This is a genomic window from Ruminococcus sp. (genome assembly GCF_016283395.1).
The window spans coordinates 1-94,952 of the sequence record NZ_JAEEMU010000047.1 but is presented as its reverse complement, the minus strand read 5'-3'; the positions used below and the strand labels follow the sequence as shown (position 1 = coordinate 94,952).

Annotated in this window: 90 protein-coding genes; 63 read left to right on the top strand and 27 right to left on the bottom strand. The window is 44.3% G+C overall.

Annotation, left to right across the window (positions count from 1 at the left end; translation table 11 throughout):
* Positions 1–9: 9 nt before the first annotated feature.
* Complete coding sequence (locus tag QZZ41_RS12080) at positions 10–885, top strand: magnesium transporter CorA family protein (protein WP_295072445.1); 876 nt, start codon at positions 10–12, stop codon at positions 883–885.
* Between the two features lie 40 nt (positions 886–925).
* On the opposite strand, the gene recG is transcribed toward QZZ41_RS12080, so the two are convergent.
* From recG to QZZ41_RS12060, 4 genes are all read right to left on the bottom strand, one after another.
* Positions 926–2,962: an ATP-dependent DNA helicase RecG gene (gene recG / locus QZZ41_RS12075; protein WP_295072440.1), complete on the bottom strand. Its 2,037-nt coding sequence runs from the start codon at positions 2,960–2,962 to the stop codon at positions 926–928.
* Positions 2,963–3,049: 87 nt separating this feature from the next.
* Positions 3,050–3,310, bottom strand: a complete 261-nt coding sequence (locus QZZ41_RS12070; RefSeq protein WP_009984312.1) for a stage V sporulation protein S — start codon at positions 3,308–3,310, stop codon at positions 3,050–3,052.
* 133 nt (positions 3,311–3,443) lie between these two features.
* Positions 3,444–4,214: a TIGR00282 family metallophosphoesterase gene (locus QZZ41_RS12065; protein WP_295072435.1), complete on the bottom strand. Its 771-nt coding sequence runs from the start codon at positions 4,212–4,214 to the stop codon at positions 3,444–3,446.
* A gap of 10 nt (positions 4,215–4,224) precedes the next feature.
* Positions 4,225–4,443 carry a DUF4236 domain-containing protein gene (locus tag QZZ41_RS12060; RefSeq protein ID WP_295072432.1) on the bottom strand — a complete coding sequence of 73 codons (219 nt, stop codon included), beginning with the start codon at positions 4,441–4,443 and terminating at the stop codon, positions 4,225–4,227.
* A 255-nt stretch (positions 4,444–4,698) separates the two neighbouring features.
* Here QZZ41_RS12060 and QZZ41_RS12055 point away from each other — a divergent pair, with 255 nt between their 5' ends.
* The 8 genes from QZZ41_RS12055 (at position 4,699) to QZZ41_RS12020 (ending at position 14,332) form a co-directional block, all read left to right on the top strand.
* Complete coding sequence (locus QZZ41_RS12055; protein WP_295072429.1) at positions 4,699–5,058, top strand: Asp23/Gls24 family envelope stress response protein; 360 nt, start codon at positions 4,699–4,701, stop codon at positions 5,056–5,058.
* A gap of 41 nt (positions 5,059–5,099) precedes the next feature.
* Positions 5,100–6,755 carry a DAK2 domain-containing protein gene (locus QZZ41_RS12050; RefSeq protein ID WP_295072426.1) on the top strand — a complete coding sequence of 552 codons (1,656 nt, stop codon included), beginning with the start codon at positions 5,100–5,102 and terminating at the stop codon, positions 6,753–6,755.
* Between the two features lie 226 nt (positions 6,756–6,981).
* A complete protein-coding gene (locus tag QZZ41_RS12045; RefSeq protein WP_295072423.1) occupies positions 6,982–8,439 on the top strand; it encodes an FAD-binding protein in 1,458 nt (485 codons plus the stop codon).
* 36 nt (positions 8,440–8,475) lie between these two features.
* Positions 8,476–9,813 (top strand): D-alanyl-D-alanine carboxypeptidase family protein, encoded by a 1,338-nt coding sequence (locus QZZ41_RS12040; protein ID WP_295072421.1) that lies wholly within the window; start codon positions 8,476–8,478, stop codon positions 9,811–9,813.
* A gap of 245 nt (positions 9,814–10,058) precedes the next feature.
* The gene (gene nadC / locus QZZ41_RS12035; RefSeq protein ID WP_295072419.1) at positions 10,059–10,898 is read left to right on the top strand and encodes a carboxylating nicotinate-nucleotide diphosphorylase; all 840 of its coding nucleotides are present in this window, start codon (positions 10,059–10,061) and stop codon (positions 10,896–10,898) included.
* A 115-nt stretch (positions 10,899–11,013) separates the two neighbouring features.
* Positions 11,014–11,340, top strand: a complete 327-nt coding sequence (locus tag QZZ41_RS12030) for a hypothetical protein (protein WP_295072416.1) — start codon at positions 11,014–11,016, stop codon at positions 11,338–11,340.
* A 585-nt stretch (positions 11,341–11,925) separates the two neighbouring features.
* Complete coding sequence (locus tag QZZ41_RS12025) at positions 11,926–13,368, top strand: spore germination protein (RefSeq protein ID WP_295072413.1); 1,443 nt, start codon at positions 11,926–11,928, stop codon at positions 13,366–13,368.
* Positions 13,361–14,332 carry a hypothetical protein gene (locus QZZ41_RS12020; protein WP_295072411.1) on the top strand — a complete coding sequence of 324 codons (972 nt, stop codon included), beginning with the start codon at positions 13,361–13,363 and terminating at the stop codon, positions 14,330–14,332. Before QZZ41_RS12025 ends, QZZ41_RS12020 begins: the two co-directional genes overlap by 8 nt.
* Before the next feature lie 19 nt (positions 14,333–14,351).
* Here the strand turns inward: QZZ41_RS12020 and QZZ41_RS12015 are convergent, their stop codons facing one another.
* Both QZZ41_RS12015 and QZZ41_RS12010 read right to left on the bottom strand, forming a co-directional pair.
* Positions 14,352–14,813 carry a nucleoside deaminase gene (locus QZZ41_RS12015; RefSeq protein WP_295072408.1) on the bottom strand — a complete coding sequence of 154 codons (462 nt, stop codon included), beginning with the start codon at positions 14,811–14,813 and terminating at the stop codon, positions 14,352–14,354.
* 9 nt (positions 14,814–14,822) lie between these two features.
* Positions 14,823–15,986 (bottom strand): CPBP family intramembrane glutamic endopeptidase, encoded by a 1,164-nt coding sequence (locus QZZ41_RS12010; RefSeq protein WP_295072405.1) that lies wholly within the window; start codon positions 15,984–15,986, stop codon positions 14,823–14,825.
* A 106-nt stretch (positions 15,987–16,092) separates the two neighbouring features.
* On the opposite strand from QZZ41_RS12010, the gene QZZ41_RS12005 reads away from it, so the two are divergent.
* Positions 16,093–16,623: a hypothetical protein gene (locus QZZ41_RS12005; RefSeq protein ID WP_295072402.1), complete on the top strand. Its 531-nt coding sequence runs from the start codon at positions 16,093–16,095 to the stop codon at positions 16,621–16,623.
* Here the strand turns inward: QZZ41_RS12005 and QZZ41_RS12000 are convergent.
* From QZZ41_RS12000 to polA, 4 genes are all read right to left on the bottom strand, one after another.
* On the bottom strand, positions 16,620–16,811 hold the full coding sequence (locus QZZ41_RS12000) for a DUF6472 family protein (protein WP_295072399.1): 192 nt from the start codon (positions 16,809–16,811) through the stop codon (positions 16,620–16,622). The two genes, QZZ41_RS12005 and QZZ41_RS12000, sit on opposite strands and share 4 nt — an antisense overlap.
* 3 nt (positions 16,812–16,814) lie before the next feature.
* A complete protein-coding gene (gene tsaD / locus QZZ41_RS11995) occupies positions 16,815–17,825 on the bottom strand; it encodes a tRNA (adenosine(37)-N6)-threonylcarbamoyltransferase complex transferase subunit TsaD (protein WP_295072396.1) in 1,011 nt (336 codons plus the stop codon).
* 157 nt (positions 17,826–17,982) lie between these two features.
* Positions 17,983–18,435 carry a ribosomal protein S18-alanine N-acetyltransferase gene (gene rimI / locus QZZ41_RS11990; protein ID WP_295072393.1) on the bottom strand — a complete coding sequence of 151 codons (453 nt, stop codon included), beginning with the start codon at positions 18,433–18,435 and terminating at the stop codon, positions 17,983–17,985.
* Positions 18,436–18,569: 134 nt separating this feature from the next.
* Positions 18,570–21,107, bottom strand: a complete 2,538-nt coding sequence (gene polA, locus QZZ41_RS11985; protein ID WP_295072391.1) for a DNA polymerase I — start codon at positions 21,105–21,107, stop codon at positions 18,570–18,572.
* 488 nt (positions 21,108–21,595) lie between these two features.
* Here polA and QZZ41_RS11980 point away from each other — a divergent pair, with 488 nt between their 5' ends.
* Together QZZ41_RS11980 and QZZ41_RS11975 are read left to right on the top strand one after the other, a co-directional pair.
* Complete coding sequence (locus QZZ41_RS11980) at positions 21,596–23,413, top strand: phosphoenolpyruvate carboxykinase (GTP) (RefSeq protein WP_295072388.1); 1,818 nt, start codon at positions 21,596–21,598, stop codon at positions 23,411–23,413.
* An 89-nt stretch (positions 23,414–23,502) separates the two neighbouring features.
* Positions 23,503–24,153, top strand: coding sequence for a DUF3592 domain-containing protein (locus QZZ41_RS11975; protein ID WP_295072385.1), 651 nt, complete (start codon positions 23,503–23,505; stop codon positions 24,151–24,153).
* Positions 24,154–24,171: 18 nt separating this feature from the next.
* Here QZZ41_RS11975 and QZZ41_RS11970 read toward each other — a convergent pair whose 3' ends face one another.
* The 5 genes from QZZ41_RS11970 to rsmD form a co-directional block, all read right to left on the bottom strand.
* On the bottom strand, positions 24,172–24,414 hold the full coding sequence (locus QZZ41_RS11970) for a helix-turn-helix transcriptional regulator (RefSeq protein WP_295072382.1): 243 nt from the start codon (positions 24,412–24,414) through the stop codon (positions 24,172–24,174).
* 10 nt (positions 24,415–24,424) lie between these two features.
* Positions 24,425–24,883, bottom strand: coding sequence for a DUF2975 domain-containing protein (locus QZZ41_RS11965; protein ID WP_295072379.1), 459 nt, complete (start codon positions 24,881–24,883; stop codon positions 24,425–24,427).
* Positions 24,884–25,087: 204 nt separating this feature from the next.
* Positions 25,088–25,585: a vacuolar-type H+-ATPase subunit H gene (locus QZZ41_RS11960; protein ID WP_074714486.1), complete on the bottom strand. Its 498-nt coding sequence runs from the start codon at positions 25,583–25,585 to the stop codon at positions 25,088–25,090.
* Between the two features lie 5 nt (positions 25,586–25,590).
* The gene (gene coaD / locus QZZ41_RS11955; protein WP_028518567.1) at positions 25,591–26,082 is read right to left on the bottom strand and encodes a pantetheine-phosphate adenylyltransferase; all 492 of its coding nucleotides are present in this window, start codon (positions 26,080–26,082) and stop codon (positions 25,591–25,593) included.
* On the bottom strand, positions 26,079–26,636 hold the full coding sequence (rsmD, locus tag QZZ41_RS11950; protein WP_295072374.1) for a 16S rRNA (guanine(966)-N(2))-methyltransferase RsmD: 558 nt from the start codon (positions 26,634–26,636) through the stop codon (positions 26,079–26,081). The genes coaD and rsmD overlap by 4 nt, the downstream gene beginning before the upstream one ends.
* A 399-nt stretch (positions 26,637–27,035) precedes the next feature.
* Here rsmD and QZZ41_RS11945 point away from each other — a divergent pair, with 399 nt between their 5' ends.
* The 13 genes from QZZ41_RS11945 (at position 27,036) to QZZ41_RS11885 (ending at position 47,165) form a co-directional block, all read left to right on the top strand.
* Positions 27,036–27,419, top strand: coding sequence for a GntR family transcriptional regulator (locus QZZ41_RS11945; RefSeq protein WP_074714488.1), 384 nt, complete (start codon positions 27,036–27,038; stop codon positions 27,417–27,419).
* Positions 27,412–28,290, top strand: a complete 879-nt coding sequence (locus tag QZZ41_RS11940; protein WP_295072369.1) for an ABC transporter ATP-binding protein — start codon at positions 27,412–27,414, stop codon at positions 28,288–28,290. Before QZZ41_RS11945 ends, QZZ41_RS11940 begins: the two co-directional genes overlap by 8 nt.
* Positions 28,291–29,058, top strand: a complete 768-nt coding sequence (locus tag QZZ41_RS11935; RefSeq protein ID WP_295072366.1) for an ABC-2 transporter permease — start codon at positions 28,291–28,293, stop codon at positions 29,056–29,058.
* Complete coding sequence (locus QZZ41_RS11930; protein WP_295072363.1) at positions 29,058–29,822, top strand: ABC-2 transporter permease; 765 nt, start codon at positions 29,058–29,060, stop codon at positions 29,820–29,822. The genes QZZ41_RS11935 and QZZ41_RS11930 overlap by 1 nt, the downstream gene beginning before the upstream one ends.
* Positions 29,812–30,669, top strand: coding sequence for a CPBP family intramembrane glutamic endopeptidase (locus QZZ41_RS11925; RefSeq protein ID WP_295072360.1), 858 nt, complete (start codon positions 29,812–29,814; stop codon positions 30,667–30,669). The genes QZZ41_RS11930 and QZZ41_RS11925 overlap by 11 nt, the downstream gene beginning before the upstream one ends.
* Positions 30,670–31,311: 642 nt before the next feature.
* Positions 31,312–31,803 (top strand): GtrA family protein, encoded by a 492-nt coding sequence (locus QZZ41_RS11920; protein WP_074714493.1) that lies wholly within the window; start codon positions 31,312–31,314, stop codon positions 31,801–31,803.
* The gene (gene dusB / locus QZZ41_RS11915; protein ID WP_295072353.1) at positions 31,796–32,800 is read left to right on the top strand and encodes a tRNA dihydrouridine synthase DusB; all 1,005 of its coding nucleotides are present in this window, start codon (positions 31,796–31,798) and stop codon (positions 32,798–32,800) included. The genes QZZ41_RS11920 and dusB overlap by 8 nt, the downstream gene beginning before the upstream one ends.
* Positions 32,801–33,092: 292 nt before the next feature.
* A complete protein-coding gene (locus QZZ41_RS11910) occupies positions 33,093–34,349 on the top strand; it encodes a CapA family protein (protein WP_295072350.1) in 1,257 nt (418 codons plus the stop codon).
* 516 nt (positions 34,350–34,865) lie between these two features.
* Positions 34,866–35,741, top strand: coding sequence for a cohesin domain-containing protein (locus QZZ41_RS11905; RefSeq protein WP_295072347.1), 876 nt, complete (start codon positions 34,866–34,868; stop codon positions 35,739–35,741).
* Positions 35,742–35,838: 97 nt separating this feature from the next.
* Positions 35,839–38,580 (top strand): hypothetical protein, encoded by a 2,742-nt coding sequence (locus QZZ41_RS11900; protein WP_295072344.1) that lies wholly within the window; start codon positions 35,839–35,841, stop codon positions 38,578–38,580.
* 55 nt (positions 38,581–38,635) lie between these two features.
* A complete protein-coding gene (locus QZZ41_RS11895; RefSeq protein WP_295072342.1) occupies positions 38,636–43,426 on the top strand; it encodes a cohesin domain-containing protein in 4,791 nt (1,596 codons plus the stop codon).
* Between the two features lie 408 nt (positions 43,427–43,834).
* Positions 43,835–46,120 carry a hypothetical protein gene (locus QZZ41_RS11890; RefSeq protein ID WP_295072339.1) on the top strand — a complete coding sequence of 762 codons (2,286 nt, stop codon included), beginning with the start codon at positions 43,835–43,837 and terminating at the stop codon, positions 46,118–46,120.
* A 115-nt stretch (positions 46,121–46,235) separates the two neighbouring features.
* Entirely contained in the window at positions 46,236–47,165 is a 930-nt protein-coding gene (locus QZZ41_RS11885; RefSeq protein ID WP_295072337.1) for an NPXTG-anchored protein, read from the top strand.
* A 63-nt stretch (positions 47,166–47,228) separates the two neighbouring features.
* On the opposite strand, the gene QZZ41_RS11880 is transcribed toward QZZ41_RS11885, so the two are convergent.
* Positions 47,229–47,975 carry a tRNA 2-thiocytidine biosynthesis TtcA family protein gene (locus QZZ41_RS11880; protein ID WP_295072334.1) on the bottom strand — a complete coding sequence of 249 codons (747 nt, stop codon included), beginning with the start codon at positions 47,973–47,975 and terminating at the stop codon, positions 47,229–47,231.
* 404 nt (positions 47,976–48,379) lie between these two features.
* On the opposite strand from QZZ41_RS11880, the gene QZZ41_RS11875 reads away from it, so the two are divergent.
* The 6 genes from QZZ41_RS11875 to QZZ41_RS11850 all read left to right on the top strand — a co-directional run bounded on the left by QZZ41_RS11875 (position 48,380) and on the right by QZZ41_RS11850 (position 53,828).
* Entirely contained in the window at positions 48,380–48,859 is a 480-nt protein-coding gene (locus QZZ41_RS11875) for a hypothetical protein (RefSeq protein WP_139283363.1), read from the top strand.
* Positions 48,860–48,921: 62 nt separating this feature from the next.
* The gene (locus QZZ41_RS11870; RefSeq protein WP_295072329.1) at positions 48,922–49,593 is read left to right on the top strand and encodes a uracil-DNA glycosylase; all 672 of its coding nucleotides are present in this window, start codon (positions 48,922–48,924) and stop codon (positions 49,591–49,593) included.
* Between the two features lie 12 nt (positions 49,594–49,605).
* On the top strand, positions 49,606–50,466 hold the full coding sequence (gene metF / locus QZZ41_RS11865; RefSeq protein WP_295072326.1) for a methylenetetrahydrofolate reductase [NAD(P)H]: 861 nt from the start codon (positions 49,606–49,608) through the stop codon (positions 50,464–50,466).
* On the top strand, positions 50,463–51,134 hold the full coding sequence (locus QZZ41_RS11860; protein ID WP_295072323.1) for a vitamin B12 dependent-methionine synthase activation domain-containing protein: 672 nt from the start codon (positions 50,463–50,465) through the stop codon (positions 51,132–51,134). The genes metF and QZZ41_RS11860 overlap by 4 nt, the downstream gene beginning before the upstream one ends.
* Positions 51,135–51,321: 187 nt before the next feature.
* Positions 51,322–52,731 carry an ABC transporter substrate-binding protein gene (locus QZZ41_RS11855; RefSeq protein WP_295072320.1) on the top strand — a complete coding sequence of 470 codons (1,410 nt, stop codon included), beginning with the start codon at positions 51,322–51,324 and terminating at the stop codon, positions 52,729–52,731.
* A 140-nt stretch (positions 52,732–52,871) separates the two neighbouring features.
* A complete protein-coding gene (locus tag QZZ41_RS11850; RefSeq protein ID WP_295072316.1) occupies positions 52,872–53,828 on the top strand; it encodes an NAD(P)-dependent oxidoreductase in 957 nt (318 codons plus the stop codon).
* Positions 53,829–53,875: 47 nt separating this feature from the next.
* On the opposite strand, the gene QZZ41_RS11845 is transcribed toward QZZ41_RS11850, so the two are convergent.
* The 6 genes from QZZ41_RS11845 to QZZ41_RS11820 form a co-directional block, all read right to left on the bottom strand.
* Entirely contained in the window at positions 53,876–54,118 is a 243-nt protein-coding gene (locus tag QZZ41_RS11845; protein WP_295072313.1) for an RNA-binding S4 domain-containing protein, read from the bottom strand.
* 63 nt (positions 54,119–54,181) lie between these two features.
* Complete coding sequence (locus QZZ41_RS11840) at positions 54,182–54,457, bottom strand: HU family DNA-binding protein (protein WP_074714505.1); 276 nt, start codon at positions 54,455–54,457, stop codon at positions 54,182–54,184.
* Positions 54,450–55,274 carry a nucleoside triphosphate pyrophosphohydrolase gene (gene mazG / locus QZZ41_RS11835; RefSeq protein WP_074714506.1) on the bottom strand — a complete coding sequence of 275 codons (825 nt, stop codon included), beginning with the start codon at positions 55,272–55,274 and terminating at the stop codon, positions 54,450–54,452. The genes QZZ41_RS11840 and mazG overlap by 8 nt, the downstream gene beginning before the upstream one ends.
* Before the next feature lie 189 nt (positions 55,275–55,463).
* Positions 55,464–56,459, bottom strand: a complete 996-nt coding sequence (gene trpS / locus QZZ41_RS11830; protein WP_074714507.1) for a tryptophan--tRNA ligase — start codon at positions 56,457–56,459, stop codon at positions 55,464–55,466.
* A gap of 14 nt (positions 56,460–56,473) precedes the next feature.
* On the bottom strand, positions 56,474–57,004 hold the full coding sequence (locus QZZ41_RS11825) for a hypothetical protein (RefSeq protein WP_295072308.1): 531 nt from the start codon (positions 57,002–57,004) through the stop codon (positions 56,474–56,476).
* A gap of 35 nt (positions 57,005–57,039) precedes the next feature.
* Entirely contained in the window at positions 57,040–58,233 is a 1,194-nt protein-coding gene (locus QZZ41_RS11820; protein ID WP_295072306.1) for a PLP-dependent aminotransferase family protein, read from the bottom strand.
* Positions 58,234–58,746: 513 nt separating this feature from the next.
* Here QZZ41_RS11820 and QZZ41_RS11815 point away from each other — a divergent pair.
* The 3 genes from QZZ41_RS11815 to QZZ41_RS11805 all read left to right on the top strand — a co-directional run bounded on the left by QZZ41_RS11815 (position 58,747) and on the right by QZZ41_RS11805 (position 64,241).
* Entirely contained in the window at positions 58,747–60,351 is a 1,605-nt protein-coding gene (locus QZZ41_RS11815; RefSeq protein WP_367267478.1) for a polysaccharide biosynthesis C-terminal domain-containing protein, read from the top strand.
* Positions 60,352–60,414: 63 nt separating this feature from the next.
* Complete coding sequence (locus QZZ41_RS11810) at positions 60,415–63,369, top strand: dockerin type I domain-containing protein (protein ID WP_295072302.1); 2,955 nt, start codon at positions 60,415–60,417, stop codon at positions 63,367–63,369.
* 26 nt (positions 63,370–63,395) lie between these two features.
* Positions 63,396–64,241 carry a dockerin type I domain-containing protein gene (locus tag QZZ41_RS11805; RefSeq protein ID WP_295072299.1) on the top strand — a complete coding sequence of 282 codons (846 nt, stop codon included), beginning with the start codon at positions 63,396–63,398 and terminating at the stop codon, positions 64,239–64,241.
* A gap of 153 nt (positions 64,242–64,394) precedes the next feature.
* Here QZZ41_RS11805 and QZZ41_RS11800 read toward each other — a convergent pair whose 3' ends face one another.
* Both QZZ41_RS11800 and QZZ41_RS11795 read right to left on the bottom strand, forming a co-directional pair.
* Positions 64,395–65,012, bottom strand: coding sequence for a metallophosphoesterase (locus QZZ41_RS11800; RefSeq protein WP_295072296.1), 618 nt, complete (start codon positions 65,010–65,012; stop codon positions 64,395–64,397).
* 101 nt (positions 65,013–65,113) lie between these two features.
* The gene (locus QZZ41_RS11795) at positions 65,114–65,734 is read right to left on the bottom strand and encodes a hypothetical protein (protein ID WP_295072293.1); all 621 of its coding nucleotides are present in this window, start codon (positions 65,732–65,734) and stop codon (positions 65,114–65,116) included.
* Between the two features lie 214 nt (positions 65,735–65,948).
* Here QZZ41_RS11795 and QZZ41_RS11790 point away from each other — a divergent pair, with 214 nt between their 5' ends.
* A complete protein-coding gene (locus QZZ41_RS11790) occupies positions 65,949–66,383 on the top strand; it encodes an Rrf2 family transcriptional regulator (protein WP_295072290.1) in 435 nt (144 codons plus the stop codon).
* Between the two features lie 65 nt (positions 66,384–66,448).
* Here the strand turns inward: QZZ41_RS11790 and cysK are convergent, their stop codons facing one another.
* Both cysK and QZZ41_RS11780 read right to left on the bottom strand, forming a co-directional pair.
* Entirely contained in the window at positions 66,449–67,375 is a 927-nt protein-coding gene (cysK, locus tag QZZ41_RS11785) for a cysteine synthase A (protein ID WP_074714515.1), read from the bottom strand.
* Positions 67,376–67,623: 248 nt separating this feature from the next.
* A complete protein-coding gene (locus QZZ41_RS11780) occupies positions 67,624–68,514 on the bottom strand; it encodes a hypothetical protein (protein WP_295072286.1) in 891 nt (296 codons plus the stop codon).
* A 444-nt stretch (positions 68,515–68,958) separates the two neighbouring features.
* Between QZZ41_RS11780 and QZZ41_RS11775 the strand changes: the two genes are divergently transcribed.
* The 23 genes from QZZ41_RS11775 (at position 68,959) to QZZ41_RS11665 (ending at position 90,359) form a co-directional block, all read left to right on the top strand.
* Positions 68,959–71,028 (top strand): cellulase family glycosylhydrolase, encoded by a 2,070-nt coding sequence (locus QZZ41_RS11775; RefSeq protein ID WP_295072283.1) that lies wholly within the window; start codon positions 68,959–68,961, stop codon positions 71,026–71,028.
* A 182-nt stretch (positions 71,029–71,210) separates the two neighbouring features.
* The gene (locus QZZ41_RS11770; RefSeq protein WP_295072280.1) at positions 71,211–71,807 is read left to right on the top strand and encodes a hypothetical protein; all 597 of its coding nucleotides are present in this window, start codon (positions 71,211–71,213) and stop codon (positions 71,805–71,807) included.
* A 123-nt stretch (positions 71,808–71,930) separates the two neighbouring features.
* On the top strand, positions 71,931–73,916 hold the full coding sequence (locus tag QZZ41_RS11765) for a GDSL-type esterase/lipase family protein (RefSeq protein ID WP_295072278.1): 1,986 nt from the start codon (positions 71,931–71,933) through the stop codon (positions 73,914–73,916).
* A 56-nt stretch (positions 73,917–73,972) separates the two neighbouring features.
* Positions 73,973–74,890, top strand: coding sequence for a diacylglycerol kinase family protein (locus QZZ41_RS11760; RefSeq protein ID WP_295072274.1), 918 nt, complete (start codon positions 73,973–73,975; stop codon positions 74,888–74,890).
* 2 nt (positions 74,891–74,892) lie between these two features.
* A complete protein-coding gene (locus QZZ41_RS11755) occupies positions 74,893–75,876 on the top strand; it encodes a DNA polymerase III subunit delta' (protein WP_295072271.1) in 984 nt (327 codons plus the stop codon).
* A gap of 20 nt (positions 75,877–75,896) precedes the next feature.
* On the top strand, positions 75,897–76,760 hold the full coding sequence (locus QZZ41_RS11750; protein WP_295072268.1) for a stage 0 sporulation family protein: 864 nt from the start codon (positions 75,897–75,899) through the stop codon (positions 76,758–76,760).
* Positions 76,761–76,762: 2 nt separating this feature from the next.
* On the top strand, positions 76,763–77,386 hold the full coding sequence (locus QZZ41_RS11745; RefSeq protein ID WP_295072265.1) for an epoxyqueuosine reductase QueH: 624 nt from the start codon (positions 76,763–76,765) through the stop codon (positions 77,384–77,386).
* 202 nt (positions 77,387–77,588) lie between these two features.
* Positions 77,589–78,053, top strand: a complete 465-nt coding sequence (locus QZZ41_RS11740) for a GNAT family N-acetyltransferase (RefSeq protein ID WP_295072262.1) — start codon at positions 77,589–77,591, stop codon at positions 78,051–78,053.
* Positions 78,054–78,202: 149 nt separating this feature from the next.
* Complete coding sequence (gene ybaK / locus QZZ41_RS11735) at positions 78,203–78,679, top strand: Cys-tRNA(Pro) deacylase (protein ID WP_295072259.1); 477 nt, start codon at positions 78,203–78,205, stop codon at positions 78,677–78,679.
* Between the two features lie 33 nt (positions 78,680–78,712).
* Complete coding sequence (locus tag QZZ41_RS11730; RefSeq protein WP_295072256.1) at positions 78,713–80,497, top strand: GGDEF domain-containing protein; 1,785 nt, start codon at positions 78,713–78,715, stop codon at positions 80,495–80,497.
* Between the two features lie 131 nt (positions 80,498–80,628).
* Positions 80,629–81,156 carry a hypothetical protein gene (locus QZZ41_RS11725; protein WP_295072253.1) on the top strand — a complete coding sequence of 176 codons (528 nt, stop codon included), beginning with the start codon at positions 80,629–80,631 and terminating at the stop codon, positions 81,154–81,156.
* Positions 81,157–81,369: 213 nt separating this feature from the next.
* Positions 81,370–81,795: an Hsp20/alpha crystallin family protein gene (locus QZZ41_RS11720; protein ID WP_295072249.1), complete on the top strand. Its 426-nt coding sequence runs from the start codon at positions 81,370–81,372 to the stop codon at positions 81,793–81,795.
* Positions 81,796–82,117: 322 nt separating this feature from the next.
* Entirely contained in the window at positions 82,118–82,936 is an 819-nt protein-coding gene (locus QZZ41_RS11715; protein WP_295072247.1) for an HAD family hydrolase, read from the top strand.
* A 157-nt stretch (positions 82,937–83,093) separates the two neighbouring features.
* Positions 83,094–84,824 (top strand): indolepyruvate ferredoxin oxidoreductase subunit alpha, encoded by a 1,731-nt coding sequence (gene iorA / locus QZZ41_RS11710; protein WP_295072244.1) that lies wholly within the window; start codon positions 83,094–83,096, stop codon positions 84,822–84,824.
* 178 nt (positions 84,825–85,002) lie between these two features.
* Entirely contained in the window at positions 85,003–85,230 is a 228-nt protein-coding gene (locus QZZ41_RS11705) for a hypothetical protein (RefSeq protein ID WP_295072241.1), read from the top strand.
* Positions 85,208–85,603 (top strand): hypothetical protein, encoded by a 396-nt coding sequence (locus QZZ41_RS11700; RefSeq protein WP_295072238.1) that lies wholly within the window; start codon positions 85,208–85,210, stop codon positions 85,601–85,603. Before QZZ41_RS11705 ends, QZZ41_RS11700 begins: the two co-directional genes overlap by 23 nt.
* A gap of 28 nt (positions 85,604–85,631) precedes the next feature.
* Positions 85,632–86,627, top strand: a complete 996-nt coding sequence (locus tag QZZ41_RS11695; RefSeq protein WP_295072235.1) for a hypothetical protein — start codon at positions 85,632–85,634, stop codon at positions 86,625–86,627.
* A gap of 28 nt (positions 86,628–86,655) precedes the next feature.
* Positions 86,656–87,231 (top strand): indolepyruvate oxidoreductase subunit beta, encoded by a 576-nt coding sequence (locus tag QZZ41_RS11690; protein ID WP_295072232.1) that lies wholly within the window; start codon positions 86,656–86,658, stop codon positions 87,229–87,231.
* A 45-nt stretch (positions 87,232–87,276) separates the two neighbouring features.
* Positions 87,277–87,642: a four helix bundle protein gene (locus QZZ41_RS11685; protein ID WP_295072229.1), complete on the top strand. Its 366-nt coding sequence runs from the start codon at positions 87,277–87,279 to the stop codon at positions 87,640–87,642.
* Positions 87,643–87,713: 71 nt separating this feature from the next.
* Positions 87,714–89,021, top strand: coding sequence for a phenylacetate--CoA ligase family protein (locus tag QZZ41_RS11680; RefSeq protein WP_295072226.1), 1,308 nt, complete (start codon positions 87,714–87,716; stop codon positions 89,019–89,021).
* A gap of 67 nt (positions 89,022–89,088) precedes the next feature.
* Positions 89,089–89,313, top strand: coding sequence for a hypothetical protein (locus QZZ41_RS11675; protein WP_295072223.1), 225 nt, complete (start codon positions 89,089–89,091; stop codon positions 89,311–89,313).
* A 52-nt stretch (positions 89,314–89,365) separates the two neighbouring features.
* Positions 89,366–89,800 (top strand): amino acid-binding protein, encoded by a 435-nt coding sequence (locus QZZ41_RS11670; protein WP_295072220.1) that lies wholly within the window; start codon positions 89,366–89,368, stop codon positions 89,798–89,800.
* 124 nt (positions 89,801–89,924) lie between these two features.
* Positions 89,925–90,359: a zinc ribbon domain-containing protein gene (locus QZZ41_RS11665; protein ID WP_295072217.1), complete on the top strand. Its 435-nt coding sequence runs from the start codon at positions 89,925–89,927 to the stop codon at positions 90,357–90,359.
* Here QZZ41_RS11665 and QZZ41_RS11660 read toward each other — a convergent pair whose 3' ends face one another.
* Positions 90,360–90,776: a hypothetical protein gene (locus tag QZZ41_RS11660; RefSeq protein WP_295072214.1), complete on the bottom strand. Its 417-nt coding sequence runs from the start codon at positions 90,774–90,776 to the stop codon at positions 90,360–90,362.
* 71 nt (positions 90,777–90,847) lie between these two features.
* Between QZZ41_RS11660 and malQ the strand changes: the two genes are divergently transcribed.
* The 5 genes from malQ (at position 90,848) to QZZ41_RS11635 (ending at position 94,756) form a co-directional block, all read left to right on the top strand.
* Positions 90,848–92,320 (top strand): 4-alpha-glucanotransferase, encoded by a 1,473-nt coding sequence (gene malQ, locus QZZ41_RS11655; protein ID WP_295072211.1) that lies wholly within the window; start codon positions 90,848–90,850, stop codon positions 92,318–92,320.
* Between the two features lie 269 nt (positions 92,321–92,589).
* Positions 92,590–93,084 carry a hypothetical protein gene (locus tag QZZ41_RS11650; RefSeq protein ID WP_295072208.1) on the top strand — a complete coding sequence of 165 codons (495 nt, stop codon included), beginning with the start codon at positions 92,590–92,592 and terminating at the stop codon, positions 93,082–93,084.
* Between the two features lie 303 nt (positions 93,085–93,387).
* Positions 93,388–93,774 carry a hypothetical protein gene (locus tag QZZ41_RS11645; RefSeq protein ID WP_295072205.1) on the top strand — a complete coding sequence of 129 codons (387 nt, stop codon included), beginning with the start codon at positions 93,388–93,390 and terminating at the stop codon, positions 93,772–93,774.
* A gap of 332 nt (positions 93,775–94,106) precedes the next feature.
* Positions 94,107–94,313, top strand: a complete 207-nt coding sequence (locus QZZ41_RS11640; protein WP_294410849.1) for a helix-turn-helix transcriptional regulator — start codon at positions 94,107–94,109, stop codon at positions 94,311–94,313.
* An 11-nt stretch (positions 94,314–94,324) separates the two neighbouring features.
* On the top strand, positions 94,325–94,756 hold the full coding sequence (locus QZZ41_RS11635; RefSeq protein WP_295072202.1) for a hypothetical protein: 432 nt from the start codon (positions 94,325–94,327) through the stop codon (positions 94,754–94,756).
* Positions 94,757–94,952 lie beyond the last annotated feature (196 nt).

The window sequence follows — 94,952 nt, the reverse complement described above, 5'->3', positions numbered from 1 at the left end:
AATCTTGTATTGAAAGCAGGCTGCTGGGTATCGGTTGTAGACCCGACTCCACAGGAGGTAAGGGAGCTTATAGAGGATTACGGTCTTGACAGCGGATTTGTAAAATCCTCGATAGATGAGGAGGAGTCGTCACGTATCGAGCGTGAGGACGACCAGACCCTTGTCATCATAGATACTCCTGTATCTGCAATTGATGACGACAAGACCAAGAATTTCTATACCCTTCCAATGGGCATCATAGTTAACGACGATTACGTTTTCACTATCTCTATCAGAGAGACACAGATACTCAATGAAGCCGCAAGAGGCGGCATACGCAATCTCAGACCTGATTTCAAGACAAGATTCGTGCTCCAGCTTCTTCTCAGGATAGCAGCACTCTTTCTTACCTACCTGAAACAGATAGATAAGATATCATCTGCTGCCGAGCAGGAGCTCCACGACGCTATGAAGAACGAGCTTCTCATGCAGCTTCTTGCACTTGAAAAGTCACTGGTATATTTTTCCACTTCACTCAAAGCCAACGAAGCAACTATCGAGAAGATATTCCGCGGCAGAGTAATAAAGCTCTACGATGAAGATCAGGATCTTCTTGAGGACGTTCTTATCGAGATGAAGCAGGCAATCGAGATGTCGAGTATATACACGGGTATCCTGTCCAGTATGATGGACGGCTTCTCATCAATAATCTCGAATAATCTGAACCTTGTAATGTGGAGACTTACTATCGTCACCATAGTTCTTCAGATTCCGAACATCATGTTTGCTTTTTACGGTATCAATACAGGAGATATACCGTTCAACTATACATGGGTCGCGCTTGCACTTACGGGATTTCTTACGATAGTAACAGCGTTCGCGCTGCTTAAATGGAAGAAGAAATAAAAAATGCCATGAACGTTATTTCGTTCATGGCTTTTCTGTTTTATCCAATTATATCCTTACTGAAAAGGCGCATTACATCGAGTTTCAGCGGTCGGTTCTGTGGCTTTTCAAGCAGCGGATCATCTGCAAGGAGCTCCTTTGCGCAGGTCTGAGCACGGTTCATAAGCTCCATATTGCAGGCGATATCCGCTATTTTCAGCGGCGGCAGACCGTGCTGAGCATTGCCGAAGAAGTCGCCCGGACCTCGCATTTTCAGGTCCTCTTCCGATATTTTAAATCCGTCGGTAGTCGAGGACATTATCTTCATACGTTTTACGCAGTCCTCGGTGGTATTATCAGTAATAAGGATGCAGCTGCTCTCGAAGCTTCCTCGGCCTACTCGTCCGCGGAGCTGATGAAGCTGAGAAAGACCAAATCTTTCAGCATTTTCAATGACCATTACAGCGGCGTTCGGCACGTCAACTCCGACTTCCACAACGGTAGTGCAGATAAGCACCTGTATCTCGCCGCTGCGGAATTTCTCCATTACCTTGTCCTTTTCGGCAGCCCTCATCTTTCCGTGAAGAAGAGCGGTAGTGTAGCCTTTAAGGTCGCCTTTTGCAGCCTCCTCGGCGTAAGTCTTTACGGCGAAAAGCTCGCTTTCGCTGTCCTCTATCATGGGGCATACAACGTAAGCCTGTCTGCCCTCGTCAAGCCGCTCGCGTACAAAGCCGAATGCACGGCTGCGGAGCTTTCCTGTGACCGCGTATGTCTTTACAGGCTTTCGACCTTTTGGAAGCTGAGTTATGGCGGATATATCAAGGTCTCCGTAGATGATAAGTGCCAATGTACGGGGGATAGGAGTTGCGGACATTACCAGCTTATGGGGAGCATCGCCCTTTTCGGCGAGAGCTGCTCGCTGAGCCACACCGAATCGGTGCTGCTCATCGGTGATAACAAGTCCCAGAGACTTATACTCCACATCTTTCTGTATTATGGCATGAGTACCAACGATAACATCGATCTCTCCTGCTGCTATCTGCTCGCGTATGGCAGCCTTTTTCTTTGCAGTAGTCGAACCTGTCAGCAGGCACACCTTTACACCGAAAGGTTCAAGGAAGCCGCTGAGAGTGCTGAAATGCTGCGATGCAAGTATCTCCGTAGGAGCCATAAGCGCGGACTGCACACCGTTCTGTGCGGAAAAATAGCAGGCTGCGGCTGCAACAGCAGTCTTGCCGCTTCCCACATCGCCCTGCAAAAGCCTGTTCATGGGGACATTTCTGCAAAGGTCGGATACTATTTCCGAAACAGCCTTTTTCTGGTCGTCGGTGAGCTCAAAGGGCAGTCCTTCCGTGAACGCGCTCACATCAACGCTGCTGTCCATTTGAAATGCTGTATTTCTGCGGCTTCTGGACTTCATAACAGACATACCTATCTGTAGTTTGAGAAGCTCGTCAAAGGCAAGTCTGCGTCTTGCTGTTTCGGCAGTAAGCTCGCTTTCGGGGAAGTGTATATTTTCAAGTGCCCACATAAGGGGACAGAGGTCGTATTTTCTTAAAATATCGTCAGAAAGTGTCTCAAATGGCTCATTGCGCATAAGTTCAAGAGCCTGCCGCATATTGGTTCTCACCATATTTACGGAAAGCCCCTGAGTAAGGTGGTATTTAGGCTGTATCAGTACCTTTTCATCGGCGCGGATATAAACAGGGGAGCTTATCTCCTTGCGCAGGAACGTACCTGCCACCTTGCCGTACATATAGTAAGTCTCGCCCTCTTTGAGAGCCTGAAAATAATACACGTTGTTATATACAACTATCAGTATATCATTCAGTCCGTCGGTAGCAGCGGCTTTGCAAATGACAAGTCCGCCTTTTATGCGCTGAGGCGGCATTTTCTTGTATACCGTCAGTTTCAGCACATTATAGTCACCGAGGACAGCCTGAGCAACAGGCACATGAGTGCGGAAGTCGAGGTAGTCTCGGGGGATGTGATATATAAGCTCATAGGGCGAGTTTATGCCGAGTTTGCGGTACTTTTCGCCGCGAGCCTTTCCGACGCCCTTTAGGTATTCGATTTCGCTGAAAAGAGTAGTGGGCATAAGCTGCTCCTTAAAAAGAATTATGGTAAACGACTAAAATACAAACAGAAAGGGCGGACATAAAGTCCGCCCGATGATCCAAACCAATTATCTCTGCTCACAGATAAGCTTGATAGCGGTTCTCTCTTCGCCGTCGATCTGGATATTAGCAAATGCAGGAATGCAAATGAGATCAATACCAATTGGTGCAAGATATCCCCTTGCTATAGCTATAGCCTTGATCGCCTGATTTGCCGCACCCGCACCTACTGCCTGAACTTCAACAGCCTTCTGTTCTCTGATAACGCCGGCAATAGCTCCGGCAACAGAATTAGGTGATGAGTGTGATGATACTTTCAGAATTTCCATTACAAAATAACCCTCCTGTTAAAAATATTTGTACGATAACTATGTCTTATATGCCTTAAGGCTATTCTATTGTACAATTGTATTATACCCTATAAATGGTAAAAAAGCAAGTACTTATTGCAAACTTTGTAGACTATCTTATAATTATTCTTTCTGTTTTGTGCGATTTGCCACTTTTTTCATCAAATTCAGTTATTGTTCCACAAAGAAAGCACGGACTGTCCGCCTCAATGAAGCGAACAGGCATACGAAAGCGGAACATATTGATAACTGAGGCGAAATCCACACCGAGGCAGGAGTCTTCAGGACCTGTCATGCCCACATCGGTAATATATGCGGTATGACCGCCTAATATACACTCATCTGCGGTCTGTACGTGTGTATGAGTGCCGAAAACGCCGCTTACCCTTTCGGTAAGATAATGACCCATAGCCTTTTTCTCGGAAGTAGCCTCCGCATGGAAGTCCACAAAGATGTTCGGGGTATCTATTTTACTAAGTATCTCGTCTATCTTGGTGAACGGATTATCCAGCGGCTCCATAAGGGCAGTACCCATCATATTGATAACGGCTACAGAGTACGCTCCCATGTCCAGTATGCGGTATCCGCTTCCAACACAGCCGCCCTCGGGGTAATTTGCAGGGCGCACCATGTATTCCTCGTCAAAGAGTTCAAGAGCTTCCTTGCGGCGGAAAGCGTGATTTCCCGTAGTTATGATATCCGCACCTGCTCTGATTATCATTTCCGCAGAAGCACGGGTTATACCGTTGCCCTGTGCGGAATTTTCTCCGTTTACGACAGTTATGTCTATATTATTTTCGTGTTTTATGCTGCTCAGCTTTGCCGAAAGGAATTCACAGCCTGCTTTTCCAACGACATCGCCGATAAAGAGTAGTTTTTTCATATTTCTCCCATTACTTCTTGCCTGTTTTCTTTTTGCCGCTGAGGTCAGTATCGTATGAGATACCTGTACCCTGTAGGCTTACGGTAGCCTTTTTCTTGTTATTTACGGTAACTTTGACCTTTTTGCCCGCTATTGTCGGACCGTCAACGGATATGCTGCCGCCCTTCTTGTTTTTGTTGAACTTCAAAAAGCTGAATATCTTGAAGCTTTTTCTGAAATGAAATCCCATAGTAGACCTCCCTTTTTAGCTGTCAGTCTGACGGTAAATAGTGATGACCGCCGAAAATTCGCATTACATCTTTATTATAATACCACAAAACTCGCCTATAATCAATACAAATATTATATTTTTTTAATATGATAAGTATTTTTCCTAATATAATTTTTTATAGGTATTGTAAAAAGCAAAAAAGTGTGGTATAATCAATAGGATAGCGGTCATTATCAGACTGCATTTGCATTTTAACAAAAGGAGTGATGATCCATGGTAGGCTTTGAAAATCATATCGGAAAGATCACTATTTCTGAAAACTATCTCGTTGAGATCGTAAAACACGCAGTTGTTGACTGTTTTGGTGTTGCAGGCGTATGCAACGTGACAACGTTCCGTTCGGCAGTATCTGCACTTACAGCAGGCAAGGCGTTTAGAAAGAACAAGGGAATACTGCTCCGCACCGACAAGGACGGCGGACTTATCATAGATCTCCATATCAAAGTGACATACGGCACTAATATCAATGCCGCTGTAAAGAGCATCACTCATAAAGTCAGCTTCGCAGTTGAAGAAGCTGCGGGTATAGATGTACACAAGGTCAACGTATTTGTTGATGATATGAACGCATAAGCGAGCAGTTTTTACTGCATACAGAATTGGAGGACTTTACTGTGATACACGGTTCTTTACTCAGAGACGCTGTTATCTCCGCTGCAATAACTATCAATAACAGAAAGCGCGAAGTCGATGAGCTCAATGTTTATCCTGTTCCCGACGGCGATACAGGTACAAATATGTCGATGACAATAGGCAATTCCGTTGCCGAACTCAAGAGACTTGACTCAAAGGCTCCCGTATCTGAGGTAGCTTCCACAGCAGCTTCGGCATTTCTGAGAGGTGCAAGAGGAAACTCGGGCGTTATACTTTCACTTATATTCAGAGGCTTTTCAAAGGGACTTTCAGGCTGCACAGAGGCAGGCTGCGAGAATTTCGCAGACGCTCTGCAATTCGGCGTAGATGCAGCATACAAGGCTGTAATGAAGCCTGTTGAGGGTACTATCCTCACTGTCGTAAAGGCAGCAGCTGCAAAGGCAAGAGAGATAGCAGCTGAGACTAATGACGAAGTTACTTTCTGGCAGGAAGTCTGCAATGAATCTGAGGCTGTGCTGGAAAAGACTACGGATATGCTCCCACAGCTTAAAAAAGCAGGCGTTGTGGACGCAGGCGGCAAGGGACTCTGCATTATATTCAGAGCTATGACAGATGTATTCGCAGGGGGCAAGATAGCCGAGCCTTCTGAGTCGGCAGCTCCACAGGACAGCTCCAATGACTCTTTCAGAACAGCCGTAAGCGAGTATGATGACGATATAACATATACATACTGTACCGAGTTTATGCTGGAAAAGAACGATAACTGTCCAGATGTATCAAAGCTTCGCGCATATCTTGAAACTATCGGCGACTGCGTGGTAGTCGTTGATGACGAAAAGATAATAAAGGTACACGTTCACACCGATAATCCGGGCAATGCTCTTCAGAAGGGACTTGAATTCGGCTACTTTATCAACGATCCGCGTCCAAAGATAGAGAATATGCGTATCCAGCACGAAAACAAGGTCAAGGACGCACAGGCTGCACAGGAGGGACTTACTCCTGCCGAACCCGAAAAGGAATTCGGCTTCGTTGCAGTTGCAGCAGGTCACGGTCTTGAAGCTATGTTCATGGATCTTGGTGCCGATGTAGTCGTAAAGGGCGGACAGACAATGAACCCGTCCACAGACGATATACTCCGTGCAATACTGAAAACACCTGCAAATACAGTATTCGTGCTCCCGAACAATAAGAATATCATCATGGCAGCAGAGCAGGCTGTAAAGCTCACAGACAGAAAGGTCTGCGTGCTCCAGACAAGGACCATACCTCAGGGTATAGCTGCTATGCTGGCATTTGACGAGAGTCGTTCTCTCAACGAGAACCGCATAGATATGACAAAGGCATTCGAGAAAGTCTCAACAGGTCTTATCACCTTTGCGGCAAGAGACTCCGAGTTTGAGGGACACCAGATAAAAGAGGGCGAGATACTGGCTCTTGACAACGGCAAGCTCTCATTCACAGAGCGTGATATAAACAAGGCTACATACAAGCTTGTAAAGAAGCTCTCAAAGGGCGATGTGAGCTACGTTACTCTTATCCACGGCGCAGATGTTCCCGAGGAGAATGCAGAGGAACTTCAGAAGTTCATACAGTCCAAGCTCAGCGACAAGATAGAGGTAATGCTCGTAAACGGCGGTCAGCCCGTATATTACTACATAATCTCAGTTGAATGATGGAAAGCTCCCGAAAAACGGGGGCTTTTTTGTCTGCAATCGCAGTTTTTAAACGATTATACTAACAGAGGGATGATCGGTTAAAAACTGCGTTTTTTTGTTCAATAATCATTATTTGCTGAATGTTGGACGCAAGTGAATTCTATGCCCGTAAATATTGATTTGTTGACCTTTATATGTTATAATAATGTTGTAAAGATTTTCTGGTAAAGGATGGTCTTGTATCATGTCTAAAAATTATGATGTTATTATAGCAGGCTGCGGAGCAGCAGGACTCTATGCGGCTATCAATCTGCCCAAGGAGTTGAATATACTCATACTCTGCAAGCGTGATCTTCCGCTGTGCAATTCTTCACTTGCTCAGGGCGGTATCGCAGGTGTGTATAATTCTCCTTCGGATAATATCCAGTATCATCAGAATGATACTCTTATTGCAGGAAGCTTCAAGAACAACGTGGACGCTGTTCATACTCTTGTAAGTGAGGCTGCACAGGATATCGAGCGTATCATCGAGCTTGGCGTTGAGTTTGACAAAAATCCCGACGGTACTTATCACCGCACTCTCGAGGGCGGTCACAGCCACCACAGAATATTCCACCATGCCGATGCTACAGGCAAGGAGATAACTACCACTCTCCTTGAAAATGTTCAGAAGCTCAGCAACGTGACCATAATGGAAAACACAATTATGTGCGGTGTGAAGCAGACAAAAACAGGCTATTCTGCATTTCTCAGACTGCCTGATGATTCATATGAGACCTGCAACTGCCACTTTATGATACTTGCAACAGGCGGTATCGGCAGAGTTTACCAGTTTACGACCAATTCTGCTATCGCAACAGGTGACGGTATCACCTTTGCATACGAAATGGGTGCTAAGATAAAGAACCTCAGCTATGTGCAGTTCCACCCGACAGCTTTCAACAATCGTGCTACACGCGAGTGCTTTCTCATTTCCGAGGCTGTACGCGGTGAGGGAGCATATCTGCTGAACTGCAAAAAAGAGCGTTTCATGCACAACTATGACGAGCGTCTGGAGCTTGCTCCGAGAGATGTTGTATCTCACGCTATCATACTTGAATCGCGCAAACAGAATTCAACGGATTTCTATCTTGATATAAGCTATAAGGACAGCGAGTTCCTCAAGAACAGATTTCCGATGATATATAAAAACCTTCTGGAGCAGGGCTATGACCTTACAAAAGAGCCTGTTCCGATATTCCCGTGTCAGCACTACCTCATGGGCGGCATTGATGTTGACAACAATTCCGAAACAAGCCTTCCAAATCTCTATGCCTGCGGCGAGTGTTCGCATACAGGAGTTCACGGAAGCAACAGACTTGCAAGTAATTCGCTCCTTGAAGCACTTGTATTCTCACGCCATGCTGCAAACAGCATAGCATCAAGAGCTGCGAATGCACCAAAGGACTTTGAAGAGGCAGAGTTTGATCCGCATCAGGGAAGTCCGCGCATACCTAAGGGAGTTCGTACAGAGACAAGAAAGATACTCCAGAACTGCTATTTTGTCATTCCTGATAAAAAGGCAGCAGCAGAGGGCTTCAAGCGTGTAAAGGAGATACGCGAGGACCTTGTGAACGGCGGTTATTTCGTAGACGCTGATTACGTGCTTGCAAAGTCTATCGTTACTGTTGCTTATATCATACTTGGCGAGGTAATGCAGTAATAACGTTAGTATAAAAATATCAATGGGGGTGATATTATGAAAAAACTGAGAGTTTTTGAAGCAGCTGTTGTTTCGGCTACTGTAATGGCATCAAATTCTGCGGCTTTTCATGCTGAAGCTGCGACAGCTCTTATTCGTGGGGATCTTAACCGTGATGACAGAACTTCTGTAAGCGATATGGTGATACTTAAAAATCACCTTCTCGGACGGTACGGTCTTAACGATACACAGCGGATAGCTGCTGATATCAACGGTGACTGTACCGTGGATTCGCTCGATCTCTCAGCACTTCAGGATATCATTCTCTCTAATAAAACTCTGCTGCCGAAAGGCACATGGATAGCCGACCAAGCAGGCTCAAAGCGTTATTTCAGCTTTGGTGAGGGCACAGGTACGGTGATATATCCAAACGGCAGCAGCGAGGATTTCACTATCGGCTCGGAAGAGGATATCCTTGCGATAAAAATGAGCAGATCGGGCAAAGAGGATAACGCATTTATCACATGGCAGAATGATAATGCCTTTGTCCTCAAATGGGACGACGGTACAGCTGAAACATTCAGATTTTTCAGCTATAATGCAGTAAATGCAAGTGAGATGCTCAGCGGTAAATGGGTGACCAGTGCAGGCAGGAACTTCGAGATAAGCGGTCTTAGCGGAAAGGTCACGGACAAGAGCGGCAATATAAACCGTTTTGAGTATGCTCCCGACGGAAAGAATATCGTTTTCCACATGGGAAGTACTGATAATAATACCGAGGGAACTATAGTACATACCGATTCCATGCACTTTACAGTAACATGGGCAGACGGCACGAAAGAGACCTTTACACGCCGCGAGATAGAGGTAAAGAACGGAATTACCTATGTAAACGGCATACTTATCGCAAATAAGACCTATTCTCTGCCGTCCGCATACGATCCGGGCAAGATACTTCCCGAGGCGCAGTCTGCTTTCGATACAATGGCTGCCGATGCTTCAAAGGCAGGATATAAATTAACTATCTGCTCGGGTTATCGTTCATATTCATATCAGAATCAGCTCTATAACGGCTATGTTGCCCGTGACGGCAAGGCTGCTGCGGATACTTATTCCGCAAGAGCAGGACATTCCGAGCATCAGACAGGTCTGGCTATGGATATAAACAATGCAAGCTCATCATTCAACGGTACTCCACAGGCTAAATGGATAGCAGCAAATTGCTGGAAGTATGGATTTATTATCCGCTATCCCGAGGGCAAGGAGAATATAACGGGATATATGTACGAGTCTTGGCACGTTCGCTACCTCGGCAAACAGCTTGCGAAAGAGGTATATGATTCGGGACTTACACTTGAAGAGTTCCTGTGTATAGACTCTAAATACAAATCATAATTTACGTTTGGCAGGGGCTCCTTTAGAACGTCCATTAAGGGAACGCCTTCTCTTGCAAGGCGTTCCCTCTTCAAAAACAGTCCACTGGACTGTTTTTGAATTCACCCTTTGCGAGGCGCTTTGTAACTGTGGGGCTTTACCCCACACCCCACCAGAGGCGCTGCCTCTGGACTTCGCCAAAGGAACACAGTCCCTTTGGAATCCCGTTCATGGGTTCGGCAACTTTATTTGAAAGGAACATTAATATGAAGCTTTTACAATGCTATGTTGACAATATAATCACAACTGCACTTATGGAGGACATAAACTACATTGACGCTGCTGCGGATAACCTTATTCCTGCTGACCACAGAAGCTCCGCTTACTACGTTGCAAAGGATTCGGGAGTTGTCTGCGGTATCGAGGTAGCTAAGAGAGTTTTCGACCTTGCTGGCGGAGATGTTGATTTCAAGATACTTCTCAATGACGGCACAAAGGTGCAGAAAGGCGATATCATCGCAGAGCTTGAAGGAAGTACTCTTACACTTCTTAAAGGCGAGAGAACAGCCCTCAACCTATTACAGCATATGTCGGGCATCGCTACTGCCACAAATAAGTGCGTGGAGCTGGTAAAGGGCACAAAGGCTGCTGTTACCGATACAAGAAAAACACTTCCCGGACTCCGTGCGCTTCAGAAGTACGCAGTAACTGTTGGCGGCGGAAAGAACCACCGCTTCAACCTTTCTGATGCGGCTATGCTCAAGGACAATCACATAGACGCTTACGGCGGTATAACTGCTGCTGTAAATGCACTCCGTGAGAAGATAGGTCATACTGTCAAGATAGAGGTGGAAGTGCGTACACTTGACGAGCTCCGCGAAGCTCTTGATACTAAGGTCGAGATAATCATGCTGGACAATATGAGCTGTGACGAAATGAAAGAGGCTGTTGCAATTGCTGACGGACGCGCTCTCCTTGAAGCTTCGGGTAATGTTACTGCTGAGAATATCCGCGCAGTTGCCGAGACAGGCGTGGATATAATCTCACTTGGTGCGCTTACTCATTCAGTAAAGTGCTTTGATATATCCATGAAGATCAAAAAGTGATCAGTGATTAGTGAATAGTGATCAGTAGGGAACGCCGTTTTGATATAGGGGCACACATTTAAGATGTTTTCGGAAGGATAACCATATCTTAAAACAGTTTTAGGGGGCAATCATAATGGAATTAATGTTCTGGCTTATGCTTACGATACCCATAGGCATATTTTTCATCTGTTTTGGCATTTACGCATGGAAACGAAAAAAGCCAATGTGGTTCTGGTCGGGGAAAGAGGTCAAAGAAAGTGAGATCTCGGATATCTCAGCCTACAACAGAGCAAACGGTATCATGTGGCTCTGTTTTTCTGCAATTTTCTGGCTGGCTGCTGTTCTGGGAGCTCTGAACTCAGAAGCAGCAGGTATAGTTATCATTGTCGGTTCGGTTGCAGGAATACCTTTGCTGTACCTTGCTTATCGGAAGATTTATTCCAAATATAAATGTAAATAAAAGTTATCGCCTGTAGTGTGAATTTTTACAGTACAGGCGGTTTGGTTTTTAATTCATTGTAGGTACGCCCTCTATAAAAGGGCATAAAAACGTGAAATTTCAATGTAAAACCATTGAATATCAGAATATATAAATATGACTTCTATGTTATGCATAAAAATCACCGTCTGCACTTGTGGAACATTCACAGTGCAGGCGGTTTTGTTTTTTTAAGGGACGCCCTCTCTTGCAGGGCGTCCCCTCTCAAAAAACAGTCCACTGGACTGTTTTTTGATTCACCCCTTGCGGTGCGCCTTCGTATTATTTCGCTGTTCTTTGAAAGCTGGGAACAGCGACCAGAGACGCCGTCTCTGACCTAACCGGTACGTCCCCTCTGTCGCTTTGCGACATCTCCCCATTTTATGGGGAGTCACTCTGCCAAAGGAACACAGTCCCTTTGGAATCCCGTTCATATTCTTGGTATATTAGTATTTCGGGCGGATACTATCCGCCCCTACAAGCGGCGCAGCCGCTTCCTAAAGGCTAATGGCTAAATATATGCATATTCATGCAAGCCTTGCACATAATACCGCTGAGGTGAGATGTATGGAAAAAGGAGGACTGCTGCCGTCACTTGATGACAGTATCAGGGAGATACGCCGTATTTCGGGCGGTTCGTCGGACTTGCTCATAAATCGTTTCGTTACAGGCGGCATACACTGCGCATTGGTCTGCTGTGAGGGCATGGTGTCAACATCAGTCATAACCGAGCTCATATTCGAGCCCATAACCGATATACCGCAGCAAAAGGAATCTCACGGACTGTTCCATTATATAAACGAGCAGCTTTTATTGTCCACTGACCGACCGCAGGTCAATGACTATGATACCCTTTTTAAGCTTGTTAATTCGGGATTTGCTGTGCTTATCGCCGAGGGTGTGGACTTCGGACTTGCTTTCGGAGTGCAGGGCTATAATTCCCGCGGAGTGCAGGAGCCCTCAGGCGAAGGGAATATCATGGGAGCACACGAGGGCTTTACGGAGACTATCCGCACAAATATGTCGCAGATACGGCGGAGGCTTAAAAGTCCCGAGCTGGTCATGGAGCTGTTCACCAAGGGCGAAAAGAGCCATACCGACCTTTGCTTCTGCTATATGAAAGACCGTGTGCCTAAATCCCTCATGGAAAAGGTCCGCCGCTCACTTGATGATGTTAAACTCGAAGCCATACTGACTACAGGATATCTGCGTCCATTCGTTGAAAACGGCAGCTTTGAGATATTCGACTCCACAGGTACTACCGAGCGTCCCGATGTGCTGTGTTCAAAGCTTATCGAGGGCAGGGTAGCCCTGCTTGTGGACGGAGTCCCCTATGCAATAGTGATACCGCGGCTGTTTTGTGAGAGCTTCCAGACACTTGACGATTACGCCTATAAGCCGTACTACGCGGTATTTATTCGCTGGCTGAAATATGCGGCTTTTCTTGCGGCAGTACTGCTGCCGTCCTTTTATGTGGCGATAGTGATGTATCACCCCGAATTACTGAACAGTACGCTGTTCATGCTTCTTGTCGAAGCCGAGAAAAAAGCACCGCTGTCCATATTGACAGAGGCACTTTTCGTACTGCTCATGTATGAGATAATACGGGAGGCAGGAGTAAGACTGCCTAAGCCCGTGGGCGGAGCAGTCAGTATAATAAGCGGACTTATCATCGGTGATGCGGCAGTTAATTCGGGACTTGTCAGCACTCCTCTGCTTACCATGACTGCACTTTCCGTGCTTGGCGGACTTGTAGTGCCCGAGCTTAATCCGCAGGTGACAGTGCTGAGGTTTGCTTTTGTGGTAGTCGGCGGTATACTGGGACTTTTCGGCATAAGTCTCCTTGCCTGTGCGGTGCTTGTGAATATATGTGCAACTGAGGATTACGGCTTTCCGTATACAGCTCCGCTGTCGCCGTTCAAAAGGAAAGGCATGGGTGACACGGCTGTGCGTATAGGCATGAAGAAAATGCAAAGCCGCGGCTTTACTGTGGAGGAATACCATGAATAGCATCTCAAAAAGTCAGCTGGCTGCACTTCTGCTCATAACGGATATGTTCGAGCTTTTTTGCTTCAGCGGCAATATGTCTCTTCAAACATTATACGGAGTTCTTGCAGGCATAGCCTTGCAGCTGCTTGCTGCACTGGTTCTTGCGGCAAAGGGGACTGAGCTGAAAAAATGGGCAGCTGTTTTTTATCTGGCGTATACGGTATTTTTCGGTGGAACGCTGTTTTCTGCACTCTGGCGGACAAGTGGTGCTGTATATATACCGTCCGAAAGCGGCAGCGGAGTCAGTGGACGGCTTTTAACAGCAGGACTTATCGCACTTGTGTGTCTTTACAGCTCGTCAACGGGAATAAAGCCTGTTGCGAGAGCTGCGGTGATCGCAGCAGCGGCAGGTATATTCTGTCTGGGGATAGATTTTGCAAGTGCGGTATTAAATGCCGAATGGGAGAATATTGCAGTTCCCGAAAAGAGTGGATTATTTTACGAAATTGCAAGAGGAACGGCTCTCAGCGGAAGTCTCGGAAGTATGGCGGTGCTGTCGGGAGCAGTAAAAGGGGAGCGTTCAAAGGCATTTGTGTGGTATTTTGCGGCAAAGGCGATAGTATCGGCTGTACTGATACTGACTGTGCTTGCTGTATCAGGCGGAATAATGTCCGTAACTCCTTTTCCTGTTATAACTGCGGTACAGCTGTCACAGCCCTTTGACGCGCAGCGCATAGACGCGCTGTTTCTGGTGATATTTGCAGTGTTTGCAGTCTTTTCTGCGGCATTGCAGGTAATGACAGGTGCATATCTCATCAAGCAGATATTTCCTCAGTTTGTGCGCTGGCGGAGCAGTACGGTCATCGTGCTTATCATAGGTGCTGCACTGATGATATCGGGACGTGAGCTGCTTATCGTACGCGCCTGCGCGGCAGCTGCCGCGCTGATATTCGCGCCCTATGGCGCGAAAAAATCCGCTGCATAAAGCAGCGGACAGGCGCGTATCAATTGCGGCTTTTTTTAATTCTGAGCTTTCGGAAGAAATCCGAAAGGATATCGGCACATTCTTTTTCCATGATGCCCCCTGTGACTTCGGGGCGATAATTGTACGGGAACTCGAACATTTTCTGTACAGATACGGCAGAGCCGCTTTTTACGTCGTATGCACCGAAGTAAACATTATCTATCCTTGAATTGATGATAGCTCCGCAGCACATGGGACAGGGTTCGAGAGTAACGTAGATAGCACAGTCGGGCAGCCGCCAGCCGCCGAGCTTTTTGCAGGCAGCGTCGATAGCTATTATCTCTGCATGAGCAAGTGCGTTCTTTGCAGTCTCGCGCATATTTCTGCCCTCGCCGACTATTTCTCCCGTAGTCTTTTTGACTACCACAGCTCCTACAGGGACTTCGCCCTCATCAAAAGCCATCTGAGCGAGTTCGAGTGCTCGCTGCATATATTTTTCCATTAAATCCACCTAAAAGAACATTTTTATACAAGCAGCCAGCAGACAAAGGCATACTATAGCAGGTACGGGGAAGCTTTTGCAGGCTATTCCCAGTCGCTGAGTGTCTGTATATTTAGAGTTGAATTCAGCGATATGATGCTCTTTCTTTTTCCGTTTTATAAGATATAGCATCATAACTCCTATTGCTCCTATAACGAATACAACGAGCATGAAAGTATTTCGTTTAAGGAATATCTTATCGGGAGAGCTGTCCTCAAGGAGCACAAGTGCGAGCCTGTACATCTTGAAGCATATCTGAACGAATATAGCTGTTATGATAGTTCCGCTGCGCAGCATACCGATAGAAGCTATTATCGAGATAAGTAAGGCAGCAGGAAGTTCGCGGAAATCCTGTACCAGAAGTCCAGACATAGCTGTTGTTATCGCAACAGCGAATACGTCGCCGAATTGTCTGAGCGCATTGAAAATAGCACCGCGGAAGAAAAGCTCATACAGCACGGATATGATAACGATATCGAATATAGTATACACAACGAACTGGTTCTGGCTCCATACCGAAGCATCGGCGTTTATGGAGCGGAAGTAGTTAAAGACCAGCATGGTTCTGTTGGTGTATATATTGGGCAGACAGGTAACGGTGCTTACTGCCAGCGTCATACAGATAGTTCCAAGCATATCAGAAGCATGATTGAGTGTGCTCATATACTCAAGTCTTGGGGGCATTCTGAGCTTCTTATGAAGATATACCGCAGGCACTAAGATCTTTACGCATGAAGTGACGATAAGAGCGGTTATTACCTGAAGGCTTCCGCCGTAAAGACCTGTACTGAAAAAAGAAGTGTGCAGGTCAAATCCGATGAAATCAAAAACAGATATTACAAGCTTACTGATGATATTATCTATGAGTATCCACATAAGCATAGCAATGCCGATGATGTTCATTACTCTGCCAATGCAGTCGCGCTCTGCTTTGGAAGCGGATCTGTTTTCAAATCCTTTTCCTTCAACAAAAACACTTTCCCTGCGGTCAAGTTCAAAATTGAAGGCATATGGATTATCTTTATCTTTTCGCCATTTTTTAAAATTATCGTTATAGGTCTGGTTCTGGGTCGAATAGTCAAATTGATCGACAACACTTATTATGGTATTTCCTGAGGTGTCAGTGAGTTTCATTGGCTCACCTCCTACAATTTCTCATTATAATAGTATCATATTTCAGCAGAGACAGTGTTGATATTTTAGATTGATAATTTAAACAATCTATGAATAAGGAGAGAAAATGAAGAAACCTATTTTGCTTTTGCCAGCGTTATTATTCGTTTTTTTAACAGGTTGTGCATCGGGGAAGATACACGAGAAAAGCTATCTCAGGGCAGCGGCTGTATCAGGAGAAAACGGACGTGATCTTGTGCTCGCTTTCTTTGATGATGATACAGTTGCCGAAGCATCGGGAGAGGATATGTGTGATGCTTTGAAAGCTGCCGCATTTAAGACAGGAAAGCCTGTTTTTACGGGATATACCGAGCTTATAATAACAGACGGTTCAGAGAGCAGGGAAAGACTCGTTCATGCGCTGAACGATTGGAAAGTATCGCCGTCATGTCTGGTCGTATATTGTGGTAATGGTGGAGAACTGCTGAAAGAAAGGGATACTGAAAAACTTATCGGTGCTGCGAAGCAGGCTGTAGAGCAGGGGAATGCTCCTGACTGCGATATAATAACAGTCCTGGGAAAGCTCTGCATCGGTCATACCGCTGAGATCGCCGAGCTGTATCCTGACGGTACAGCAGGCAGTCATATTATATATTAGTTCTGATGCCTTACTACGCCGTATTCGTCATCGAGACGGTAGTAGGGACATGAGTAATTAGTGCCCTGTAAGAAGCGATACATCTCGTCCTCATCGAGATTTATCATACAAACATAGCAGTCATAGTCGTCGTCATAGACATAGTTTGTACAGGTCTCACAGTTGGTGGCTTTTTTCTTCTTGTCCATGTGTCATATATCCTCCATGGAAAGAGTTGCTACAGCATTGAGACTTTCGTCTGCGGTTATTCCTGCAAGCAGGTTGTAGCTGCCCTGACAGGCTATCATCGCACCGTTGTCTCCGCAGAGCTTTTTCTCGGGCATATAGAACTCAAAGCCTCGTTCTGCACAGGCTTCGGACAGTGCTGCGCGGACTCCCGTATTGGCGGAAACACCGCCTGCGAGAGCCACTTTTTTATATCCGAGGGCTTCTGCCGCGTGGATAGTCTTGTCTGTGAGTATTTCGGAAATAGTCTTTTGCAGACTTGCGGCAAGGTCATCACGGTTTATGTCCGTGCCTTTCTGCTCGGCGTTGTGGAGCAGATTGATGACGTTTGTTTTGAGTCCCGAAAAGCTGAAATCAAACTCACTTCCCGCAACGGCAGGGTGAGGGAGCTTGAATGAAGCAGAGTCGCCGTTTTTAGCGGCATTGTCTATGTGTACTCCGCCAGGATAAGGAAATCCCATAGCTCTTGCGCACTTATCGAAACATTCTCCTGCTGCATCATCGTGAGTCCTGCCGACTACACGGAATTTCGTATAGCTCAGGACTTCTATGATGTGGCTGTGTCCGCCGCTTGCCACAAGGCAGAGGTAAGGCGGCTCAAGGTCAGGGAATGTAAGATAATTCGTAGCGATATGACCTGCGATGTGATGCACTGGGATAAGCGGCTTTCCGCAGGACATAGCCAGAGCCTTAGCAAAGCTGACTCCCACAAGGAGTGCGCCTATAAGTCCGGGGGCATATGTGACTGCGATGCCGTCAAGGTCGTCAAGACTGACATTTGCGTCATCGAGAGCCTTTCGTACCACTCCGAGGATATTCTCGCAGTGCCGTCGTGAGGCTATCTCGGGGACTACGCCGCCGTACTTCTTGTGCTCCTCTATCTGTGTGGATATGACAGAGGAGAGTATCTCGCGGCAGTCCTTGACTACGCTTGCGGCGGTCTCGTCGCAGGAGCTTTCAATTCCAAGTATAAGCATACTATATCTTCTTTCATTTATTAATACGGCATTTGCCGTTTACATATATGTTTATTCATAGGCGAACACTGTTCGCCCCTACATGGGTTCGTGTTATTTATTACGTAAGCCATACACGAGCAAGTGGCATTTTCTACAACTAAGCACTAATAACTAATCACTTGTCTCTGTTTAGCACCATAACGTCCGCGTCCTCAACGGGATCGTGGTAAAACCTCTTTCTTACGCCTGCCTTTACAAATCCGAAGCTTTCGTACAAAGAGATCGCGGCGAAATTTGAGCTTCTCACCTCAAGGGCTATATTCTCAACATCTTCGGGGATCATAGCTAAAAATGTTTCCATGAGCATACGTGCAACGCCCATGCGGCGGTATTCGGGAGCAGTAGCAACAGTAAGTATCTCGCCCGTATCTGCGGCTGTGAAGCCTGCTATAAGACCTGCAAGGCAGTCGCCGTCATATGCGGCAAGTACAATGCCGCCCGATTTGGCAGCTTCCGAACGGAAGTCCTCGGCAGACCAGCCTTCCGAGCCTACGCACAGCTTGTCAAGAGCGGAAAGCTCATCGTAATTTAATTGAAAATTGAGAATTGAGAATTGAGAATTATTCATCGGTTCTCACCTTATTTATGTGTATTCTTTATTGTGGACGCACATTGTGCCATAAACGATGTACGATTATCGTTTTTGATAAAAGTGAGCGAGTTTACGAGCGACAACGTGGCAAGGGTGCAGCGTCACGCTGCTTAGCCCTTGGCATCATACCATGAGTGTCCCTGATGAACGTCAACTGCAAGCGGTACTTTCATATCGTAAACGCCCTGCATCTCTTCTTTGAGAAGCTCCGCACACTTATCCGCGCATGATACATCGGACTCAATGATAAGTTCATCGTGTACCTGCAATATGAGCTTCGCGTCAAGCTTTTCAGCTTTCAGGCGATTGTATACGTTTATCATTGCTATTTTGATAAGGTCAGCGGCAGTTCCCTGCACGGGAGTGTTCATAGCGATACGCTTGCCTGCTGCCTGCAGCATCTTATTTGACGATGAAAGCTCGGGGATACGGCGTTTTCTGCCGAACATCGTAGTTACATAGCCGTTCTTGAAAGCATCGTCAACAGTAGTCTCCATGAACTGATTTACCTTCGGGTACTTCGCAAGGTAATCGTTGATATATTTCTTTGCCTTTGCAACGGAAGTTCCGATATCCTTTGCAAGGGAGAAAGCTCCGATACCGTAGATTATACCGAAGTTTACTGCCTTTGCAGCACTTCTCATCTCGGGAGTCACCATGAACAGCGGCATATCGAATACCTGCGCCGCAGTTGAGGTGTGTATATCCTCGCCCGAAGTAAATGCTTCGGTCATATTTTCATCGCCGCAGAGATGTGCCATAACTCTCAGCTCGATCTGGCTGTAGTCGGCATCAATGAGAGTTCTGCCCTCAGCGGCTGTGAAGAATTTTCTCATTTTCGCGCCAAGCTCTGTACGGACTGGGATATTCTGCATATTAGGCTCTGTTGAGCTTATACGTCCTGTACGTGTCTCAGTCTGTCTGAACCATGTGTGGATACGTCCGTCGGGAGCAACTTTGTCAAGAAGTCCTGCAACGTAAGTGGAGTTAAGCTTTGTGTACTGACGGTATTTCAGCACATTGTCAACGATAGGAGCATAGTTTCGCAGCTCTTCCAGTACCTCAGCGTTTGTGGAGTAGCCGCTCTTTGTCTTTTTCTTTGCAGGGAGTCCCATTTCCTCGAACAAGACTGTTCCAAGCTGTTTCGGTGAGGAGATGTTGAATTCGTGACCTGCCTCGTCATATACCATCTGCTGAGTTTCTTCTATCATCTCCGACAGGTACACTCCGAAGTCCTTAACGCCCTGCTGGTCGATGAGTATGCCGCAGTCCTCCATAGAAGCAAGGACTTCCGTAAGGGGCAGCTCTACCTTTTCGAGAAGCTCGGTCATGCCTTCTTTATCTATCTCGGCGCGGAGCTTCTTTACAAGTCCGTTCAGCGAGAGAAGCTCGGCAAGTTCGCCGTTTTCGCTGTAGTAGTGAACGCCGTACTCGGCGCAGAGCTTGTCAACAGCGTAGTCCGAAGCAGATGTATTCAGCAGATATCCGCAGATAGCTGCGTCACTTTTTATATTTTTCAGTTCACCGCCGTGAGCCATAGCCCAGCGGTAGTGTGCTTTTGCGTCATCGGTGGATTTATCACATTCCGAAGCGAAGAAAGCTGCAATAAGCTTTTCGTCCTCGGCAGTGTATACATTGTCGCCGCTGCGTACAGAGAGCTTATCATCGCGGAAAAGATACTCGCATTCGGTGAGCTTTGCAATGATATCCTCACTGAGCTGGCTAACCTGCGCATTTATGACAGGTGCTTCCTCTGCCTTGATTTCGGGAGCAGAGTTAGTGCCCTCAGTAGCACTTATACCAAGTTTGTCAAGGAGCTTGAACATCTCAAGGTCTGAAAGCATACGGCTCACAGCCGCTGTATCGGTCTCGCCGATTTTGTAGCTTTCAAGGTCAGTATCTATGGGAGCATCGCGGACTATAGTTGCCAGCCATTTGCTCTCCTTTGCGGAGTCAGCTCCAGCGGCAAGCTTTGCCTTTACGCCCTTTGTAAGTGAGGAGTCCTCATATTTTTCGTAGAGAGTCTCAATGCAGCCGTACTCCTTTATAAGTGAGGAGGCTGTCTTTTCACCTATGCCTGCAACTCCTGGGATATTGTCGGAGCTGTCGCCCATAAGAGCTTTAAGGTCTATGAGCTTTATGGGCTCGAATCCGTAATCCTCATTGAACTTTTCGGGAGTATAGTAAATATTCTCCTTATTTGTAGCGAGTATGACAGTTACCTTGTCGTCGATGAGCTGCAAGCTGTCGCGGTCGCCTGTGAGTACATAACATCCATTTCCACTGTCAGAGCAGAGCTTGGAAAGCGTACCCAGTACGTCATCAGCCTCGTAGCCCTCACATTCCACTACCTTTACGCCCATAAGACCGAGAAGCTCTTTTACTCTCGGCAGCTGCTCTGCGAGCTCGGGCGGCATACCCTTGCGGTTAGCCTTGTAGTAGGATACAGCCTTGTGTCTGAATGTGGGAGTGCGCAGATCAAAAGCAACAGCCACCGCATCAGGTCTGACATCGCTTATGTTGCGCATATATATATTCATAAAGCCGAATATGGCGTTGGTGAATTCACCTTTTTTGTTTGAAAGCAGCTTTATACCGTAGAATGCACGGTTAAGGATACTGTTTCCGTCTATAGCGAGAAGTTTCATGGCAAGCTCCTTTTTCAGCTGTCAGCCGTCATTTTTTCGACTGAGAGGATAAGACTGACAGTTCTATACATATAGCACTCTTTATTATATCACACATTTATAATTAAATCAATGACTATGAAAAAGATTTTGCATTTTTTTGCGAAAAATCGGAAAAGTGTGCAAAAATTGCTGTTGCAGAGTCGGACTGAGACATGATCGGGGCTGTCACAGCATGCCAAAACTGACAAAAATATAACAAAGTTCCTTTTTTTATATATCACAGCAACGGTTTGCCGCCGATTTCGGCTCTCAGAGCAAAAAATGCAATAACTTTAGGTAATATTGCTATTCTGAAAAAATACTGTCAAAATGTGCCTTATGTCTATTGACACATTGACAAAAAACAGATATAATAGTATTAGAGGGACGTTTGGTTTTTGCCGATCGTTCTGTTTTAGCGGTATGCGAACCGCTTATTTATGATAAACTTTAGGAGGTAATATACAATGTCACTGACAAAAAATCCCAATGTATTAAAGTGGGTTGACGAGATGGTTGCTCTCTGCCAGCCTGATAAGGTAGTTTGGATCGACGGCTCACAGGAGCAGATCGATGCTCTCATCGAAGAGGTTACTTCACTTCCTGATGACAGCTGGGACAAAATGTACAAGCTCAATCCTGAGAAGTACCCAAATTGTCTCTACCACAGAACACGCGCTAACGACGTTGCTCGTGTAGAGGACAGAACATTCATCTGCTCAAAGGAAAAGAAGGGTGCAGGTCCTACAAATAACTGGATGGCTCCTGATGAGATGAAGGCTCTTCTTACACCTATGTACAACGGAGTAATGAAGGGCAGAACAATGTATGTTATCCCTTATTCAATGGGACCTATCGGTTCACCGCTTGCTAAGGTAGGTGTTGAGGTTACTGATTCTATCTATGTTGTTCTCAACATGAACATCATGACAAGAATGGGTAAGCAGGCATTTGAGAACCTTGGCGATACTTCTGACGATTTCGTAAGAGGTCTCCACTCAAAGGCTGACGTTGATCCTGAGAAGAGATATATCGTTCAGTTCCCAGAAGAGAACACAATCTGGTCTATCAATTCTGCATACGGCGGAAACGTTCTCCTCGGCAAGAAGTGCTTCGCACTCCGTATCGCTTCATTCCAGGGTAAGAACGAGGCTTGGATGGCTGAGCATATGCTTATCCTCGGCGTTAAGAAGCCTAACGGCGATGTTAAGTACATCACAGCTGCATTCCCGTCAGCTTGCGGTAAGACAAACCTGGCTATGCTTATCCCGCCAGAGGGATACAAGAAGGACGGCTATGAAGTATTCACAGTCGGCGACGATATCGCTTGGATGAAGCCAGGCAAGGACGGCAGACTCTACGCTATCAACCCTGAGAACGGCTTCTTCGGTGTTGCTCCTGGTACAAACGCTAAGTCTAACTACAATGCTCTTGCTTGTACAAAGAACGGTGCTATCTTCACAAACGTTGCTCTCGATAACAGCGACAACACAGTTTGGTGGGAGAAGCTCAACGAGAATCCGCCTAAGGATGCAACTGAGTGGACAGGTATCAAGTGCGACGGTGAAGCTTGGGTAGCTGAGGGCAAGAAACTTGCTCATCCAAACTCAAGATTTACAGCTCCTGCTAAGAACTGCCCATGCATCTCACCTGAGTTCAACAATCCTGAGGGCGTTCCGATCTCTGCTATCATCTTCGGCGGCAGAAGAGCTACAACTGCTCCTCTCGTATATCAGTCATTCGACTGGACACACGGTACATACCTCGGATCAGCTGTATCTTCCGAGACAACAGCTGCTGCTACAGGTGCTGTAGGCGTACTCCGTCACGATCCTATGGCTATGAAGCCATTCATCGGCTACAATGTTGGTGACTACTGGGCACACTGGCTCGAAATGGGCGCAAGACTCGGCAGCAAGGCTCCTAAGATCTTCAACGTAAACTGGTTCAGAACTGACGAAGAGGGCAACTTCCTCTGGCCTGGTTTCGGCGACAACATGAGAGTTCTCGACTGGATCATCAAGAGAGTTGAGGGCGAAGTTGACGCTGTTGAAACTCCTATCGGATTCCTTCCAAAGGCTGAGGATATCAACCTCAAGGGCATCGAGGACGAAGTTCCTGCATCTGCTCTCCAGAAGCTCCTCACAGTAGATAAGGAAGAGTGGAAGAAGGAGATCGCTGAGATGAGAAGATACTATGACGAGGACATCAAGGCTAAGGGCGCCAATATCCCACAGGCACTTTACGATGAGCTCGACATGATCGAGGCTAACCTCAATAAGTAATTTCTGATATAAGCAACTTGTAAATATAAAGGCTGTCGCTTTGCGGCAGCCTTTTGTTTTACAAAAACGAGGGATATGGAGGGGGAATCATGTTCATTTTATACTTGTGCATAACCGTTGTTATGGTGCTTTTTATGGTGTATATGATACGCTGGTATATGCGGGAAAAAGATATATCGTCTCTTACATCTGAGGCGGACGGGGAGATAGTTAAGGTCACGAAGCAGAATTATAAAGAGCCTGACAGTGGAGAGAAAAAGATTGTTTATACTCTGAAAGTTGCTTATTTTGTTGACGACAGGCAATATAAAACTTCAATGTGCACATATGAAGATGGAGTAAGCTTTCAGGAAGGACAGTCTGTGACAGTTCTGTATGATGAAAACAGACCGCGACATTCTTATGTTAAAGGCGATAAGCAGCCGCAGCTTAGGTGGCGGAATTATATGATCGGCTCGATAATACTCTTTGTGGTATGGGTAATAGTTTTTATAATGACCATGCCGTTAACACTTGGATTTACGAGAACGCAGAAAGAACGATTCAATTTTGTCATGCACATATTTTTCTTTTTGTTTTCTATAGCAGGACTTATCATTTATCCTCGAACAAAGGAATATAAAAAGAAGCGTGAGAATGGTATATCAGCAAGGAAAGAACTGGGAGCAGTGATATTAATTATATGCAAAACGGGGTTTGACCTGATATGGGATTTGATTGAAATGCTGTTATATCGGTAGTGGCGTAAAAAGCTCCCTTTACGGGAGCTTTTTCATGTGTTCGATAATATCACTCGGCTGACTAACGTGTTCAAAAAGGTCGCCCGGCTGACATTGGAGCACCTCGCATATAGCGTTCATGGTCTCGAAGCGAATACCCTTCATCTTGCCTGTTTTCAGGTTGGAGAGATTGACGTTGGTCATCCCCACCCTTTCGGCAAGCTCGTTCAGCGACATTTTTCGGTCAGCCATCATTTTGTCAAGTCTGATTATTATAGCCATTCCGCACCTCTTAGGCAATAAGGTCGTTGTCTTTCTGGAGACTCATACCGTAGACGAAAAGTTCTGATAAAATACCGATGATGATACCTAAGAATATTACAAGCATATTCATCGAACTGAAAGTGAAGGATATGGCTTCGTTACCGTTCTTGCTTGTCATCTCAGTGATCCTCGGCATAATGCCTCCGACTATAAGGATAAGCGACATTGCGCGGAGCTTTGTAATTATCTTCTTTGAGAAAGGTTTGCCTGTTCTTTTTATCTCAAGCAATATAAGGCTGAGAAGTCCAAGTTCGGCAAAGATGATGAAGCAGTACACAGCGTTGCTTATGCACTCGGGCGAACCGCCGCGGAAGTACTCAATGATGTGATATACTGAGAATGCCAGTTCGACAAAGCATAGCCCACATGAAATAAATGTGTCGGCAAAAGTGCGTTTTTTAAGGTCTTTTGATATTGAATCATTCATTATAACATCTCCTTTTTAAAGTAAGAGTTTAAGTTTTTAAAGTTTTTGATAGCTATATTATAACACTGAAATTAAAGCGTGTCAATAATAATTTAAAGTCTTGCTTTAAATTTATAGAGATGCATAATCAAGATCATAAAAACAGTCGCTCTTATGAACACAATAAATAAAAGCTCCCGTTACGGGAGCTTTTGTGTTTATAACTTACTGTAAGCCGTTCTTCTTGTCGATACCATTCATGCTGAGACCAGCTGAAACAGTGCTGCTGAGCTTGCTCTTTACAGTCTTGATGCTCTGGAGATTTCTTGAGTAGTAATTCTCGGTATCGTTGAGCATTTTTGCAACTGATGTAGCAGCGTTCTGCTGGAGGTTCTTTGCAGCTGTCTGTGCCTTTGTGAGCATATCCAGTGCCTTTTTCTTAGCCTCTGTAACGATAGCCTCGCGTGAAACTATCTGAGCAGCACGCTCCTCAGCCTTGCGTATGATAGACTCGGCATTGAGCTTAGCCTCATTGAGAATACGCTGGCAGTCGAATTCGATCTTCTTAGCCTCTTTGAGTTCGTGAGGCATATTAAGGCGAACATCATTTATAAGCTCGCGCATACGCTCGCCGTCGATCACTTTCTTATGTGATACGAATGGGACAGAGGACGCCTTGTCAAGAAGTTCGTCCATTTCTTCTAAAATCTCATCAATGCTCATAATGATTACCTCTCCTTAATAAGTCTTTGTTTTATATCTTCAAGTATATCCTCGGGAACAAAGTGGCTGATATCTCCGCCGAAATAAGCGATCTGTTTTACCAGGCTTGAGCTGAGATACATATTCTCGGTAGCTGTGGTCAGGAAAACTGTTTCAGCTCCTGCGTAAAGCTTTTTATTGGCAAGTGCCATCTGGAATTCGTATTCAAAGTCGCTGACAGCGCGGAGTCCTTTTACAATAGCGACAGCACCTACATTTCTTACGTAATCCGCTAGAAGTCCGTCAAGTATATCTATTACTACGTTATCAAGGTCGCGTGTGACCTGTTCTATCATCAGCATACGCTCGGTAGCTGTGAAGCTTGGCTGTGCCTTGCCTGCATTTCGGGATATGAGGACTATTACCTTATCAAAAAGCTTGGAAGCTCTTGTTATGATATCAAGATGACCAAGTGTAACAGGGTCGAAGCTTCCGGGACAAACGGCTATTCTTCTCATTCTTCAGCCACCTCCTCGGACGGTTTGCAGAAAATAGAGACATTGATCTTGCCGTAGCGGTAGGTCTTTCTGAGAACCAATCCCTCGGGAGCCGCAGGCTCATCAGCTTCACATTCATACTCACATATTATAAGACCTCCGTCGCGGAGCTTTTTAGCCGCAAAGGGGAGTATATTTGCTATGTGGCTGTGTCTGTATGGCGGATCGAGGATTATTACATCAAAGGTCTGAGCGGTAAGCTTTATATAATCGTAGCTGTCGCGGTTGATGACCTCTGACTGCCGTTCAAAGCCTGTATTGCGCAGATTTTCATTTACGCATCTGATAGAGCGGAGTGAGCTGTCGATAAATACAGCGTGGTTAGCTCCGCGGCTGAGTGCTTCGATACCCATCTGACCGCTTCCTGCGAAGAGATCGAGTACACGCGCACCTTCCAGCTCAAACTGAACGGCGGAAAAAATACCTTCCTTGACCTTGTCGGCAGTAGGTCTTACGTCAAGACCTTCGGGCGCAACAAGTTTACGGCCTCTTGCAATGCCTGTGATAACTCTCATGTTTTAGTGCTCCGAAGCCGCAGCGGTAAAACTGCGGTTTCCGCATTTACGGCATACGGATACCGAATTATATATACATCTTATTATATATTATTTTTTTCATCTTGTCTATATTATTTTTTCAAAATAGGCGATTTTGACTAAAAAACGTTGCTTTCATTTGTTTATCATATACACATTTGAGTGGTTAGTGATTAGTGAATAGAGCTTAGTTATAAGGGGATTGCGGGCGGTAAGGAAGCGTGGGCGGATAATACCGCTCTACTATGCACTATGCACTATGCACTAAATACTAACCGCTAAAAAATTTGTTTCACAAATTTTTGGCAGGGGTATTGACAAGTGTGTATATAAATGATATAATGTGTATAACGTATATATACAATATTGAGGTGGACTATGGATATTATTATCAGCAATTCATCGGGTGAGCCCATATATCAGCAGATCTCCGACCAGATAAAGGGACTTATCCTTAACGGTACACTGAAAGCAGGGGACGCTCTGCCTTCTATGCGTACACTTGCACAGCAGCTCCGCATAAGCGTTATCACTACAAAACGTGCTTATGAGGATTTGGAACGTGACGGCTTCATAGAGTCGTACACAGGTAAGGGCAGCTTCGTCAAGGGACAGAATACAGAGCTTCTGCGCGAGGAGTATCTCCGCCAGACAGAAGCCCTGCTCACACAGGTCTGCGATAAGGCAAGACAGTGTGATATCGGTCTTGACGAACTGAAAGAAATGCTCGAACTAATTTACGGAGGGGCAGAAAATGAATGATTATGAAAATGCTATTGAGATCAAGGGGCTTACAAAGAGATATGACGGATTTACTCTCGACAATGTGAGCTTCACTGTGCCTAAGGGCAGTATCATGGGATTTATCGGACAGAACGGCGCAGGCAAGACTACTACTATAAATGCGCTGCTCAATATAGTTAAAAAGGACGAGGGTGAGATACGACTTCTCGGTTGTGACAGCGTAAATGAAGAATATGAGGCTAAAAAGCAGATAGCTGCGGTGTTTGACGAGCTGCCCTTCGATGACAGAATGAACGCATTAGTTCTGGACAAGGTGCTCCGCGAGATATTCGAGGAGTGGAGCACAGATACGTTTTTCGGCTATCTTGACCGTTTTGCGCTGCCAAGAAAGAAGAAGTTCGGCAAGTTCTCAAAAGGTATGAAAATGAAGCTTCAAATAGCTTCCGCACTTTCTCACAATGCAAAGCTTCTCATCATGGACGAGGCTACCACAGGTCTTGACCCTGTTGTAAGAAACGAGATACTCGACATATTCCTTGAATACCTGCAGAACGAGGAACACTCTATACTCATGTCCTCACATATCACTTCCGACCTTGACAAAATAGCCGACAGTGTTACCTTTATCGACAAGGGTAAATTGCTCATAAGCGGCTATAAGGACGATATCCTCGAAAGTCACGGCATACTCAAATGCACTAAGGCTGACTATAAGGACATCGCTCCAGAGGATATCGTAAGTGCGAGGGTGTCCGATTTCGGTGCAGAGGTAATGGTTTCCGACAAGGCTACCTGCAGCCGTAAATACTCTGGCGCGGTCATAGATCCTGCTACTCTTGAAGATATCATGCTTTACTATGTCAACCGCGGCAAAAAGGAGTGGAGATAAATGAAAGGTCTTATTTACCGTGATTTTTACCTCATGAGAAAAGCACTTGTTCTTACTATAGCTGTTTTTCTGGGATTTTTGTTTGCGTTAGCTCTTGTATTTATAAGCACCTATGCAGGCAATCTTGCAAAAGACGAAGAAAATGCGCAGATGCTTGAGACATTTTATCCGCAGGCTTACTTGTATACGGGATTAATGGCTTTTCTGGGATTATCAGCCGCACAGAACGATGTAGTATACAAGGATTATCAGTCTCGCTGGCAGCTTTATTCCTATACGCTGCCCATAGATGAAAAGAAAGTGGCAGCTTCAAAACTCATAGTTCGTATACTGCTGCTTGTTATGGGTTTTGTGCTTGCATTTTTTGGAGAAGTGGTACTCGGTGTTGCTGCCAAAAAGGGAGTGAGCATGGAGCACATCAAAAATCTTGCTGCTATGGCTGCCATAGTATCTGTTTCGTTTCTCACTCTGCCGCTGGCACTGAGGAGCATGACCGTTGGCAAGTCGGTAATGTCGGTTATGACAGTTTTGTTTATTCCTATGGCAGCAGCCATATACGGCGGCGTGAAGTTCATAATATACTGCATAAAAGAGGCTCAGACGCGATATCCCGATCTTCAAGATGAAGAGGCTCTAATGCAGATCATTAAGCCGTATGGAGTGAAGATCATGGATATAGCGAAGATATCCGCACCGTTTCTAATTGTCGGCAGCCTTGTGCTGTGCTATTTCTGGACAGTTAAGGAACTAAAAAGGAGGCGTTACTGATGACGGGACTTCTTTATAAGGAATTCAGGCTCAACGCCCGAAAGCTTATTTTCAGCATTATAGGTACTATGGTATATCCTGTTGTGATAATCATTGTTACCAAGTTGTCGGAGATCGAAGCAGAGAAAACGTTCAATGATGCTCAGCAGGAGCAGATGCTGATGAATATTATGGGATTGCTGTGGCTTACGAGCTGTTTCATGGCATTCATGTTTTTTGCCGCATTTCAGAACACTCTTATCATCGAAGATGAGCGGAAAAAGTGGGCTTATTATATCACCTCTACACCTACGGGCGTAAATGGTTTTATCGGCGTAAAGTACCTTATGGTAATGATTACGGGAATGTTTGTAGTTACGATAATGACTATAATGCAGGCTATCCAGAATGACATGGATAGCCTGACCATAGATGCCACAGCCGTTACTATAATGGGATTTTTCATGCAGCTGCTTTTCCGAGCCATAGAGTATCCGCTGGTATTCCGTTTTGGTACAAAGGTGGGGAATATGGTCAAGTCGTGTATCGTTGTACTTTTATGTATAGTGCTGTTTGTATATTTTCTGTTCGGTGATACTTCCATGTTTGCGAATTTGGAGACATTCTGGGACAGATTTTTCAATTTTGTCCATGATCCCGAACAAATGAAAAAGGTATATCTCTGGATAGGCATAATAGCTGTGGTTGTAATGCCGCTGTACTACCTGTCCTACAGACTTTCCGTGAAGTGGTATCTGAAAGGAGTTGAGAATTATGCAAAATAAGAAGAAAACTCTGCTCCGTATCGCTTTATATTTAGTTCTTGCATATCTGCCTGTATACATTCTCGGCTTTGTCTTTTCGGACAAAAAGGGCGGACTTACAAGTGCAGTGGCAGGCATTACGCTTATGCTTTTTCCTGCCGTAGCTGTGGTCATCACAAGAATTGTAACAAAAGAGGGCTTCCGTGACGCATTTCTCGGCTTCGGCAAAAGAAAAAGCGGAAAGTATTACGGAGCAGCTGTGATATATCCCGTAGTTCTTCCGTTTATCAGTGCTTTGATACTTCATCTGTTCATAGTGAAGAACGGCAGCATATGGGACAGCGGATTTTTCGCCGACAGCACAATGACCGCAGCAAATCTGCTGATAGCATTTGCATCAGGTGTTGCAATGGCTTTACACGGTCTCGGCGAGGAGCTGGGCTGGAGAGCCTATCTTACGCCAAAGCTTGAGGAGCTCATGCCCACATCTGCGGCTGTGGTAGTCACGGGTATCATATGGGCACTTTGGCACGGACCGCTCCTTGCTTACGGCTACGACTTCGGCAGGGATTACGATTTCTTCCCTTACGGCGGATTTATGGCAATGACAGTGATGTGCATATTCATATCGGCTTTCTACACATGGCTGACCAAGCGTACGAACTCCGTATATCCTGCGGCACTTTCCCACATGATACTTGATATGTTTCTGACTTCCGTATTCAGTATGTTTACCGTAAATGCTGATGATAAAAAGTTCGAGTACAGGACAAATGAGTTCTGGATGCTGATAATATCGGTATTTCCGATGATAATCATATGCGGTATCATCTGCATGGTGCTGATATGCAGAAAGAAAAAAGCGTGATATAAAATCAATAATAATATAGAAGTATAGCCCCGATGCACTTGAGTTGCTTTGGGGCTAATTTTCGTTTAAAATACGGTTCGCAAAATAACTTGCTGAGCGTATGAACGGGATTCCAAAGGGACTGTGTTCCTTTGGCAGAGTGACTCCCCATAAAATGGGGAGATGTCGCAACGCGACAGAGGGGACGTACCGGTTAGGTCAGAGACAGCGTCTCTGGTCGCTGTTCCAAGTTTTTAGAGAACAGCGAAATAATACGAAGGCGCCTCGCAAAGGGTGAATTCAAAAACAGTCCAGTGGACTGTTTTTGAAGAGGGTGACTCCCTGCTGTGCAGGGAGATGTCCGTAGGACAGAGGGTGCCGGACCCGATTAGGGTCGCCTTGCAAGAGAAGGCGTTCCTTACAATCTCTCCCAAAAACTTTTATATAAGCATATATCGTATGTCCTAAACTGCTTTCGGGCTTTTTTATGCAAATAAATGTCACGTTTTTGCGCTGCTGTTCGTTTGTATATGGTGGAGGAGGTGATACATTTTGCACGAAAATGTCAGCATTCTGCAAAAAATTGCATGAAATGACTTGCAATTGCTTTCATAAACTGCTATTATATATAAGCATTGTATTTTTGAAAGGATAGTTGAAATGGAGAAATTCATAAAGTGGTGTGTTTCCATATTGCCGAAGCCGCTCCAGAATATATATTATAAATATGAAGAGAAATGGCTTTATCTTGTTTTCGGAGGACTTACAACAGTCGTATCCATAGTTACAAAGCTGCTGCTTTTCAAGTTCGTTCCCGGTGAACCAAAGTGGGAGAGCACGGCAGGCGTTGTATTCTCGTGGATATGTGCGGTGACTTTTGCGTTCTTCACCAACAAGAAGTATGTTTTCAAGAACGAGACAAAAACATCAAAGGAATTCTGGAAGGTATTCGCTTCGTTTTATGGTGCGAGACTTGCCACACTGGGAATGGAAGAGGTCATATTCCTTGTATGCTGTGACTGGCTCGGCATGAGCAAGACACTTATCACATTCCTCAGTCAGATACTGATATTTATTGCAAACTATATACTCAGCAAGGTCTTTGTTTTCAAGAACAAGGACAATACTGCTTCGGAGAGTGCGCATGAGTGATACATTAAAAATAGGCAATGTCGAGATAGCGCGCACAGCTGCACTTGCACCTATGGCAGGCGTAGCCGACCGTGCGTACAGGCTTATGTGCAAGAAATACGGAGCAGCTTATGTGGTCAGCGAAATGGTGTCCGCAAAGGGCATATGCTACAGCGACCGCAAAACAGCAGAGCTGTGTACCGTTACGGACGAGGAGCGTCCTATGGCGATACAGCTCTTCGGCAGCGAGCCTGAGTTCATGGCTGAGGCTGTAAAGATAGTCCTTGATTATAACCCCGATATCATAGATATCAATATGGGCTGTCCTGTCCCTAAGGTAGTCGGCACAGGTGCAGGTTCTGCACTTATGAAGGATATAAAGCTGGCTGCGGCAGTTACAGAGGCTGCCGTAAAAGCGGCAGGAGATACTCCCGTAACGGTAAAGATACGCAGCGGCTGGAGCAATGACAGCATAAATGCTACCTATCTGGCGTGGGCACTGGAAGCAGTGGGAGCTGCGGCGATAACCGTTCACGGACGTACAAGAGATATGTATTACAGCGGAAGCTCTGACAACAGCGTTATCAAGGCTGTCAAAAGCGCAGTGAGCATACCCGTTATAGGCAACGGAGATGTAACTGACTTTAAAACGTGCAGGGAGATGTATGAGCAGACGGGCTGCGACCTCGTTATGATAGGACGGGGAAGCTATGGCAATCCGTTTTTGTTTCGAGAGATAGAAGCGGGAATGAAAGGGACAGCTTACACTCCTCCCACACTTGAAGAAAAAATGCAGGTAATGCTCGAACATATACGTCTGATACTGGAACTCAGCGAAAAATGTGAAGAGCTTGCAATGCACGAAGCACGCAAACACGCGGCATGGTATATGAACGGATATTATGGATCTGCAAAATTCCGCGGACGCTGTTATCAGCTTTCATCTTATGCGGAAGCCGAAGCATTGGCGGAAGAGTTTATTGAATTGCAGAGATCACGTGAAATTAACATAATGTAATTTTTTGTATACGTAGTGGACAAAAAACGATTTTATTGACGAATCTTACAAATTTTTACAAAAAACTTTGTATGAATGAACAAATATCGGTCAAAAATAAAGTAGTGCCTTAGGATTTGCCGAAAATACGTTGTTCCAAGCTGCAATTTAATCTTTTTGTCAATAAAACCCCTGGTAAATTCATTTAAGTTTGATACAATTTGTAATTGCCAAATGAAAAATAATGTGATATAATAAGTGAGAAAACAGTATTTGTCTTTATGACATTTGCTGTTTTATAAAGGAGAACCTTATGAAATTAAGAAAAGGACGTGCTGTTGGTGCAGCTGCTTTCCTTGCGGCTATCATAGTCGGCGGAGTAAGCTGCGGTGTTGTCGGAAAGTCAAATCCCGAGGCAACAACTTCTGCGGCGGTAACAACTACTGATGTACCTGCAGAGACAACAGAAGAGCCTACTACCGAAGTACCTGATAAGGTCGTTCATGTCATAGCGGCAGGCGATAATCTCATACATCATTCTGTTAATGTGAATGCGCAAAATCTCGCAGGCGGCAACGGATACGATTTCAAGCCCATGTATTCCGAAGTAAAATATCTTATCGAGGGTGCTGATCTGGCTATACTTAATCAGGAAACTGTTATATCGGAAAGCAATGAGGTGCGAGGCGCAGAGGGCGGAGTGCTTTTGTTCAACTCGCCGCCTGAGGTCGCAGATGCTGTGATAGATCTGGGCTTCGACGTTATTACTATGGCAAACAACCACCTGCTCGATATGGGCACTGACGGACTTGAAGAGTCTATAAACTTCTGGAATAAGAAGGCTAAGGAAAACAACCTTACAGTTCTCGGTGCTTATTTAAATGAGGAGGACGCAAATAATATCAGAGTCCGCGAGGTAAACGGCGTAAAGATCGCTTTTCTTGCGTATGCGCACCATATCAACGGCTTTGATGATCTGCTTAATGATGTTCCGCTCAGAGTTGTCAAGAACGAAGAGGAGGACGTTATCGAACGCCAGATAAAGGAAGCAAAACAAAAGGCAGATGTTGTCATTGTTTCTGCTCACTGGGGCGAAGATGATACCACCGTCGTTACTGAGGACAGAATAGAGCTTGCAAACAAAATGGTAGACTGGGGTGCTGATGTGATACTCGGCTGCCACACACATACCGCAGAAACTATGGAATGGATAGAGCGCGACGACGGTACACGAGGATTTGTTTATTACTCAATGGGTAATTTCATCTGTGCTCAGACCGACAACTTCAATGTTGTAGGCGAGCTTCCCGATTTTGATATCGTTGTTGACGGTGAGACCAATGAAGTCTCGCTTGAAAACGTCGGCTGTATACCGACTATAGTCCACTACGAGGACGGATTTTCAAATATGAAAGTCTATCCCTACAGCAAGTATTCGGAAGAGCTTGCAGAGCGTCACGGACTTCCGTATGCGATACCTCAGGGTACTTATACAGAGTTCGGCTGGGACGTTATAAACCGCATAATCGAGGAGCAAATTCCTGCTGAATTCCGCAAACTCGATAAATAATTTGATAAATTCATTTCTTGTTCAAAAAACAGCTTTAACGGTGGTTTTTTGAGAAAAATATCATTGTGCAAACCGTGCAAAAATCAGATTTGCTGTTTAGGTAAAACACCAAAAACAGTATGAACCTATTTACTTTTTTTTAGACCTGATATATAATGAAATCATGAATAAATATAGTTATGGGATTAGAATCTCATCACGGCAGTGTGATGCGTCTTACGACAAAACCGCTGCTTGCAGAGCAATGATCTCAGTCAGGGGCTGACAGCTGAGGAAATCTTCGGCGAGCGTGTACATACGTCTCAGTGAAAAAAGAAAATTCCTCGTCTGTGCGAGTTCGTGTGACTGGCAGCGGCTCAGAGCCGACCGCTTTGCACTCAGGTCTCATTCGTATATCGGTGAAACGGTTTTGCAGAGAGGCGGAACGATGTATCCGCTGCATTCAAGACAAGATATAATTAAAGGGGCACCCCGTTCCTTTGTTATATAACATTTTCGAAGAAGGAGGAAAAAATAATGAAGACAAAAAAGGTAGTCGTCGGAGCTATCGCTGCTACGATGCTTTCACTTTCAGTCTGCTCACTTGCACCTGTTGCAGCTGCCGGCGAAACAGTGCAGATATCCGTTGGCAAAACAAGCGCAGAGGTGGGTAGCAAATTCTCAGTGGACGTATCTTTAGCTGATATCCCATCGTCCGGCATTCAGGCACTCGATTTTGCTATTACTTATGATAGCAGCGCTCTCACAATTGATTCCGTAGAAGCAGGAGCTCTTATTAATAAGGGCGTAGATAAGGCTGATCTCTCAGCTTCACTTTCACCATGCTTTGAAAGTTCAATCAATAAGACAGAGGGTTATGTGAGCCTGATCTGGTCAACTGCTACTGATGATGCTTCTTATTGGCTCAAGGGTAACGGTGTATATTGTACTATCAACGGTACTGTTGCAAGCGGTGCTAAGAATGGTACATATGACCTCAAGATCACCCCAATTGAACGTGAGACATTCTACGGTTCAAAGAAGTCCAATGCTACTATCGGCTGCGGATATGAGTCAAACGGCAAGCCCGTAAAGCTTGACGTCAAGACATCAGATGGTTCTGTTACAGTTGGTAAGATTGAAACAACTACAACAACCATTGTAACACAGGGCCCAACCGCTACAAAGCGCGGAGACGCAAACTGTGACGGTGAAGTTGATATGTCGGATATCGTTCTCATTATGCAGAGCCTTGCTAATCCAAATAAGTATGGCGTAAATGGTAGTGATGAACACCACATCACAGCAGTAGGCGAAGCTAATGCTGACGTAGATTCAAGCTCTAAGGGCGTTACTAACGGTGACGCTGCTAAGATTCAGAAGTGGCTCCTCAAGAGCATCTCTGAACTTTGATCCGAGATTATCTGATTTGTCCCCCTTACAAAGGAATAAAAACCCAATTTATGTTTTATTAATAGGCTTAAAAACCTAGAGAAAGGAATTATTACAAATGAAAAAGTTACTTTCTGCAATCACAGCTGCAGCTATGGTTGCATCAATGGTATCTGTGGTTACTCCAGTAGCTGTAAGTGCCGCAGACACTACTAAGGGATTTTCTATTAAAACATATGATCCTCAGAATCCTTCTGCTGCTTCAGGAAAGAATACAATCACAATCGATAAGAAAGATATCGGTGCTGATGGTTATGTAATTCCTACAGCTGTTTACTATTCAGAAGGTACTGTTAATACAACAGATTCACTCCTTGTTTCTCTCACAACAGATTCTAAGGACATCTCTTTCAAGTACTATGATCCAGGCCTTGATTCTTATTTCGATGAAGCTAAGACATACACACTTGGCGGCGTTGAATTCAAGACAGACCGTTACATCTCATGGGCTGGCTTCTGCAAGAGCGCAAGATCAGGTTACAAGCCTGCTGGTGAGTACGTATTCGGTCTTGACTCATCACAGTCAGCAGCTAAGACAGACAATTACTTCCTCGGCTGCTCATGGATGAACAAGGGCGTTGATTATGCATGGGCTGGTGAAACATCAGATGCTTACCCATTCTATGTATTTGAGACAAAGCTTTCATCTAACATCAAGGCTGGTACTTACAAGGTTACATACTGTGACTATAACACAGATGCTTCAGGCGTAAACGACAACCCATGCCCAATGGTTGAAGGCGACGGTTCAAGATATACTCTCAGGGCTCAGAACGGCGACAAGCAGCTCAAGACTGAAGAGTTCACAATCGTTGTTAAAGATGATACTACAACTGAACCAACTACAACAACAACACAGGCTCCTGTAGTTACACAGGCTCCTGTAACACAGTCAACTACTGTAGTTACACAGGCTCCTGTTTCAAACGGCGACGTTAACTTCAAGTTCGTTGACGATAAGGGCAACAGCACTGTAAAGGTTGAGTCAGGTAAGTCTGCATCAATTCCTGTAGATGTAAACATCGAAGCTGGTACAAATCCAATCTCAGCTCTCGACGTTCAGTTCAAGGTTTCAAGCGGCATCAAGATCTCTGAGATCCTTGACAGCGCTAACGCATTCTCAGGCAAGACAGTTTCTACAAACCTTGCTGAGCTCCGTGCTAACTACGCTACACTTAAGGGTGATACACCTCTTACAGCTGATAACGGTAAGTCAGCATTCATGCTCACAGTAGACGTTCCTGCTGGTACACCTGATGGTACATACACAGTTGACTTTGCACAGTGCAAGATCTTCAAGGACAATACAAAGTTCAACTACACAACAGGCGTAACACCTCTTACAATCGTTGTTGGTGATCCAACACCTGTTGTAACACCTGTTGTAACAACTCCTACAACAACAGCTGCTCCTACAGTAACAACAGTTGCTAATCCAAACGCACCTGTTAAGTTTGCTTTTGTTGATACAGACGGAAAGAGCTCAATCAATCTCAAGAAGGGCGAATCCAAGTCAATCGAACTCGATGTAAACATCGAAGCTGGCACAAATCCAATCTCAGCTCTCGACGTTCAGTTCAAGCTTTCAGATGGCCTTAAGGTTTCTGAGATCCTTGACAGCGCAAACGCATTCTCAGGCAAGACAGTTTCTACAAACCTTGCTGAGCTCCGCGCTAACTACGCTACACTTAAGGGTGACACACCTCTTACAGCTGATAACGGTAAGTCAGCATTCATGCTCACAGTTGATGTTCCTGCAACATTAGCTGAGGGTACATACACAGTTGATTTTGCTCAGTGCAAGATCTTCAAGGACAATACAAAGTTCAATTATGAGACAGGCGTAACACCTTACACAATCACAATTGGTGATCCAACACCTGTTGTAACACCTGTTGTAACAACACCTGAAGTAACAACTTCTGCTACAACAACAAAGACTACATCAGTAGTTACTCAGCCTACAGTTGGCGACGTAAACTTCAAGTTCGTTGACGATAAGGGCAGCAGCACAGTTAACGTTAAGGACGTAAGCAAGGATGTTGAGATCCCTGTTGACGTAAACATCGAAGCTGGCACAAATCCGATCTCAGCTCTCGACGTTCAGTTCAAGGTTTCAAGCGGCATCAAGATCTCTGAGATCCTTGACAGCGCAAACGCATTCTCAGGCAAGACAGTTTCTACAAACCTTGCTGAGCTCCGCGCTAACTACGCTACACTTAAGGGCGACACACCTCTTACAGCAGACAACGGCAAGTCAGCATTCATGCTCACAGTAGTTGTTCCTGCTGGTACACCAAATGGTACATACACAGTTGACTTTGCACAGTGCAAGATCTTCAAGGACAATACAAAGTTCAACTACACAACAGGCGTAACTCCTCTTACAATCACTGTTGGTGAGGGTACAACAACAACAACTAAGGAAACTGTTACAACAACATCAACTTCTAAGACAACAACTGTTACAGAGACAACTCCTGGTACAACAACAACAGTTGTTACACCTTCTACAGGCAAGCTCGACGTAACTATGTGGGGCGATACAAACTGTGACGGTACAGTTAACGTAGCTGATATAGTTGTTCTTAACAGACTCCTTAACGATCCTTCATACATCGTTAAGAACCCAACAACAAAGGCTAACGTAACAGCTCAGGGTAAGGTTAACGCAGACGTAGTTGCTCCACAGAGCAAGGACGGCAAGGGCATCGATCCTTCAACAGTTAAGCTTACAGCTGCTGATTCAGAAGCTATAGCAATGTACATCCTCGAAAAGGGTTCAATTCCTACAGACTGATCCCTTAAACCCACTAAGTTAATAGAGCGATAATGCTCGGAAAGGAAATGCACTGATGAAAAAACTGCTTTCAGCAGTTACATCCGCTGCCATGACTGTATCAGTCATGGCAAGTGCATTTGCTTCGTTACCAGTTAGTGCTGCGGGCAGTTTATCTGTTTCGCAGCCTAACTTTAGTATGGGCGAAGTATTGGATGTTTCTGCTAATAAAACCGCTTCTGACGGTTCAGTTGAATGGCTGATCCCGACAGTAACTGCAGCACCAGGTCAGACGGTAACAATACCCGTTGTGGCAAAGAATTCCTCACTTGCGGTTGCAGGCGCACAGTTCAACGTTGATGCTGCATCACCTCTTAAATACAAGTCCGTAACAGGCGGAGATGCTTATGCATCAAATATCGGCGACAATGGTAAGGGAACAAAGTTCCTCTTCGATGACAGCAATGGAATCGAGAAGGTTGCTGCTGAAGGTGCAACAGTATTTACTCTTGCATATACAATCCCTGAGGATTGTGAAGAGGGCACATATGCTATCAAGTGGGCTAACGGAAACGTTAGTGATACTGATGGTTATGATATCACAAGCAAAGTTAAATTTACAGACGGTGCTGTAAAGGTAGTTAAGGATACAGGCGACGGAAAGATCGACTGGGTACTTGACACTGTTACCGGTTATCCCGGAGAGACAGTAACTGTCAAAGCATACGTTAAAAACAAGGACAATGCATCCGTTGCTGTAGCTGGCGCACAGTACAAGATCGACGTTGACGCTGAGTCAAAGATCAAGTATAAGTCGTTTACTACAGGCGGAGCATATGTTAAGGAAATCAGCACAAACGAGAGCAAGACATCATTCTTGTTCGGCAACACAGCAGGTGCTGGTATAGTTGCAGGCGATAATGCAACTATCATGACTCTCACTTACACAATTCCTGAGGACTGCAAGCCGGGCGAATACCCTGTTACATGGTCCAAGCAGTTTGTAAGTGATACAGACGGATTTGACCTCACTTCAAGAGTAAACTTTGTTGACGGTCTCATCAAGGTTACAAGTGATGTTCCTTCAAACGGTCAGGTATCATGGGTACTCGACAATGTTAAGGGCGAGGCTGGAAAGTCTGTAACAGTCAAGGCTGTAGTCAACGATCCTAAGAGCAGCGCACTCGCAGTTGCAGGTGCTCAGTTCAAGGTAAAGACTGACTCTACATTCACAAACTCAAGCTTTGAAGCTGGTAAGGCTTATCCTTCTGATATGTCAAATAATGACAAGACAGGCAAGTTCATGTTCAGAACAAGCACAGGTAAGGCTGTATCAGCAGCAAACGGTTCAACTATCCTTGCTATCACATACGATATCCCTGCAGGTACACCAGATGGCGTATACCCTGTTTCATGGTCTGAAATGTTCGTAAGTGATGCTGACGGTTACGATCTTACAAACAACGTAATCTTCAAGGACGGTTCTATCACTATAGGTGATGCTAATACTGACGGTTCAGTATCATGGGTAATTCCTAATGTTACCGGTGAGAAGGGCAAGGACGTTACTCTGAATGTTAAGGTTCAGGGCAAGGGTGATCTTCCTGTAGCAGGTGCTCAGTTCGAGATCGCTGGTACAACTCCTCCAACTTACCAGTCAGCAGTAGGTAAGCCTTATGGTGAGGATCTCAGAACAAACGACAAGCAGAAGTTCACATTCTACACTGCAAGTGGAAACGGCAAGACAGCTAAGGCTGGCGATGACCTCTTCACACTTACATTCCACGTTCCTGAGGATTGTCCTGACGGCGTTTACCCTGTAACATGGGCTAAGCAGTTCGTAAGCGACAAGGACGGATTTGATATCACTAAGAACGTTAAGTTCGTTGACGGTGCTATCTACATCAACAAGGAAATCCCTGTTGAACCAACAACTACAACAGTACAGTCAACAACAGTAACAACTACAACAACTACAGTTGTTCCAACTCCTGAGGGCGGTATTGCATGGCAGATCGGTTCAACTCAGGCTGAACCTGGCCAGACAGTAACACTTGATATTACTGTTATCGATCCTTCAGGTTCTAAGCTCGGCGTTGGTGGTGCACAGTTCATCATCGAAAACGCAAACGGCGTAAACTATAAGTCAGTAAACGAGAATTCCGCTGCTTATGGTGATTCAAAAATCTCATCAAACGATGATGTCCAGAAGTTCTTGTTTGCAAGCGCAACTGGCAAGAATATCGTTGCTGCTAATAACTCAAAGGTAGCAACTCTTACTTTCACAGTTCCTGCTGATACAAAGCCAGGCAAATATGCTGTAAACTTTGCAGACGGAACTCTTAAGGTATTTGATGAAGACGGTTATGATCTTTCTAAGCTTGTAGAAGGACGCAACGGTTATATCGAAGTTGTTGATCACATTACAACAACATTAGCTCCTAACCCGTCAACACAGTCAACTACAAGCACATCAACAACAGCTGCACCTGGTGAGTCAACAACAGCAACACCAGGCGGTTCAACAACAGCAACACCAGGCGGTTCAACAACTGCTACACCTGGCGGTTCAACAACAGCAACACCAGGCGGTTCAACAACAGCTACACCAGGCGGCTCAACAACTGCTACACCTGGCGGTTCAACAACTGCTACACCTGGCGGTTCAACAACTGCTACACCTGGCGGTTCAACAACAGCAACACCAGGCGGTTCAACAACTGCTACACCAGGCGGCTCAACAACTGCTACACCTGGCGGTTCAACAACAGCAACACCAGGCGGCTCAACAACAGCAACACCTGGCGGCTCAACAACAGCAACACCAGGCGGTTCAACAACAGCAACACCTGGCGGTTCAACAACAGCTACACCTGGCGGCTCAACAACAGCTACACCTGGCGGCTCAACAACAGCAACACCAGGCGGTTCAACAACAGCAACACCTGGCGGTTCAACAACAGCTACACCTGGTTCAACAACAACTATAGAAGGTACAAATCCACCTACAACAAGTACAGGCTTTACTGGTCCTGAACTTACTGATCCGATTACAACAACCGTAACTACAACAGCTCCATATGAAGTTCCTAAGGGATCTATCGCATGGGTAGTTGAAGGCGGAAAGGCATACCCTGGCGAAGAAGTAACTGTAAGAGTTATTGTAAACGACCAGAAGGGTGTAAACCTTGGTATCGGCGGTGCTCAGTTCAAGATGGACGCTGACGGTAAGGTACAGCTCGTTAAGGCTGGCGATAAGTCATCTTACGGTGCTGATATCAAGATGACAGACGGCACTGCTAAGTTCTTATTCACAACAGGTACAGGCAAGGCACACGTAGCTGCTGACGGTTCAGTAGTTATCGAGCTTACATATAAGATCGATGCTGATGCTACACCTGGTTCAAAGATCCCTGTATCTATCAAGGACCTCTTTGTAAGCGATGAAGACGGATTTGATATCTCAGATCACGTTCTTACAATCCCAGGTAATATCGAAGTTCTTACACCATCTGTAACGACACCTGACGTTTCAACAACACCTGTTGAAACAACAACAGTAGATGTTTCAACACCTGTTGAGACAACAACAGTTGCTGATACATCAGTAACACCTGGTGTATCTACAACAGCAACACCTGGCGAGTCAACAACAGCAACACCTGGCGTATCTACAACAGCTGCACCTGGTGAGTCAACAACAGCAACACCTGGCGTATCTACAACAGCTGCACCTGGTGAGTCAACAACAGCAACACCTGGCGTATCTACAACAGCTACACCTGGTGAATCAACAACAGCAACACCTGGCGTATCTACAACAGCTACACCTGGCGGTTCAACAACAGCAACACCTGGCGTATCTACAACAGCTACACCTGGCGGTTCAACAACAGCTACACCTGGCGTATCTACAACAGCTACACCTGGCGGTTCAACAACAGCTACACCTGGTGAAACAACAACAACTGTTGATTCAACAACAACAGTTGTTAATACAAGTCATTTGGGTGAGGATGTATCATCTACAACTAACCCGACATCAGGTGGCGGTATTGAGGTTTCTAACACAACTTCAACCACATCTACAACTTCAGTAACATCAACAGGTTATAAGAGCTCATATGCTACTATCAAGACTCAGGTAGGTTACTACTTCAGCCATGATAACGGTGTTCGTGCAGACGGACAGAAGGGCGGATTCAACAAGGATCAGGTAGTTAAGCTCGAGATCATTGATGTATACGAAGGCGGTTACGAAGTACCAAGAGCTGAGATCAACTATGATCTTGTAAACTTCAATGGTGCTACACCTGAGAGCGAGTATAACGCTCGTACACACGTTCCGAAGCAGACAACTATAGATGACTTCAAGTACGATGTACCTGTTTACTATGGTGATATGCAGCTCGTTGACAAGGACGGCAAGCCACTTACAGTGACTGCTTACATCGGCGTTAAGGGCGATGCAACACTTGATAACATGGTAGATTCAGTTGACGCATCTGCTGTTCTCCGTTACTACGCAAGCATTTCTTCTAATGGCAGAGATGTATATGACGTAAAACTCCAGAGCACAGTTGCAGGCTTAAAGGTTGAGTCACCTACAGATGAGCTCGACGAACTCGCTGCATTCCTCGCAGATGTAAATACAAATGAGTGGAGCGCAGACAACTGGCAGACAAAGAAGAACGGAAAGCTTATAAGCGATTCTAATTCTTACTCTACCAACATGAGAAGAATCGACTCTAACGATGCTTCTAAGATCCTTGCATACTATGCAAGAAGGTCATCATCTGACTACAATGATGTATCAAATTACGATATCTGGAACGAGGTTCTCGGAACAGCAAGATTTGGTGCATAAAAGTTATAAAAAGCACGCCGAAAGGCGTGCTTTTTTTACATAAATAACCGCTTGAAAAAACGTGAAAAAGATGATATAATTAACCCGAAAAAGCTTAATTTTCAGCGAAATACCGAAAAAATAATACAGAAAGTTCAAAAAAGCAAAAATATTACTGTTCATATAGGCTCATATTGTGAAATAAGTACAAAAAACAGGAGCATTAATCGTCAATAATTTTTGAAAAAAATACACTGTTCTGCTTGACTTATTGGACTTTGTGTGATAAAATGTAGATATGAATTTCTGGGGGAAGTATAGGCATACGCAGATAGTTGCCCCGAAATTAAGCCTGATGCGGAGAGCAACTTGAACAAAAGAAACGCTTAAAGCAAAAGGGGAATAAACATGTTAGAGAGGTATAGGACAATGAAGAATTCATTATTCAAGAGAGCCCTCGCTGCAGTTGCAGCTGCACCAATCGCTCTCACACAGTGTTTAACTTACGCAAACGCTGCAGAAACAAATGACGCTGTTCAGGCTACAGCAACTACTCAGACAGCAGATGTTAATAAAAAGATCACTCTTGATCAACTTCTTTACATCCCTGCAAGTGAGAATAAGTGTGAGTTTGTATCAGAATGGAATCAGACATTATATGCAAAGCTCATAACTGCTGAAACAAAGTCAGGTAATTTTGATGTTACTACAATTGCAAAGAAGGCAATTGAAAAAGCTGGTCAGTATAAGGATCTTGTTGAATACGGTTTCAACGAACTTATCATTCCTAACGGTGTGACATATAAGATTTCCGGAAACGGTGATGTTGTGATCTCAGGTAAGATCTCAAATCCTGATTTCAACCGTAATCTTAGCTTAACATCAGGTAATGCACTTGCAGTCCAGGCTGAAAATTATAACGCACCAAATCTTACAAAGATCGATTTCTCAGATATCGATGTAAGCGGTGTGTTCACACTCAAGATAGAGACATCTAAGCTCGCTGCAGGTACAGAAGTTCCTGTAAAGTTTGAGTATAAGACTGCTGATAAGACATACGCAGCAGGCGAACTTTTTGACCTTGCTCTTGATACAATGGCAAAGGTAAAGGCTAAGGGCGATGCAGCAATTGACAAGGAGATTCCTGCTCAGTTTGCTGATCAGGCTAAGGCTGATTACGCTGCTAAGATCAAGCTTGTTACTGACAAGATCGAAAAGGCTAAGAAAAAGTATACTGATGCTATAACAGCTAAGAAAGGTCCAAGCAATTATAACAACGTTTCTGAAATAATTGCTAAGGCAAATAATTGGCTCAAGGAGCACAATTATGACAAAAAGGTTACAATCCCTGAATCAGGCGCAGAGATCGCTAAGAACGATGTAGTTCTTAGCATCTATGCAGAACTTCTCAAGAGCATCTCACCTGAGGGCAATATCGATATCACAGCTGAGGATCTCGGAAAGTTTGCTGACAGTGTAAAAGATATCAAGGGTACACTTGTAAATGCAGTAGCTAACGGCGAAGCAATATTCGATGACGCTGAGCAGGACGAAGTTAAGAAATGGGTTGAGAACCAGGGATATGCTTTCGTTAAATCATACAAGAAGATCACAGCTAAGGTTGATTTCAGCACATTAAACACAGTTAACGCAGGTTTAGTTGATGTTCAGATCGAGAGAGTAATCGAAACTGCCACAACAACTACAGCAGTTACTACAACATCTACTGAGACTACAACAACTGAGACTACAACATCTTCTGACACAACAACATCATCAGATACAACAACTACATCTTCATCTACAACTACAACATCAGATACAACGACTACATCTTCATCTACAACTACAACATCAGATACAACAACTTCATCTACAACTACAACATCAGATACAACAACAACATCATCAGACACAACAACATCTTCAGAGCCAACAACATCTTCAACTACAACAACATCATCAGATACAACAACATCTTCAACTACAACAACACCTCCTGATGTTACAATCACAACATCTATCATCAAGACTTATGTAACAGCTGACACAGAGGCTGCATACTATGTAAACATTGATGAGGCATTCGATAAGGCACAGGTTTCTAATGTAATCCTCCACGAGAGATACATTGAAGGCTACACACTTAACGGCAAGACTGTAGTATCAGGTGAGAAGGAAAACACCAAGGACATCACAGCTGATGTAACATTTGGTACAGCTACACCTTCAAATACATACAAGTCTGATAATACAAACTTCAAGTATACAGTTCCTGTATACGCTAACGGCGCAGTTCTCAAGGACATCGAAGGCAACGACGTTACAGTAACAGTTTACATCGCTCTCAAGGGTGATGCTAACCTCGATAACCTCGTTGACTCAAACGATGCTTCACAGGTACTCGCTTACTACGCTAAGCTTTCAACAAACGCTGAGCCATATGACATTAACCTTTCTAAGAGTGCTCTCGCTACATCACCAACATCTGATTACGAAGAGTTCGCAGCATTCCTTGCTGACGTTCACCACGGTTCAGACAAGACAGTTGAGAGAACTGTAAAGAAGGACAAGAGACTCATCGATCCTAACGATGCTTCTAAGATCCTCGCATTCTATGCAAGAAAGTCTTCATCTGATTACAACGATAAGACAGATAAGGAGATCTGGGACGAAGTTTTAAAGATAGCTTCAACAACAACAACAACTGAATGAGCGGTTGTTTAAGACATTAAAAGATAAGACGTAAAAAATAAAAGAGTGTGATCCGCCGCTTTGCGGCGGCGGATTAACATATATAATTCAAAATTTTCTGAAAGGAATAATGACAATGAAGAAGAATACTTTAAAGAGTGCTTTCGCTGCACTCGCTGTTTCTGCTGTAGCACTTTCAGCTTCTGCTGTTTCTGCATTCGCTGCAGGTCCTGCTGCTGGTCAGGAATATGCTTTAAACGGTCTTGATCCAAGCAAGGCTGCTACAAAGCCTACACTTTCACTCACACAGGAGACAATTTCTCTTGCTGAGGCTAAGGCTAACCCAACACGTACAATCGAACTTAAGGTTTCTGGTGCTGACGGTAAGTACGCTCCAACAGGTCTCCACATCCAGTTCGACAGCAGACTCAAGGTTGTTGAGGAAGATGGATTCTATGCTGAGCTCGGCGCTGCTGGTAAGAGACTCTCACAGGAGCAGCAGGGTGACGGCGCAAACGGCTTCTTTGTAGCAACAGCTGCTTCAACAGATGCTGGTAAGGACGGCGTTCTCTGGACATTCCAGCTCACACTTCCTTCTGATGTTAAGGAAGGCGACAAGTTCCCAATCGAAATCGCATACAAGAGTAAGCCAACAGCTGAAGACCTCTTCACAAACGGTGATAAGGATGCTGAAGGTCAGCTCATGCAGGCTTGGGTATTTACTAAGGGTATTGAGCAGGGCTACATTGCAATAGAAGCTCCTACATCATCATCTACAACAACAACTACAACAACAACTACAACAACAACAACAACTACTACAACTACAACAACTACAACACCTCCAACAACATCATCATCTTCAAGCTCTTCATCTACAACTTCTACATCAACAGCTGCTGGTTCAACAACTAAGAAGACAACAGCTAAGGCTACAACAACAGCTAAGGCTACAACAAAGAAGAACGACTCACCTAAGACAGGTGTTGCAGGTGCTGGCGTAGCAGTTGCAGGTCTTGCAATCGCTGTAGGTACAGCATTCGCTCTTAGAAAGAAGGAAGACTAATTAAATTAGTCCGTAATTCTAAATGAATTATTAAAGGCTCTCCATTTGGAGAGCCTTTTTATTTTAATCTTTTTTATTTGGCGGGGTCCAGTTGATACCGCCCCAGCCGTCGATGTTTGCACGCTGCATTGCACCGAAAAGCCTGTCCTTGAAGCCGTGGTCGTTTCGCTCCATTTCTGCAAGGAAGTCCTTTGTTTTCTGTCGATTTGTATGACCGTCCGCAGGACAGACGGACTTGACTACGGGCAGCTCAATACGTCTTGCTGCTCGGCGAATTTCCTTTTCGGGAGCAAGTACAAGCGGACGGATAACCGTGACTTTCTTATGTGTAAGGTAAGTACTCGGCGAAAAGCAGCCGATACGTCCCTCGGTGAACAAATTCATAACAAATGTCTCGACCGCGTCATCGTAGTTGTGACCGAGCGCGACTTTATTGCAGCCGAGATCATTAGCAGCATCGTGGAGCGCACCGCGCCTCATTCGCGCGCAAAGACTGCACGGACTTGGTTCTTTGCGAACATCGAAAACTATCTCAGCGATCTGAGTTTTTATTACATGATACTCAATGCCCTCTTTTTCACAAAGCTGAGAAATTGGCGAAAAATCCATAGTATCATTGGTAAATCCCATATCAAGGGTAACAGCCACTATCTCGTAGTCAATACCGATGAATTTTCGCAGGAAATGCAGTCCCTGCATAAGTACAAGACTGTCCTTTCCGCCCGAAACCCCCACAAGTACGCGGTCACCATCGGAGATGAGCCCGTAATTCTGTATGGCTTTTCGCATATATCCAAGAATTTTCTGCATAAATATTCTCCAATCTTAAAAGAAGTACGGATATATTATATCATTTCACGGGCGTAAAAGCAAGCTTACGTGTAATGCGCCGAAAACAACGATATATGGTTACTTCCCATTTGTTTGTATGTCTGAAAATACGTTGCCGATTCGTTTATACTAATATAGTTAGCGTAAAAATCAATGGTTGCTCATAAACTCGTTATTAAACTGTAAATGAACGCAAAAAGTGATGAAACATATTTTAAAGAAATTTGCAAATAAAACTTGCAAAGTATGAAAAAATATATTATAATAGAAATGGACTATTTTGTATCGGTTCGGAAATATAAAGAAACGGACGGATACGTTGAAACTGAAAGGAGAGGCGCAGTGCGCCTGAAAAATAAATGACACAACAGATGAGAAATCTTTTGATCTTACTTGCCGCTATCGTTGTTGTACTTATACTTATAATACTTTTATTCAGCGGAAAAAGTGCATTCAGACGTTTTCTTTCATTATTCCTTGAGGAGCGTTCTGATGACTATGACGACGGAGATATGCCTGTGAAATCTGCTCCTGCGAACAGAGCACCTCAGCAGCACGACAGAAGAGGTGGTCAGAATGACGAGTTTGCACAGCAGAAGCGTACATCTGAGCCTATTGTCGAAATGGCTACTCTTATAAGAAAGAGCGATGACCGTATGAGGATCATTGAGAGTACAGGACAGGTAAAGCTTGTCGATGAATATTATGAACTTATCTTTGTTACGAGAAAAGGTCAGAAGCTGAAGATCGAGTGTTCTGCGGAGGCATATGACAAAGTGCCGTTCAATCAGCAGGGTTCACTTACATACAGGCGCAATACCCTTGTAAAGTTCAAGTATTATGAGGATACAGTTTTCAATTAATGAGAAGAGGGGGGCGGCTCAATTGCCGTCCCCTGTTTTAATACAACGCATATGGAGGCAGTATGATAAGCTTTAATAACGATTGGGACGAGCTTCTGAAAAATGAATTCACCAAGGATTACTACCTGAAACTCAGGCAGACGCTTATAAACGAGTATAGGACTCAGCGTATTTTCCCTGGTATGTACGATATTTTCAACGCTCTGAAGTATACATCTTATGAAGATGTAAGGTGTGTTATAATCGGACAGGATCCATATCACGGCGAGGGACAGGCTCACGGACTGAGCTTCTCGGTACGAAAGGGAATAGCTCCGCCGCCGTCGCTTATCAATATTTTCAAGGAGATAAGGGAAGATGTGGGCATAGACAACTTAGGCAAGCATGGTGAGCTGACAAAGTGGGCGAAAGAGGGAGTGCTTTTGCTCAATTCCGTACTTACGGTACGCGCAAATCAGGCAAGAAGTCACCACGGCATAGGCTGGGAGAACTTCACAACCGATGTTATACAGCTTCTTAATCAGCGTGAAAAGCCTATGGTGTTCATGCTCTGGGGCGGCGATGCCAAGACAAAACAGCAGTACATAACAAATCCTGCACACCTTGTATTAAAGGCAGCCCACCCAAGTCCGCTTTCGGCGTATAACGGATTTTTCGGATGCAGGCATTTCTCAAAGGCGAATAATTTTCTTCGTGAAAAAGGTCTGGGAGAGATAGACTGGTCAATAGAATAACGGAGGATATATATGCATATCAAAGAGCTTTTTAAAGATAAGACCGTGTTTTCATTTGAGGTATTCCCTCCTAAGAAAACAAGTCCTGTTGATGTAATATACAGTACACTTGATGAACTCAACGATCTTCATCCTGATTTCATAAGTGTTACCTTTGGTGCAGGCGGAAGTGGCAACAGCCGTTACGCGCTTGAAATAGCTTCAAAGATAAAGGAAAGCGGCATAACACCAATGCTTCATCTGCCCTGTATCAATTTCACTAAAAGCGAGATAGATGCTGCACTTGATGAGGCAAAAGAACGCGGCATCGAGAATATACTTGCTCTGAGAGGCGATATAAACCCTGAGATACCGCCTGTAAATGATTTCAGCTATGCAAGCGACCTTATCACCTACATAAAGTCAAAGGGAGATTTCGACATTGCAGGAGCCTGCTACCCTGAGTGTCACCCCGATGCGGATAGTCTTGTTGATGATATAATCAATCTAAGGAAAAAGGTGGAAGCAGGTGCAGACCACCTTATAACACAGCTTTTCTTTGACAATGACAATTTCTATGAATTCCGCGAAAAGGCAGCTATTGCAGGAATAAATATACCGATAGAAGCAGGAATAATGCCTGTTGTAAATAAAAGGCAGATCGAGCGCATGGTAACTACCTGCGGAGCAAGTCTGCCCAGCAAATTCGTGCGTATAATGACTAAATACGAGCATAATCCCGAAGCCCTCCGCGATGCAGGCATAGCCTATGCGGTAAACCAGATAGTTGATCTTGTGGCAAGCGGAGTAGACGGAATACATCTTTATACCATGAACAATCCTTATGTTGCCCGTAAGATAAGCGAAGCTGTTTCGGGCATCATAAAAACATGATAGAGCTTGACCCCATATCCATATCGGAAGCCGCACGGTATATGGGGATCAAGGGTGCTCCTACAGATACCATATCTGAAATGCTTGAACGCTGTGAAAGGCTTGTGCGTCAGCGTGTAAGGCCTAAATATGTGTATCTTGAGACCTCTGTTGATAACACTGACGACGGAGTGATACTCGGAGCAATGTCTGAACCACTTACGGGAGAAGATATAAAAAGACATCTTAGCGGATGTACCCGTGCAATAATGCTTGCGGCAACTCTTTCTCAGGAAGCGGATAAGCTTATCCGACAGGCTGCTGTTACAGATATGGCTGAGTCACTTGCCATTGACTGTCTATGCAGTGCAGCCGTTGAACAGGTCTGTGACCGCGCTGAGCAGGAGATATTTTCAAAACACGAATACCCATACAGAACATGGCGTTTCAGTCCAGGATACGGTGATCTTCCTATCTCATTACAGAGAAGTTTTCTTATCGCCCTTAACGCTCAGAGAAGGATAGGTCTTACAGTGACTGAAAGCTCCCTGCTGATCCCGTCAAAATCGGTTACAGCAATAATAGGCATATCCGAAACAAAGATAGAGCGCGGCAAGCGCGGATGTGCGGTCTGTAATATGCGCGAAAGCTGTGCTTTCAGAGCAGCCGGGAACACCTGCGGCAGATAATTATGTGCATATAGCCGAAATATATCACAGTATAATTAAACAATATGTGAACAATTAACTATAAAAGTGTTAAAAGTCTATGAAATTTTTATATTGACATAAACCAAGACAAAGTGATATAATTAGGTAAGGTGAAAGAGTATAAATTATCGGGTAATAACAGGGCGATATTAAAAGGAGTTTGAGGATGAAAAGAGTAAGATATTTCATTTCAGCATTGCTTATAGCTGCAATGTCGATGTCTTTCCTTGCTTGCAGCAGCAAGAAAGACGAAAAGTCGACGGGCAATGCCAAGGAGCTGGACTCTGATCTGAGAAACGAAATACGTCAGAATGCGGAAAAATCTGAGCTTCTTACAGGCGATAAGCTTGAAAACGGAGAAATAAAGTGGCTCTCTGACTGGGACATCAATCCCGACGGTACAGGCAAGAATGTACCTATTGACCTTGCGGTATTTCAGGAGAGATACGGCGGAAGTGTCAAATACTACAGCTGTACCTATGAGGACAGGTATGAGAAACTTACAGAGTATATGAGCTCAGGTGAGGGCATAGATTTCTTCTATGGAGGTAATCTGGACGCTTTCCCAAGAGGTGCGATAAAGAATATGTTCGTACCCGCAGATGACTATATTGACTTTGATTCTCCTCTCTGGGAGGACGTTAAAGACGTCAACGACCAGTTCCTGTGGAACAGAAAACATTATATGGCAGGAGTTCAGGCTACGGGAGATACTGTAGCTGTAGTGTATAACAAAAAGACCGTAGCAGAAGCAGGTCTTGAGGATCCCGCTGATCTTTACGCAAGAGGCGAGTGGACATGGGATACCTTCCAGGATATGCTTGAGAAGTTTGTAGATACCGACAATCAGAAATACGGCATAGACGGCTGGTGGTTTGAGTTTGGTCTTATGAATACCATTGGCGTACCGCCTGTAGGTCTTGAGGACGGCAAGCTTGTAAACAATCTCAGCGACCCGAGTATGGAGCGCGTCCAGAACTGGATATACGATCTGTACCAGAAGAACTGTATCGCTATAGGTGTCGGAGATTTCGGCTGGGATACCAAGCCTGCATACATAGGCGAAGGAAAAACGCTGTTTTACCCTATCGGTCTGTACGATTTCTACATGGAAAAGGACAAATGGACTGCAAAATACGGCGAAGACGTATTCTTTGTGCCGATGCCAAAGGACCCCGAGGCAGATGAGTACTATGTACCTACCGGACTGGAATCGTATATGTTTGTAAGCGGCGGTTCAAACCCTGAGGGTGTAGCCAGATACCTTGACTGCAAGAGATTTGTTCATCTTGATCCGAAAACGAAAGAGATAGCAGACCAGCAGTTCAAAGATGACTACGGCTGGACTCAGGAAATGCTTGATATGAAAGATAGTATGCAGGAGCTCGCAGAGGATAACCCTACTATAGATATCTCAAGGGGCGTTTCTCAGGACTGCGGAAATCTTCTTAATGATTCACTTAGGCTTACCGCAAGAGGTACACCGTGGAACGAGACTTATGAGTCTATTAATGCAACAGTTGACAAGTATCTTGAAAAAATCAATTCTGATCCCGATCCGGCAGATGTAGACTGAGCCGTATACGGGGCGAATAGAGTTGCGGAAAGCTAAGTAAACGTAGAAAAATAGGATAATAAGTTAATTTTAGGAATATGATGTTTTAATTCAGAGGATAAATAAGATATTATTTAAGTTGGAGAAAGGAGGCTATGATCATGGAGAAAGTACTGGTAACAGGCGGATGTGGACTAATAGGGCAGCACATTTGCTCAGGACTCCTCAAGAAAGGCTTTGAGGTCATAGCTATTGACAGAGAGGAATCAGGTTATAACGAAGGGAAGCTTCACTATTCATCAGTAATATGTTCACCTACAGATAAGAATGCTATAGCTGAGGTGTTTGAAAAAAATAAAATTGACATTGTTATTTTTGCAGGCTGTACTGTAGATAACGATCTTGGACCTATTATATCAGACGAGCAGATGAACGAGAGTGCATCAGTTGATAAGTTTATCTATCGTTATGCATTTACAGAAGAAAGCGTAAATAAGGTGATGCTGCTCAGTACCGATCAGGTATATCAGTTTCCCAAGACGCGAGAGCCTATCCGTGAGGACAGCGATCTGAAGCCTATCACGAATTATGGTGTAATGAAGTATAAATCCGAAAAGGCTCTTTACAGTGAGTGGACTCACCATAGTGAAAAGATATGCTGTATCATACGCTTTTCACCTGTATATACGCTTAATTTTACAGATAATCTTATGTCCAAGATAACAGATCCTAAGGACGGTTCCTACTTCGTTTACGGACAGGGACAGTATGGATTTCAGATGTGCTGTATACATAATCTTGTTGATTTTATACTTTGTTATACAAAGAATGCAGACAATACAACATATAACGGAGCATACAATGTAGGCGACAAGCTACCTACTACAGCGGCTGATATAATCACATTCATGCGCGAAAATCATCGTCTTGGCGCAGTAATGCAGAAACAGCCGGGAGGAACGTTTTCAAAGCTGAAAGGAATGTTCAGCACCAATAAGGACGAAAAGACGAATTATCGCTACCTTGACCTCTCAAAGGTAGAGAATAATAATCTGTTGGATAATACAAAGGCGAGAAAGTTTGTAAATTTCCGCTGGGATATCCATAATACGAAATAAAAAGGACGGAATTATCCGTCCTTTTTTCTATGTATTAATGCGCTGTCTTATTCTATTACCGTATAATTATCTGCTGCATTTTCCTTTGTAGCGTGTTCTGTAACGTTTAGCACCTTTACCTTTAACGGGCGTGTACCCATATTTATCTCTATTATATCGCCCACCTTTACATCATAAGAAGCTCTTGCAGCCTTGCCGTTGACTACTATCTTCTCGGCATCGCAGGCTTCATTGGCAACTGTGCGGCGTTTTATAAGCCTTGTAACTTTGAGGTATTTATCAAGTCTCATAATATCTCCTTCCGTATTGTATGGATAAATAAAAGGGGGACAGTAAACTGTCCCTCTTTGTAATTACTTGTTGATAGCTTCCTTAAGACCCTTGCCAGCCTTGAAAGCAGGTGCCTTGCATGGAGGGCAAACCATCTTAGCCTTTGTCTTAGGATTGATGCAAGTCTTTTCGCCTCTCTCACGAACCTCGAATGTACCGAAGCCTGTAAGGCAAACCTTGCTGCCGCTTTCGAGAGTCTCCTGAATAGCTGAAAGAGTAGCCTCAAGAGCTGCGGAAGCGTCCTTCTTTGTGCATTTAGCCTTCTCTGCTATAGAATTGATAAGCTCAGTCTTAGTCATTTTTCTGTTCCTCCGTTTTACAAATTATTGATTTGGCTTTGTCCCAATAGATGTCAAGCTCTTCAATAGGAAGATTTTTCATGTCAACGTTTTCTGCGGATAAAAGGTCTTCTGTAACAGAAAAACGTTTAATGAACTTTTCAGTTGCAGCTTTCAGTGCAAGCTCTGCATCAACGCCCAAAAGACGCGCTGCATTTACACATGAAAACAGCAGATCGCCGATCTCCTCTTCGATATTAGCTTTGTCGCCGCTGATGACGGCAGCATCGAGTTCAGCTTTTTCGTTTGCGATACAAGCTATAGCGTCCTCGGCACAGCGGAAATCCATACCTGCGCGCATCGCCCTTTTGCCTACCTTCTGTGCTCTCATAAGAGCGGGAAGGGACTTTGCAACGCTTGTAAGAGTATCCGTGTATCTTTCCTGCCCCTTTGTTTCCATTTTGATAGCGTCCCAGTTTTTCAGCACCTGATCGGTAGTATTAGCTGTGACATCACCGAAAACATGGGGGTGGCGGATAATTAGCTTTTTGCAGATCTCATCGCATACATCGTCAAAGGTAAACGAGTTAGTTTCTTCTTCGATCCTGCAATGAAAAACGACCTGAAGCAGAACGTCGCCCAGCTCTTCTCTGAGAAGATCTGTGTCCTCGAGGTCGATAGCCTCGATAACTTCACAGGTCTCTTCAATGAAGTCGCTCTTAATCGACTTGTGGGTCTGTTCTCTATCCCACGGGCAGCCGCCCTCGCCTCTCAGAAGTCTTACAATATCGAGCAAATCGTTAATGGAATAATGCTCTTTCTGCTGATATTCAACCATAGGAAAACACTCCCTTAAAGACGGGCTATGTTATATAATACCCTAATTTTTGATAAATTGCAACCTTTTTTTTACAATTTTGTTAATTCCGAAGAAAATAATGCTTATAATAGCCGCGCTTTGTATATTTTTGCTATATAATTACAACAAGTTATATTTTCTTAGGTATCAAAACATAGCCAAATGTTATTATCTATCTACAAAACCAACCTTGTGGAAAGCCTTTGAGACTATCCTTCCGGAGTATCTGAGTGCCTTTTGCGCACCTTCTGTATAGCACTGTTTCAGGAAAGCCTTGTCGCTGCTGAGCTTAGCGAACTCGGTGCGGACTGGTTCGAGGTGATCTGCAACAGCTTCGCCAACAGCAAGCTTGAAGTCGCCGTAGCCCTTGCCTGCAAATTCAGACTCGATAGCTTTAAAGTCCTTTCCTGTAACGCATGAGTATATAGTCATGAGGTTATTGATGCCGTCCTTGCCCTCGCGGTAGCATACCTCAGCTTCGCTGTCTGTAACAGCTCTCTTGAACTTACGGATAATAGTATCCTTGTCGTCGAGGATAAGTATGCAGGCGTTGGGGTTATCGTCGGATTTGGACATCTTCTTTGTAGGCTCCTGCAAAGACATGATCTTTGCGCCTACTTCGGGGATATACGGTTCGGGAAGTGTGAAGAAATCGCCGTAACGCTGATTGAAACGCTGAGCGATATTTCTTGCAAGCTCCAGATGCTGTTTCTGATCCACACCTACAGGTACGAGATCAGCGTTGTATGCAAGGATATCCGCAGCCATGAGCACAGGGTATGTGAAAAGACCCGAGTTTATATCGTCAGGGTGCTTCTGGCTCTTGTCCTTGAACTGAGTCATTCTTGAAAGCTCGCCGAACTGTGTATTACAGCCGAGTATCCAGTTGAGCTCTGCGTGTGTGGGAGCATGGCTCTGGATAAAGAGTATCGATCTCTGAGGATCAACTCCGCAAGCCATAAGAAGTGCGTATGAATTAAGTGTGTTCTGACGGAGCTTAGCAGGCTCCTGTCTTACTGTGATAGCGTGCATATCAACAACGCAGTATATGCAGTTGTACTGTTCCTGCAAAGCACCCCAGTTTCTGACAGCACCTATATAGTTGCCGAGGGTAAATGTGCCTGTAGGCTGGATACCGCTGAATATCAGCTTTTTATCGTCCATTAGTGTGATTCTCCTTACTTAGTAGCAGCATTTCTTCTGTCAGCCTCGTCCTTGAGCTGGCAGCTTCTGATCTCGCTGAGAACGCGCTGATAGAGCACATAGAAAGAACGGAGCTCAGGCTCTGTCTCAGGTATAAGACCTGCTTTGAGTTCTGTCATATATACGCCGCTCTTAGTGAGAAGGAATATCTTGTTTGTTCTGCCCTTAGGAAGGTCAAAACGCTTTGTCTTTTCACATTTAGGAAGGAGCTGACCAGCGTTGGCAACGAGAGTATGTGCAGCCTGAACGAGGTTTCTGTACTTCTGTGAAGCTCCTGTGTACTCGCCGCCGTTGTTGAAGTAGATGTTAGCAGCACCGTTGATGAAACATACCATAGTTGTAAGAACTTCTGATGACATAGGGATATCGATAACAACGCCGAAAACGTCAGTTTTCTTGAGCTTGCTGAAAGAATCGAAGTACTCAGCAGGGAAGTTGAGAGCCTGTCCTCTTGTCATAAGGTATTTCTGTGTGACATTATATCTGTCGGTCATTCTGTTTGGCATAATAAAAATTTCCTTTCAAAGTAATTTTTTCTTTTTTAGTCGAGCATTTCTCTTGTCATACGGGCAAGGATATCCATACCCTTCTTTATCTGCTCGTTTGTAGGTGTTGAATAATTAAGACGGAACGAGTGACTGATCTCGTTCTGGTCTATGCTGAAAGAGTTGCCCGGTACAACAGCGATCTTGTACTGCTGAACAGCCTTCTTGCAGAAGTCGTTCATATCGCAGTTCTCAGGAAGGTCGCACCATACGAACAGACCGCCCTGGGGCTTTGTATAGTGTATCTTCTTTGAGAATTCGTTGTCGATGTATCCGCACATAAGGTCACATTTTTCCTTGTATATAGCGCGGAGCTTTTTGAAATGAGCATCTCTGTCAACAGTTGTCATAAATCTGTGGGAAACCACCTGTGCCCACACATTTGAGTGAACATCGGAAACCTGCTTGCAGACTACCATTTTCTGTATGATAGGAGCAGGAGCAGAGCAGTAGCCTGTTCTGAAACCTGATGAGATTATCTTTGAGAATGTGCTTGAGTAGATAACTCTTCCCTCGGTGTCGAAGCTCTTTATGCAGGGAACGTTTTCTCCCTCAAAGCGGAGCTCGCCGTAAGGGTCGTCCTCAAGGATAATGAAGTCATACTTGCAGGCAAGTTCGTAGACAGCCTTGCGCTTTTCCAGAGACATAGTCTTGCCTGTTGGGTTCTGGAAATTCGGGATAAGATAGAGGAGCTTGACATTCTTGTCTTTTTTGAGGACATCTTCAAGCTTTTCAAGATCAATACCGTCATCATCCATTTCCACGCCAACAAGGTTGACATTGTATGAGCGGAAAGCGTTGAGCGAACCTATAAAGCTTGGTGACTCGCAGAGGAGAGTATCGCCCTCGTTGAGCAGTACCTTACATGAAAGCTCGTTAGCCTGCTGACCGCCTGATGTAATGATAAGGTCGTCAAATTCCTTGTGGAAGCAATTCTTTTCTGTCATCCAGCCTTTAAGGAAATCACGCAGGGGAGTATAGCCCTCAGTGACGCTGTACTGGAGTGCAAGAATAGGGTCGTTTTTGAGAAGATCAGCAGAGATCTCAGCGATCCTTTCCTTAGGGAAAGCTTCGGGAGCAGGGTTGCCTGCTGCGAAGGAGATTACCTCAGGATCGGAAGTGAACTTGAGGATTTCTCTGATTGCAGAAGCCTGGAGCTTGCTGACCTTGTCTGAGAATTTATAATCCATGATAAAAACCAGCCTTTCGTCTGTTTGATAACTATAATCAGTCCAATTTACATTATAACACATAATTTACAATAAATCAATATCCGCGTTGATTTTTATAGTAATTAGTAAGCGGCAAACAGTGATTGTTGGGCAGTATGTATAAAACATCAGTGACGGTGTCCTCGGCGTTCCGCGAGTGAGCAGAAAGTAGATTGTAGGGGCGAGTTCCGCTCGCCCGTAAACGACAGTACAAATAACATGACCGAATTGTAGGGACGCGCATTGCGCGTCCGCCAATTACGCATAAACTCCAAATGACACACTGTAGGAGCTGCCTTTGTCAGTCCGCAAGAGAGCGTAATTGTAGGGGCGAGTTCCGCCGTCCGTGTGAACTGCATATTGTTCCGTAAGCGATGTACGAGAGACAATGTGGAAGCGGTCGAGCCGGCTCAGCTTGCATAAAAAAGCCTGACGCAGCATATATTTCTGTGAAAAACTATTTTATGTTAAGGCGCATATGGGAGGCGGTCAATACTGAAAAAGCAGAATTTCATAAAAGGCTCGATAATACTAATGATATCAGCAGCGGCGGCGAAACTGCTTGGAGCGGTTTTCAAGATACCGCTTACGAATATACTTGGCGGAGTGGGCATGAGCTATTTCAGCTGCGCATACAGCCTGTTCATGCCTATTTATTCCTTGACCGTAACAGGACTCAGCTCCGCAGTCGCACGTATGACAGCCCAGAGCGCGGCACTTGGTATGTATGCCAATGCGGCGAAAGTCCGCAGAACCGCGTTGACTATCTTCTCACTGGCAGGGCTTGTTGGCAGCCTGCTCATATTTCTTCTTGCAAAGCCTTTCAGTGTATACAGCATAGGAAGTCCCGAAGCATGGCTTGCTGTGGCGATGATAGCTCCTGCGGTGCTTTTCGGCTGTATAACAGCAGTTGAGCGCGGCTACTACGAGGGCATGAGCAATATGTACCCTACGGCATTTTCTCAGGTGGTCGAGGGAATAGTAAAGGCAGCAGCAGGGCTTCTGCTGTGCGGATATGTTATGGAAAATCCGCAGGTCGTTACAGGATATTTCCCGTATATAACGGATATACGCGCCGCAGCTGCGGCGGCAGGCATAGCAGGAGTTACTCTTTCCACCGCAGGCGCAGCCCTTTTCTTTGGGGCGGTAAGGCTGTTCACTAAAACTCCCGGGAGCAGCGAGAGCTTCGTCATGAGCAGAAAAGCCATAGTACGCGAGCTTACGGCAACAGCTCTTCCCGTGGGAGTTAGTGCGCTTGTGACAAATCTTACTGCATTGATAGATATGTGGACGGTAATAGGCTGTATATCGTATTTTGGCAGCAGCATGACTGCTCCCGAGGGCGTTTCGGAGGGAGAGTTCCCTTATTTTATATATGGTTCGTTTGCAGGCATAGCACTTACGGTATTCAATCTTGTGCCGTCAGTAACGAATATGCTTGGCAAGGGCGCACTTACCTGCATAACAGCTGCATACGAGAACAAGGACAGAGAAGCTCTTGAGTACGGCACATTGCAGGCACTTCTTACATCTGCGTTCATAGCCATACCGGCGGCAGTTGGAATAACGGTGCTTGCTCCCGAACTGCTAAGCTTTCTCTACCCTCAGCAAACAGATGAAGCAGCCTTTTGTGTTGGCTCGCTGCGCTGGCTCATGGTCGGAATGGTATGCCTGTGCATTTCCTATCCGCTTTTCAGTATGCTACAGGCAGTAGGGAAAACATCATCGCCGCTGAAAATAATGCTTCTCGGTACGGCTGTAAAGCTGGCAGGAAATCTTGCGCTCATACCATTTATGGGAGTTGACGGTGCAGCACTGTCAACTTCACTGTGCTATGCTGTGATACTTATAGTATCTGTCAGAACTTACATAAAAGCGACCGAATTGCATATTGGTGCAGCTCAATTCGGAAAAGTTGTGTATTCTGGAGCAATGTGCGGCGGAGCAGCATATCTGGTATCATCTGTGCTGAAAAAAGCAGAAGCATCGCAAATTACGGTCATTGCTGTTTCTGCGTCAGTGGGAGGGATAGTTTATCTGGGGCTGATAGTCTCGCTTATGGGCAAGATAAGCACAAAACGAAGCAAAAGTGCATAAAAGTACTTGCAATTTTGATTTTTTTGTGATATTATACAATTATTAAATCAAGGGGGCAGAATAATGAATAATATCCTTAAAAAAATGACAGCAATCACAGCAGCATTTTCTGTTATATGTGCTTCACCGGTATTCAGCGCATATGGAGCAGGAAGCGCAACAGGAGACAAGTATGAGTTCAATGGCATCGATCCTGAGAAATCAACAGTCAAGCCGATAATATCACTCAGCAAGATCGAGATCTCATTGGACGAAGCAAAAAAATCGCCTGTTCAGTCTATCGAAATGAGTATCAAGGATGCTGACAAGAAGTATGTAGCTACAGGTATCCATGTAAGATATGATGACAGACTGAAGCTCGTGGAGCGCGACGAAATGATAGCTGAGAGCGGTCCTGCTATCAAGAGACTTGGAACAGAACTCTCCGAAGAAGACAATTGCATCTTTCTTGTTACAGCGGGTTCGGGCGATTACGGCCGTAACGGTGTAATGTGGACATTTGATCTCAGACTTCCCGATAACGTGAAGGCTGGAGATCTTTTTCCTGTAAATATAGAATACGATGCTGAGAATGACCTGTTTGCTTCTATTGTCAACAAGGCAAATTCAAAATATATGGAAGCATGGGTGTTTACCAAGGGCATCGAGCAGGGCTACATCAAGATAAAAGATGATGAGAGCCAGACTACAACTACAACTGCAACAGCTACAGAAACAACATCGGCAACTACTACTTTCACGACAACTGTACAGCCAACAGAAACTACTAAGAAGATAACTTCAACTACAACTGTAAAGCCTACAGAAATTATAAAGAAGAACACTTCAACTACAACTGTACAGCCAACAGAAACTACAAAGAAGATCACTTCAACTACAACTGTACAGCCTACAGAAACTACAAAGAAGAACACTTCAACTACAACTGTAAAGCCTACAGAAACTACAAAGAAGATCACTTCAACTACAACTGTACAGCCTACAGAAACTACAAAGAAGACAACTTCTGCAACAACAGTAAAGCCTACAGAGACTACCAAGAAGACAACTTCTGCAACAACTGTAAAGCCTACAGAAACAACAAAAAAGAACACTTCAACTACAACTGTAAAGCCTACAGAGACTACAAAGAAGAACACTTCAATTACAACTTTACAGCCTACAGAAACTACAAAAAAGGCAACTTCTGTTACAACTGTAAAGTCTACAGAAACTACAAAGGAGTCCACTTCGATTTCTTTGTCATCAACTACATCAAAAACAGAGACAACAACAACTTCGACTTCAAAGACAACAAATACAACAACTACTACTTTATCAAATACTACATCTACACAGACAGCAGGTACAACTTCCACAACTACAACATCTGCAGTTACAACAACTTCCAAGCCTGTGGAAACAACTTCAACATCAACTACAACAACTGTACAGCCAACAGAAACTACGAAGAAGACAACATCAACAACTATTTTAGACACAACATTAACATCAACTACAGATGCGACAACTACCGATCGTTCTTACTGGACAGGTCCTAACGATGATTATCTTACAACCTCTACAACAACTGTAAAGCTTACAGAAACAACAAAGAAGATAACTTCTGTAGCTACTGCAATTTCATCACAGACAACAACTACTACAATTACTTCCACAACAACTACATCTGATCCTCACGCACCGTTTGCCAGAACAATAACAGGTGTTTTTGATCGCCTTGATTACAATGTTATCTGCATGACTGACGGCAGCCGTTATTCCTTTGTAACATCAGGCGTTCCATCAGATGTTCTTGAGACACTTCATTCTCTGAAAAAGGGCGACAACATAAAGATCGAATGTATGATGACTGCACGCTGGAGCTTAGTTATAACATCAATAGAAAGCATTGAAATAATTCCGGCTGCAACAACAACTACTACAGCTAAATCGACTACCACAACTACAACATCTGTTAAGCCTACAGAGACCACAAAGAAGACTACTTCAACAACTGTAAAGCCTACAGAAACTACTAAAAAGACAACTTCTTCAACAACTGTTAAACCTACAGAAACTACTAAAAAGACAACTTCTTCAACAACTGTTAAACCTACAGAAACTACTAAAAAGACATCTTCTTCAACAACTGTTAAACCTACAGAAACTACTAAAAAGACATCTTCAACAACTGTTAAGCCAACAGAGACTACAAAGAAGACAACTTCTTCAACAACTGTTAAGCCTACAGAGACTACAAAGAAAACTACTTCTGCAACATCAACAAACACTACAACATGGATGATCTTTACAACGACTACTTCTACTACAGAGACAACATCAATAACATCTACAGATGTAACAACTACTGATCGTTCATACTGGACAGGTCCTAACGGCGTTGATATTACAACTTCCACAACAACTGTAAAGTCAACAGAGACTACAAAGAAGACAACTTCAACAACTTCAAAGCCTACAGAGACAACGAAGAAGATATCTTCAACAACAACTACTACGCTCATATCAACTACATCAACTTCAAAAACATCAATTGCATCTACTACAACAACTGCAAAGCCTGTAACAACAACTACTACAACAGAATTACCTACACTGACAACATCATCAACTTCAACACCAAATACAACAACAACTACTACGCTCATATCAACTACATCTACTTCAAAAACATCAATTGCATCATCTACAACAACTGTAACATCAACATCGACATCAACTGCTACAACAACAGCACAGACAACTACTACAACTCCTGATACAGGAAAGAAGTATAAGCTCGGCGATCCTAACGGTGACGGTCTTATAGACTCAGTTGACGCTTCTGCAATACTGAAGATATATGCAAGATTATCTACTAACAGCTCAGAGCCTACCGAAAAGGAAAAGGCTACCTGTGATGTAAATAATGACGGACTTATCGACTCGGCAGACGCATCAAAGGTACTTGCTTACTATGCATATATCTCAGCAAACAACGACATCGAGATAGAGGCTTTCCTCAACAGAAAGTAAGCTTTTGACAAAAAGGAGCATGATCAATGAATAAAATTATCAGGAAAATAATTTCAGCAACTACCGCAGCATTAATGCTCGTATCTGCAACAGCTCTACAGGCTTTTGCTTCAGGTGCTGCCAAAGGCGATGAATACGACCTCGGCGACCTTGACGTTTCAACGGCAACTGTAAAGCCTTCGATCCATATAACACAGCAGATAATTAGTTATGCTGAATACAAGGCTAATCCTGTCAGGACAATAGATGTTACTATAAGCGGTGCTACGGGAAAATACGACAATGCAGGATTCAGCGTAAAGGTAGATGACAGACTTAAATTAGTCAAGGACGACGAAGGCTATATCGCAGAAGCAGGTCCGGCCCTCAAAAGAAGTATGTTTGAATGTATTCCCGAAGGAGATAACGGTTTCAGAGTTATTATCGCAAGTGCAGGCGCGAAGAATGGTGACGGCGTAATGTTTTCATTTCAGGTCGAGCTTCCCAGCGATATCGAAGTATTCAAAAAATATCCTATTGAGATATACTACAATAAGGACACCGATCTTTTCACTAATGCGTTAATGGACGAAGAGGGAAAGCTCATGGAGGCATGGACTTTCGCTTATGGTATCGAGCATGGATATATTGAGGTCGAATCGGACGGCACACATGATCTGTTTCCTAAGGGCGATGTGAACTACGACAGAAAGGTAGACTCTGTAGACGCTTCCATGATACTTGCTTTGTATGCGAAAATATCAACAGGCAAAACAGAGCCGACAGAAAAGCAGCTCACGGAATACGACTACAATGGAGACGGTTCTATAGACTCTGCCGACGCATCAAAGGTGCTTGAATACTACGCAGCAAATTCAACTTCAACTAAATAAACAGTTAGCCCCGAGGCAATGCCTCGGGGCTTTTCCTTTTGAGTCTTTAGCTTATTGTAGGGGCGGATATTATCCGCCCGAAATGTAGGGGCGAGTTTCGCTCGCCCGATAATAAAGCGGCGAAGCCGCTTCCTAATGGCTAAGAGCTAACGGCTAACAGCTTTGATCAACGCTGCTGTGCTCAAAGCTGACACCGTTCTCGTTATCTTCGATAATAAGGTACGAAGCACCTTCCAGTCCCGAAGCCGAAACGGAGACCACATTTCCTTTCACAAAATTCTCATGGCAATGACCAACTACAACGAGATCGTATCCCTTTACTTCTTCGCTTTCGCAAGCCTTATCGAACTCACCGTTTTTCAAAGATGACAGCGGCAAAAACGGATAAGGCGCATTTACATCTAAAAACAGGAAATGAGAAAAACGTATTTTATGCCCGTGACATTCACTTTCATAATAAAGCGGCATCTGTTTGATGAACTGCATTTGTTCGTCCGTAAGCTTTTCCCTGATACCGTCATAATAGCTCCTCAGATGCTCCACGTCAGGATCGACATCGACTCCGTGCTCAGCATAAAGCTCGCAGTTGCCTTTCAGACAGACTATCTCACTTGCTTTTAAAAGCTCAAGACATTCTGTTTCTTCATTTCCGCGCTGAAAGATATCTCCCAAGAATACTGTAAGGTCGGGAGCTTTTTCCCTTATCTGTTCAAGCACTTTTTTCAAGGCTTTAAGGTTTCCGTGAACATCTGAGAATACTGCGATCTTCATAACTTATCCTTCTTTCTGTATCATGTTGTAAAAATAGAAAAACGCCATAGTGCTCATATCAGAAAACTATGGCGTAAAACTTTATCGGTAATGGTTCGCTTTTACTTTAATACCGAAGCATCGGGTGCTGTGATCTTATCGGCAGTTATCTTATACTTGATAACAGTCTTTTTGTTGTTGGGGTCTTTTCCTGTCGGGAAGAAACATACATCGAATTCGTTCATTTCATCGCCCAGGATAAAGCCGCCGATGACACCGCTGAACTGACCGTTTGAAGGGATAGTGAACGGATCAACGAAATACTTGTCGTCCTTGAAATGGCTTCCTGCATAGAGCTGTGTGCGGACCTCTGAATAGAGCTTAGTGCCCTGTGGGAGCTCAATGTAGAAGTTGTTGAGTGTGCTGAGCTCATACTCCTTATCAGTATTGTTGCGGAGAGTAATGTCAAAGTATATAAACTTTGCATTATCATCGCGCATACCTGTATCGAGAACAGCATTAAGAGTAAAGTCGGTATCGTTTTCGGATATCATAGTACCTAATTCACCATTGATAACGTCAGTACCCATAGAAGCACGATCTACAGGAGTCTTGTCCTCGTTAGAACTTGTGGGACGCGGCTGAGATGTTACCGTAGACTTCTTTTTGCCAAGACAACCTGCGGAAACAGAAGCTGTCATAACAGCCGCAAGAAGTAATGCATAAAGCTTTGTTTTTTTCATTTTTCTATCCTCCGAATTGTTTGAAGCCGCTATACGGCGTATTTTTATTTATAACAACTATAGTATATCACATTTTACAGCGAAATGTCAAGATTAATTCGGATAAGGGGAAAATAATAAAAGATGCGAAAAAATCAAAAAAGCACTTGCAAAACATAGTAAACCTATGGTATAATTAGTATGCATTAAACGACCGCTTGAAAGGAGCGTACTAATGAAAATATCTACAAAAGGCAGATACGCACTCAGAATGTTGTATGATCTTGCTGTTCATCAGGAAGAAGGCTATGTATCTTTAAAGGATATTGCTGACAGACAGAGTATATCAAAAAAATATCTTGAACAGATAGTGCCTCTTCTTAATAAAACGGGACTTCTCAGAACCAATCGCGGAAACAGAGGCGGTTATATGCTTGCAGGAAAGCCAAGTGATATCACAGTGGGAGATGTGCTGAAAGCAACTGAAGGAAGTCTCGCACCTGTAGCGTGTCTTGACTTTGAGCCCAATGAATGTCCGAGAGTTAATGAATGCTGCACACTTTTTGTCTGGGAAGGGCTTAATAAGGCTATAAACGATTACCTTGACAGTATAACTCTCCAGACGATAATCGACCGCGGAAATGTTATTGGCGGAGACTATTGCATATAAGCATTTTATAATGACAAAAGCGGAGCTTTTAAGCTCCGCTTTTGCTGTATAATGGCATTTAAGAATTATTCAAACATAGGAGTTGAAAGGTAACGCTCACCTGTATCAGGGAGAAGAGCAACGATTACCTTGCCCTTGTTTTCGGGGCGTTTTGCAAGCTGTATAGCAGCCCATACAGCTGCACCTGACGAGATACCAACGAGTACACCGTCGTTTCTTACGATGCTTCTGCCTGTTTCAAAAGCGTCCTCGTTTGAAACTGTGATTATCTCATCATAAATGCTTGTATTGAGTGTCTCGGGAACAAATCCTGCACCGATACCCTGTATCTTGTGAGGACCTGCTGTGCCCTCTGAGAGAACAGGAGAGCTCTTAGGCTCTACAGCAACTACCTTAACGTTAGGGTTCTTTGACTTGAGGTAAGCACCTGTACCGCTTAAAGTACCGCCTGTACCTACACCTGCAACGAATATATCTACCTTTCCGTCAGTATCGTCCCATATCTCGACACCTGTTGTCTTTTCGTGGATAGCAGGGTTAGCAGGGTTAGTGAACTGTGAAGGTATAAAGCTTCCCTTGATCTCAGCAGCAAGCTCCTCAGCCTTAGCGATAGCACCCTTCATGCCCTTTGAACCGTCTGTGAGTACCAGCTCTGCACCGTAAGCCTTCATAAGGTTGCGTCTTTCGATACTCATTGTCTCAGGCATTGTGATAATGAGTCTGTAGCCTCTTGAAGCTGCAACAGAAGCAAGACCGATACCTGTGTTTCCGCTTGTAGGCTCGATAATAACGCTGCCCTCGCGGAGTATGCCCTTAGCCTCAGCGTCATCGATCATAGCCTTTGCGATTCTGTCCTTGACGCTTCCTGCTGGGTTGAAGTATTCGAGCTTAGCGAGGATAGTAGCATTGAGCTCGTGTGTCTTTTCAAGGTTTGTGAGTTCGAGAAGGGGAGTTCCGCCGATAAGATCAGTGATCTTCTTATAAGTTTTCATAATAATATCTCCTTTATATAAATTATATTTAAAATTTCGTTTTATTCAAAAAGCATTTCTTGCATAGGATATTCAACATCGTTTTGAAAGAATATCGTACATTCATCTCACTCCGTTTCATTCTACCATATTTCCTATATGTTTGATATGATATTATTATAGCAGTAAAATTTACATTTGTCAATCCCTTTTTATGATTTTTTTGAGAAAAAAATAAAGCTCCCGAAATATCGGGAGCTTTCAGTTCTTTAGTTCTTTGGCTTTTCGCCTGTGGAAGCAGTAGCAGCGAACTTAGCAAATTCACCTGAAGGGATAACGTCCTCAACTTCCATAGCGTTTGAATCGAAGTATACCCATACGAGCATAGCAGCCATACCCGGGTTGTTCTTGAGGTTTATGCGGTAGCATACTTCCTCGCCGGGCTTTGCGGAAACGTTGTCGCCGTATGCAACGAAGCCTGTCTCTGATGAAACGTCCTGAGCCTCGATGCTGCCGCCTACTCTGATATTACCCTGTACTACCTTATCGGGCTTGAGAGAATCGCCGCCGATAGTTGAGAAATCAGGGTTAAATCTTACAGCATAGTCCTTTTCGGGGATATTGTCCTTGAGCTTGAAATATACCTCAATGAAGTCATCATTGAACACATAGTCCTGATCCTTTGAGATATCGATCCACAGACAGTATCTGCTGTCTGTCTTGCTTACGTAATTATCAACAGAAGCAGCAGTTGCAGCTTCTGTAGCCTTTGTAACGATCTGTGTAACTACCTGACCGTTAGCGTCTGTAGCCTTTTCACCGTTTGCCTCAGTAACTTCAACTACCTCTGTAGCAGGCTCTTTAGCAGCTGTAGGATCTTCGGCGTTAAGTGCTGTAGCCTCATCGGGAGCTGATGCAAGTCCGAGATCGGCAGGTGAACCTGACTGGAAAGGAGTTACGATAACGTTGCCTTTTTCGTTGTCGATGTGCTCGAGAGTAGGAGCGTTGCTGTCCTCTGTTGCAGCGGCAGTAGTTGCGCTGCTGTCATTATTTCCGCTGCCGTTGTCTTTTTTATTTGAATCCATACATGATGCGGCAGATGTAAGCAGAACGCAGGCAACAGCTGCGATCGCGATCATTCTTTTTCTAAAATTACTCATATTTTGCGTCCTTTCATTTCATATAATGTTTTTATACGATTGAAAATGCGAAGCAGTGCTCTTCGCTAACCTTATAATAATTATACACGCGCCTTTAATATTTGTCAAGCCGAATAACAAATTGTAATCAATTCTTTGCATATTCACCACGGGGATTTCATCGTTCTGTCATTTTTGCCTGCAAGTGTAAAAACAGGTAATAAATTGGCAGATTAATAAATAAAGTCATACCAATTTATTGTTTATTAGTTCAAATCATGTATTGCAAAGAGCTCAAAGCCGTGTTATAATTATAGTAAGTGTTCTTAAAATCGATATCTATATATTCCGCTTCTGTAAGATACACTATTATGACTCAAAACGATCAGCAGCGGAGCAGAGGTATGGGGTATCGGTTGTGTTTGAGTTTTCGTGATCATCTATGATGAAGAGAGGAAATTTGAAATGAGGATAAGGAAGATCGCACTGATAGTTGCTGCGGCATTAGCCGTATCAGCAGTCGGCTGCGCGAAGGAAAAGGGGACTCCTGATGTTGTCGAGAAAGATAAGGAGACACAGGAGGAAATTACTACCGTTATTACCGAGGAGGAAACTACAGAGATGGCGACCGAGCATATCAGCCCAGTTGAGACCGTTTCAGCAACTCTTAATTCGCAGATAACCGTTAACAGGACTATCGGACGAGCTGAGGGAAGCAACACGATCAAGTTCCCCCTTGCCGATCTCATTGAGGACGGCGACAGGGTAAAATCTTTTACTTTTACTATTTATTCAGGTGACGGCGGCGACATAGGTGGCTTTAAGGGTGGATGCGGCATTGCTGTTGACACCGATTGTCCTGCTGCAACGAATAAAGGTTGGTATCAGAGCCCTGATTTTTCAGCACCTACTCAGGGAAGCTATGGTGAGATAACATGGAATGTACCTGACGAGCTGAAGGACTACATACACGCAGGGGGAGAAGTTCTGTTCGGATACTGGTGGGGCAATTGTGAGAGTATCAGGATAGAAAATGTGGTATGTACATACGAAAGAACGAGAGAAGTTCCCGTTGACGGCATGGGGGCAGCAGAGGTAGGGATAAGCGTAAACTATTCCGACGCTGACAATACTATCCATGTACCTCTTGATTTTATTCCCGATAAGGTAATACCTCAGGTCGTTACTTTCAAGGTAAGTGCGGCAGGAGGCTTTGGAAAATATACGGGAGCATTCGGCATAAACTCTTCAAAGGGCAAGTATCAGTCAGGTGATACTGCCGTATTCACCAACGATTCCAGCATAGAGCTGGTATGGTTCGTGCCTGATAAGGCTAAGGAGTGCATAGCTCAGAACAACGAGCTTGTGCTTGGCTACTGGTGGAGCGAACAGCCTTCCGTTACTCTTGATACTGTGTCTGTAAAGTACAGTCAGGGCGAGGGCTTTACAGGTGAATTCCCTGTTATGACCACTACAGCTGCATCCGAAGATAACGCTGCTGTCCAGACTGCAACAGTTGCTGCGGCAGAACGCGGCTTCCGTACAGCAGATGAGATAGTATCACAGATAAAGGTGGGCTGGAATTTAGGCAATACCCTCGACAGCTACAATACTGACAAGGAAGGCCTTGAGACCGAGACTGCGTGGGGCAATGTCAAGACCACAAAGGAGATCATCAAGTCAGTCAAGTCGGCAGGCTTCAATGCAATAAGAATACCTGTAACGTGGGCTGAGCATATGAACGGCGATACTATAAGCACCGAATGGATGAACCGAGTACAGGAAGTAGTCGATTACGCTTATAATGAGGGAATGTTCGTTATAATCAATATGCACCATGATGACTATATCTGGTTCGAGCCTCAGAAGTCGTCATATAACGGCGACAGCTTCAGGCTGAAAACCATATGGGAGCAGATATGCGAGCGTTTTGCCGATTATGATGACCGCCTTATATTTGAAGGCATGAACGAGCCGAGAACTGTAGGTTCTACAATGGAATGGATGGGCGGTACAAAGGACGAGCGTACAGTCATAAACGATTATGCCAACGACTTTGTAAACACAGTACGCAAGAGCGGCGGAAACAATGCTGCAAGAACACTTATCGTAACTACTTATGCAGCTTCTGCCGACAGTATAGCACTTAACGATTTCAGAGTACCGACAGGCGGAAACATTATCCTTTCCGTGCATTACTATGCTCCGTGGAAGTTTGCGGAGGGTTCGGAAACAGCCTTTACCGAAAGCGGCAAGGACGAAGTAAGTGCCAAGTTCGCAGAGCTTAAAAAGAAGTTCATCGACAAGGGAACTCCTGTAATAATCGACGAATTCGGCTGCGTAAATGCAGCAAGTACTGCTACACGCTGTGATTACTATAAATACTACATCAATAATGCAAAGGCTAACGGAATAAAGTGCTTTGTTTGGGATAACGGAAAAATGAGCGGTGAATCAAGCTTCGGTATCTTCAACAGAGGAGCACTTACATGGGACGGCGACCTTCTCGGGGCAATAATGGAAGGCGCAAAATAAAGATCAGCTGCCTGTTCTGTTCATAAAAGCGGAACAGGCAGAAATTATATTAATGTAAATTGAAATAGGAAAGAAAAAACTGTGTAATACAGCCATGAGCCGTTAGCCATTAGGCATTAGCCGAAAGAGTTCGCTAACGCTCACATTATTTAAATTATTCGCCGAAAGCGACACCTTCTTTAATGCCGATAGCGGCAGAATCAGCAGAACATAATGTTGTGGGAAGTGTTTCGACAGAACTTGCATCAAAGCCGGTAACAGTACCGGATCATCAGAATTATCAGAAGATAAGCTGTGAAGAGCTTTGCAAGTATACAGCAACAGATGCGGAATATATGTCATTGCCCGAGGATATGCGCTCATGCAGACCTTTCGGACGCGGACTTGCAAGCGGTACATGGCTCGTTTCACTTATCATAACACTTGCCTACATAGCAGGTTTGGTCTACAGCAAACATAAGGGCGACCTTACAATGGGCAAAATGATCTTCGGCGTTTTGTTCGTTTCGGGGATAATGCTTCTGTATACGTGGGGGATTGTTTTCAGAAAACCTTTTTCCCGAGAAACCACGACCTATGCGGACGGTATAATAATAGACAAAGCAGAAGAATTAGGAATATGTATTTTTACAATGATATTTCCTGATTCACAGCAGTATCTTCAGAAACTTAAAACTGACAAGAAATATTTTAAACAGTTCGGAGTGAATGAAAGAGTAAGGCTGTATTTCAACGAAAAATACAGAAAAGACTATGCAGTTTTTGTGAGCGGCATATAATTTTAGTTAATTTTTCCGCTTGACACAGATAAAATAATATTATATACTACATTTAGCTGCGGTTATATGATCCGCAGTTAAAAATGCAGTAATAAAATCAATATTAAAACAGAGGAGGATCTTATGAAAAAGGTTTTATCAACATTACTCGCAGCAGCTTTAAGCGTTTCCGCTATCGCTACAGTACCTTCCGCCGAGGCTGAAAAGGCAACTGCCGCAGCAAAGTCGGGAATGGTAATTCTTGGCGACAGTATCGCAACAGGATATACAAAACAGGGCAATGTTGCTCATAATTATGGTGAGATATGCGGCGATTATCTTGGCTGCAAGGTCTCAAACTATGCAGTTGTAGGTGATACAACAGATGATATGCTCGCACTTATCGACAAGATGTCTGCCGAGCAGAAAAAGAATATTTCCGATGCTGAATACGTTGTTATTTCCATAGGCGGCAACGATATCATGCAGTATATCGCAAAGGGACTTATTGATTTCGCACTTTCAAAGCCTGATCAGAATTTCTTCAATGAAGGCTATACAGCAGCTGATATCCCGAAAAATCCGACTATGAACACATTGACAAAGGTGCTCAATATCAACAACATTCTTGCTTATGCAAACGGCGGCACAAAAGCACAGATAGAGCTTGCAATTCTTTTCGGCGATATCGGAAGCAACCTCAGCTTTAAGAACAAGACCTATGAGGGATATATCGAGACTCATATCATCCCTAATATAAAAACTGCAACCGAAAAGATAAAGGAAGTAAACCCCGATGCAAAGATAATGGTGCAGAACATTTATCAGCCTATACAGTTCGATCCTACATATCTCTCAAGTACATACAGCGCAAAGCCTGGCAACGTTAAATTTATCAACCTTTTGAGAGCTCAGATGGAGACTGTAATGGGAAGCTATTCAGAGCAGATCAGTGCTGTTGACGGTATCGACGTTGTTGACATAAAGACTGAATTTACATCTTATGATGGTGAGCTTGACTCAGAAACTCCGGGCAATGCCAACTACTTCATTGACGTTCAGACAGGCGGACTTTCAACTATGGACGTTCATCCTAACCAGAAGGGACATCTTGCTATCGCAGCTGCTATACTCAGCAAGATCGGCAAGCTCCACGTTGATGACGGACTTCTCACAGAAGTATACAACGGCATAAAGGATAAGGACAAGTATCCTGCAATTGCATATGCAACATACAAAAAGGTAGCAGGCGAGCCTAAGGTGACAACAACTACTACAACATCAACAACCACTACCACAACAACTTCAAAGACTACTACAACAAGCAAGACTACCACTACTACAACTACTTCAAAGACCACAACTACTACATCTAAGCCTACTACTACCACAACATCAAAGACCACAACAACTACATCTAAGCCTACAACAACTACTACATCAAAAACTACAACTACAACAACATTAAAGCCAACTACTACCACAACTACAACAACTTCTCCTGCAAACAATACAAAGTATTATGGAGCTATATTCGTAAACAAGCCTGAAAAGACAGAGTATACTGTTGGTGAAAAGGTCGATTATACAGGTGCAAAGTTCCATTATACAGTAGAAGCTGAAAATGGCTCGACTCATGCAACAGGCGGCAAAGAGCACAAGTTCTCGGATATAAAAGAAGATGTATTCACTGAGAATTATGTTCTTGAGTATTCAAACATCAATCCTGAGACATTCGTTATCACTCTTGACAGATCAAAGGTAGATACATCAAAGGCAGGTACATATAAGGTAACTGCAACTCTTACAAACAAGGACGGCTCAAAGGTCTACGGAACAGCATCCTTTGAGATAGTTGTAAAGGCTGCCAGCGTAAAGCTCGGTGACATAAACAATGACGGACTTGTTGATTCTGTAGATGCTTCAGGTATCCTTGCAGAGTACGCAAGACTTTCATCAAACGATGCAAAGGGCAAGTTCACTACTGCTCAGGGTAAGGCAGCAGACGTTGACAATAACGGTCTTATCGACTCAGTTGACGCTTCAAAGGTACTTGCTTACTATGCGTATGTATCAAATACAGACAATGCAAAGTCTATAGACGAGTATCTCAAGACAGGCAAAAAGTAAACATAACGACAGCGGACAGGCAAAACTGTCCGCATCGTCATATAGGGAGAATATAAATGGAAAAGATATATTTTATAGTTAATCTTGTTGCGGGGAAAGCGGTTATCAGCAAGAAACTGGGGAAAATAATAGACGAATTCGTTAAAGACGGATATGAAGTGACAGTACATACTACTCAGAGCAGCGAGGATGCCGTGGAGCAGGCTGTATATGCCTGTGAGAACGGCTTCGACAGGCTTGTGGTAGCAGGAGGCGACGGTACTCTCAGTCAGTGTCTGCAAGGGGTAATGGACAGTGAAAGAAAGATACCGATAGGCTATATACCTGCGGGTTCTACAAATGATTTTGCGAAGAATCTTGGTATCCCCTCGGATAAGATGAAGGCGGCGGAGGTCGCTGCTATGGGAGAGCCTGTGTTATGCGATGTGGGCGGCTTCAATGGCAGGTATTTCTCGTATGTTGCAGCTTTCGGAGCTTTTACCAATATTACGTATGAAACTTCTCAGAGAGTCAAGAATGTATTCGGACACGCTGCTTATATAGCAGACGGTGCGACTCAGCTGGGACATATAAAGGCAAAGCCTATGCGCATAGAAAGCGGTGATACCGTAATAGAAGGAGACTTCATATACGGTATGGTAACTAATACAGCTTCTGTGGCAGGTATGATAAAAATGAAGAATTTCATGCTCGATGACGGAGCTTTTGAGGTGACTCTCGTAAGAAAGCCGCAAAATCCTGCCGAACTCGGAAAAACAGCATTGTCACTTTTAAAGAATGATATGACGGATAAGAACATAATCTTTTTCCGTACGGACAATGTTACTATCACCAATCTTTCCGACGAGCCTTTTTCGTGGACAAGAGACGGTGAATACGGCGGTGTAGAAGTGGTCAACCACATCTGCTGCCATAAAAAAGCGGTATCCTTTATTGTTAATAACAAGGACGGACTTCCCTTGGAAAAGGAATGAGTATGAAAAAAATTTACGGAAACAAGCAGCTTCTTGATACTCTTGCAGGTATGGCTTCAAGCGGAAGAACTGCACACTCTCTGCTGATATGCGGTGAAAAGGGCAGCGGCAGGAAGCTTATGGCAAGGTATTACACACAGTCGCTCATGTGTGAAGCTCCCGTGGGTGAAAAGCCCTGCGGTGTGTGCAATGCCTGCGCCAACATAGAAAAGGGCATACACCCTGATGTGGTATTCCCCGAAAAGACGGGAAAGCTCAATAATTTCAGCGTCAAAGAGGCAAGAGATGTCATAGCTGACGCATATGTAAAGCCCAATAACAGCAGCGGCTGTAAGGTGTATATTTTCGAGGACTGCCATAATGTTGATATCAGAACGCAGAACGCTCTGCTGAAGCTCATAGAAGAGCCGCCCGATTACGCTTATTTCATCTTCACCTGCGGTTCAAAGTCGGAATTCCTGCCCACTATCATATCACGATGCGTGTGCTTCACCACATCGCCCGTGACCGAGGAAGAGGCTGCACAGTCCCTTGCCGAGAGCGGTTATGAGCCCGACGATATACGCAGGGCTGTTGATTGCTTTCATGGCTGTATAGGGATGTGCGAGCAGTATATAACAGATGAAGAGCTGAGAAAGCGTGTGGATTTGACAAAAGCCCTCGCAGATAGTATAATAAAAAAAGATGAGTATGCTCTCAATGTGGGATTTTTCTCACTCGGACGCGAACGCGATGACGTAAGAGAGGTGCTTTCTATGCTCGACAAGCTGGTGCGTGATGCAGCAGTGCTTGGAAAAGACCCGAACGGGCAGACTATAGGCTGTTTCCGTGAGGGGGCAGTGAGACTGTCGGAGCTTATCATACCGAGTCAGGCGGCAAGGATACACTCGTGTATCGAAAAGGCATGGGGCGCAGTCGAGAGCAATGTAAGTATACCGCTGGTGCTGACGGCACTTTGCGCTGAGATAATGGATATCATCGGATAGACCATAGATAGGAGCTTTCTATGAAAGAAATAGTCGGAGTACGCTTTAAAAGTGTAGGAAAAATATATTACTTCTCACCGGGAGATATAACTGCTCAGGTGGGAGATCATGTTATAGTCGAAACAGTCCGCGGAGTTGAGTGCGGAGAGGTAGTTATCGCAAATCGTCAGATAGAGGACGAGATGATATCATCACCGCTGAAGCCTATAATAAGACTTGCAGACGATAACGACATGAAAGTTGTTGAAAAGAATAAGCAGCGTGAAAAGGACGCTTTCAAGATATGTGAGGAGAAGATAGCATTTCGCAAGCTCAGCATGAAGCTGGTTGATGTGGAGTGTACATTCGATAACAATAAGCTTCTCTTCTATTTTACAGCCGAGAACCGTGTAGACTTCCGTGAGCTTGTAAAAGACCTTGCGGCAGTGTTCAGAACGAGAATTGAGCTCCGTCAGATAGGTGTCAGAGATGAAGCGAAGATACTTGGCGGACTTGGCATCTGCGGCAGAGAGTTCTGCTGTAAGGGATATATGGGTGACTTCCAGCCTGTATCGATAAAAATGGCTAAGGAGCAGGGACTTTCTCTTAATCCTACAAAGATATCGGGTACCTGCGGCAGACTTATGTGCTGCCTCAAAAACGAGCAGAACGCTTATGAGGAGCTTCTGAAAATAACTCCTAAGATAGGAGCTATCGTAGTTACTCCCGATGGTGACAAGGGCAAGGTGGAGGACGTAAACCTTATCACAGGAAAGCTCCGCGTAAAGACTGATAAGTCAGAAGTGCCAGTAACTCTTGACAGAAGCGAAGTAAAGCTTCTTAAAGACGTTGAGATAAGAGTCAACCGTGAGGAGCTCAAGGCTCTTAAAAATCTTGAGGAATAATAATGGATAAGCAGCCAAAGACCAATTACGGTCTGCTTCTGGATAAGAAGCTTGCAGAGCTTGAAAAGAGCGGCGAAAGACCGTCGCTTCTGCTTCATGCCTGCTGTGCGCCGTGCAGCAGCCATACTCTTACGGTACTGGAGAAATACTTCCGTATCACGCTGTATTTCTGCAATCCCAACATAGCTCCCGAGGAGGAGTTCGCTTTCAGATTTGATGAACTGAAAAGGCTGGTCAGGGAAATGGGACTTGATATCCCTATCATTGAAGAGCCTTATGACTCTGCACCTTTTTATGAGCTGGCAAAGGGACTTGAAGATCTTCCCGAGCGCGGTGAACGCTGTAGGAAGTGTATAGAGTATCGCTTGAGAATGGCAGGTGATAAGGCTAAGGAGCTTGGCTGTGATTTCTTCACGACCACTCTTACCATAAGTCCCCATAAGGACTGCACTTTCATAAACGAGTGCGGAGCACGTTTGCAGGAGGAGATTGGAGTGCCTTATCTGTTTTCGGATTTCAAGAAGCATGAGGGCTATAAACACTCAATAGAGCTGTCAAAGCAGTATAACTTATACAGGCAGAATTACTGCGGCTGCGTCTTTAGTAAAAAAGCCGTTAGCCTGTAGGGACGGCGTTTTGCCGCTATAAGAAAAAATGTGCCGTAAGCGATGTTCGACTAACATTTATGATAAATGTGAGCGAGCTTGCGAGCGACAACGTGGATAGGGGGCGCAGACACTGCGCTGTATGGGCTGCCTTTGGCAGCCCGTGTCATATATACAAGCTGTAGGGGCGAGTTCCGCTCGCCCGAGAGGTGCATGAGATAGTATGAAAAGCTTTTACGTGTACGAAATGGAATACACAGGTGAGTCTGTAACGGCGGATAATGTAAAGCTGCTGCCGTTCTGTGATAAATATTATAGCCAGTATGAGCGCATATACAATGAATGTTTCTTTGATATGCGAAAGGCACTGGACATCGAGCCGTATAACTTCCTGTATGATATTCAGCAGCTTAACGGTAAAAAGGAAAATATCTTCCTGCTCATGGAGGGCGAAACTATCGTAGGCAGTGTGGGCTGCTTCGGTGCGGAAATTGATGACCTTATAGTGAATAAGAGGTATCAGGGAAAAGGCTTCGGAAAGCAGCTGCTCATATGGGCGATAGGGCATATCAGAGAATATACCTGCGAGCCCATAACGCTTACAGTGGCTGAATGGAATAAAAGAGCAGTGGGATTATACACGCATAACGGCTTTGTGATAAAAAGCAAGGAGCTTATAAGCCGTTAATGTATGACACACATTTTGCTTTTTGTAATAGGGCAGAAATTAGCCGTTTTTCAATGGAAAAACGTTGAATATTACAAAAATTGATTTTGAATTCTATGTTTTGAACAAAAAACAGAACACATATTTGTTGATAATAAAGGGTGAAGATAATGGGAAAAGAACTAAAAACAAACGCAATGCGTTTCCTTGACAAAAGCAAGATAGATTATACCGTGCAGACTTACGAGTGTGATGAATTCATCGACGGTATACATACTGCCGAAAAGCTTGGACAGCCTCTTGAAGAGACTTTCAAGACACTTGTGGCTCAGGGCAAGAGCGGAAACTATTTTTGCTTCCTTATACCTGTAGCACTTGAGCTCGATATGAAAAAGGCTGCAAAGAGCGTGGGAGAAAAGTCCGTGGAGCTTATCCACGTAAAGGACATAACCAAAATAACGGGATATGTCCGCGGCGGCTGTACTCCTATCGGCATGAAAAAGCAGTTTATGACGGTAGTACATAACAGTGCTGAGAGCCTGCCGCTGTTCTACATAAGCGGCGGACGCATAGGAACTCAGATACACCTTTCGCCGCAGGAGCTTGTAAAGGCTATACGCGGTAAATTTGAAGATATTATCCTTTGATATTTCAGATATAGTTAGGGAAGGAGGCGGCATATGAACAGTGAGCTTATAAGCGAGGAGCTTTACAGCGTTGGCAGAGTTGTGGTCGACAAGAGCCTGCATACTCAGAGCGGAGACGAAGCCTTTTATTCTTTTTTCGGAAATGATGTTACCTATTCCATAAGGCGTACCATTGACGATGACGACTTTCCGAGACTTATGGAGTGTATAGAAAAGGTGTCTGTGGGCGAAGTACGCAGGACTGTTATACGAATGAAAGGTATCAGCGGCGAATACCGCTGGATACTGGCAGCTGTAAGGCTTTTCGGAGCAGGTGAAGCAGAGCCCCTTTACTCCATAACTTTCAGCGATGTGCTGTCTCTGGAGTCACTGGCATACAGCCGCGAGAGCAAGTCCGCGGAATACCGCAGCGTACTCAGTCTTATTTCAGACCTTGCCTTTGAATACAGCTTCGAGACAAAGCGCATACGCATATATATGTTCGAGTGTTTCCGTGAGATAGTCCTGCTTGACGAGGAGCTTGAAAAATGGCGCAGTAATGCCATAGAAGCAGGCTATATCCTGACAAGATACATCGAAACATTCAATTCTCTTTGCAGGGATATCAGAAGCGGAGTCTACCGCTTCGACCATGAACTTGAAACGTCGATGTTCACTGAGGGCAAGACCCGTGAGACCTGCCTTTTCAGAGGCATAACACGTTATGATATGCCCGATGCAAAAAAGGTCAGCGGTATCATTTCCGTTGTGGATTCGCGCAGCAAGACCAAGGATATAAACCTTGCGCTTGAAGCGAATAAGGACTCGCTTTCCTCACTGCTCAACAAACGTGCGGTAACTTCCTTTGCTCAGGGGATACTTGCGGAAAAGCCTTCGTATACCGTTGATCTTGTGATACTTGATATCGACAACTTTACGGACATAAATAACGTTTACGGACATCTTTTCGGTGATGAAGTCATATACAAGGTAGCTTCCATAATCAGGGCTGCCATAGGTTCAAGGGGCATAGCAGGAAGAATAAGCGGAAGCGGCTTCCTTATCGTACTTGAAAATACCCGTGATGAGGAGGACCTGCGAGGTGTACTCCGCGCAATAAGGACAAATACTGAGTTTGCTTTTGCGGACAGGTCGGAAAAGATACACCTTACCTGCTCAATGGGAGTGGCTGCATATCCTGTGGACAGCGAAAGCTATGACGAGCTTTTCATGCAGGCGGATAAAGCTCTGTATATAGCCAAGGAAAAGGGACAGAACCGCTATGTCATCTATGATATCAATAAGCACGGTCCTGTGGAAAAGGATATGGAAAACAAGATAGCCTTCCTCAGCGGAAAGGGCGAAGCTTCCGAAAAACTCAGCTTCGTAAGCGGACTTGCGGAAAATCTTGTGCTGGGCAGGATACCTGATATTTCGGTGCTTCTGGAGCAGGTGCGCTCACAGTTCGGCATAGATGATATATGCGTATTCTCGGGCAGCGATATGGGACTTATGCTCAGCTGCGGAAATGCAGCATCGAAAAATGCATCATATCTCCTTGAAAACAATTATACCGACCGCTTCTCGGGTGACGGTATACTCGTCATAGACAACGTGAACGAGCTTGAAGGACGCGATGACAACGCCTTTGCCAAGCTTACCGAGCAGAATATAGGCGGCGCAGTTCAGTACCTGATGACAGAGGACAGCATGATAAAGGGCATGATATCCTTCTGCTATATAGGACGATTCAAAAAATGGTCGGTGGCGGATATAAATTATTTTGCGGTCATAGGCAGAACTATATCCGCGCTTCTCAAAAAACAGGCGTATATCTGAGTTGTATTGGATATTACTTACTAAAAACGTACAACTCTATTGTGCAAGCATACAAAGTTTTGCCGAAAGTGCAACGAAATGGCTTCCTGAACGTACTTATATAGTAGAAATACTTTTATAGGGGTGATACCATGGAACGTACATTAACTGCATTTTCGGCAATTATTCTTCTCATAGGCTGCTGCACAGGCTGCGGCAGGAACGTAAATACTTCAAAAATAAAGATCCCCGACATAGCTTTTTTGTATTACAAGAGCTCCGAGGCTGGTCTGACAGGCAAGTTTTGTGACAAAAACGGCAATTGCTACAGTGTATTGTCCGATGAGGTCAATTATCTGAAGCCTGATGAGCTTATGGAAAAATTCTCAGAGGGCAGTCTGGAAAAGGATATAAAGCTGTTAAAGATCTTTGATAAGGACGAGCTTGATAAGATGTACATAAAGTTTGCAGGAGCTTTGGATAAGGATAATATCGGACTTGTCCAGCCTGAGGAACTGCCTGCTGTGGAAGCTCCGACAATGGCATGGTATGGGGTATATTACGATAAGAACGGCTGTGCTGAAAAAATATGCATACACGAGAATAAGTGTATGACAGGCATAAATTCGGGAAATAACGACATAAACGACGTTTATAAGTGGCTTTCTGATAAACTGTAAAGAAGAAATTAGCACTCTCACATCGAGAGTGCTAATTTTCATTATACTTTCACAAACCCGTGATATTTCTTTCAAAAAAAGGCAGTATCATATAGACAATGAAACGAAAGGAAGCGATACCAATGGAAAGTGCATATAATGAGGTTAACTGCATAGGATAAATATGAGGCTTGTCAGACGGACAGGCAATATAATTATTTGGAGGCATGAATTATGTATGGACTTACACCTTTCGGCGGCACAGGCTTTGGTCTGTGGGACGCATTCAATGATTTTGACAATGATTTCTTCGGCAGCAAGATGCCGCTGAACAACTGTCGTACCGATATCCGTGATGACGGAGACAAGTACGTTATGGAATCGGAGCTCCCCGGTTTCGACAAGGAAGATATCAAGCTCGATATCAACGGCTCGCAGCTTACTATAGCAGCTGAGCATACTGCAAAAAATGATGAAAAGGACGACAAGGGCAATTATATCCGCCGCGAGCGCACATTCGGCTCGTACAGGAGAAGCTTCAACATCGGAGATGTAAATACTGACGCTGTAAGCGCAGAGTACAAAAATGGCATACTCACCATTGAGCTCCCGAAGAAAGCTCCTGAAGCTCCTGTCGCAAAAAGACTCGAGATCAAGTAAGGGAAAACCTGCCATAATATAACACACACTTTGAGCCATGAAGGACCATAACTCTTCATGGCTCCTTTTTTATTAGTGATAAGTTGTTAGTGCTTAGTGATTAGTTGAGCTATCGTTTTGGTGGTTAACTACTCACTACTTACTACTCTCTACTCACTAAATGCCGCGTGGACTCCGCGCTTTATGCAGGATTAACATTCAAGGGGGCTGAATTCCGTCGGAATGTACAAATCGAATGGTTTGTACAAATAAAATCTTCACTTTTAAGTTGAAATATGTTATAATACATTTATGAGTATCTATCGGAGGTGAACGGCTAAAATTGAAAAGGCTCTACATCACAGACCTTGACGGTACACTTCTTGATCCCGATGGAAAAATTACCGAAAAAACAGCAGATATACTGAACAGGCTCACGGCTGAGGGAATGTATCTCACCTTTGCCACAGCAAGGTCGGTATACTCCGCAAAGCCCATAACATCGGCTCTAAATGTGAATGCCCCGTGTATACTCATGAACGGTGTCAGCATATACGATCTGAAAGGCGACTGCTATATCAAAAACGAGTACATACCCGTAAGTGCTTCGGCGCAGATAACAGATGCCTTTAAAAAAGCAGGGGCGGAATGTTTCATGTACCGCTTCAATAACGGGGTGCTGACCTGTTATTATACCGAGATAACCAGCCGCGTGATGAAGGCTTTTGCTGAGGTGCGGAAAAACAACTACAACAAGCCATATGTGCAGTGCAGCTCGCTGCTTGAAGCCGCCGATGATATGACTATATATTATACGGCGTTGACCGACTATGAAAAGCTTATTCCCGTAAAGGAAACTATCGACAGCATGGAAGATGCAGACTGTGCATTCTATAAGGACACCTACACAGGAAAGTGGTTTTTAGAGGCGTTTTCCGCAAAAGCATCGAAGTCCAACGGTATACGCTTCCTGCGTGAGAGGTACGGCTTTGATGAGGTAGTGGCGTTCGGTGACAATCTCAATGACCTGCCTATGTTTGAGCAGGCTGATATAAAAATTGCAGTAGGCAATGCAAGAGAAGAGGTAAAGGCTGCCGCAGACTATATCATCGGCACTAATGACGATGACGGAGTTGCACGGTGGCTGCTCGATGAATTTTAAGTTGAGAGTTGAAAGTTGAGAATTGAGAGTTAATGTGTTCGCTTCGCTCACATGATTAAAACAATGTCGCCGAAGGTGACACCATAACTCTAAATTCTCAACTCTCAACTAACATAATTGATGTGGTAATTTTTAACATGAAAGGAAAATACATAAAATGAAAAAATTAATGCTTGGAAACGAAGCTTTTGCAAGAGGCTTATATGAGGCAGGATGTCGCGTCGTATCAAGCTATCCGGGTACTCCTTCAACTGAGATAACCGAAGAAGTAGCTAAGTATGACGAAGTTTACGCAGAATGGGCACCTAATGAAAAGGTCGCTATGGAGACAGCTCTTGGAGCTTCTATAGCAGGTGCAAGAAGCTTCTGCGGAATGAAGCACGTTGGTCTCAACGTTGCTGCTGATCCGCTTTATACAGCAGGTTATACAGGCGTTAACGCAGGTATGGTCATCGCAGTAGCTGACGATCAGGGTATGCACTCATCACAGAATGAGCAGGACAGCCGTCATCACGCTATCGCTTCAAAGGTTCCGATGCTTGAACCATCTGACTCTACAGAATGTAAGGAGTTCGTCAAGCTTGCTTTCGAGCTTTCAGAGAAGTTTGATGCACCATTTATAGTAAGAATGTCCACAAGAGTTGCTCACTCACAGAGCATCGTTGAAATGGAAGAGCGCAATGATCTTCCTCTCAAGGACTATGAAAAGACACCGAGCAAGTTCGTTATGATGCCTGCTTACGCTAAGGGCAGACACGTATTCGTTGAGGAGAGAACAAAGAAGCTCATTGAGTATTCTGAAACAACTCCGCTCAACAGAGTTGAGATATCTGACAAGGCTGAATTTGGCGTTATCACAAACGGCGCAGCTTATCAGTATGTCAAGGAAGCTCTCGGCGACAAGGCTTCCGTACTCAAACTCGGTATGGTAAATCCTCTCCCTGTAAAGCTCATTCAGGACTTCGCTAAGAAGTACGAGCAGGTTTACGTTATCGAAGAGCTTGACGGCATTATCGAAGAGCACTGCCGCAATATCGGTGTGAACAATGTAAAGGGCAAGGAGATATTCGGCTACATAGGCGAGCTTCCTCAGTCTGTTATCGCAGAGAAGCTTCTCGGCGAGAAGAAGGATTACGCTGAGCTTGACGAGAATATCCCTGTACGTCCTCCTGTAATGTGCGCAGGATGTCCTCACAGAGGTCTGTTCTACTGCTTAAAGAAGCTTGGCGTTACAGTATCGGGCGATATCGGCTGCTACACTCTCGGAGCTGCTGCACCGCTCAACGCTATTGATACAACTATATGTATGGGTGCTTCTATTTCGGGACTCCACGGCTTCAACAAGGCAAGAGGAACTGAGTCGGAGCATAAGACAGTTGCTGTTATCGGCGATTCTACATTCATGCACAGCGGTATGACAGGTCTTGTAAATATCGCTTACAATAATTCAAATTCTACAGTTATCATTCTCGATAACTCTATCACAGGTATGACAGGTCATCAGCAGAACCCGACTACAGGTAAGAACCTCAAGGGTGATCCTGCTGCTGCTGTTAATCTTGAAGAGCTCTGCAAGGCTATCGGCATCAAGCGTGTCCGCGTTACTGATCCGTATAAGCTTGCCGAGACAGAGGCTGCTATCAAGGAGGAGCTTGCTGCTGACGAGGCTTCTGTAATTATTTCTCGCCGTCCATGCGCACTTCTCAAGTACGTTAAGCACAATCCGCCTGTAAAGGTGAACCATGACAAGTGCGTAGGTTGCAAGCAGTGTATGAAGCTGGGATGTCCTGCTATCTCAATGCGTGACGGCAAGGCTGTAGTTGACCACACTCTCTGCGTAGGCTGCGGAATTTGCCAGGAGCAGTGTAAGATAGGAGCTATTGAATAAGTTCATTCAAGGCGTTGAATTGCAGTTCCTATGACGGGGGCGGAGGCTCTCCGCACAGGAACAGTGTAAGATAGGAGCTATCGAATAATTAGAACTAAGATCTAAGTAGGGGACGGCGTCCACGACGTCCCGTATTTTCGGACGCATTATAAGACGAACTAATTAACGAGGTATTACAATGAAAATAAGAAAAATAAACTGTCCCTACTGCAATGTAATGATGAAGTACATAGGAACAAAACGTATACAGCTCGGAAAAAGCGGCTTGATATTCGAGCACCTTGACCAGTGGGTATCGGGTGCGCTTACAGTGAGCATATACGAATGTCCCGAGTGTGCAAAGCTTGAGTTTTTCAGATTTAAGAAAACAAAGAGGAAAAAAGATGATACAGTTACCAATATATGAGGAGTTCGCACATTGGCTGGACGACCTTTTTGAAAATAACGATATGCCCGAGGAGACTAAGGCTTTCTGCTTTAATCTCTATGAGGAGTCCGATGAGGACCATATCTACGGAGCACAGCTCATAGCCGCAGGGGAGTTTGACCCTGATGACAAGGACGGCGACTGGGCTTGCGAAGAGGTGTGGAGCAGCGGAGAGAATATCTTTACTGTTGATACCTCAGATGAGGACGATACAGGGTGGAACCATGCGCTTGAGCTGTTTAAGGAAATGGCTGAAGAATACCTGAAAAATGGTAAATACTCAGGAATTATCAAGGGGGCAAAGGGAGCTGCCATCGGTTTTGTTGATGGTGAGCTTGAATTGTTATCCTGAGTGAAGAATCGTTGGGAGGATATGAAAAATGGATGATTTAATGGGTGGTATCGGAAATTCCAACGGAATGGACGATATAGGTGATATGCAAAAGCTTGCTCAGCAGGCGGCTGAGGAAGCTGATAAGGCAGCTGCGCAGACTGCTCAGCAGTCAACGGGCTACAGCAATGCGCAGAGCGGCTACGGACAGCAGTCCACAGGCTACAGCGATGCACAGAGCGGCTACGGACAGCAGTCCACAGGCTACAGCAATGCACAGAGCGGCTACGGACAGCAGTCCACAGGCTACAGCGATGCACAGAGCGGCTACGGACAGCAGTCCACAGGCTACAGCGATGCACAGAGCGGCTACGGACAGCAGTCCACAGGCTACAGTAATACACAGAGCGGCTACGGACAGCAGTCCACAGGCTACAGCAATGCGCAGAGCGGCTATGGACAGCAGTCCTCAAACAACTACAGCAGCTACGACTCAAGGAGCGGCTATCCTGCATCGGATACGGTATACGGCGGCTATGGTGAAGAATCAAAGCTCATGCCTATAGTTAAAGGTGTGCTTGGCGCAGTACTTGGAGCTATTCCTGGTATCATACTTATAATCCTTGTGGCAAGAATGGGCTTTATCGCTTCACTTTGCGGCGCAGTAATGGCTGTATGTATCTTCTTCGGATACAATCTGTTTACTAAAAACTGCAATCTGGAGGAGAAAACAGGTCTTATCATCTGTGCTGTCGTAATGATATTTGCGATTTATTTTGCAGTCCGTACATCATGGTGTCTGGAAATATCATCGTTCCTGCAAAAGGATCTCGGATTTAAACCGGGTGAAATAGACAGTGAAATATTGTATGAGTTTTTAGGTATCAGAGATGTTACATTTTCTGAGATATCGTCCGAATTTGGAAATTTGCTGGAAAAATGCGAATGCAAGGGCAAATTTATCACTTCGTTGCTTGAAAATATTGCTTTTGCGGCACTTGGCGGCTTCGGAACATTTACTAAATTCGGCAATGTAAAAATATAATCAATAATCTTTTAAGGAGTAATATAAAATGGAAACAAAATCTATTATGATCGTAGGTGTCGGCGGACAGGGTTCGCTGCTCGCTTCGAGACTTCTGGGAAATGTGCTTCTTGCACAGGGCTATGACGTAAAGGTCAGCGAGGTACACGGAATGTCGCAGAGAGGCGGCTCGGTCGTAACATACGTAAAATATGGTGATAAGGTATACTCACCTGTAATAGAAAAGGGTGAGGCTGATGCAGTTATCTCATTTGAGCTTCTTGAAGCTGCAAGATGCCTGCCTTACCTCAAAAAAGGCGGAAAGCTCATAACTTCCACACAGCAGATAGACCCTATGCCTGTTATCACAGGTGCTGCACAGTATCCTGAGAACCTCGTTGAAAAGCTCAAGGCAGCAGGTGCAGAGATCGTTGCAGTTGACGCACTTTCACTGGCAGAGCAGGCAGGTACTGCAAAGGCTTCAAACGTAGTACTCATGGGCGTACTTGCTTCACGTATGGATTATCCCGATGAGCTCTGGCAGAAGGCACTTGAACAGTGTGTACCGCCTAAGTTCCTCGAACTCAACAAGAAGGCTTTTGAGCTGGGCAAGGCTGCAAAATAAGTTATTAGTTTATAGTGATTAGTGCTTAGTTAATAAGGAGAACGTATGAATAGCTATCGTGAACTTATAGTATGGCAGAAGTCAATGCAATTAGTTAAGGCTGTTTACGCGCTTCTTGAGACTTTGCCAAAGAAAGAATTATTTGCGCTTGATTCTCAGATGAGACGGGCAGTAGTTTCCATACCTTCAAATATTGCTGAAGGTCAGGGCAGAAATACTGCAAAAGAATTTGTGCATTTCCTTTCGATTGCAAGAGGTTCAAAATTTGAGCTTGAAACCCAGATACTGATCTGCATTGAACTTGGATACTTTTCATCGCGATCAGCTGAAAAGTCGTTGAAATTGTGCGACGAGATAGGGGAAATGATAAATTCGATCATTGTTAAGCTGAATTCAAAAACTAATCACTAATTACTAATCACTAACCACTTGTACATAATTTATGTTACAGAATAAATCCAAAAATAAGGAGTAGAAGTCCAATGGAAAAATATTGGAACAAAGAGATCGAATGTGCATCGCTGGAAGATATGAAGAAACTTCAGGACGAGCGACTTGTTGCACAGGTAAAGCACGTTTATGAAAACGTTAAGTATTACCGTGATCTTATGGACGAAAAGGGCGTAAAGCCTGAGGACATCAAGGGAACTGAGGATCTTCACAAGCTGCCGTTCCTCAGCAAGGCAGACCTCAGAGAGGCATATCCTTACGGACTCCTTGCAAAGCCGCTCAGCGACTGTGTAAGGATACATTCCACAAGCGGTACTACAGGTAAGAGAGTAGTTGCTTTCTACACTCAGAACGATGTGGATATGTGGGACGAGTGCTGTGCGAGAGCTATTACAGCAGCAGGCGGCACAAACGAGGACGTGGTACAGGTAGCTTACGGCTATGGACTGTTCACAGGCGGTATGGGACTTCACGGCGGTTCACACAAGGTTGGTTCTCTTACTCTTCCTATGAGTTCGGGAAATACTGAGAGACAGTTGCAGTTCATGCAGGATCTCGGTGCTACGATACTTTGCTGTACACCTTCTTATGCGGCTTATCTCGGTGAAGCACTTCACGATATGGGACTTACTCCTGATGATATCAAGCTCAAGGCAGGTATCTTCGGTGCAGAGCCGTGGACTGAGGAAATGCGCCGCAGCATCGAAAAGTCACTGGGTATAAAGGCTTTCGATATCTACGGACTTACAGAGTCAAGCGGTCCCGGTGTTGCATTTGAATGTTCAGAGCAGACAGGTATGCACATCAATGAGGACAACTTTATCCCTGAGATAATTGATCCCGAAACGGGAGAGGTGCTCCCTGAGGGTGAGGTCGGTGAGCTTGTATTCACAAGCATAACAAAGGAAGCATTCCCGCTTCTTCGTTACCGTACACGCGACCTCTGCAAGCTCAGCAGAAAGAAGTGCTCATGCGGACGTACTCTCATAAAAATGGCTAAGCCTATGGGCAGAAGCGATGATATGATGATAATCCGCGGAGTAAATGTATTCCCGTCACAGATAGAAACAGTTCTCATTGAACAGGGCTATTCACCTAACTACCTCATCGAAGTAGACCGTGTAAACAATACAGATACTCTCGATATCAGCGTAGAGATGAATCCCGATCAGTTCTCAGATAAGGTTAAGGATATGCAGAAGCAGGAGCGCGATCTGGCTGTTGCCATTAAGACAATGCTGGGTATCAATCCTAAGGTACATCTCGTTTCACCTAAGTCTATCACAAGAAGTGAAGGCAAGGCTGTAAGAGTTATTGATAAGCGCAAGCTTCATGATTGATTGTTTTGAGCAGGAGTATTGAGCTCCTGTGATATAAATTTCCATTTATTTTAAGGAGGTTTCATTTATGAAAATCAAAATTTTTTCCACAAATTATATGCCTGAGCAGGAGAAGTATCAGCGTTTCGCTGCTTTTGAGAATGAGCTTAATCAGTTTATCTCTACAGTTAAGGTAATAGATATAAAGTTCAGTTCCGCAGCAGGGCTCTGCCACGATGCACAGACTCATGTAAACGAGTATATCGACGAGTATTCTGTACTCGTAATGTATGAGGATCTTCCTAAGAACTGATCCTTCCTCTTGCTGATGCAGAAAAATATTGACCACAAAGGAGGGAGATCATATGTCAAATGTAAGACAGATCTCGGTTTTTGTAGATAATAAGCCTAATCAGGCAGCCGGTGCCATGAGGATAATCAAGGAGAGCGGTATAAATCTCAGAGCTCTCAGCCTTGCTGATACCGCTGATTTCGGCATAATCAGACTCATCGCCAATGATACGGAAAAGACAGTGGATATTCTTAGAGCGGCTTCATACGCAGTAAATGTAACAGAGGTGCTGGCAATATCCATACCTGATTCTCCCGGACAGCTCAGCCGTGTGCTGGATGTGCTCGGTCAGGATAATGTTAATGTTGAATATATGTACTCGTTCCTCGGTACTTCGGACAGGGCTGTATCCTTCGTTATCCGTGTTGATGACAATGCTCAGGCTTCAGAAGCACTTAACAAAGCTGGTATTATTCAGCTTACCGAAAATGATATAGCTGAAATGTGAGTATTGCACAAAAAGCAAGGCTGCACTTAAATTTATTATGAAAACACTTGACATAATTCCTGTTGTTGTTGTATAATAAAAATGCAATATTTAACGAGAAAATATTGAACAGGAGTGATTTAAGATGGGAATTCTCGATAAATTTAATGATGCAAGCAGGGGTGTATCTGAAAAGGCTAAAAATATCTCAGAAGCAAGCAACCTCAAAAGAAAGATCCTTTATGAGGAAGAGCGTATAGTTGAGATCTTTACTGATATCGGTAAAAAGTACTATAAAAATCAGGGCGAAGATCAGGCAGCTCTTAAAGTTCTTTGCGATGATATAGATACAAGACGCAGAAGGATCAAGAAGATGAGATATGAGCTTAACGGTATCAGAGGATATAAGATATGTCCTAAGTGTGATGCCGAAGTCAATGAACGTTTTCAGTTCTGTGGCCGATGCGGTGCAAGACTTCCTGATATTGATGATGACGATTTCATGTCGCTTGAACCCAACGACTACTATACAGAAAGCAGCAGCAATTTCTTTGATGCTGATTCTAATAAGAACTATTGATCACATGGGCTGTTCTGAGGCTATCGGAACAGCCTTTTTGTTACCGAACTGACGGCTTATGCGTTTGCATAGCCTGTTTGCAGGGATACACAGTATGAACCAGAAAAGTGAAAAGGGGATGCATATCTGTCCGAGAAAATTAAAGGGCATATCCGAGTAATCCCATACGTTCCAGTGCATAATAACATTGTCGAATATCCCTACGGTAAGCTCTATGGCGGTTATCATGACCGTACCGATTATACAGCTGCGTATGAGCGTCATAGTGCGGCGGCTGTTTATTGCATAGAGTATCGTAAGTACGGTGCCGCCCGTCAGCGACATTGTCCAGTGAGTGTAGCCGCGCATGACTATTTCTATAAGACTGTAGCAGAAATAGCCCATAAGAAATGAAAATAACAGCTGTGAAAGCTTCATACCTATCAACTCCTTTTGGTTTTAGTATGGCGTTTTTGCAGGGCTTTATACAGAAAGAGAGTTGAATAAATATGAGAAAAAGCTGTATACTTATGCATATATCAAGTCTGCCGTCGGACTACGGTATAGGTAAAATGGGAAAGGCTGCCTTTGCATTTGTGGATTTTCTGAAGTCTGCCGAAGTCAAATGCTGGCAGATACTGCCCCTTTCACCTACAAGCTACGGCGACTCGCCGTACCAGTCTTTTTCGGTAAAGGCAGGCAATCCATACTTCATAGACTTTGAAGTGCTTGAGTGTGACGGACTTCTTGAGCATCACGAGTTTGCTTCCTTTGAGTGGGGAAGTGACCCTGAAAAGGTGGATTACAGCCTTTTGTACGACCATTGCTATGATGTGCTGAGGATAGCGTTCAACAGGTTCAAGCCTGCAAAAGCACAGGGATATAAGGAATTCTGCGATGCCAACAAGAAATGGCTCGATGAATATGCACTGTTCATGGCTTTGAAATTCCGCTATGACGGCAAGCCGTGGTATGAGTGGGACAGCGATATCTCCATGCATAAGCCCAAGGCTGTTGCAGCTGCAAAAAAGGAACTGAAAAAGGATATCTCCTTTTATAAGTTTATACAGTATGAGTTCAACAGACAGTGGAGCGAGCTGAAAAAATATGCAAATACGAACGGTATCGAGATAATCGGTGATATCCCTATATACTGCGCTCTGGACAGCGTTGAGGCGTGGGCTTCACCTAAGCTTTTCCAGTTTGACAGAAAGCGTCGTCCCGTAGCTGTTGCAGGCTGTCCGCCAGATGATTTCTCGCCCCTTGGTCAGCTTTGGGGAAATCCGCTTTACAACTGGGACTACCATAAAAAGACGGGTTATGAATGGTGGATAGACCGTATCAAGGCGGCTTCCGAGCTTTACGATATCGTGAGGATAGACCATTTCCGCGGCTTTGAGAGCTATTACAGCATACCCTTCGGCAACGAGGACGCTACTATTGGCGAGTGGGAAAAAGGTCCGAATTACGAGCTTTTCAGACTTGCTGAGGAAAAGCTGGGCAAGCTGAATATCATTGCTGAGGACTTGGGATTTATTACTCCCGAGGTAAGAGAGATGCTGGATAAATGCGGCTACCCCGGTATGAAAGTGTTGCAGTTCGGATTCAGCGGCGGAGATAACGAGTATCTGCCCCATAATTACAGCAGTACCAATTATTTCGCGTATACGGGCACTCACGATAACGAGACTCTCATCGGCTGGGTGGATACGCTTGATAAGAAGTCGCTGAAATTTGCTAAGCAGTATCTCTGCGTCAAGAAGAAAAAGGAGATACCTGCGGCAGTTATACGCGCTGCATGGGGAAGTGTTGCGGAGGTCGCTGCTGCACAGATTCAGGATTTTCTTGACAGTCCTAAAGAGGGCAGAATGAATACGCCATCTACTCTCGGCGGCAACTGGCAGTTCCGCACAAGCAAGTCGGACTTCACGCCTGAGCTTGCGAAAAAGATCCGCAAACTCAATCGAATTTATAACAGATAAAAGTGGACGACGTTAAAGATAATACTGATATAGTTCAGCCCCGAGGCAAAGCCTTGGGGCTTGTTCGTTTTTTCCTTTAGTCCGTTGTAGGGAGTCATCGTCCCTTACAAACTAACAACTAATCACTAAAAACTAACCACTTTTTAGTGACGAATGTCACTGAGAAAGTGACGGATGACATCTTCCAAAACTTCGTTTTATGCAGTATAATCATATTAACAAAGGAGAGAAAAAAGATATTGCGTAATGATTTTTAAGGAGATGATCTTATGACAAAAAATGGTCAGATTTTCAAGAGGATATGCTTCGGTGGTATAGGCGTATATCTTGCCAACTGTATATGCATCGCCGCCGATGACAGATTGCGTTCACCGCTGTGGGATTACCTCGGACTTGGCTATACTTCGTTTTTCGGTGTTGTCCTGGTACTCTCTGTATTCGGACTTATAACTCTTGCAATTTCACAACATATCAAAAAGCGCAAAGTCACAGGCTTGCAGCCTATCTCCAGAAAATACACCATATCGTTCATAGTATCATATATACCATACGTGCTTTTGTTATTGTACAGCCTTTATTGCAGCAAGTTTGGTTTCACTTTCTTCACAACGTCATACGGCTGGGAAGGCTTCTACAGTGCATTTGTTATAATGGGATTTGTATTCTGTGTTATTCCTGTTTTTCCGTTCTGCATTTTCTGGCAGATACTCTACATAGTCAAGTGGGTGCGCAACAGAAAAGCTAGACAAGAAAAACATATTTGATTTTATGAAAAAGTATTTCGATAGCATGGTAGTTAGTAATTTAGTGACAAATGTCACTATCAAAATAACAAAATAGCCTTTAAATGTTCATATTTATAGTGTATAATGATTATAACAGCTTATTTCAATCTTTTTTTCGGGTTTGATTTTAGTTGTACTTTTACGCACAAACATTCAAGAGAGATGGACAAAAAATTATAAAACGGAGGTGAAAAAGTTTTTTATTAGGTGTTTCAGTGTAGGGGATGATGCTTGCATCATATTGAAACATTTTGGAGATGATTTATTTTAGGGAGTGAGCGTATGAATAAAAAAATTATGAAAGAAGCTTTATTAGCTACAATTCTGGATATTATCTTTATCATTTCAATTGTTCTGCTGAACGAAAAACATTGTAATGTAATACTGATCCTGAGCAATGTTGTTGTTGGCTGCACTGTCAAGGCAGCAGGTTTCTGGAATGATCTCGTCGCTGATAATGGCCACACCCACCTCGGAAAACGTTTTGAGGTAAGCGCACTTGCTTTAGGACTCTTTGTAGTTGCTGCTCTTATTATGCTATGGGCAGGTTTATGGTTTGTTCTTTATGCAGGAGTTGGTCTGGCTGCAGTATTTGTTTATGACTGGATAGCATATTTCCTTTTCAAGTCTTATGCACATTCAAGAAAGAACAAAAAGATCAAAGCTTAAGAAACACAACTTTATGTGCTGCGGAAGTGTGTACTGCGGTGCTGTAAAAACAATGAAAGATATTATCATTGAAATAATCACAAAGCCCCCCGATATTGATATGGGGGGCTTTTTATGTTAAAATATAAAAATATGTAAAGCTGACTTGACAAAAAATGTAAAGCGTGCTATACTATAATTACAGAGAAAGTAAAGTAAACTTTACTTCAAGGGAGGTAATACTATGTTTGGGGCAATAAAAGTTTTTTTTGATGCGGCATTACCATGGGTGGCAGTAAGTGTTGTACTTGCTGTGGTTATGACTTACAGTAAGAATGATAAGGAGAAAGAGAATGAAAAATAAAATTCAGGAGCTGCGGAAAGCCCGAAAGGTCACGCAGCAGGAACTTGCAGACGCTTTAAGCGTTACGCGTCAGACCATCATATCACTGGAAAACGGAAAATACAACGCATCTCTTACACTTGCTCACAAGGCGGCGCAGTTCTTTGGCGTAACTATCGAGGAACTGTTTATTTTCGAGGGCGATGAAAACTTATAAGGAGAACTATTATGGAAGAATTCAAGAAAAAAATAAAGTTCAGATTTCAGTTATGCACAATGTATACGTGTTCGGGAACAATGTTATATTTCTTACTCAGTCGCTTCACCGAGAACGTTCCCGACTTCTCAAGAGGAATGCTTACAGGACTTCTCGTAGGCGGCGACTTGCTTGCGGTATTTTATATGATAAGATGTTTTGTTCTTCTGCATGATGAGAAGAAACTGAAAGAAGCATACATAAAGTCTGCTGACGAGCGAAACAAAGAGATCTCCAAAGAGACAATGCGTACCGCATCAGTTATCTCCCTGATGTGTACAGGACTTGCAATAATAATCACAGGCTTTTTCAGCAAGACAGTAAGCATAACCCTTTTTTTAGACATGACAGCAGGTGCTTTGATAACGGTACTTGTAAATCTGTATTACAACAAAAAAATGTGAATTTGTAAAGGAGGAACATTATGGAGAATTTCAGAATTACAATAAAGAAGAGGATTTATTTTTTCATTATTCTTGCGGTTATCATGGTTGCAGGAATAATTCTGCTTGCAGCATTCGGAAGAGCTAATGACGGATTTAATGCAACAAGCGGCATATTAGGCGCAATGCTTGCAATTGCTGTCGGCAACATCATTAC

What these genes read in the sequence shown, in the direction of transcription:
- recG (WP_295072440.1), bottom strand. Translation starts at nt 2,962, where the DNA reads ATGCCCACTACTCTTTTCAGCGAAATCGAATACCTAAAGGGCGTCGGA.
- QZZ41_RS12070 (WP_009984312.1), bottom strand. Translation starts at nt 3,310, where the DNA reads ATGGAAATTCTGAAAGTATCATCACACTCATCACCTAATTCTGTTGCC.
- QZZ41_RS12065 (WP_295072435.1), bottom strand. Translation starts at nt 4,214, where the DNA reads ATGAAAAAACTACTCTTTATCGGCGATGTCGTTGGAAAAGCAGGCTGT.
- QZZ41_RS12060 (WP_295072432.1), bottom strand. Translation starts at nt 4,443, where the DNA reads ATGGGATTTCATTTCAGAAAAAGCTTCAAGATATTCAGCTTTTTGAAG.
- QZZ41_RS12055 (WP_295072429.1), top strand. Translation starts at nt 4,699, where the DNA reads ATGGTAGGCTTTGAAAATCATATCGGAAAGATCACTATTTCTGAAAAC.
- QZZ41_RS12045 (WP_295072423.1), top strand. Translation starts at nt 6,982, where the DNA reads ATGTCTAAAAATTATGATGTTATTATAGCAGGCTGCGGAGCAGCAGGA.
- QZZ41_RS12040 (WP_295072421.1), top strand. Translation starts at nt 8,476, where the DNA reads ATGAAAAAACTGAGAGTTTTTGAAGCAGCTGTTGTTTCGGCTACTGTA.
- nadC (WP_295072419.1), top strand. Translation starts at nt 10,059, where the DNA reads ATGAAGCTTTTACAATGCTATGTTGACAATATAATCACAACTGCACTT.
- QZZ41_RS12030 (WP_295072416.1), top strand. Translation starts at nt 11,014, where the DNA reads ATGGAATTAATGTTCTGGCTTATGCTTACGATACCCATAGGCATATTT.
- QZZ41_RS12025 (WP_295072413.1), top strand. Translation starts at nt 11,926, where the DNA reads ATGGAAAAAGGAGGACTGCTGCCGTCACTTGATGACAGTATCAGGGAG.
- QZZ41_RS12020 (WP_295072411.1), top strand. Translation starts at nt 13,361, where the DNA reads ATGAATAGCATCTCAAAAAGTCAGCTGGCTGCACTTCTGCTCATAACG.
- QZZ41_RS12015 (WP_295072408.1), bottom strand. Translation starts at nt 14,813, where the DNA reads ATGGAAAAATATATGCAGCGAGCACTCGAACTCGCTCAGATGGCTTTT.
- QZZ41_RS12010 (WP_295072405.1), bottom strand. Translation starts at nt 15,986, where the DNA reads ATGAAACTCACTGACACCTCAGGAAATACCATAATAAGTGTTGTCGAT.
- QZZ41_RS12005 (WP_295072402.1), top strand. Translation starts at nt 16,093, where the DNA reads ATGAAGAAACCTATTTTGCTTTTGCCAGCGTTATTATTCGTTTTTTTA.
- QZZ41_RS12000 (WP_295072399.1), bottom strand. Translation starts at nt 16,811, where the DNA reads ATGGACAAGAAGAAAAAAGCCACCAACTGTGAGACCTGTACAAACTAT.
- tsaD (WP_295072396.1), bottom strand. Translation starts at nt 17,825, where the DNA reads ATGCTTATACTTGGAATTGAAAGCTCCTGCGACGAGACCGCCGCAAGC.
- rimI (WP_295072393.1), bottom strand. Translation starts at nt 18,435, where the DNA reads ATGAATAATTCTCAATTCTCAATTCTCAATTTTCAATTAAATTACGAT.
- polA (WP_295072391.1), bottom strand. Translation starts at nt 21,107, where the DNA reads ATGAAACTTCTCGCTATAGACGGAAACAGTATCCTTAACCGTGCATTC.
- QZZ41_RS11980 (WP_295072388.1), top strand. Translation starts at nt 21,596, where the DNA reads ATGTCACTGACAAAAAATCCCAATGTATTAAAGTGGGTTGACGAGATG.
- QZZ41_RS11975 (WP_295072385.1), top strand. Translation starts at nt 23,503, where the DNA reads ATGTTCATTTTATACTTGTGCATAACCGTTGTTATGGTGCTTTTTATG.
- QZZ41_RS11970 (WP_295072382.1), bottom strand. Translation starts at nt 24,414, where the DNA reads ATGGCTATAATAATCAGACTTGACAAAATGATGGCTGACCGAAAAATG.
- QZZ41_RS11965 (WP_295072379.1), bottom strand. Translation starts at nt 24,883, where the DNA reads ATGAATGATTCAATATCAAAAGACCTTAAAAAACGCACTTTTGCCGAC.
- QZZ41_RS11960 (WP_074714486.1), bottom strand. Translation starts at nt 25,585, where the DNA reads ATGAGCATTGATGAGATTTTAGAAGAAATGGACGAACTTCTTGACAAG.
- coaD (WP_028518567.1), bottom strand. Translation starts at nt 26,082, where the DNA reads ATGAGAAGAATAGCCGTTTGTCCCGGAAGCTTCGACCCTGTTACACTT.
- rsmD (WP_295072374.1), bottom strand. Translation starts at nt 26,636, where the DNA reads ATGAGAGTTATCACAGGCATTGCAAGAGGCCGTAAACTTGTTGCGCCC.
- QZZ41_RS11945 (WP_074714488.1), top strand. Translation starts at nt 27,036, where the DNA reads ATGGATATTATTATCAGCAATTCATCGGGTGAGCCCATATATCAGCAG.
- QZZ41_RS11940 (WP_295072369.1), top strand. Translation starts at nt 27,412, where the DNA reads ATGAATGATTATGAAAATGCTATTGAGATCAAGGGGCTTACAAAGAGA.
- QZZ41_RS11935 (WP_295072366.1), top strand. Translation starts at nt 28,291, where the DNA reads ATGAAAGGTCTTATTTACCGTGATTTTTACCTCATGAGAAAAGCACTT.
- QZZ41_RS11930 (WP_295072363.1), top strand. Translation starts at nt 29,058, where the DNA reads ATGACGGGACTTCTTTATAAGGAATTCAGGCTCAACGCCCGAAAGCTT.
- QZZ41_RS11925 (WP_295072360.1), top strand. Translation starts at nt 29,812, where the DNA reads ATGCAAAATAAGAAGAAAACTCTGCTCCGTATCGCTTTATATTTAGTT.
- QZZ41_RS11920 (WP_074714493.1), top strand. Translation starts at nt 31,312, where the DNA reads ATGGAGAAATTCATAAAGTGGTGTGTTTCCATATTGCCGAAGCCGCTC.
- dusB (WP_295072353.1), top strand. Translation starts at nt 31,796, where the DNA reads ATGAGTGATACATTAAAAATAGGCAATGTCGAGATAGCGCGCACAGCT.
- QZZ41_RS11910 (WP_295072350.1), top strand. Translation starts at nt 33,093, where the DNA reads ATGAAATTAAGAAAAGGACGTGCTGTTGGTGCAGCTGCTTTCCTTGCG.
- QZZ41_RS11905 (WP_295072347.1), top strand. Translation starts at nt 34,866, where the DNA reads ATGAAGACAAAAAAGGTAGTCGTCGGAGCTATCGCTGCTACGATGCTT.
- QZZ41_RS11900 (WP_295072344.1), top strand. Translation starts at nt 35,839, where the DNA reads ATGAAAAAGTTACTTTCTGCAATCACAGCTGCAGCTATGGTTGCATCA.
- QZZ41_RS11895 (WP_295072342.1), top strand. Translation starts at nt 38,636, where the DNA reads ATGAAAAAACTGCTTTCAGCAGTTACATCCGCTGCCATGACTGTATCA.
- QZZ41_RS11890 (WP_295072339.1), top strand. Translation starts at nt 43,835, where the DNA reads ATGAAGAATTCATTATTCAAGAGAGCCCTCGCTGCAGTTGCAGCTGCA.
- QZZ41_RS11885 (WP_295072337.1), top strand. Translation starts at nt 46,236, where the DNA reads ATGAAGAAGAATACTTTAAAGAGTGCTTTCGCTGCACTCGCTGTTTCT.
- QZZ41_RS11880 (WP_295072334.1), bottom strand. Translation starts at nt 47,975, where the DNA reads ATGCAGAAAATTCTTGGATATATGCGAAAAGCCATACAGAATTACGGG.
- QZZ41_RS11870 (WP_295072329.1), top strand. Translation starts at nt 48,922, where the DNA reads ATGATAAGCTTTAATAACGATTGGGACGAGCTTCTGAAAAATGAATTC.
- metF (WP_295072326.1), top strand. Translation starts at nt 49,606, where the DNA reads ATGCATATCAAAGAGCTTTTTAAAGATAAGACCGTGTTTTCATTTGAG.
- QZZ41_RS11860 (WP_295072323.1), top strand. Translation starts at nt 50,463, where the DNA reads ATGATAGAGCTTGACCCCATATCCATATCGGAAGCCGCACGGTATATG.
- QZZ41_RS11855 (WP_295072320.1), top strand. Translation starts at nt 51,322, where the DNA reads ATGAAAAGAGTAAGATATTTCATTTCAGCATTGCTTATAGCTGCAATG.
- QZZ41_RS11850 (WP_295072316.1), top strand. Translation starts at nt 52,872, where the DNA reads ATGGAGAAAGTACTGGTAACAGGCGGATGTGGACTAATAGGGCAGCAC.
- QZZ41_RS11845 (WP_295072313.1), bottom strand. Translation starts at nt 54,118, where the DNA reads ATGAGACTTGATAAATACCTCAAAGTTACAAGGCTTATAAAACGCCGC.
- QZZ41_RS11840 (WP_074714505.1), bottom strand. Translation starts at nt 54,457, where the DNA reads ATGACTAAGACTGAGCTTATCAATTCTATAGCAGAGAAGGCTAAATGC.
- mazG (WP_074714506.1), bottom strand. Translation starts at nt 55,274, where the DNA reads ATGGTTGAATATCAGCAGAAAGAGCATTATTCCATTAACGATTTGCTC.
- trpS (WP_074714507.1), bottom strand. Translation starts at nt 56,459, where the DNA reads ATGGACGATAAAAAGCTGATATTCAGCGGTATCCAGCCTACAGGCACA.
- QZZ41_RS11825 (WP_295072308.1), bottom strand. Translation starts at nt 57,004, where the DNA reads ATGCCAAACAGAATGACCGACAGATATAATGTCACACAGAAATACCTT.
- QZZ41_RS11820 (WP_295072306.1), bottom strand. Translation starts at nt 58,233, where the DNA reads ATGGATTATAAATTCTCAGACAAGGTCAGCAAGCTCCAGGCTTCTGCA.
- QZZ41_RS11810 (WP_295072302.1), top strand. Translation starts at nt 60,415, where the DNA reads ATGAATAATATCCTTAAAAAAATGACAGCAATCACAGCAGCATTTTCT.
- QZZ41_RS11805 (WP_295072299.1), top strand. Translation starts at nt 63,396, where the DNA reads ATGAATAAAATTATCAGGAAAATAATTTCAGCAACTACCGCAGCATTA.
- QZZ41_RS11800 (WP_295072296.1), bottom strand. Translation starts at nt 65,012, where the DNA reads ATGAAGATCGCAGTATTCTCAGATGTTCACGGAAACCTTAAAGCCTTG.
- QZZ41_RS11795 (WP_295072293.1), bottom strand. Translation starts at nt 65,734, where the DNA reads ATGAAAAAAACAAAGCTTTATGCATTACTTCTTGCGGCTGTTATGACA.
- QZZ41_RS11790 (WP_295072290.1), top strand. Translation starts at nt 65,949, where the DNA reads ATGAAAATATCTACAAAAGGCAGATACGCACTCAGAATGTTGTATGAT.
- cysK (WP_074714515.1), bottom strand. Translation starts at nt 67,375, where the DNA reads ATGAAAACTTATAAGAAGATCACTGATCTTATCGGCGGAACTCCCCTT.
- QZZ41_RS11780 (WP_295072286.1), bottom strand. Translation starts at nt 68,514, where the DNA reads ATGAGTAATTTTAGAAAAAGAATGATCGCGATCGCAGCTGTTGCCTGC.
- QZZ41_RS11775 (WP_295072283.1), top strand. Translation starts at nt 68,959, where the DNA reads ATGAGGATAAGGAAGATCGCACTGATAGTTGCTGCGGCATTAGCCGTA.
- QZZ41_RS11770 (WP_295072280.1), top strand. Translation starts at nt 71,211, where the DNA reads ATGCCGATAGCGGCAGAATCAGCAGAACATAATGTTGTGGGAAGTGTT.
- QZZ41_RS11765 (WP_295072278.1), top strand. Translation starts at nt 71,931, where the DNA reads ATGAAAAAGGTTTTATCAACATTACTCGCAGCAGCTTTAAGCGTTTCC.
- QZZ41_RS11760 (WP_295072274.1), top strand. Translation starts at nt 73,973, where the DNA reads ATGGAAAAGATATATTTTATAGTTAATCTTGTTGCGGGGAAAGCGGTT.
- QZZ41_RS11755 (WP_295072271.1), top strand. Translation starts at nt 74,893, where the DNA reads ATGAAAAAAATTTACGGAAACAAGCAGCTTCTTGATACTCTTGCAGGT.
- QZZ41_RS11750 (WP_295072268.1), top strand. Translation starts at nt 75,897, where the DNA reads ATGAAAGAAATAGTCGGAGTACGCTTTAAAAGTGTAGGAAAAATATAT.
- QZZ41_RS11745 (WP_295072265.1), top strand. Translation starts at nt 76,763, where the DNA reads ATGGATAAGCAGCCAAAGACCAATTACGGTCTGCTTCTGGATAAGAAG.
- QZZ41_RS11740 (WP_295072262.1), top strand. Translation starts at nt 77,589, where the DNA reads ATGAAAAGCTTTTACGTGTACGAAATGGAATACACAGGTGAGTCTGTA.
- ybaK (WP_295072259.1), top strand. Translation starts at nt 78,203, where the DNA reads ATGGGAAAAGAACTAAAAACAAACGCAATGCGTTTCCTTGACAAAAGC.
- QZZ41_RS11730 (WP_295072256.1), top strand. Translation starts at nt 78,713, where the DNA reads ATGAACAGTGAGCTTATAAGCGAGGAGCTTTACAGCGTTGGCAGAGTT.
- QZZ41_RS11725 (WP_295072253.1), top strand. Translation starts at nt 80,629, where the DNA reads ATGGAACGTACATTAACTGCATTTTCGGCAATTATTCTTCTCATAGGC.
- QZZ41_RS11720 (WP_295072249.1), top strand. Translation starts at nt 81,370, where the DNA reads ATGTATGGACTTACACCTTTCGGCGGCACAGGCTTTGGTCTGTGGGAC.
- iorA (WP_295072244.1), top strand. Translation starts at nt 83,094, where the DNA reads ATGAAAAAATTAATGCTTGGAAACGAAGCTTTTGCAAGAGGCTTATAT.
- QZZ41_RS11705 (WP_295072241.1), top strand. Translation starts at nt 85,003, where the DNA reads ATGAAAATAAGAAAAATAAACTGTCCCTACTGCAATGTAATGATGAAG.
- QZZ41_RS11700 (WP_295072238.1), top strand. Translation starts at nt 85,208, where the DNA reads ATGATACAGTTACCAATATATGAGGAGTTCGCACATTGGCTGGACGAC.
- QZZ41_RS11695 (WP_295072235.1), top strand. Translation starts at nt 85,632, where the DNA reads ATGGATGATTTAATGGGTGGTATCGGAAATTCCAACGGAATGGACGAT.
- QZZ41_RS11690 (WP_295072232.1), top strand. Translation starts at nt 86,656, where the DNA reads ATGGAAACAAAATCTATTATGATCGTAGGTGTCGGCGGACAGGGTTCG.
- QZZ41_RS11685 (WP_295072229.1), top strand. Translation starts at nt 87,277, where the DNA reads ATGAATAGCTATCGTGAACTTATAGTATGGCAGAAGTCAATGCAATTA.
- QZZ41_RS11680 (WP_295072226.1), top strand. Translation starts at nt 87,714, where the DNA reads ATGGAAAAATATTGGAACAAAGAGATCGAATGTGCATCGCTGGAAGAT.
- QZZ41_RS11675 (WP_295072223.1), top strand. Translation starts at nt 89,089, where the DNA reads ATGAAAATCAAAATTTTTTCCACAAATTATATGCCTGAGCAGGAGAAG.
- QZZ41_RS11670 (WP_295072220.1), top strand. Translation starts at nt 89,366, where the DNA reads ATGTCAAATGTAAGACAGATCTCGGTTTTTGTAGATAATAAGCCTAAT.
- QZZ41_RS11665 (WP_295072217.1), top strand. Translation starts at nt 89,925, where the DNA reads ATGGGAATTCTCGATAAATTTAATGATGCAAGCAGGGGTGTATCTGAA.
- QZZ41_RS11660 (WP_295072214.1), bottom strand. Translation starts at nt 90,776, where the DNA reads ATGAAGCTTTCACAGCTGTTATTTTCATTTCTTATGGGCTATTTCTGC.
- malQ (WP_295072211.1), top strand. Translation starts at nt 90,848, where the DNA reads ATGAGAAAAAGCTGTATACTTATGCATATATCAAGTCTGCCGTCGGAC.
- QZZ41_RS11650 (WP_295072208.1), top strand. Translation starts at nt 92,590, where the DNA reads ATGACAAAAAATGGTCAGATTTTCAAGAGGATATGCTTCGGTGGTATA.
- QZZ41_RS11645 (WP_295072205.1), top strand. Translation starts at nt 93,388, where the DNA reads ATGAATAAAAAAATTATGAAAGAAGCTTTATTAGCTACAATTCTGGAT.
- QZZ41_RS11640 (WP_294410849.1), top strand. Translation starts at nt 94,107, where the DNA reads ATGAAAAATAAAATTCAGGAGCTGCGGAAAGCCCGAAAGGTCACGCAG.
- QZZ41_RS11635 (WP_295072202.1), top strand. Translation starts at nt 94,325, where the DNA reads ATGGAAGAATTCAAGAAAAAAATAAAGTTCAGATTTCAGTTATGCACA.